Annotated in this window: 77 protein-coding genes and 4 pseudogenes (1 of these 81 running past the window's edge); 34 read left to right on the top strand and 47 right to left on the bottom strand. The window is 71.5% G+C overall.

Features of this window, described 5'->3' with window-relative positions:
* Positions 1 to 849, bottom strand: the start of a protein-coding gene (locus tag AB0I18_RS09245; protein WP_363104768.1) for a glycoside hydrolase family 15 protein. 1101 nt of this gene lie to the left of the window's left edge; 849 of the gene's 1950 nt are visible here — the first part of the coding sequence; the start codon lies at positions 847 to 849; its stop codon lies off the left edge, out of view.
* A 95-nt stretch (positions 850 to 944) separates the two neighbouring features.
* On the opposite strand from AB0I18_RS09245, the gene rfbC reads away from it, so the two are divergent.
* Positions 945 to 1565: a dTDP-4-dehydrorhamnose 3,5-epimerase gene (gene rfbC / locus AB0I18_RS09250; protein WP_363104769.1), complete on the top strand. Its 621-nt coding sequence runs from the start codon at positions 945 to 947 to the stop codon at positions 1563 to 1565.
* Here the strand turns inward: rfbC and rfbD are convergent.
* From rfbD to AB0I18_RS09280, 6 genes are read right to left on the bottom strand one after another with little or no spacing between them, the layout of a single operon-like run.
* Positions 1493 to 2398, bottom strand: coding sequence for a dTDP-4-dehydrorhamnose reductase (gene rfbD / locus AB0I18_RS09255; RefSeq protein ID WP_363104770.1), 906 nt, complete (start codon positions 2396 to 2398; stop codon positions 1493 to 1495). The genes rfbC and rfbD overlap by 73 nt on opposite strands.
* Entirely contained in the window at positions 2395 to 3390 is a 996-nt protein-coding gene (gene rfbB / locus AB0I18_RS09260) for a dTDP-glucose 4,6-dehydratase (RefSeq protein ID WP_363104771.1), read from the bottom strand. The genes rfbD and rfbB overlap by 4 nt, the downstream gene beginning before the upstream one ends.
* Entirely contained in the window at positions 3387 to 4454 is a 1068-nt protein-coding gene (locus tag AB0I18_RS09265; RefSeq protein WP_363104772.1) for a glucose-1-phosphate thymidylyltransferase, read from the bottom strand. The genes rfbB and AB0I18_RS09265 overlap by 4 nt, the downstream gene beginning before the upstream one ends.
* Positions 4451 to 5428 (bottom strand): UDP-glucuronic acid decarboxylase family protein, encoded by a 978-nt coding sequence (locus AB0I18_RS09270; RefSeq protein WP_363104773.1) that lies wholly within the window; start codon positions 5426 to 5428, stop codon positions 4451 to 4453. The genes AB0I18_RS09265 and AB0I18_RS09270 overlap by 4 nt, the downstream gene beginning before the upstream one ends.
* Before the next feature lie 16 nt (positions 5429 to 5444).
* Positions 5445 to 6770 carry a UDP-glucose/GDP-mannose dehydrogenase family protein gene (locus AB0I18_RS09275; RefSeq protein ID WP_363104774.1) on the bottom strand — a complete coding sequence of 442 codons (1326 nt, stop codon included), beginning with the start codon at positions 6768 to 6770 and terminating at the stop codon, positions 5445 to 5447.
* Entirely contained in the window at positions 6761 to 8092 is a 1332-nt protein-coding gene (locus AB0I18_RS09280) for a glycosyltransferase (protein ID WP_363104775.1), read from the bottom strand. The genes AB0I18_RS09275 and AB0I18_RS09280 overlap by 10 nt, the downstream gene beginning before the upstream one ends.
* A gap of 111 nt (positions 8093 to 8203) precedes the next feature.
* Here AB0I18_RS09280 and AB0I18_RS09285 point away from each other — a divergent pair, with 111 nt between their 5' ends.
* A complete protein-coding gene (locus AB0I18_RS09285) occupies positions 8204 to 9175 on the top strand; it encodes a class I SAM-dependent methyltransferase (RefSeq protein WP_363104776.1) in 972 nt (323 codons plus the stop codon).
* Positions 9176 to 9251: 76 nt separating this feature from the next.
* Here AB0I18_RS09285 and AB0I18_RS09290 read toward each other — a convergent pair whose 3' ends face one another.
* Both AB0I18_RS09290 and AB0I18_RS09295 read right to left on the bottom strand, forming a co-directional pair.
* A complete protein-coding gene (locus AB0I18_RS09290) occupies positions 9252 to 10235 on the bottom strand; it encodes an NAD-dependent epimerase/dehydratase family protein (protein ID WP_363104846.1) in 984 nt (327 codons plus the stop codon).
* A complete protein-coding gene (locus AB0I18_RS09295) occupies positions 10235 to 10945 on the bottom strand; it encodes a sugar transferase (protein WP_363104777.1) in 711 nt (236 codons plus the stop codon). Before AB0I18_RS09295 ends, AB0I18_RS09290 begins: the two co-directional genes overlap by 1 nt.
* Positions 10946 to 11160: 215 nt before the next feature.
* Between AB0I18_RS09295 and AB0I18_RS09300 the strand changes: the two genes are divergently transcribed.
* Positions 11161 to 11301, top strand: coding sequence for a hypothetical protein (locus AB0I18_RS09300; protein ID WP_363104852.1), 141 nt, complete (start codon positions 11161 to 11163; stop codon positions 11299 to 11301).
* A gap of 35 nt (positions 11302 to 11336) precedes the next feature.
* Here the strand turns inward: AB0I18_RS09300 and AB0I18_RS09305 are convergent.
* Positions 11337 to 12026: pseudogene (locus tag AB0I18_RS09305) on the bottom strand (glycosyltransferase family 2 protein); the annotation flags it as partial.
* The gene (locus tag AB0I18_RS09310) at positions 12023 to 13087 is read right to left on the bottom strand and encodes a glycosyltransferase (RefSeq protein WP_363104778.1); all 1065 of its coding nucleotides are present in this window, start codon (positions 13085 to 13087) and stop codon (positions 12023 to 12025) included. The gene AB0I18_RS09310 and the pseudogene AB0I18_RS09305, both read right to left, overlap by 4 nt.
* A 125-nt stretch (positions 13088 to 13212) precedes the next feature.
* On the opposite strand from AB0I18_RS09310, the gene AB0I18_RS09315 reads away from it, so the two are divergent.
* Entirely contained in the window at positions 13213 to 14676 is a 1464-nt protein-coding gene (locus tag AB0I18_RS09315; RefSeq protein WP_363104779.1) for a polysaccharide biosynthesis tyrosine autokinase, read from the top strand.
* A 17-nt stretch (positions 14677 to 14693) separates the two neighbouring features.
* Positions 14694 to 16070 carry an O-antigen ligase family protein gene (locus tag AB0I18_RS09320; RefSeq protein WP_363104780.1) on the top strand — a complete coding sequence of 459 codons (1377 nt, stop codon included), beginning with the start codon at positions 14694 to 14696 and terminating at the stop codon, positions 16068 to 16070.
* On the opposite strand, the gene AB0I18_RS09325 is transcribed toward AB0I18_RS09320, so the two are convergent.
* The 4 genes from AB0I18_RS09325 to AB0I18_RS09340 form a co-directional block, all read right to left on the bottom strand.
* Positions 15958 to 17133 carry a hypothetical protein gene (locus tag AB0I18_RS09325; RefSeq protein WP_363104781.1) on the bottom strand — a complete coding sequence of 392 codons (1176 nt, stop codon included), beginning with the start codon at positions 17131 to 17133 and terminating at the stop codon, positions 15958 to 15960. The genes AB0I18_RS09320 and AB0I18_RS09325 overlap by 113 nt on opposite strands.
* Complete coding sequence (locus AB0I18_RS09330) at positions 17130 to 18626, bottom strand: oligosaccharide flippase family protein (protein WP_363104782.1); 1497 nt, start codon at positions 18624 to 18626, stop codon at positions 17130 to 17132. The genes AB0I18_RS09325 and AB0I18_RS09330 overlap by 4 nt, the downstream gene beginning before the upstream one ends.
* A gap of 47 nt (positions 18627 to 18673) precedes the next feature.
* Positions 18674 to 19624: an LCP family protein gene (locus AB0I18_RS09335; protein WP_363104783.1), complete on the bottom strand. Its 951-nt coding sequence runs from the start codon at positions 19622 to 19624 to the stop codon at positions 18674 to 18676.
* Positions 19625 to 19710: 86 nt separating this feature from the next.
* Positions 19711 to 22488, bottom strand: coding sequence for a DegT/DnrJ/EryC1/StrS family aminotransferase (locus AB0I18_RS09340; RefSeq protein WP_363104784.1), 2778 nt, complete (start codon positions 22486 to 22488; stop codon positions 19711 to 19713).
* Between the two features lie 174 nt (positions 22489 to 22662).
* Here AB0I18_RS09340 and AB0I18_RS09345 point away from each other — a divergent pair, with 174 nt between their 5' ends.
* From AB0I18_RS09345 to AB0I18_RS09360, 4 genes and pseudogenes are all read left to right on the top strand, one after another.
* A complete protein-coding gene (locus tag AB0I18_RS09345; protein WP_363104785.1) occupies positions 22663 to 23463 on the top strand; it encodes a TetR/AcrR family transcriptional regulator C-terminal domain-containing protein in 801 nt (266 codons plus the stop codon).
* 39 nt (positions 23464 to 23502) lie between these two features.
* Positions 23503 to 23601, top strand: a pseudogene (locus AB0I18_RS09350) (BlaI/MecI/CopY family transcriptional regulator); the annotation flags it as partial.
* A 138-nt stretch (positions 23602 to 23739) separates the two neighbouring features.
* Positions 23740 to 24867: a HoxN/HupN/NixA family nickel/cobalt transporter gene (locus tag AB0I18_RS09355; protein ID WP_363104786.1), complete on the top strand. Its 1128-nt coding sequence runs from the start codon at positions 23740 to 23742 to the stop codon at positions 24865 to 24867.
* Positions 24868 to 25020: 153 nt separating this feature from the next.
* Positions 25021 to 25569, top strand: a complete 549-nt coding sequence (locus AB0I18_RS09360; protein WP_363104787.1) for a YciI family protein — start codon at positions 25021 to 25023, stop codon at positions 25567 to 25569.
* Positions 25570 to 25644: 75 nt separating this feature from the next.
* Here the strand turns inward: AB0I18_RS09360 and AB0I18_RS09365 are convergent, their stop codons facing one another.
* Together AB0I18_RS09365 and AB0I18_RS09370 are read right to left on the bottom strand one after the other, a co-directional pair.
* Positions 25645 to 26565: a hypothetical protein gene (locus tag AB0I18_RS09365; RefSeq protein WP_363104789.1), complete on the bottom strand. Its 921-nt coding sequence runs from the start codon at positions 26563 to 26565 to the stop codon at positions 25645 to 25647.
* 10 nt (positions 26566 to 26575) lie between these two features.
* Positions 26576 to 27295 (bottom strand): AraC family transcriptional regulator, encoded by a 720-nt coding sequence (locus AB0I18_RS09370; RefSeq protein WP_363104790.1) that lies wholly within the window; start codon positions 27293 to 27295, stop codon positions 26576 to 26578.
* A gap of 279 nt (positions 27296 to 27574) precedes the next feature.
* Here AB0I18_RS09370 and AB0I18_RS09375 point away from each other — a divergent pair, with 279 nt between their 5' ends.
* Complete coding sequence (locus AB0I18_RS09375) at positions 27575 to 28804, top strand: Ig-like domain-containing protein (RefSeq protein WP_363104791.1); 1230 nt, start codon at positions 27575 to 27577, stop codon at positions 28802 to 28804.
* Positions 28805 to 28891: 87 nt separating this feature from the next.
* Here the strand turns inward: AB0I18_RS09375 and AB0I18_RS09380 are convergent, their stop codons facing one another.
* From AB0I18_RS09380 to AB0I18_RS09410, 7 genes are all read right to left on the bottom strand, one after another.
* Positions 28892 to 29836 carry a DUF5134 domain-containing protein gene (locus tag AB0I18_RS09380; RefSeq protein WP_363104792.1) on the bottom strand — a complete coding sequence of 315 codons (945 nt, stop codon included), beginning with the start codon at positions 29834 to 29836 and terminating at the stop codon, positions 28892 to 28894.
* Positions 29837 to 30044: 208 nt separating this feature from the next.
* On the bottom strand, positions 30045 to 31274 hold the full coding sequence (locus tag AB0I18_RS09385; protein WP_363104793.1) for a cytochrome P450: 1230 nt from the start codon (positions 31272 to 31274) through the stop codon (positions 30045 to 30047).
* A gap of 61 nt (positions 31275 to 31335) precedes the next feature.
* Entirely contained in the window at positions 31336 to 31548 is a 213-nt protein-coding gene (locus tag AB0I18_RS09390) for an MbtH family protein (protein WP_363104794.1), read from the bottom strand.
* Positions 31545 to 35666, bottom strand: a complete 4122-nt coding sequence (locus AB0I18_RS09395; protein WP_363104795.1) for an amino acid adenylation domain-containing protein — start codon at positions 35664 to 35666, stop codon at positions 31545 to 31547. Before AB0I18_RS09395 ends, AB0I18_RS09390 begins: the two co-directional genes overlap by 4 nt.
* A 39-nt stretch (positions 35667 to 35705) precedes the next feature.
* Complete coding sequence (locus AB0I18_RS09400; protein WP_363104797.1) at positions 35706 to 43661, bottom strand: amino acid adenylation domain-containing protein; 7956 nt, start codon at positions 43659 to 43661, stop codon at positions 35706 to 35708.
* A complete protein-coding gene (locus AB0I18_RS09405) occupies positions 43658 to 51664 on the bottom strand; it encodes an amino acid adenylation domain-containing protein (protein ID WP_363104798.1) in 8007 nt (2668 codons plus the stop codon). The genes AB0I18_RS09400 and AB0I18_RS09405 overlap by 4 nt, the downstream gene beginning before the upstream one ends.
* Positions 51661 to 53004 carry a cysteate synthase gene (locus AB0I18_RS09410; RefSeq protein WP_363104799.1) on the bottom strand — a complete coding sequence of 448 codons (1344 nt, stop codon included), beginning with the start codon at positions 53002 to 53004 and terminating at the stop codon, positions 51661 to 51663. Before AB0I18_RS09410 ends, AB0I18_RS09405 begins: the two co-directional genes overlap by 4 nt.
* Positions 53005 to 53267: 263 nt before the next feature.
* On the opposite strand from AB0I18_RS09410, the gene pdhA reads away from it, so the two are divergent.
* Together pdhA and AB0I18_RS09420 are read left to right on the top strand one after the other, a co-directional pair.
* A complete protein-coding gene (pdhA, locus tag AB0I18_RS09415; RefSeq protein WP_363104800.1) occupies positions 53268 to 54386 on the top strand; it encodes a pyruvate dehydrogenase (acetyl-transferring) E1 component subunit alpha in 1119 nt (372 codons plus the stop codon).
* 1 nt (position 54387) lies between these two features.
* Positions 54388 to 56655 (top strand): 2-oxo acid dehydrogenase subunit E2, encoded by a 2268-nt coding sequence (locus AB0I18_RS09420; RefSeq protein WP_363104801.1) that lies wholly within the window; start codon positions 54388 to 54390, stop codon positions 56653 to 56655.
* Positions 56656 to 56768: 113 nt separating this feature from the next.
* On the opposite strand, the gene AB0I18_RS09425 is transcribed toward AB0I18_RS09420, so the two are convergent.
* Positions 56769 to 57188, bottom strand: a complete 420-nt coding sequence (locus AB0I18_RS09425; RefSeq protein ID WP_363104802.1) for a CBS domain-containing protein — start codon at positions 57186 to 57188, stop codon at positions 56769 to 56771.
* 206 nt (positions 57189 to 57394) lie between these two features.
* Here AB0I18_RS09425 and AB0I18_RS09430 point away from each other — a divergent pair, with 206 nt between their 5' ends.
* The 3 genes from AB0I18_RS09430 to AB0I18_RS09440 are packed head-to-tail and all read left to right on the top strand — an operon-like array spanning position 57395 to position 58920.
* Positions 57395 to 57805, top strand: coding sequence for a VOC family protein (locus tag AB0I18_RS09430; protein ID WP_363104803.1), 411 nt, complete (start codon positions 57395 to 57397; stop codon positions 57803 to 57805).
* Positions 57806 to 57847: 42 nt separating this feature from the next.
* Positions 57848 to 58264: an AraC family transcriptional regulator gene (locus AB0I18_RS09435; protein ID WP_363104804.1), complete on the top strand. Its 417-nt coding sequence runs from the start codon at positions 57848 to 57850 to the stop codon at positions 58262 to 58264.
* Between the two features lie 5 nt (positions 58265 to 58269).
* Positions 58270 to 58920 (top strand): glyoxalase, encoded by a 651-nt coding sequence (locus AB0I18_RS09440; RefSeq protein ID WP_363104805.1) that lies wholly within the window; start codon positions 58270 to 58272, stop codon positions 58918 to 58920.
* A 14-nt stretch (positions 58921 to 58934) separates the two neighbouring features.
* Here the strand turns inward: AB0I18_RS09440 and AB0I18_RS09445 are convergent, their stop codons facing one another.
* Positions 58935 to 59873 (bottom strand): helix-turn-helix domain-containing protein, encoded by a 939-nt coding sequence (locus AB0I18_RS09445; protein WP_363104847.1) that lies wholly within the window; start codon positions 59871 to 59873, stop codon positions 58935 to 58937.
* A 127-nt stretch (positions 59874 to 60000) separates the two neighbouring features.
* On the opposite strand from AB0I18_RS09445, the gene AB0I18_RS09450 reads away from it, so the two are divergent.
* The 12 genes from AB0I18_RS09450 to AB0I18_RS09505 all read left to right on the top strand — a co-directional run bounded on the left by AB0I18_RS09450 (position 60001) and on the right by AB0I18_RS09505 (position 71359).
* A complete protein-coding gene (locus AB0I18_RS09450; protein ID WP_363104806.1) occupies positions 60001 to 61032 on the top strand; it encodes a saccharopine dehydrogenase NADP-binding domain-containing protein in 1032 nt (343 codons plus the stop codon).
* A gap of 52 nt (positions 61033 to 61084) precedes the next feature.
* The gene (locus AB0I18_RS09455; protein ID WP_363104848.1) at positions 61085 to 62086 is read left to right on the top strand and encodes a glycoside hydrolase family 43 protein; all 1002 of its coding nucleotides are present in this window, start codon (positions 61085 to 61087) and stop codon (positions 62084 to 62086) included.
* A 125-nt stretch (positions 62087 to 62211) separates the two neighbouring features.
* Complete coding sequence (locus tag AB0I18_RS09460; RefSeq protein WP_363104807.1) at positions 62212 to 62637, top strand: hypothetical protein; 426 nt, start codon at positions 62212 to 62214, stop codon at positions 62635 to 62637.
* A gap of 161 nt (positions 62638 to 62798) precedes the next feature.
* Positions 62799 to 63629, top strand: a complete 831-nt coding sequence (locus AB0I18_RS09465; protein WP_363104808.1) for an ABC transporter ATP-binding protein — start codon at positions 62799 to 62801, stop codon at positions 63627 to 63629.
* A gap of 16 nt (positions 63630 to 63645) precedes the next feature.
* On the top strand, positions 63646 to 64503 hold the full coding sequence (locus AB0I18_RS09470) for an ABC transporter permease (protein WP_363104809.1): 858 nt from the start codon (positions 63646 to 63648) through the stop codon (positions 64501 to 64503).
* A gap of 127 nt (positions 64504 to 64630) precedes the next feature.
* Positions 64631 to 65773 carry an ABC transporter substrate-binding protein gene (locus AB0I18_RS09475; protein WP_363104810.1) on the top strand — a complete coding sequence of 381 codons (1143 nt, stop codon included), beginning with the start codon at positions 64631 to 64633 and terminating at the stop codon, positions 65771 to 65773.
* An 87-nt stretch (positions 65774 to 65860) separates the two neighbouring features.
* Positions 65861 to 66922: an LLM class flavin-dependent oxidoreductase gene (locus tag AB0I18_RS09480; protein ID WP_363104811.1), complete on the top strand. Its 1062-nt coding sequence runs from the start codon at positions 65861 to 65863 to the stop codon at positions 66920 to 66922.
* On the top strand, positions 66922 to 67581 hold the full coding sequence (locus AB0I18_RS09485) for an isochorismatase family cysteine hydrolase (protein ID WP_363104812.1): 660 nt from the start codon (positions 66922 to 66924) through the stop codon (positions 67579 to 67581). The genes AB0I18_RS09480 and AB0I18_RS09485 overlap by 1 nt, the downstream gene beginning before the upstream one ends.
* Before the next feature lie 5 nt (positions 67582 to 67586).
* Positions 67587 to 68912: an NtaA/DmoA family FMN-dependent monooxygenase gene (locus tag AB0I18_RS09490; protein WP_363104849.1), complete on the top strand. Its 1326-nt coding sequence runs from the start codon at positions 67587 to 67589 to the stop codon at positions 68910 to 68912.
* 1 nt (position 68913) lies between these two features.
* Positions 68914 to 70323, top strand: a complete 1410-nt coding sequence (locus AB0I18_RS09495) for an MFS transporter (protein ID WP_363104813.1) — start codon at positions 68914 to 68916, stop codon at positions 70321 to 70323.
* On the top strand, positions 70323 to 70823 hold the full coding sequence (locus AB0I18_RS09500; RefSeq protein WP_363104814.1) for an NAD(P)H-dependent oxidoreductase: 501 nt from the start codon (positions 70323 to 70325) through the stop codon (positions 70821 to 70823). Before AB0I18_RS09495 ends, AB0I18_RS09500 begins: the two co-directional genes overlap by 1 nt.
* Positions 70820 to 71359 carry a flavin reductase family protein gene (locus tag AB0I18_RS09505; protein ID WP_363104815.1) on the top strand — a complete coding sequence of 180 codons (540 nt, stop codon included), beginning with the start codon at positions 70820 to 70822 and terminating at the stop codon, positions 71357 to 71359. Before AB0I18_RS09500 ends, AB0I18_RS09505 begins: the two co-directional genes overlap by 4 nt.
* A 51-nt stretch (positions 71360 to 71410) precedes the next feature.
* Here AB0I18_RS09505 and AB0I18_RS09510 read toward each other — a convergent pair whose 3' ends face one another.
* The 3 genes from AB0I18_RS09510 to AB0I18_RS09520 form a co-directional block, all read right to left on the bottom strand.
* The gene (locus AB0I18_RS09510) at positions 71411 to 73150 is read right to left on the bottom strand and encodes a pyruvate dehydrogenase (RefSeq protein WP_363104817.1); all 1740 of its coding nucleotides are present in this window, start codon (positions 73148 to 73150) and stop codon (positions 71411 to 71413) included.
* A 478-nt stretch (positions 73151 to 73628) separates the two neighbouring features.
* Positions 73629 to 74579, bottom strand: a complete 951-nt coding sequence (locus AB0I18_RS09515) for an NmrA/HSCARG family protein (RefSeq protein WP_363104818.1) — start codon at positions 74577 to 74579, stop codon at positions 73629 to 73631.
* A gap of 294 nt (positions 74580 to 74873) precedes the next feature.
* Positions 74874 to 75245 carry a DoxX family protein gene (locus AB0I18_RS09520; RefSeq protein ID WP_363104819.1) on the bottom strand — a complete coding sequence of 124 codons (372 nt, stop codon included), beginning with the start codon at positions 75243 to 75245 and terminating at the stop codon, positions 74874 to 74876.
* Between the two features lie 203 nt (positions 75246 to 75448).
* Here AB0I18_RS09520 and AB0I18_RS09525 point away from each other — a divergent pair, with 203 nt between their 5' ends.
* The 3 genes from AB0I18_RS09525 to AB0I18_RS09535 all read left to right on the top strand — a co-directional run bounded on the left by AB0I18_RS09525 (position 75449) and on the right by AB0I18_RS09535 (position 78010).
* On the top strand, positions 75449 to 76561 hold the full coding sequence (locus tag AB0I18_RS09525; RefSeq protein WP_363104850.1) for an LLM class flavin-dependent oxidoreductase: 1113 nt from the start codon (positions 75449 to 75451) through the stop codon (positions 76559 to 76561).
* Between the two features lie 82 nt (positions 76562 to 76643).
* Positions 76644 to 76952, top strand: a complete 309-nt coding sequence (locus AB0I18_RS09530) for a GNAT family N-acetyltransferase (RefSeq protein ID WP_363104820.1) — start codon at positions 76644 to 76646, stop codon at positions 76950 to 76952.
* 140 nt (positions 76953 to 77092) lie between these two features.
* Positions 77093 to 78010: an NADP-dependent oxidoreductase gene (locus AB0I18_RS09535; RefSeq protein ID WP_363104821.1), complete on the top strand. Its 918-nt coding sequence runs from the start codon at positions 77093 to 77095 to the stop codon at positions 78008 to 78010.
* 389 nt (positions 78011 to 78399) lie between these two features.
* On the opposite strand, the gene AB0I18_RS09540 is transcribed toward AB0I18_RS09535, so the two are convergent.
* From AB0I18_RS09540 to AB0I18_RS09550, 3 genes are all read right to left on the bottom strand, one after another.
* Positions 78400 to 81654, bottom strand: coding sequence for a family 78 glycoside hydrolase catalytic domain (locus AB0I18_RS09540; protein ID WP_363104822.1), 3255 nt, complete (start codon positions 81652 to 81654; stop codon positions 78400 to 78402).
* A gap of 317 nt (positions 81655 to 81971) precedes the next feature.
* Complete coding sequence (locus AB0I18_RS09545; RefSeq protein WP_363104823.1) at positions 81972 to 83159, bottom strand: GTP-binding protein; 1188 nt, start codon at positions 83157 to 83159, stop codon at positions 81972 to 81974.
* 11 nt (positions 83160 to 83170) lie between these two features.
* Positions 83171 to 83548: a hypothetical protein gene (locus AB0I18_RS09550; protein WP_363104824.1), complete on the bottom strand. Its 378-nt coding sequence runs from the start codon at positions 83546 to 83548 to the stop codon at positions 83171 to 83173.
* Positions 83549 to 83707: 159 nt separating this feature from the next.
* On the opposite strand from AB0I18_RS09550, the pseudogene AB0I18_RS09555 reads away from it, so the two are divergent.
* Positions 83708 to 84113 (top strand): annotated as a pseudogene (locus AB0I18_RS09555) (ATP-binding cassette domain-containing protein); the annotation flags it as partial.
* A gap of 221 nt (positions 84114 to 84334) precedes the next feature.
* Here the strand turns inward: AB0I18_RS09555 and AB0I18_RS09560 are convergent.
* From AB0I18_RS09560 to AB0I18_RS09610, 11 genes and pseudogenes are all read right to left on the bottom strand, one after another.
* Positions 84335 to 86116: an ABC transporter ATP-binding protein gene (locus AB0I18_RS09560; RefSeq protein WP_363104825.1), complete on the bottom strand. Its 1782-nt coding sequence runs from the start codon at positions 86114 to 86116 to the stop codon at positions 84335 to 84337.
* Positions 86113 to 87852, bottom strand: coding sequence for an ABC transporter ATP-binding protein (locus tag AB0I18_RS09565; protein WP_363104826.1), 1740 nt, complete (start codon positions 87850 to 87852; stop codon positions 86113 to 86115). The genes AB0I18_RS09560 and AB0I18_RS09565 overlap by 4 nt, the downstream gene beginning before the upstream one ends.
* Positions 87849 to 88979: a SagB/ThcOx family dehydrogenase gene (locus tag AB0I18_RS09570; protein ID WP_363104827.1), complete on the bottom strand. Its 1131-nt coding sequence runs from the start codon at positions 88977 to 88979 to the stop codon at positions 87849 to 87851. Before AB0I18_RS09570 ends, AB0I18_RS09565 begins: the two co-directional genes overlap by 4 nt.
* An 8-nt stretch (positions 88980 to 88987) precedes the next feature.
* The gene (locus tag AB0I18_RS09575) at positions 88988 to 90367 is read right to left on the bottom strand and encodes a YcaO-like family protein (RefSeq protein WP_363104828.1); all 1380 of its coding nucleotides are present in this window, start codon (positions 90365 to 90367) and stop codon (positions 88988 to 88990) included.
* Positions 90364 to 91845 (bottom strand): CocE/NonD family hydrolase, encoded by a 1482-nt coding sequence (locus tag AB0I18_RS09580; RefSeq protein ID WP_363104829.1) that lies wholly within the window; start codon positions 91843 to 91845, stop codon positions 90364 to 90366. Before AB0I18_RS09580 ends, AB0I18_RS09575 begins: the two co-directional genes overlap by 4 nt.
* Positions 91842 to 92291, bottom strand: a pseudogene (locus AB0I18_RS09585) (hypothetical protein); the annotation flags it as partial. The gene AB0I18_RS09580 and the pseudogene AB0I18_RS09585, both read right to left, overlap by 4 nt.
* A 901-nt stretch (positions 92292 to 93192) precedes the next feature.
* Positions 93193 to 93309: a streptamidine family RiPP gene (gene amiA / locus AB0I18_RS09590; protein WP_363104830.1), complete on the bottom strand. Its 117-nt coding sequence runs from the start codon at positions 93307 to 93309 to the stop codon at positions 93193 to 93195.
* Positions 93310 to 93362: 53 nt separating this feature from the next.
* The gene (locus tag AB0I18_RS09595; RefSeq protein ID WP_363104831.1) at positions 93363 to 94184 is read right to left on the bottom strand and encodes an ABC transporter ATP-binding protein; all 822 of its coding nucleotides are present in this window, start codon (positions 94182 to 94184) and stop codon (positions 93363 to 93365) included.
* A gap of 19 nt (positions 94185 to 94203) precedes the next feature.
* Positions 94204 to 95211 carry an iron ABC transporter permease gene (locus tag AB0I18_RS09600; RefSeq protein ID WP_363104832.1) on the bottom strand — a complete coding sequence of 336 codons (1008 nt, stop codon included), beginning with the start codon at positions 95209 to 95211 and terminating at the stop codon, positions 94204 to 94206.
* Positions 95208 to 96356: an iron ABC transporter permease gene (locus tag AB0I18_RS09605; RefSeq protein ID WP_363104851.1), complete on the bottom strand. Its 1149-nt coding sequence runs from the start codon at positions 96354 to 96356 to the stop codon at positions 95208 to 95210. The genes AB0I18_RS09600 and AB0I18_RS09605 overlap by 4 nt, the downstream gene beginning before the upstream one ends.
* 113 nt (positions 96357 to 96469) lie before the next feature.
* Positions 96470 to 97450 carry an ABC transporter substrate-binding protein gene (locus AB0I18_RS09610; RefSeq protein WP_363104833.1) on the bottom strand — a complete coding sequence of 327 codons (981 nt, stop codon included), beginning with the start codon at positions 97448 to 97450 and terminating at the stop codon, positions 96470 to 96472.
* 90 nt (positions 97451 to 97540) lie between these two features.
* On the opposite strand from AB0I18_RS09610, the gene AB0I18_RS09615 reads away from it, so the two are divergent.
* Positions 97541 to 98737, top strand: coding sequence for a hypothetical protein (locus AB0I18_RS09615; protein WP_363104834.1), 1197 nt, complete (start codon positions 97541 to 97543; stop codon positions 98735 to 98737).
* Positions 98738 to 98942: 205 nt separating this feature from the next.
* Here the strand turns inward: AB0I18_RS09615 and AB0I18_RS09620 are convergent, their stop codons facing one another.
* Genes AB0I18_RS09620 through AB0I18_RS09630 form a run of 3 tightly spaced genes read right to left on the bottom strand, consistent with a single transcriptional unit; the run spans position 98943 to position 102277 of the window.
* On the bottom strand, positions 98943 to 99857 hold the full coding sequence (locus AB0I18_RS09620; RefSeq protein ID WP_363104835.1) for a hypothetical protein: 915 nt from the start codon (positions 99855 to 99857) through the stop codon (positions 98943 to 98945).
* Positions 99854 to 101983, bottom strand: a complete 2130-nt coding sequence (locus AB0I18_RS09625) for a PEP/pyruvate-binding domain-containing protein (RefSeq protein WP_363104836.1) — start codon at positions 101981 to 101983, stop codon at positions 99854 to 99856. The genes AB0I18_RS09620 and AB0I18_RS09625 overlap by 4 nt, the downstream gene beginning before the upstream one ends.
* A 3-nt stretch (positions 101984 to 101986) precedes the next feature.
* Positions 101987 to 102277 (bottom strand): hypothetical protein, encoded by a 291-nt coding sequence (locus tag AB0I18_RS09630; protein ID WP_363104837.1) that lies wholly within the window; start codon positions 102275 to 102277, stop codon positions 101987 to 101989.
* Positions 102278 to 102521: 244 nt separating this feature from the next.
* Between AB0I18_RS09630 and AB0I18_RS09635 the strand changes: the two genes are divergently transcribed.
* Entirely contained in the window at positions 102522 to 103064 is a 543-nt protein-coding gene (locus AB0I18_RS09635) for a hypothetical protein (protein ID WP_363104838.1), read from the top strand.
* Positions 103065 to 103169: 105 nt separating this feature from the next.
* On the opposite strand, the gene AB0I18_RS09640 is transcribed toward AB0I18_RS09635, so the two are convergent.
* A complete protein-coding gene (locus AB0I18_RS09640) occupies positions 103170 to 104201 on the bottom strand; it encodes a LacI family DNA-binding transcriptional regulator (RefSeq protein ID WP_363104839.1) in 1032 nt (343 codons plus the stop codon).
* Positions 104202 to 104904: 703 nt separating this feature from the next.
* Here AB0I18_RS09640 and AB0I18_RS09645 point away from each other — a divergent pair.
* The coding region (locus AB0I18_RS09645; RefSeq protein ID WP_363104840.1) for a substrate-binding domain-containing protein at positions 104905 to 105766 on the top strand (862 nt) is incomplete at its 3' end.

Genomic DNA, 105766 nt, shown 5'->3' on the forward strand with positions numbered 1-105766 from the left:
TTCGCCGCCGAGGACCCCGGGGAGCGAGGTGGTGGGCGCCGCGATGATGCCGCCCGTGGGCGCGTAGGTGAGCGCCTTGAGCGTGATCAGGGAGCGCACCACGGCCTCGCGCCACGGCCCCTGGTAGCGGCACCGGGCGGCCCAGTGCCGCCAGAAGTCGGTGGTCTCCTTGAGGACCGTCTCCGCCGGGACGCTCAACGGTGCGGGCAGTTCGGGCAGATGCGACGGCGACCACACCAGTGTCAGGGCCAGCCGTCGGCCGGCCTGGACGGTGAGGTCGAGGACGGTCGAGTCGCGGGCCGTCGAATCGCGGGCCGTCGAATCGCGGGCCGTCGAGTCACGGACGGTTGGATCACGCACCGCGGAGTCCGCGCCGTCGGGGGCCCGCACGGGACCGTCGGCGTTCAGCCAGACGGCATCGGGACCGGCGACGGCGACCGTGCAGCGGTCGGTGACCCGGATCCACGGCACCACGCGGCCCTGGTGGAAACGCAGCCGCAGTTCGCTGCGCATCGCCACGGAACCCGAGAGGCCCTCGACGACCCGGACGACGCACGGCAACCGGCCGCGGGGCGGCATGAAGTCCGTGACCCGCACCGACCCGCTTCCGGTCTCCCACTCCGATTCCAGGACCAGCGTGTCCGGCCGGTACGCCCGGCGCGTACAGGGGCCTCGGGCCACCGGAGAGACCCGCCAGAATCCGTTGTCCGCCGTGCCCAGCAGCGCGGCCAGGCAGGCCGGCGAGTCGAACCGGGGCAGGCACAGCCAGTCGATGGACCCGTTCCTGCCGACCATGGCGGCGGTTTCCAGGTCACTGATGAGGGCGTAGTCCTCGATGCGTGAGTTCATGATCGGAATTACGCCGTCGTACGCTTTGCCGCTCTTCCAGGATACGGCGATCCTTGGTGATATACGCCTTTAATCCCCTCGTGGAAGTGATCGGTATGAGGCCACTGAGGATCGAGGGAGCGTGGGTTCACGAGCCCCGGGTGTTCGCCGACGGCCGGGGCTCCTTCGTCGAGTGGTTCGGCGGCGATGCCTTCCGCGAGGCCGTGGGTGTGGACCTCCGGCTCGCCCAGGCCAACTGCTCGGTGTCCCGGCGCGGTGTCGTCCGCGGCGTCCACTTCGCCGATGTGCCCCCGGGCCAGGCCAAGTACGTGACGTGCGTCCGCGGTGCCGTGCTCGATGTGGTGGCCGACCTCCGCACCGGCTCGCCCACCTTCGGACGGTGGGACGCGGTACGGCTCGACGACAGCCGTCGTTGTGTCTTCCTCTCCGAGGGCCTGGGTCACGCCTTCATGGCCCTGACCGCCGAGAGCACCGTCGTCTACCTCTGCTCCGAGGGGTACGCGCCGCTGCGCGAGCACGGCATCCATCCGCTGGACGCGACGCTCGGCATCGACTGGCCCGTCGACCGGCCGCCCCTGCTGTCCGACAAGGACGCCGCCGCGCCCACGCTCGTCGAGGCCGGGCGCAGGGGGCTGCTGCCCTCCTACGCGGCGTGCCGTGCCCATCGGCTGCGTTCGGCGGCCCGTAGCCCGGGGAACGCCTCCACCAGGGCGTAGCACCAGTGGCGCGGCGCCGGCAGTCCGGCGTCCGGCCAGCGGCCGTGGCCGAGCACGCTGTAGGCGGGGCGTGCCGCGGGACGCGACAGGTCGGTGCTGGAGGCGGGGTGCACGCGTGCCGGGTCCGCGCCCAGCAGCCGGAACACCTCACGCGCCAGGCGGTGCCAGGTCGCCTCGCCGCTGTTGGTCGCGTGGTACACGCCGGGTGGCGCGATGCCCGCCCCGGCCGCGTCGCCCAACAGGATCAGCCCGTCGGCGACATCCCCGCTCCAGGTGGGCTGCCCGCGCTGGTCGTCGACGACGTGGAGGGTGTCCTGGACCGCCTCCCGTGCGATCACGGTCCGGACGAAGTTGCGGCCGCCGGCCCCGTACAGCCATGCGGTACGGACCACGTGGCCGGTGTCGGGAAGCGTCGCCAGGACGGCCCGCTCCCCGGCGAGCTTGGTCCGCCCATAGGCGGTGCGCGGGTCCGGGGTGGCCGTCTCCGCGTACGGCCTGTCGCTGTCACCGGCGAAGACGTAGTCGGTGGAGAGGTGGAGCAGGATCGTGCCGTGGGCCCGGCAGGCCTCGGCGAGCCGGGCGGGGCCGTGGCCGTTCACGGCGAGCGCCGCCGCCTCGTGGGACTCCGCCGCGTCCACGTCCGTCCAGGCGGCGCAGTTCGCCAGGACCGCGGGGCGGTATCGGTCCAGGGCCGCCCGCACCGCGTCCCCGTCGGTGATGTCCAGTCGGCGGTGGTCCGCGGCGACGGTGTCCACCTTGCGGGCCGTCAGCCGGGAGACGAGGTCCCGGCCCAGCATGCCGTCCGCCCCGGTGACGAGCCACGGGCGGGTCATGCCGCCCATCTCCCGGTCCGCCCGCGCAGCGGCTCCCACCAGGAGCGGTGCGTCCGGTACCAGTCGACGGTCTCCGCGAGCCCGGTGGCGAGGTCCTTGCGGGGTGCGTAGCCGAGTTCCGTACGGATCTTCGTGAAGTCGACCGAGTAGCGGCGGTCGTGACCCTTGCGGTCCTCGACGAACGTCACCGACTTCCAGTCGGCGCCGCACTCTCGCAGCAGCAGTCCGGTCAGCTCCCGGTTGGAGAGTTCGTTGCCGCCGCCGATGTTGTAGACCTCGCCGGGGCGGCCGCCGGTACGGACGAGCTCGATGCCCCGCACGTGATCATCGATGTGGATCCAGTCGCGGACGTTCAGACCGTCGCCGTAGAGCGGTACCGGCCGGCCGTCCAGCAGCCGGGTGACGAAGAGGGGGATGACCTTCTCGGGGAACTGGTGGTGTCCGTAGTTGTTGGAGCACCGAGTCACCCGTATGTCCAGGCCGTGGGTGCGGTGGTGGGCCAGCGCGAGCAGGTCGGACGAGGCCTTGGACGCGGCGTAGGGCGAGTTGGGCCGCAGTGGGTCGGTCTCCGGCCAGGAGCCCTCGGCTGTCGACCCGTAGACCTCGTCGGAGGAGATGTGCACGAAGGTGCCCAGGCCGTGGCGCAGGGCCGCGTCCAGCAGGATCTGGGTGCCCAGCACGTTCGTACGGATGAACGCGTCGGCGTCCAGGATGGACCGGTCGACATGGGACTCCGCGGCGAAGTGCACCACCTGGTCGTGCTCGGAGACCAGCTTGCCGACGAGCTCCGGATCGCAGGTGTCTCCCCGGACGAAGGCGAAGCCGGGCGCGTCGCGGACCTCGTCCAGGTTGGCGGGGTTGCCGGCGTAGGTGAGTTTGTCGAGCACGGTGACCGCCACGCCGGGCGGGCCGTCCGGGCCCAGCAGCGTACGGACGTAGTGCGAGCCGATGAACCCGGCTCCACCGGTGACAAGAACGCGGGTCGTGCTCATGACGGGATCTGCACCTTGCTGTGGTCGCCGAGCACCAGCCGGTGCACGGAGGGGGTACGGGGAGCGGGGCTCACCTCGACGTTGTGGCCGATCAGCGAGACCTCGATCCTTCGCATGCCGACGATGGACGCCTGCCGCAGCACGATCGAGTACTCGATCTCGCTCTCCTCGATACGGCAGTCCTCGCCGATCGAGGTGAACGGACCGACGTACGAGTCGGCGATCACGGTTCCGGCGCCGATGACGGCCGGGCCGACGACCCGGCTGGTGAACACCTTGGCGCCGTCCTCGATCCTGACCCGGCCGATGATCTCGCTCGCCCCGTCCACGCTGCCGTCGATCCGCGGTTCGAGCGTTTCCAGGACGGAACGGTTCACTTCCAGCATGTCGGTGACGTTCCCGGTGTCCTTCCAGTATCCGGAGATCGTCGTGGAGCGTACGTCCCGGCCGTGGCCGAGCAGCCACTGGAGTGCGTCCGTGATCTCCAGCTCGCCGCGCCGCGACGGCCCGATGGAACGTACGGCTTCGTGCACGGCGGGAGAGAAGAGGTAGACGCCGACCAGCGCCAGATCGCTCCTGGGCCGCTGCGGCTTCTCCTCCAGGCCCACCACCCGGCCCCGCGCGTCGAGTTCGGCGATGCCGAAGGCGGTGGGTTCGGGCACATGGGTCAGCAGGATCGCCGCGTCGGGCCGCTCGCGGCGGAAGTCGTCGACCACGCCGGAGATACCGCCGACGATGAAGTTGTCGCCGAGGTACATCACGAAGTCGTCGTCACCGAGGAAGTCCCGGGCGATCAGGACGGCGTGGGCGAGGCCGAGCGGGGCCTCCTGCGGAAGGTAGGTCACGTCCAGACCGAACCGCGACCCGTCGCCGACCGCCTCGCGGATCTCCGGCTCCGTGTCGCCGACGACGATGCCGGTCTCCGTGACACCGGCGGCGGCGATGGCCTCCAGGCCGTAGAACAGCACCGGTTTGTTGGCCACCGGCACCAGTTGCTTCGCCGAGGTGTGGGTGATCGGGCGGAGCCGGGTGCCCGCTCCGCCGCACAGCACGAGTGCTTTCATGAGGGCCGCCCCACTGCGGATTGCTCCTGCGGTCGTACGAGCGTGTCCGGCTGCGACAGGAACCAGTCGACGGTGTGCCTCAGCCCTTCTTCCAGGGGCACCCGCGGGTGCCAGCCGAGTCCTTCGCGGGCCCGGGTGATGACGGGGCGGCGGCGGACCGGGTCGTCGACGGGCAGCGGCAGGAAGCGCAGCCCGCTGTCCGACCCGGTGATCAGCAGCACCAGCTCGGCGAGCTCCCGCACCGTCCGCTCCCCCGGATTGCCGAGATTGAACGGGCCCGGCTCCCGCGCGTCGATCATCGCCACCAGACCGCGGACCATGTCGTCCACGTAGCAGAAACTCCGTGTCTGGCCGCCGTCTCCGAAGAGGGTCAGCGGTTCTCCCCCGAGGGCCTGCCGGATGAGGGTGGAGACCACCCGGCCGTCGTGCGCGCGCATCCGGGGGCCGTACGTGTTGAAGATCCGGACTATGCCGACATCGGCCCCCCGGCTGCGCCGGTACGCCATGGAGAGGGCCTCGGCGAAGCGCTTGGCCTCGTCGTAGACGCTGCGCGGCCCGATGGGATTGACGTTCCCCCAGTAGTCCTCGTCCTGCGGGTGCACCGCGGGGTCGCCGTAGACCTCGCTGGTGGACGCCAGGACGAAGCGCGCCCGGTGGCGCAGGGCCAGCCGCAGCAGGTTCTCGGTGCCGCGGCTGCCCGCGGCCAGCGTCTCCAGCGGGAGACGGGCGTAGTCGGACGGCGACGCGGGGCTCGCGAGATGGACGACGGCGTCGATGTCCCCGGAGGCTCTGAACGGGACCGTGACATCGCACGGGGTGCAGTCGAAGCCGGGCGCGCTCAGGAGGTGCGCGATGTTGGCCGACCGGCCCGAGGAGAAGTTGTCCAGGCAGCGGACGCTGTCGCCTCTGCGGACCAGCGCTTCGCACAGATGCGACCCCAGGAAGCCGCTTCCGCCGGACACCACGACACGCATGGACTCCTCCTGCCGGTCAGCCGAGCCGCGGACGGCCCGGCGCGCGCAGTGTCCAGCCCGCCGCGCGCCAGGCCGCCGGATCAAGGGTGTTGCGGGCGTCGACCAGGGCCGGGACGCGGACCACCGTGGCGAGGGCGGCCGGGTCGAGCTCCTGGTACTGGGGCCATTCGGTGAGATGCAGGACGACATCGGCCCGCTCGCACGCCTTGGTCACATCGAGTGCGAACTGAAGCGCGGGGTACGCGGCCCGGGCGTTGTCGACCGCCTCCGGGTCGTGGACGCGGACCTGAGCGCCTCGGCGCCGGACCGTGTCCGCGACCGCGAGCGCCGGCGAGTCCCGTATGTCGTCGCTGCGGGGCTTGAAGGCCGCCCCGAGCACCGCGACGTTCCGGTCCGCGAAGGACCCTCCGGCGAGCCGCTGCGCCAGGTCGACGGTGCGCAGCCGCTGCCGCGTGTTGATCTCGTCCATCTGCCGGAGGAAGGCCACCGACCGCCCGAGGCCCAGCTCCTCGGCCCGGACGGTGAAGGCCCGGATGTCCTTGGGCAGGCAGCTACCGCCGAACCCGAGGCCGGGGGCCAGGAAGCGGGAACCGATGCGGGAGTCCCGGCCCATCGCCTCGGCCAGGGTGAGCACGTCGGCGCCCGTGCCGTCGCAGATCTCGGCCATGGCGTTGATGAAGGAGATCTTGGTGGCGAGGAAGGCGTTCGACGCCAGCTTGACCAGTTCGGCGGTGGCCGGGTCGGTGCCGATGAACGGGGTGCCGGCGTCCAGCAGGGGCGCGTAGATCTCCCGCAGCCGCGCCTCGGCGTGCTCCGAGCGAGCACCCACCACGATACGTTCCGGCCGCAGGGTGTCCTGGACGGCGCAGCCCTCCCGCAGGAACTCCGGGTTCCAGGCGAGGTCGGCGTACGGAGCGGCCGCGTGCAGCCGCCCGGCCAGCCGGTCCGCCGTACCGACCGGCACGGTGGACTTGCCGGTCACCAGGACCCGCTCGTACCACCTGTCGCGCAGATACGGCGCCAGGCCGTCGACGGCGGCCTCGACGTGCCGCAGATCGGCGGCGCCCGAGTCGGGGTCCTGCGGGGTGCCGACACAGATGAAGTGCGTGTCGCCGAACCGGGCGGCCTCGGCCAGTGAGGTACTGAAGCGCAGCCTGCCCGTGTCCACCGCCCTCATGAGCATCTTGGACAGGCCGGGCTCGAAGAACGGGGGCCTGCCGCCGGTCAGCGCGGCGATCCGCTCCGGGTCGATGTCGACGCCGAGGACCTCGTGCCCGATGTCCGCCATGCAGGCGGCGTGGACCGCTCCCACGTATCCGGTGCCGATGACTGTCAGACGCATGTCGATCTCCGTGGTCGGCGCGTGGTCGACGCGGTGGGGTAGGCGGGCGGAGCGGGGTCGGGCCCGAGGTCGGGCAGGCCCAGCAGGCTGCGGTAACAGGCGTCGACGGCCGCGCACATGGTCTGCGGCGCGAAGGTGGTACGCACCCGCCGGCACCCCTGCCGTCCCATCGCGGCGGCCTCGATGGGGTGGTCGAGGAGCCAGCCGACCGCGCGCGCCGCGTCCTGCGGGTCGGCCGGGGCCACCAGCAGACCCGTGGCACCGTGCTCCACCAGATCGGGTACTCCGTTGACGGCCGTCGCGACGACCGGGCGGGCGGTGGCCAGCGCCTCGGTGAGCGCCCTGCCGAGACCTTCGTACAGCGAGGTGATCACGAAGACGTCCAGACCGGCCACCAGCCGGGCGGCGTCCCGGCGGTGACCGGTGAGCGTCACGTCGACGTCCAGTTCCGAGGCGAGCCGGCGGACGTCCGCCGCCAGTGGTCCGTCGCCGATCATCACGAACGCGGTGCCGGGGCGCTCGGCACGGATCGCGGCCGCCATCCGGACGAAGTCCAGGGGTGCCTTCTGGGTGTCGATCCGGCCGACGGTGCCGATGAGGGACGTCCGGCCCGGTACCGCGAACTCGCGGCGGACCGCTGGCGCGAAGCGCTCCGGGATGTGTCCCAGGTCCACCGCCGACGGCACCACATGGACGCGGCCAGGCGGCGCCAGGCGCTCTTCGACGGCCTGTTGTGCCACCCGTGGGGCGACGGCGAGGAATCCGTGGGTGAAGCGCCGCGTCGCCCGTTCCAGACCGCGGTACGCCAGGCGCCGGGGGCGGGACATGTACGGGTGGAAGCTGAGGCCGTGGAAGGTGTGCACCACCACCGGTGTGCGGCACAGCCGTGCCGCGAGCCGGCCCAGGAATCCGCCCTTGGCCGAGTGGGTGTGCACGACGGTGAACCGCTCCCGGCGGATGAGGCGCACCAGCCGCCACAGCACCAGCAGGTCCGCGGGCGTCAAGGTGTGCCGGAACCCCCGCACCTCGACCGTGTGCAACCCGGCGGCGCGCGCCCGTTCCCAGAGTTCGCCGCCCGGCACTCCGGCGATCCACACCTCGTACCGCCCGGGGTCCATGCCCTCGGCCGACAGCAGGGTGTTCGCGCCGGCTCCCGCCCGGAACCGGGTGATGACATGCAGGACCTTGATGCGGGGAAGCACCGGCGGCCGGGGCAGCTTCGCCGTCGGCGCCACCTGCGAGGGTGCGGCGGGCCAGCGGACGGCCGGGCCGGGCCGGCCGTCCGGTTGGCCGGAGTCGGGGACGAGGGTCCCGTTCCGCATCGCCGATCACCACCGATGGACAAAGGGGTATATTTACGTTGTATACGTACAGCATCACCCCGGATGTGACTCAGGTCAATCAGGTGGTTCAGGTCAAGTGGAGGAACGGCGATGGCCCTGGCCGATCCGGAGACGACCAGGCGGCTGCTGGTGTGCCCACGCTGCCGGTCCGGGCTGACGGACACCACGGGCGGGCTCAACTGCACCGTGTCCACCTGCGCTTACCGCTCTCCCGGAGCTTTCCCCATGGCCGGGCGGTGGCCGGTCCTCGTCGACTTCGAGCGCAGCGTCGTGGACTGCGGGGAGGCGGTGCGAACGGCCGACCGTACGGACACCGCGCGACCGGGACCCGCCGGAGGCGCCGATGCCCTGCCCGCCCTGCTGCGCCGCGTCTTCAAACCGCCCAACCGGATCGCGGCCCAGAACGTGGATCTGCTGCTGCGGAGTCTTCCCGGCCCCGCGCCGACACTGCTCGTCGTCGGTGGCGCCACGGTCGGCAACGGCGTGAACGCGGCCTATCACGATCCGCGGGTCCAGGTGATCGGCTTCGACATCGTCGGCAGCCCGGTGACCCAGTTCATCGCGGACGCCCATCAGATCCCGCTTCCCTCGGCGAGCGTCGACGCGGTGCTGGTGCAGGCCGTTCTGGAACACGTGCTCGATCCGCACCTGGTCGTCGCCGAGATCCACCGGGTACTGAAGGGCGGCGGACTCGTCTACGCGGAGACCCCGTTCCTGCAACAGGTGCACGCCGGCGCCCACGACTTCACGCGCTTCACCGCGAGCGGCCACCGCTACCTCTTCCGGCGGTTCGAGGAACTCGCCGCGGGTCCCGTCGCGGGCCCGGGCACCCAACTGCTGTGGAGCGTCGACCACTTGGTTCGTGGCCTGACCCGCTCCGCCCTCGCGGGCCGCGCGGTGCGGGGGCTGATGTTCTGGCTGCGCGCTCTGGACCGCCTGGTCCCGCCGGAGTACGCGACGGACGACGCTTCGGCCTTGTTCTTCCTGGGGCGCAGGAGCGACCGGGAGCTGACGGCTCAGGAGATTGTCGCGTACTACCGCGGGGCCCAGGTGTCCGCCTGACTCGCCTGACTCCGGATCTGCCCGACCGACGCCGGATCGGCGCGACGCCGGATCGGTGCGACGCCGGATCGGTGCGTCAAAGGCGTCCCGCCACTGGACGTTCCTCCGCGTGTTCCCCGGGGCGGGCCCGGCGGGATGCCTGCTCGGCCCGCACCATGGCGGCGAGTCCCGTACGGATGTCCGTGCCGGGCCGGTACCCGAAGGCGTTCCGCGCCACCGTGATGTCGGCCGCGGTACGTCTGGCGTCGCCGGGCCGCGCGGGCCCCGGCACCACGTTCACCGGTGCGGCCAACTGCCCGAGCAGCGCGATGACCTGATTCATCGTCACCTCGCATCCGCCGCCGAGATTGGCGACGCCGTTCCACGAGGAGAGCGCGGCCCCGCGCATGGCCGTCACCACGTCCCCGACGTAGGTGAAGTCACGGCTCTGGCAGCCGTCCCCGTACAGCGGGAAGGGCCGCCGCGCGCAGGCCGCCGCGACCAGCCGCGAGAAGGCCATGTCGGGCCGCTGCCGGGGGCCGTACACGCTGAACAGCCGCAGGGAGGCGGCCGGGACGCCGAAGACCGTGCGATAGGTCTCGCACAGCTGCTCGGCGGCCAGCTTGGTGACGCCGTACGGCGAGACGGGCCGGGGACACAGCGTCTCCGGCGTCGGATACGCCTCCGCGTCCCCGTAGACCGACGAGCTGGACGCGAAGACGAGCCGGCGCAGTCCGGTGTCCCGTGCCACCTCCAGCACGCGCTGGGTGACCAGGACGTTGCGTTCGAGGTACACAGCGAACTCCGCGCCCCAGGAACCGCGGACGCCTGGCTGGCCCGCGAGGTGGTAGACGGTGTCCGCGGCGGCGAACAGCGGCTCCAGGCGAAGGTCCAGCAGATCGCCCTGCCGGAAGGTGAACCGGTCCCGGTCCAGCAGTCGGGCGAGGTTCCGTCGCTTGCGTGAGGGCTCGTAGAAGTCCGTCATGGCGTCGATGCCGATGACCTCGTCCCCGCAGGACACCAGGTGTTCGCACAGGTGCGAGCCGATGAACCCGGCCGCGCCGGTCACCACGGCACGCATCACGACCCGCCCCCTCGGCTCCCGCGCGGCCCGTTCTCCCGTCGGCCGGGAGAGTCCCACGGCGAGGACAGCACGTACCAGAAGGTCCGGGCGATGAAGCGCACGACGTTCGGCACCGTCGCCCGGCGAAGGAACTCCGCATCCAACGCGGTGCGTTGGGGGACGAGCACCGCCAGGTAGTACTCCTCGGGATCGGGACGGCCTTCGAGCAGCGCCGCGTACACGCGCGAGCGGAGCTGGCACGGTCCGGTGAGCCCCGGGCGATGCCGGAACACCCAGCGGTGTTCGGGCGGGTAGCGGCGGGCGAGGTGCGGGACCTCGGGGCGGGGGCCGACCAGGGTCATGTCGCCGCGCAGTACGTTCCACAACTGCGGCAGCTCGTCCAGGCTGAGCCGGCGCAGCAGCTCCCCCGTGCCGGTCACCCTCGGGTCCGAGCCACCAGTGACCCCGGGACCGGTGCAGCCGTCCCTCATGCTGCGGAACTTGTAGAGGGTGAACTCACGCCCTCCCTCTCCGGTCCGCCGCTGCCGGAACAGCACCGGTCGGCCGCTCATGGTCCTGACCAGCAGCGCCAGCAGCATCAGCAGCGGCGCGAGAAGGAGAAGCAGGGTCAGGGCGAGGGCGATGTCCAGGGTCCGGCGGGGCGGCGTGAGGCGTGCGGTGGTCAGGGGAGGCAGGGGCTGTCGGGGGTTGCGGTCGATGGTGCGCATGGAGGGGGTCCTTGGTCGAGTCCGTCATCCGGGCGGATACGGCAGGTGCGGCGGGGCTGGGGGAAGTCTCGGTGCGAGGTACCGCGGCAGAGGATGCCGCCGTCACTTGGAGGAGCCGACGTTCGAGGACATGCGCAGCGGCCGCGCAGAGCCAGCGCACGTATCCCGCGTATCCGCTGAGAGTGTCCCGGCATTCGGAAAGGCTTCGCCGGAGCATGGCCCTGGCCAGCCTGGCGGCCGGCTCGATCGTCAGGGTCAGGGCCACCAACAGCGAGGCACGGGTACGGGACCAGTGCCGGAACGCGTACCGGGTGCGGCTGCACAGGGAGTGGCGCAGCCGCTCGCCGCCCAGCTGAGCGGAGCTCACCTGCCCGATGTGACGGACCGTTGCCTGATGGAGGTAGTACGAGCACCGGTTCCGCCGCCGGGCCCGCAGCGCGAGATCCGTTTCCTCGAAATAGAGGAAGTAGCGCTCGTCGAAGCCGTCCAGTTCCTCGAAGAGCGAGCGATGCATCAGGAAGAAGGCGCCGATGACCTGGTCAACGGGGCCCGACGTGGTGGTTTCCTCGGGCAGCAGGTGGTGCGGCGGGAAGAGCGCGGGTGCCAGTCGGTCGAGACCGGTCATCTTGCCGAGGAAGATCCGCAGGTTGGGGAACCGCGAACAGGAGATCGCAGGTCCTCCCCTCTCGTCGACCATGTGCGCGCCGCAGATGCCGACTCCTTCCGCGGTTCGGCTGCCGAGAAAGTCCCCGACGACGCGAAGGGTGTCGGGATACAGCTCCGTGTCCGGATTGAGGAAGAGCAGGAAGTCGCTGTGCCCCCGGGCTGCGCCCTGGTTGCAAGCGGCGCCGAAGCCGCGGTTACGGGAATTGCGCACCACGTCGAGCGGGATGTCGGACGTGGCCAGATCGTGCAGCGAGCCATCGGTGGAGGCATTGTCGACGACTACGATCCGCGCCGCCCGAAGCCGGGACCGGTCGGTGCGAACGATCGAGTTCAGGCACTCCCTCAAGTAGCGACCGGTGTTCCAGTTGACGATCACGATGTCGACGGCCGGGACGGTCCGCCCTCTCGGGGTCATGGCGGCACCGGTCCGAGCTCCAGGGCCGCAGCCCACCGGGGCAGCCACGCCTCGTACGAGTACCTCCGGCCGGTGATCTCCCGGGCGGCCCGTCCGAGCCGCTCGCGGGAGGCATCCGGAGCACCGATCAAGCCGAGGACCGCAGTGGTCCAGTCGTCCTCGGTGCGTGCTGCGGGCATACCGAACTGGGAGAGCAGGTCCATGTTGACGCCCGGCGGGCTGGCCACGGCGGGGAGGCCGGCGGCGGCGTACTGGAGCAGTTTGTAACCGCATTTGCCGCGACTGTACGAGGTCGTCGGCAGTGGCATCAGGCCGATGTCCATGGCTGCCAGTGCCGTCCGCTGGCTTTCCGGGCTCCATGCGACCCGGTCGACGAGGGACTCCAGACCGCCGAGAGACGGTGTGGTCGTACCGACGAGGATCAGCCGCGCGCCGGTCCGACGGTGTACCTCCGTGAGCGCTCCGGCGATCAAGGACAGGCATGCCTCGTTGTGAGGTGAGCCGATCCAGCCGAGCCGCGGCGGGTCGTGCAGGGCGTACGAGGTCTTGCGCATGTAGTCCTCCAGGGCCACGCAACTCGGGATCACCACGACGTCGCGGTGGTGCCGGGACGCCCAGTCCGCCAGGACGGCGTTGCCGGCGATGACCCGGTCCGCATGGCGAACGGCCACCCGTGTCTTCCCCGCTTTGGGGGCGACCCGACGGGCGAGACCGCCGCCACCTTGGTCCCATTGCAGAGCGTCGTCGAAGTCGTACACGGCGAATTCCGCGCTTGTCAGCAGCCGGCGCTCCCACCAGCCTCGGCTGAGCGGAGAGGCCTCCCGGTGCAGCAGCAGCCTCCGGGGGCGGGCGTTCGCGATGGCCCCCAGCCGCAGCTCCGCCCTGGCCAGGGACACCGGGCGGCGTACGAGGCGGGCAGGAGCGGCGTCGGGCAGCGACAGGTAACTGCCGACCGTGAAGTCCGTATCTATGCGGTCCAGCCACCCGAAGACACGGACTCGAGAACTCCCGGCCCCCCGGCCGTAGGGGGTGACCGCGCAGTGCTCCATTTGACGATCCATGATTCCGAGTTCCAGCCGTATGCTGATATCGTATGTTTACAGCGTAAATCCACGTTGATCCACATATTGCTCCCTCAGTACCACCACGTCAAGAGCGGCCGAAACGGTCGCACGGAGGAGCCTCCATGGATCTCCACGACTACATCGACGTACTGAGTCGGCGTTGGCGGTTCGTCACCGTCTGCGTCCTGCTCGGGCTGGCGGGGGCCCTCACCGTGACCGCCCTGACGCCACGCACCTACACGGCAACCGCTCAGCTCTTCGTTGCCACCAGCGACGCGGACAGTGACGGCGCGTACCAGGGCGGCCTGTTCACCCAGCAGCGGGTCAAGTCCTACACGCGCATCGTCAGCAGCCCCACGGTCCTCAACGGGGTCATCTCCGAGCTCGGCCTGCACACAACAGCCAGGCAGCTCGCTGAGAACATCAGTGCACAGGCCCCGCTCGACACAACCCTGGTCGACATCCGGGTGGAGGATCCGTCAGCCACCCGGGCGCAGGCCATCGCCGATGAGACCGCCGTCCAGTTCACGAAGTACATCGCCGCCGTCGAGGGGTCTTCGGCAGACGCCCCACCGCTGGTCAAAGCCAGTGTGGTCGGGGGATCCGAACCACCGTCCACGCCGACGAGCCCGCGTCCGGAACTGAACGTGGCCATCGGCCTGCTCACCGGGATCGTCGTGGGCTTCGGGGGCGCAGTGCTGCGCAATTCGTTCGACAGCGCCATCCGCTCGGCGGGCGACATCAGCGCCCACCTGCGCCTCACCACCCTGGGCGCCGTCCCCCCACCCGACCGACGCCGCCCGGCCCCGGGTCACCGCGTCGGCACGACCCGGCGGACGGAGGCGTTGAACCAACTGCGCATCCGTCTTCGCTTCAGGACCGGGAGCAGCGTCCCGAACTCGGTTCTCGTCACCAGCGCGTTGCCCGAAGAAGGGCGTACCCGGACCGCGATCGACCTGGCGACGAGCGTCGCCCGCACCGGGCAGCGCGTCGTCCTCCTTGAGGCGGATCTGCGTCGGCCACACTTCGCCGGGGAACTGGGCCTGCGTGACACCGCCGGTCTGACCGGTGTCCTCACCGGTCAGACCCCGCTGTACGACGCCCTTGAGAACTGGGGGGCCGAGCGGATACGGGTGCTGCCGAGCGGCCCCGCCGCGGCGGATCCGAGCACGCTCCTCTCCTCCCCGGGCATGGCGCAGTTGCTGCGCGTCCTCGAGGCCGACGCGGACCTCGTAGTGGTGGACAGCCCTCCACTGCTGTCCTTCGCCGATGGCGCCGCACTGGCCGCCGTGACGGAGGGCGTGCTCTTCGTCGTCCGGGCCGGGAAGACCCGCCGCGAGGTCGCCCTGCGGGCCCTCGACGCCCTGGCGACGGTTCGCGCACAGGTGCTGGGGGCCGTCCTCACCGGGACGAACGCCGAGGGGTTCGCCGACTGGCAGCCGCCCCGGGGAGAGGAGACGCGCTCCAAGGGGTTTGCGAAGGGGCCGCGCCGGGAGCCGGAGCGGCCGGATCCCGTCCGGATACCTGACCACCGGCCTTCGGCGTCACGTGCCGTTGCCCCCGTCCCGGGCCGGCATCACGAATAGGCGGGACGAGGTATCGGATGACGCAGCATCAGGCGGATATGGCACTGATCATCGGGATCCTGGCCCTGGCATCGCTGATTCCGGTGACGGTGGCACTCCGGCGCGCCCACGCCTTCGGGGACTGGGACCTCACCGCGTCGATGGTCTTCCTGATCGGCGTACTGGCCAATGTGCCAACAGTCATGTACGTGATCCACACGGGCCGACCGGAGCGACTCGACCCGCTGGGTGAGGTGGTGATCGGGTTCCCGCAGTGGGTGAACCGGATCGGGACGGCGGCCAACGGCATCCTGCTCTCGGCGTGCGTCGCGTTCGTCCTCCACCGGCTCCTCTCCGCTCGCGCGCGGATCAATGTCGTGCCTCTCATCGCCTTCGGACTGGTCCTGCTGCTCGCCTTCTCCGACGGTCTCCACGGACAGCAACTCCTCGCGCCCAGACAGCTCACCTTGCTCGCGGCTCTCCTTGCGGCGGCCGTCGCTCGTCCTGGGCGCTCGGCGTTCCTGGGCGGAGCAGCCGTCGTCATGCTCTCCACCGTTCTCGGCGGCATCGAGGCGCTCATCGAGCCGTCCACCGTCATGCGGGAGTGCCGCGCCGACAATCCGTGCGGCCTTCTGGGAGTCCTCTACTCAGGCGTCTTCACCAACGAGAACATCTTCAGCCTGCTGTTGATCGTGGGCATTCCCTTCGTCTGGCTGGGGTTGCGCGGACGCGTCCGTGTCGTGCTGGCGTGCTACGTCGCTTTCGTGGCCGTCGCCACCGGCAGCAGGCTGGCCGGCGTCACCGCTGTCGCGGTCGTGGCCTTCCTGATGCTCCTGCGTCCGAGGCTCCCGGACGAAGTGGGCGAAGGTGATGCCATCACGTCGCCCGGACGAGTCATGCTCGCCGTGCCGATCCTGGGAGTGGTGACCGCCATCGCCATCGCCGCCCCGTTCCGGCAGCTGAAGGCCGACAGTCTTGGAGACCGCGCCGTCATCTGGGAGATAGCCAGGGACGAACTGCGGGAGTCGGCTCTCTTCGGGTTCGGTGGCAAAGCGTGGTCCGGCAAATATCACGCCGGGGAGATTCCGGCCGCCGTCTCACCGTCCCTGCACAATCAATGGATAGACATCCTGTACGCGGGCGGGATCGTCGGCCTCGCCCTCTTCCTCCTGCTGCTGGCTCACCTCCTGGTCGGAGGCGGCGCCCGCGGTTTTCCCATCGCCGCGTGCGTGCTGCTGCCCGTCCTGCTCGCATCGGTCCTGGAACGGCCCTGGTCGTTCGGCTTCAGCAATGCGTTGACCTTCACCCTTGTCGCCGCACTCGTACCTGGGGCCGGCCGTCCAGCAGCCGCTCCAGCGGTTCCAGAGTCCGGTTCCAGTCGAGCCGCCGCGCCTGCTCGTACGCTTCATCGCTGACCTGCTGCCACCATGCCCGGTCGCTCAGCCCGTCGATGACGGACGCGAACGACTCCTCGGTGTAGGGCACGGATCCGCTCAGCAGATCCAGGTGGCGCCGCCAGCCGGGGACGAGGACGGGGAGGCCGTGCGCCAGGTAGTGCAGGTGCTTGGCCGAGAAGCCCTCCCGGCGCAGCAGGTCCCGGGTGCAGGTGATCAGCCCGACCTGGTACTGCCGCAGCACGTCGGGCGACGCGTAACCGCGGTAGTCGAGCCCGAGTCGGGGATCGGGCGGTGGTCCTCCGTAGACGTGGATGTGCGGATACCGTCGGCTCAGCCGTGCCAGCAGCGGAACGTCGATGAACCGCGAGCTGAGCGAACCGAGATAGGCCACCCGTGGTGGATCGGCGAATCGGGACCGCTCCGCCGCCGGGGTGCAACCCCAGTTGAGCTGGAGGAAGTTGCGTCCACTGATCCCGTAATACTCCTTGGCATAGCGGCCATAGGACTCCCAGGAGAAGGACAGATGCTCCATGTCCTCAAGGAAGCGCTTCTCCCGGCCGCGGAACCTCCTGTGCTGCCGACCGGTGAGCCGGCCTTCGTAAAACACCTCGTCCGCCCAGGGATTGGGGCAGTCGTACACCGTCTCGGCCGACGTACCCGTCGTCAGCACACCCGCGTCATAAGGGGTCTCGCAGATGACGAGGTCGTAGTCGTCGAGTTCCAGCTGGTCGGCGAGAATGCGGCGGCGCAGTCTGTGATCGGCCAGCAGCACGTAGTACGACAGATGGCGCCGTCCAAACGACCATCGGCGGGTGAGCAGCTTGGACGCCACGTCGTTGGCGTACAGCGTGAGCCTGGTCGGCCGCAGGGATCCGGGCAGCATTCGCCCGAGGGATCCAGGCGTGCTGGATGCCCTGGCCAGGCAGCCGGTGTCCACCACCCGCACGTCATGACCGCGCTCCCTAAGGAACCGCGCGATCGCCAGGGGTTTGACGCTGTTGGCGTACCCGTCCAACTGGGCGACGATGAGAACGCGCCTGGTCCTGGAGGTACCGGATCCTTGTGCGGTGACGGCGTTCATGGGCTTCCCTCTTCCAATGACACTTCGTCCTTCACTGACACCCCTCCTCCGGGACGCGCTGGTCCGGCGAGCTCCCGCAGGAGCAGGGCCGAGGCCCCGGCGAGGCCGGCGAGTACGGGCAGGCCGGCCAGCAGCAACGGCAGCACGCCGTGCCACTCCAGCCGCAGCACCAGCAGATTCCCCAGGCCTGCCGGAACGGCGGCCAGTACGGTCACGGACAGCCAGTGCCTCGGCAGCCGCCGCTCACCCGGCCCCGTCAGCCGACGGCACAGGACGACGAAGTACCAGGAGCCGGCCAACAGGCCGACCGTGGTCGCCAGGACGACGCCGACGACGCCGAACAGCAGCGTCAGCGGCACGGTGAGGGCCAGGTTCACCACCGTCGCGCACCAGGAGTAGCGCGTCTCGTATCCCGGTCGGCCGATCGCCCGCACGAAACAGGTCCGTACACCGGTGAACGCCACCTGCACCGAGTATCCAGCCAGCAGGACGGCGGCGACGGCACCACTGAGGGCAAGCCCGGGGCCCAGCCACACCTGAACCGCGAGGCCCACCGAGGCAGTCGTCACGACCCCGTAGGTGAGGACCGTCGGCAGCCAGCGGGACTGCAGGACGTGGAACTCCCGCACCGCACCCGCGAGTCCGTGTACGGCGTAGACGTGCGTCATACGGGTCAGCATCGGCGGGAAGGCGTACAACGGGAGGCTGCGCAGGGCCGCGGCCGCCTGGTAACCGGCGGCGTAGATACCGACGTAGCGCACCGGCAGCAGCGCGGCGATCACCAGAGCGTCGATCTCCCCGTTGAGGAAGACCGTGAAGCCGGACAGCTGCATGCGGGTGGCATACCGGACGAAGTCACGGCGTTCGACCCGGCCAGGCAGCAGCGGGCGCCGGAGGCGGATGTGCCGTGCCCCGACGCACAGGCCGCCGACCGTCACCAGCAGATACCTTCCGATGGCCAGCACAGCCAGCAGCGGCAGGTCCGATCCATGGCCGATCAGCGCGATCACGGCCACGCCGTAGGCCAGACACGACGCTCCGCTGACTCCCGCCAGAGCACGGAATCGCCCGTTCGCCTGCAACAGCGCGACGGCGGAGTTGGCGGCCAGGGCCACGGTGAGCAAGGGCCCGAGGGCCATGAGCAGTTGTTCAGCCTCCTGCCGCAGCCGGGGCGGCACACCTACCGCGGAAGTGAGGACCGGGGCGAGCAGCAGGCAAAGGCCGCTCACCAACGCACCCAGCGCGACGAACAGCCCGAGCGATCCGATCACGAGCCGTCCCGTGCCGTCCCGGTCGCCGTGAGCGCCGTGATAGGCGTGGAAGCGGGCCAGTGACGCGCCAACGCCGCCGTCCAGCACGGTGAGCGTGGCCAGGAAGACCAGGATCAGCGACCAGACGCCGAACCGGTCGAGGCCCAGGCGGCTGATGAGGTACGGCGTCAGCGCCAGGTTGGTGAGCAGGGGGGCCGCCTGAGCCAGCGCGCTGAAGCCCACGCCCGAGAACCGACCCTCCGTAGGGTGCCCAGGACTCATCGCGTGCCTCACGTCCCGGTGCCCGGCGGATGCCCCGTCTCGACCCCGTGCCACAGCACCCGCAGCTTCTCGCGGTCCAGGATCAGCGCGTACTGCCCCCGGATCATCTCCGACCGGACGATCGGCGCGGTGGTGAACGACATGTCCGAGGCGTCCAGATGCCGCAGGTCGAGCACCAGGTCGCGAAGATCGCCGTTGGACATCCGGTCGTCCACGCTCACCGTGCGGGTGATCGCGTCGAGCATTGTGTCGGTCGCGAACGGATCGGTGAGGCTGACCTCGTCGCGCACCTCGCCGACCAGGCCGCGCAGGAACTGCTGCTGGCGTTTGATCCGGTCCAGTTCGCCGCCGGGCAGGCCGTGCCGCTGTCGCACGTACGACAGGGCTTCCTCGCCGTTCATGGTGTGGGTGCCGGCCGTGAAGTGCCGCTGCTGCTCAGGGTCGTAGGAGTTCTCGTCGAGCGTGATCGGCACTCCGCCGACGGCGTCCGTGAGGCTGCGGAAGCCGTGCCAGTCGATGACGCCGAAGTGATCGATCCGGACGCCGGTGAGCTGCTCCACCGTTTTGATCAGGAGCGACGGACCGCCCCAGGCGAACGCGGCGTTGACCTTGGCTTCGCCGTGCCCGGGTATGGGCACCCAGCTGTCCCGGGGTATGGACACCGTGTCCGCCGTCTGTTCGTCGGCGCCGAGACGCACCAGCATCAGCGTGTCGCTGCGCTGTACGCCGGGCCTCCACAGATGCTCCGTGGCGTCGCTTCCGGTGGTCGGCTCGCGCGAACGGGTGTCGACCCCGGCCAGCAGAAAGGTGCTGTCCTTGTCTCCCTCGGGCCGCGGCCCCTCCGGAAAGGCGTCCGGGATGCGCGTCACCTGGTCGCCGTAGTGGTTCGTGCCCCACCACACGGCGACGGTGCCGAGGCCCAGCAGGCTGAGCGCGGCGACGAGCGTGAGTACCAGCACCCGGCGCAGGAGCCGGTGGCGCGGCCGGGTTTTCGACCCGGGGCGCTGTCTCGGGGTCCAGTGCGGCCACCTGCGGTGCGTGGACATCAGAAGTCGTCCGGGTAGGGGTCGGCCATGCCGGAGTGCAGGTGCTGTCGGGTCGTCGAGGCGGGGAAACCCGGGAGGAGTTCGGCGAGTACGCGGCGTACCTGGTCGGTGTCGTTGTGCTCTGCCGCGACGTACAGGGCGGGCAGGCGTTCGACGGGCGCGGCCGGGTCCTCCTGGCAGGCGGTGGAGGTCGCGGCGAGGATCCGTGGGTGGGCGGTGGGGGTGTGCCGTTCCTGCGCGGAGAAGAGCGTCTCGTTGAGCTTCTCGCCCGGTCGCAGACCGGTGAAGCGGATGTCCACGTCCGGCACGTTCACGGAGCGGGCGAACTTGCGGACGAGGTCCACGATCCGCACGGGGTCGTTCATGTCCAGCACGAACACCTCACCGCCCTCGGCCATCCGTGCCGCCTCCAGGACCAGCCCGACGGCCTCCTCGACGGTCATGAAGAACCGGGTCACATCAGGGTGGGTGACAGTCACCGGGCAGCCCGTGCCCAGTTGTTCCGCCACGACCGACAGCAGCGAACCCCGGCTGCCCAGCACGTTGCCGAAGCGGACGGCCGCGAAGACGGTGCCGGGCGGGGCGCTGCGCTGGCCGTCGCGCACGATGAGCTCGGCCAGCCGCTTCGTCGCGCCGAGCACCGAGACCGGATCGGCCGCCTTGTCCGTGGAGATCAGCACGAACCGTCTGGTTCCGGCCGCCGCCGCGGCGCGTACGAGGTTCTCGGTCCCCCGCACGTTCGACTTCACGCCCTCGCAGGGGTTCCGTTCGAGGAGGGGGAGGTGTTTGTGCGCGGCGGCGTGGAAGACCACTTCGGGGCGCAGTTCGCGGAATACCTGGTCGATACGGGGACGGTCCCGGATGTCCGAGATCACGATGTCGTCGCTGAGCAGGGCGTCGCCGTACAGCTCCAGTTGCAGCCGGTGCAGGTTCGACTCGTCGTGGTCGAGCAGGAAGAGCCGGCTCGGCCCGAAGGCGCGCACCTGGTGGCAGAGTTCGCTGCCGATCGACCCGCCTGCGCCGGTCACCAGGACCCGTCGCCCGGCGATCGTCGCGCGCGCCTCGGGGCTCACCACGTGCATCTCGGAGCGGCCGATCAGTTCCCGCACGTCCAGCGCGCGCATGTCGTTGCCCACCACGTCGCGGCGGAGCGCCGCGATGAACGACGGCAGATACCGCACGCTCGCTCCCGTGGCCTCGGCCGCCCGCGCCACTGTGCGGAAGCGGTCCGGGCTCAGACCGGGGATGGCCACGACCACCGCCTCGATGCGGTGGGCCAGAGCGACCGCCCGGGTGTCGTCCAGCTCCCCCAGGACGGGCAGGTTCCCGATGACGACGGCACGGTGTTTGGCCGGATCGTCGTCGAGGAAGCCGACCGGGTCGAGCCCGAACTGCGGTGTCCGCGCCAGGTCCCGGGCGAGAGCCTGTCCGGCCTCCCCCGCACCGATCACCAGGGTCCGCAGGGCGGCGGGCCGTTGCCGTACCGGTGTCACGGGACGTTCGGCGCGGGCCGACACGGGGTGGGGCGGGGCGGCGAGCCCGGCCAGCTCCCCGCAGACCCGGTCGACCATCCGCTCGGTGAGGCCCGGGTGCAGGGGCAGGGAGAGCAACTGGGGGAAGAGTGCGTCGGCGCCCGGCAGACCCTCGGGCGGAGTGACCGCGGCGAACTGGAAGTACGGCATGTGGTGCAGGGGGATGAAATGGACCGAGGTGCCGATGCCGTGCTCCGCGAGCCGGTCGATCAGTTCGTCGCGACCGGTCCCGTACGCCTGCGACACCCGCACCACGTAGAGGTGACGCGCGTGCCGCCCGTCGGTGGCGGCGTCGAGCGGTTCGAGGCCGGGAACGGCCTCCAGCGCCGTCGTGAACCGTTCGGCGAGGGCGCGCCGCCGCCGCTGCCAGTCGTCGAGGTGGTGGAGCTGGGCGCGCCCGACGGCGGCCTGGACATCCGTCATGTTGGCCTTCAGGCCCGCCTCCTCGACGGTGTACCGCCAGCCGCCGCCCGGCAGGTTCCGTTGCCACGCGTCGGCGGACATGCCGTGCAGCCTCGCGCGACGGATCCACTCGGCGACCCGCGGGTCGTTCGTGGTCACCATGCCGCCCTCGCCGATGGGCAGGTTCTTGGTGGCGTAGAAGCTGAAACAGGTCGCTCGCGACAGGCTTCCCACCGGCTGGTCCCCCACCGACGTGCCCAGGGCGTGGGCGGCGTCCTCGACCACGCGTGTCAGGGGCAGCCGGGCCGCTTCCGCCAGCTCGGCGACCGGAGCGGGGGCACCGGCGTAGTGCAGGACCATCAGCGCGTGCGGGCAGCCGCACGCCCTGGCCGCCCGGGCGACAGTGACCGGAGTCGGCATCGCGGTGCGCGGATCGACGTCGACCAGCACGGGACGCAGCCCGGCGTGCAGGACCGCCTGGGCCGCGCCGCAGAAGGTCACCGCCGGGACCAGCACCGTCCCGCCGGGCGGCAGCCGCAGGGCGCGCAGCGCGAGTTCGAGGGCCGCCGTGCACGAACTCACCGCGACCGCGTACTCGGCCCCGACGTACGCCGCGAACTCGCTCTCGAATCGCTCGGTCTCGTGGCCGGTGGTCACCCAGCCCGAGGCGAGCACCCGCTGCGCCGCCCGCCTGGCCTCCGGGCTGATCCTCGGCACGGCGAACGGCACGTCGGGTTCCACCGTGCGCCCCGCGGTGACGGCGTCCGTACGGGGGACGCCGTTGAGGGCGGGCCGGTGGTGATCGACCGGCTTCTGCCGGGGTCGCAGCCGGTGGACTGTCATCTCGTGCTCCCCGGTTCTGGTTCTCTCGGGCCGGGTCTCTGGGGGCAGGTGGAGCTCGGACACAGGTCCGAATGGCGTATATTTACGTCGTATACGTACACATTGCCCCCGTGGATGCATAGAGTCAACACGAGCGGGACGGCGTGCGGGCTGCCGATCACCTGGAGGCAAGGCATGGCCAAGGAGCAGGCGAGGGCACGGGGCAAGGACGAAGGAGCCGGAGCCGGTCCGGCGCGCCGCGCCAGCGACCGTGGCCGCTACGGCCGACTGAGCCGGGAACGCGTACTGGCCAGCGCCCTCGATCTGGTGGACCGGGAAGGCCTCTCCGCGCTGAGCATGCGCCGACTGGGCGCCGAGCTCGGTGTGGAGGCGATGGCGCTCTACCGGTACGCGGCGAGCAAGGACGCTCTCCTGGACGGCCTGGTCGAAGCCCTGCACCTCGAACTGGAGGAGGGGCTGGCCAGTCCCGGTCCCGGCCTCTCGACGAAGGCGGCGACGGCAGCGGCAGTCGAGGCCGAGATCGCGGCCGAGGCTCCGGAGTGGCGTGCCGAACTCCACCGGATCGCGCGGGCCACGTACGAGGTCTGCCTAACCCATCCCCAGGTGGTGCCGCTGCTCGCCACGCGCATGCTGGCGGTGCCGCTGGCCCAGCGGCCGCTCGCAGTCCTGCGGCACCACGAGCGGGTGCTCGCCCTGCTCCAGGGGGCGGCCGGACTCGGCGATGCCCGTTCCGCCGCCGTCTTCCGCGCCTTCACCGGCTGGGTCCTCGGCTATGTGTCGGTCGAACTGCAGGCCATGGTGGACAGCCCGGAGGAATCGGATCCCGCGTTCCGCCTGGGGCTGCACCGCATGCCGCCCCTGGAGCTGCCCAGGCTCCGGGAGGCCGCCGCCGGCCTCGCCGAGCGGGGCGGACCGGAGGGCCTGGCCGCCGGTCTCGACGCCTTGCTCGACCGTTTCACCCGCCCACAGGAGTAGGCCGCGCGCCACGGCTTCGACGCCGCAGGCGCCCGGCCCCTCATGACCGTGGCCGACATCCTCTACAACAAGGGCCGGCCGCTGCGCACCAAGCAGGGCCGCGCCTGGTTGTACGTACCGGCACGCAGTCGCGAGGCCCCTTGACTGAGTCCCGAGCACTGAGCCCGCCTCTTTCCGGGAGCCTGAACCAAGTTATTGCACGCCTTTTGCATCTACACAATGCACGCAAGGGAGGATGGATCACGACGTCAGGCACCACTTGACCAAGGATCCCCCGTGACCGTTGCGACCCAGTCCGAGCCAGGTCTTGTGCGGCGTATTCGCGGAGCGCTCACTCCGCGCGAATGGGCCCGGGCGGGCGGGCTGGTCTCGGCGATCCTGGCCCTGCACGTCATCGGCTGGGGCACACTGCTGCTCGTCGTCGTGCCCCGGCACTTCGAACTCGGCGGCGGGCAGGGAGCGTTCGGCATCGGGCTCGGCGTCACCGCGTACGTGCTCGGGATGCGGCACGCCTTCGACGCCGACCACATCGCCGCGATCGACAACACCACCCGCAAGCTCATCTCCGACGGTCAACGCCCGCTCTCCGTCGGCTTCTTCTTCTCCCTCGGGCACTCCACGGTCGTCTTCCTGCTCGCCCTGCTCTTCGCCCTGGGCGTGCGTTCGCTGGCCGGCCCGGTGCGGGACGACGGCTCGGGGCTGCACGACACGCTCGGCCTCGTCGGCACGTCGGTCTCCGGCGTCTTCCTCTACCTCATCGCGGCCTTCAACCTCGTGGCTCTGGTGGGCATCCTCCGAGTCTTCGGCCGGATGCGCTCGGGCCGGCACAGCGAGGCGGAGCTGGAGGCCCGACTCGCCTCCGGTGGCGGGGTGATGACACGCATCCTCGGCCGCGCCACCCGTGCCGTCGGCAAGCCCTGGCACATGTACCCGCTCGGCTTCCTCTTCGGTCTCGGCTTCGACACCGCCACCGAGGTCTCCCTGCTCTTCCTCGCGGCGGGCGCGGCAGGCGCGGGCATCCCCTGGTACGCCATCCTGTGCCTGCCGGTGCTGTTCGCGGCCGGGATGAGCCTGCTCGACACCATCGACGGCTCGTTCATGAACTTCGCGTACTCCTGGGCCTTCTCCAACCCGGTCCGCAAGGTCTTCTACAACATCACCATCACGGGTCTGTCGGTCGCCGCCGCGCTCATCATCGGCACCGTGGAACTACTGTCGATCGCCGCGGAGAAACTCGCCCTGCACGGCGCCTTCTGGAACTGGATCAGCGGCATCGACCTCAACACCGTCGGCTACGCCGTCGTCGCCCTGTTCGTGGTGACCTGGGTCGCCGCGCTGCTCGTCTGGCGCTACGGCCGCATCGAGGAGAAGTGGACCCCTGTCGCACGGCCGGCGGAGGACTGACCGGCCCGGCAGGGTGGTGACTTCGGCTCCCTTCGGACCGTCCCAGTCCAGAAGACCGCCCCGATGCCCTGGTCGAGCCGGCCGACGAGTTGGGTGGCCGGCGTCGCCAAACCCCGTTGAGACGCTGCCGCTGGTCGGGGAGAGTCTGTGGTCATGGAGTTCTTCTGTTACCACCGCGATCGGCCCGGCTCCGTCAAAATGCGCGATGAGCTGCTGGAGGACCACTGGTCCTACATGGACCGGTACGCGACGGAGATGATCGCTCGCGGCCCGACGTTCGCCGCTGACGGCGATACGCCCACCGGCAGCGTGCACATCGTCGACCTGCCGGATCCTGCCGCCGCCCGCGCGTTCGCCTTCGACGAGCCCAACTACCAGGCGGGCGTGTACCGGGACGTACTGCTGCGCCGGTGGCGCAACCTGCTGGGGCGCACCATGTGGGATTTCCCCGGCGGCGGGACCGCCGGCAACCGATACCTGGTGCTCGGCCTCGGTTCGGGACCGGCCGCCGACCTCACCGTGCCTTCCGACCTGGATGAACTGATCGCGTACGGACCCCTGTTGTCCGACGACGGCGCCACCTGGCTGGGTACGGCGGTGCTGCTCCGGGCCCCTGACCCGGACACGGCACGCGCCGTTCTGACACCGGACGGGTACGCCGACATCGAGGTGCACGACTGGCAGTTCGGCGGGCGGTCGTAACACTCCTCGGTCAGGTTGCGGGCCCACACCACCAGCACCTGCGCGAGGTCGCCGGGGAGGCGCGGCCGGAGCCGCTCAGAGTCGGCCGTGCTCCCGGAGGATGTGCAGGGCGCCGAGGGTGACGATGCCACGCCACGCGGCGCTCTGCGCCGGCATCCAGTGGAGGAAGTCGAAGTCCCAGCCGCCGTCGTCCAGTTGCTCGCTCTCGAGCCGGTCGAGATCGGCATCGATCTGGGCGGGCGTGAAGAGTGCCCGGCTCGGGGTGTCCGGCCGCGGCGAGAGCGCGAGCGGCTTGACGTGCTCGCCCTCGATGCCGCCCGGGATCGGAACCGTGCCGTCGGGGCGGATCAACGGACGGAGCCGGTCGACGGCCGCGGCGGCACGGTCCGGGTCGGGTACCGCGTCGAGGAACTGCAGGCCGAACACCACGGAGTAGCCGCCGGCCCCCTTCTGGGACTCGAGCTCCTGCCAGCTCCAGGCCGTCGCGACGTCGAGCCACGGGTGCTCGACACCCAGCTGGTGCAGCCGGCCGGCGAGGGCGAAGGTCAGGAAGCCGGACTCGTCGCGCGGCTCCATCCAGGGGGTATGCGGGTGGCCGAGCGCCGAAGGCAGCACCTGTGGGACACCGCCGTCGGGGCGGGCGATCGCGGCGACCCAGTCGGCAGTCGCAGTGACCATCGGGTCATCGGTGGCGCCGCTCTCGGCCAGGACGTCGAGTGCGCTGAGGGCCGCCGAGGGCTGACTGCCCGGGCAGCACACATCGGGCTCAAGGGCGTGGCCGAAGCCGCCGTCGGGATTCCGATAGGCCCGCAGCGCGGTGAGCACCGGCTCGACCGGTGCGCCGTCCAGGAACACCTCAAGGCGGCGTCGCTCCAGCAGACGGGCCGTACCTTCCATGAACTGCCGCGCCGAGTCGATGCGGGACTCGGCAGTCGTTCCAGCTGCGGCTTCGGTGGTGGATTCGGTGGTGGTTTGGATGGTCGTTCGCCTAGTCATGCCATCGACACTAGGCAGCGGTCAGCCGGACGTCTTCCAGGAATCGGACAGGCGTGACCCCCGTCAGACGATGAACCTCGTCCGTCATGTGGGCCTGGCCCGCATAGCCCGCCGCGAGCGCCCGGTCGGCCAGCGACATCGTGGGGGACTCGCCGGCCCGGACGAGTCGGCGGAGCCGGGCGACGCGGGCGAGCGTCTTCGGGGCGTACCCGACCGCGGCGGTCACCCGCCGGTGGAGCTGCCGCTCGCTCACTCCGAGCTCGGCGGCGAGAGCGGCCACCCGGATCTCGTGGGCCGCCAGCCGGCGGGCCGCCGCGGCGGCCAGTGGATCGGGGGCGGCCCGGCGGTGGAGTACGGCCCCGGCCAGCAGGCGCAGACGTTCGGCGGTGTCGCCGGCCATGGCCACCTGCTCGCTCAGTGCCCCGGCTGCCGGCCACACCTCGGTGAGCGGGACCCGGAGGTCACGGACGGCTGAGGCCGGCAGCCCCAGTACGTTGCCCGCGGCGCCCTGCCGCAGGCGTACGCCGCAGGTCGACGCGCCGGTCGGCTCCCACAGCACCGGGCCGGTGTCGGCGCCGACGACGAGCGGCGGGCCCGCGCCCAGCCAGACCAGGTCCACGCAGCCGTCCGGGATCACCCGTTCCGTCCCGTCCACGAGCGTGTCGTTACGCCAAAGACAGGCGACCACGGGAAGCAGGCCGGTCGGCGTGCGGAACTCGCGGTAGGTCACGTCAACAACGATAGAACTCCAACGCCCGCGACGGGGGCGGGGACGGGGACGAAAGCACCTCTCCCCCGAGCGGTGTGCGGCCGATGGCTACGGTCCGCAGAACGGGGTACGCGGACCGTCGGCCGTCCACGTACCCGGGAGCGGACGCGCCCGGCCGGAGGGCCACCTGAACCCGCGGGCACCCCCGGCCGCGGGAACCGGCGACACTCTACGGTCGTCTACTAATTTACTTAGCTACATCTCGCTCAGCTACATCTCGGATCGGAATGGAGGATGACTGTGCTGGACAGCCGACGGGGGCACCTGGACGATGCCCGGCAAAGGCCTCGGCGCAGGCGGCTCGGATTCGCCGCGCTCGCCCTGGCCGGAGTCGTGACGCTGGCCGCCTGCAGTCAGGACGGCGGTGACGCCTCGAAGGAGTCGCCGGGAGCCGACTCGGGCAAGAACCGGCCGGCCACCGTCACGGTTTCTCCCGCCACGGACGGCAAGGACGTCATACCCGGTGAGCCGCTCACGGTGAAGCCGGACGACGGAAAGCTGACGTCGGTCACGGTCACCACCCGCAACGGCGAGGCACTCGACGGCTCACTGTCCTCCGACGGCACCTCTTGGACCTCGTCCGACTCCACCGGATACGGCACCACCTACACGCTCAAGGCCCAACTCGCCGACTCCGACGGCAAGAAGAAGGCGAGCACCAGCACCTTCACGACGCTGAGCAAGGACAAGATCTTCGTCGGCACCTACAACGTCGACAAGGGTGACACCGTCGGCGTCGCCCTCCCGGTGTCGATCGTCTTCAACAAGCCGATCCGCGACAAGGCGGCGGTGGAGCGCAAGCTCGGCGTCACCTCTTCGCCGGCCGTGGAGGGCGCGTGGCACTGGATGAAGGACCGGGACGGCAAGGACCGGGTCGACTACCGGCCCAAGGAGTACTGGAAGCCCGGTACCGAGGTGAAGCTGCGGATGGACCTGGTCGGACTGAAGAACGGCGACCTGGTCGGCACGCAGAAGCGCGAGATCGACTTCACCGTCGGCAAGTCGGTCGTCAGCACGGTGGACGTGACCAAGAAGACGATGACCGTGGCCGAGAACGGCAAGGTCCTCAGGACCCTCCCGGTCTCCACGGGCAAGAAGGGGTTCGAGACGTGGAACGGCACCATGGTGGTGCTCAGCAAGGTCCCGACGATCCGGATGAACTCGGACACGGTCGGCATCTTCGGTGAGGAGGCGTATGACCTGGGGTCCGTCAAGTGGGACGTCCAGCTCACCCCTTCGGGCACCTTCGCCCACGCCGCCCCGTGGAACGAGGGCAACTTCGGCAGGGTCAACTCCAGCCACGGCTGCATCGGTCTGAGTACCGCCGACGCCAAGTGGTTCTACGACCGCGTCGACTACGGGGACCCTGTGACGGTCGTCAAGTCCACGGACACCGTGCAGGTGAACAACGGCTACGGCGCCTGGAACGTCGGCTGGGAGGAATGGGAGAAGGGCAGCGCGCTCTCCTGACGTCCTTACGTTGACGGCTGAACTGCCGGGCCCCGCTGGGCGAGTGCCGGCCCGAAGGCCGGCGGGATGCGTCGGCCGCGCGGCCGGTCAGGCCACCATCATCAGCAGCATCGCGGACATGGCCCCGCCCATGCCGATGTGCGCCGCCAGGGCCGCGTCCGGCGCGGCACCGGGCCGGCGACGCCGGCCGTGGCCACCGGCGCCCGCGGCGGCGCCGCGACCGCGGACCGTCCGGGCCCTGTCCCACACGGAGATGGTCAGCGAAGCCAGGAAGACGACCACGGTGTCAGGCATGGCGAGCAGCCAACGGGCCCACGACCTGCGCCGACCGCCCTCACGGCGTGCCACGAAGGCGGCCCGGTGGGTACCGCGGACCCGGGCCCACACGGATGCACCGATCGACAGCAGGAAGTAGACGGCGAGCGCCCCACCGACGAAGCGCCACACGGAGGTGGAGTCAGAGGCGGCCGACGTGGCACCGCCGGCAGTGGTCGTACCGGGCATGGCCATCCCTTCCCTCCCTCCCATGCCCTCCATGCCGTGCGTGTTCTCCATCCCCGGCATGCTCTCCATTCCGGGCATCGCGCCCGTCTCCGTACCTGCCGCCGCGTTCTCCATGCCGGCCATGTGCTCCATTCCCGGCATGTCCGCCATGGAGGTTCCCAGGGCGAGGACCGGTCCGGACGACGTGCTCGTCATGGCCAGCGTCATGATCACCATTCCGAAGCTGCCGATGATGAGGTGCGTCCAGCGGCGGCCATGGCCCCACCCCGAGCCCTTTGTGTGACGTACCGCCATCACCACGCCCCCCAGGCCGAGAAGGGCGAACGCCACTGCCCACCACATGCCGTGACCGGCGTACCAGGCCGCGGTCGCGGGCAGCGCCATGGCCGCCATGCACACGCCCATCAGGAGATCGCCGCCCGCGGCGAACCTCGCCCCGCCTCTGGTGGTCACCACCCGAACCATGCTGACGGCGGCCACCAGGGCCGCGATCAGTGCCACGGACCAGCTCAGAGACAGGCTTCCCATCGTCACCCTCCGCATCGGCCGACCGGCGAGCGGGGGTCGGCCGAACGCCGGCTCGCGGTACGGCAGTCGCCGACCCTTCCGACGATCAACTACTGATGCCCTTAGTACGAAGCGGAGTTGGTGACCGTTCACGGGACAGGTGGGATTTCAGCGGCGGTAGCGGTTTCATCGTGGAGCCGCAGAACCGCAGAACCGCGGCCGGTGCCGGTCACTCGCCTTTCAACGCGAGTGGCAGGGAGCTGATCCCGCTGAGGAAGTTGGAGTAGACCGGCCGCGCCGGGCCCGTCTGCTCCATCTCCGCCACCAGGTCGCGCAGTCCGGTCAGTACGGCCCCGATCTCCGCCCGGGCCAGGTAGGCGCCGAGGCAGAAGTGCGGGCCGTAGGCGAAGGTGATGTGCTTGTTGGGGGTCCGGTCCAGGCGCAGCCGGTCAGGGGCGTCGAACACCCGCTCGTCGCGGTTGGCGGAGGCGTTCCACACCGTGACGATGTCCCCGGCCTTGACCGGCCGGTCGCCGACCTCGGTGTCGGTGGTCGCGGTGCGTCCCGAGTGCAGGGCGGGGGTCGTCCAGCGCAGCATCTCCTCGACGGCGGTGTCGATTCCGGCCTCGCCCCCTTTGAGCGCCCGCCACTGATCGGGATGGTCCAGGAGGGCGAGGGCGGCGCCGATCATGGAGAGCCGGGCCGTCTCGTCCCCGCCGAGGATGAGGCTGTAGCAGTTGAGCATGATCTCGTCGTCGTCCAGCGGCAGTCCGTCCACCCGGCTGCCCGCCAGCAGTGCGATGACGTCCGCGTGGCCGCTGTCGCGCCGGTCGCGGGCGAGGTTGGCGAAGTAGAGCAGGATCTCGCTCTTGGCGATCCACGTGTCGGCCGCCGTACTGTCCGCGTCGTGCGAGCCCAGCGCCGAGGAGGTCAGGCCGAGGACGTACGCCCGGTCCCGCTCGGGCACGCCGAGCAGGTCGCAGATGGCGCCGAGCGGGATGCCCGCCGCCACGTCCGCGGCGAAGTCGCAGGAGCCCTTCTCGATCGCGTCCCCCAGCAGCCGCCGGACCGTGCGCCCCACACTGGCGACGATCGGCTCCAGGGCGCGCGGCGAGAACGCGGACAGCAGCACGCGGCGCACCCCGGCGTGCCGCGCCCCGTCGGTGATCGCGAGCATGCGGCCGGCCGCGGAGTCACCCCCCGCGAGCAGGGTCTCCAGTACGTTGCCGCCTTCGGAGGTGAAGCGGGTGCTGTCGCGGTACACGGAGGTGACGTCGGCATGCCGGGTCACCACCCAGAAGCCCGGGGCGGAGCCGCTCGGCGGGTTCCAGTGGACCGGCTCGTACTCCCTCAAGCGGCGCCACACGGCGGACAGGTCGCTTTCGGCGTGCAGCCGTGGATCGGCCAGGTTCAACGTGTCGAGCTCTTCCGGAGCGATCGTCCGCCGTGTGGTGGTCATTCCGTTTCCTCTCATCACTCCTGTTCCCTCTCGTTCCCTCTCGTCGCTCCTGACGGCTCCGCTACTCGCCCATGGCCCGGATCAGACTCTTGGGACGCATGTCGGTCCAGTGCGCGTCCACGTAGTCCACGCAGGCCTGGCGGCTCGCGCGGCCGTGCACGACGGTCCAACCGGCCGGCACCTCGGCGAAGGCGGGCCACAGCGAGTGCTGGCCCTCCTCGTTCACCAGGACCAGGTGCTCAAGGGTGTCGTCGTCGAACGGGTTGGTCGTCATGCGGGGTTCCTCCTGGGGAGTGGGGAGTTGGTTGAGCTAAGGCGTTGGTTGAGCAGGGGGCCGATCCGGTCCAGTGGTCCGGGGCGGGTCAACTCGCCGTGGGTGCAGGGGATGTCGTGGTTGTCGACGCGGCCCTCGACGTACGGCCGCCAGGAGCGGTACCGGTCGGGGCGCGCGTCCGGATCCTGTGCGGCGGTGAAGAACAGCAGGTCGCCCCGGTACGAGGTGGGGGCGAACTCCTCCAGCAGGCGCCGGTTGTTCGCCGTCACCTCGACCAGGGCAGCGAGTTCGGCGTCGTCGAGGCTGCCCGGCAGGTCGGGCACGCGGCGGACCAGTTCCGCGAACCGGGCGTCGGTCAGCTCGTCCGGCTCCTCCGTCCCGTCCTCCGGTGGCATCTGGCGCCCCAGGATGGTGAGGAGGCCGCGCAGCACCGCCGAGCGGTCGGAGGGACGGGGGCCCTGGCTCGTCCACGCCCCAGGGAACGAGTCGAGCATGGCGAGCAGCGCGACCTGCTCCCCCGCCGCCTGAAGTGTCACGGCGACACCGTGGGCGACGATGCCGCCCATGGAGTAGCCCAGCAGGTGGTACGGGCCCTCGGGTTGGACCTCGCGGATCCGGGCCGTGTGCTCGGCGACCGCCTCTGTGAGGCTGCCCGCCCGCCGCTGTCCCGGGACCAGACCGCGGGACTGCAGTCCGTACAGCGGGCGGTCGGCGTCGAGGTGACGGGTCAGTCCGGCGAAGCCCCAGGCCAGCCCGGAGGCAGGCGGGAGGCAGAACAGCGGCTCGCGGTCGCCGCGGGTGCGCAGCGGGAGCAGGGCGTCCAGGGCGGTCGTGCCGGAGCCCGCGGCCGCCCCGGAACCCGCCACACCCGCACCCGCACCCGCACCCGTCATTCCGGCATCCGCCGCACCGGCACTCGTCACTCCGACGTCGGTCAGCCGCCGCGCCAACCCCGCCACCGTCGGCGTCTCGAAGACCGCCCGCACGGGCAGTCCGGCGCCGAGTTCCGTGCGGATCCGGGCGGTCAGCCGAGGGACCAGCAGGGAGTGCCCGCCGAGGTCGAAGAAGCTGTCGTGGACGCCGACCCGGAGCGGGTCGAGACCGAGGAGGTCGGCGACGACCGCCCGCAGCTTCTCCTCCCGCTCCGTGCGCGGGGCGCTCCGCGTCGGAGCCGGTGAACCGGGTGCGGGCAGGGCTTTGCGGTCCAGTTTGCCGCTGGCGGTGAGCGGAAGGCCATCGAGGACGACGACCGCCGAGGGGACCATGTGGGCGGGCAGCGCGCGGGCCAGGTGTTCGCGCAGTACAGAAGCCTCTATTGGAGCCTCTGTCGGAGCCCCGCTCGGCTCCGAGGCCTCTGCTGTCGTCCAAGCCTCTGCTGTTGCCAAAGCCTCTGTTGTCGCCGCGGCCGTGGGTACGGCATAGGCGACCAGCTGCTTGTCGCCGCGCCGGTCCTCGCGTACGGCGGCCGCCGCCTTGGACACGGCCGGGTGTGCCGCCAACACGGCCTCGATCTCGCCGAGTTCGACGCGGAAACCGCGGATCTTCACCTGGTGGTCGGCCCGGCCGAGGAAGCGCGGCTGTCCGTCGGGGCCGCGTACCGCCAGGTCGCCCGTCCGGTACATCCGCTCCCCGGGCCCGCCGAACGGGTCGGCGACGAACCGCTGCCCGGTCGGGCCGGGGCGGCCCAGATAGCCGCGGGCCGGTCCGCCGCCCGCCAGGTACACCTCCCCGGCCACACCGTCGGGCACGGGTCGCAGTGCCTGGTCGAGGAGGCGGAGCCGGTTGCGGGCCAGCGGCCGGCCGAGGGGCGGCGGGCCGTCCTTGCGATACGAGTCGACGTCGGACTGCCAGGCGGTCGCGTAGATGGTCGCCTCGGTGGGCCCGTAGAAGTTGATGATCCGCGCTCCGGGGAAGGCGGCTTCGATGTCGGCGAGGAGCGTTTCGGGAATGGGTTCGCCGCCCAGCGCGACGACGCCGGGAGAGATGTCCGGGTGGTCGGCGACGACCGTGGCCATGACCGAGGGCACGCCGCTGATCAGGCTCGCGTCCCAGTCGTCGCGGTCCTCCGCGGTGAGTGCCAGCAGGTTCTCGACGATCTCGACGCGGCCGCCGCACAGCAGCGGCGCGAAGAGCTCGAACACGGACACGTCGAAGTTGAGCGAGGTGGAGAACAGCACCTTGGCCAGCCGCTCGGGGCCGAGCGCGTGGTGCGTCCACGCCACGAACTCGACGGCGCCCCGGTGGGTGGTCAGCACGCCCTTGGGCAGCCCGGTCGAGCCGGAGGTGTAGGTGATGTATGCGAGATTGGCCGGTGCAAAGAGGCGGGCAGGCACCGTTTCTTGATTGTCCGTCAGGTCGGTGTCGTCGAGAGCGAGCACCGGCGTTCCCTCGGGCAGCACCCCGGCCGTGTCGGCGGTGGCCAGGACGGCGACCGGACGGGCGTCGTCGACGATGTACGCGAGGCGGTCCGGCGGATAGGCGGGGTCCAGCGGAAGGTAGGCGGCGCCGGACTTCAGGACGCCCAGGACGGCGGTGACCAGTTCCGCCGTGCGCGGCAGTGCGATGCCCACGACACGCTCGGGTCCGGCTCCGAATGCGCGAAGCCGCCTCGCCAACTGCTCGGCCCTGGCGTCCAGTTCGCGGTAGGTCAGCGTGACGCCGTGGTCCAGTACGGCCTCGGCGTCCGGGGTGGCTTCGACCTGGGCCGTCCACAGGTCGGTGAGCGTACGGGTCGCCTGGGCGGGTTCGACGGCCGGGTCGTGGCGGAGATGCTCGTCGCGGGGCGCGAGTCCGACGCGGCCGAGCGGGAGTTCCGGATCGGCGGCCATGGTCTCCAGGACTCGTACGAGACGGTCGAGCGTGGCGTGCGCCCAGTCGGCGTCGAAGAGGTCGGGCCGGTAGGCCAGCCGGAAGCGCGGCCGGGGGCCGGGGAGTGCCACCAGGGTCACGGGGTAGTGGGTCGCGTCGCGCCCGCCCGTACCGACGACCCGCAGACCGGCACGGGACTCCGGGTCCCCTTGGTCCGTCGGGTAGTTCTCGAAGACGACGAGCGTGTCGAAGAGTTCGGGGACGCCGGCCGCCCGCTGGATGTCGGCGAGGCCGAGGTGGTGGTGGTCGAGCAGGCGGACGTACCCCTCCTGGACCCGGCGGAGCAGGCCGCTCAGAGGTTCATCGGGGCGCAGTTGGACGCGGGTGGGGATGGTGTTGATGAACAGGCCGACCATCGACTCGACGCCGGGCAGTTCGGCCGGGCGGCCGGAGACGGTGGCGCCGAAGACCACGTCGTCGTGCCCTGTCATGCGGCTGAGCAGGATCGCCCAGGCGCTCTGGACGAGGGTGTTCACGGTGACGCCGAGATCCCGGGCGAGTCCGGTGAGGGCCGTGCCGGTTTCCGTCGGCAGTTCGGTGCGGGCCTGCGCGAGGTCGCCCGAACTCCGGCCGCCGTCCGGGGCGTTCGGGGCCAGCCGGGTCGGTTCCGCGGCTCCGTCCAGCGCGTCCCGCCAGGCTGCCCGGGCGGCGGTGCGGTCCCGGCGGCCCAGCCACTCCAGGAAGTCCCGGTAGGGCGGGGCGGGCGGCAGCTCGGCCGATTCGCCGCCAGGCCCACCAGTTCCACCGGTCCCGTACAGGGCGAGGAGTTCGCGCAGGAGGACGGAGACCGACCAGCCGTCGAGCAGGATGTGGTGGTGGGTGACGAGCAGCCGGTGCCGCCGCTCGCCCGTGCGGGCCAGTGTGCACCGGATCAGCGGCGGGGTGGCCGGGTCGAACCCGCGGCCCAGGTCCTCGTCCAGCAGGCGGGCCCACTCCAGCTCGGTGCCGGTGCCCGCGCCGGTCAGGTCGGTCTCGGTCCACGGCAGCGTGGCCCGGCGCGGGACGACCTGCACCGGCCGGCCGCCGCGGCTGCGCCGGAAGGCCGCGCGGAGGCTGGGGTGGCGGTCCAGCAGGGTCTGGACGGCGGCACGCAGCCGGGCGGCGTCCAGGGGTCCTTCGAGTTCGAAGACCAGTTGGACGAGATAGATGTCCTGGGCGTCCTGCTCGTGCTCGTACAGGGCGTGGAAGAGCAGGCCCTCCTGGAGCGGGGTCAGGGGCAGTACGTCGACCGGCGCGGGCTGGGTCGTCATGGGATTCTCACCGTCTCTTTCAGCGTGTGCCGGGCCGTGCTAGCCATCGAGGCCCGCGGTGAGTTCGTCGAGTTCGTCCTGGGAGAGTGCGAGGGGCTCCGCCTCGCCTGCTGAAGAGCGGCCGGCCCGGGAGGTGAGGGCGGCCAGCGCGGCGAACCACGCGTCCGCCAGAGCGCGTACCTCCGTCTCGGTCAGTACGCCGTCGGGCCACGACCAGTCGGCCACCAGCCGGGGTCCGGTGTCGGAGTCGTGGACGACCGCGTTGAGGTCGAGCACGTGGGCGGCGGCGAGACCGGGGTCGGACCCGCTGCCGAGGGCCGACGACTCGGGGGCGAAGGTCCAGGGCGAGGTGTCGGTGGCGGCCGGGGCGGCGAACCGGCCCAGGTAGTTGAAGCCGAGTTCGGGGGCGGGCGGCTCGGCCAGGCCGGGTGCCGTGTCGGGGTTGAGGTGGCGCAGCAGGCCGTGGCCGATGCCGTGGTCCGGCAGTGCGCGCAGCCGTTCGTCGACGCGCCGGGCCGCGGTCTCGGCGGCGGGTCCGGCGGCCAGCGCGTCGGGCAGGTCGAGGCCTGCCAGGTCGAGGTGGACCGGGTAGAGCGAGGTGAACCAGCCGACCGTGCGGGACAGGTCGAGCCCGGTCGTCAGTTCCTCGCGGCCGTGCCCCTCGACGTCGACGAGGACGTGCGGTGAGCCCTGCCGGTCGGCGACGGCCAGGGCGAGGCCGGCGAGCAGGACGCCCTGTGTGCCGGTGCCGAAGGCGGACGGGACGGTGGTGAGCAGCGGGCCGGTCGCCTCGGGCGGCAGCGTGCGGCGGAGCGAGCGGGTGGTGGCGGCGGTGTCCCGGTCGGGGTCGAGCGGGCGGGCGCCCAGTGGTGTGCGCGGGGCGGCGAGCATACGGCGCCACAGTTCGGCCTCGCCGACGCGTGCGGGCCTGCGGGCCTCCTCGCCGAGCAGCCCGGACCAGCGGCGGAACGACGTGCCGACCGGCGGGAATTTCGGCGTACGGCCCTGTGCGACCGCCGCCCACGCCGTCGCCAGGTCGGGCACGAGGATTCGCCAGGACACGCCGTCCACGGACAGGTGGTGGACGACGAGCAGCAGGCGCCCGGTGCGGTCAGGACCGGCGTCGAACCACACGGCGCGCACCATCGCTCCGGTGGCCGGGTCGAGCAGCCCCAGCACTCGGTCGAACTCCTCGGCCACGGCTCGGTGTTGGTCGTGCGTCCCGGCGATGTCCCGGCGGTCGAGCAGGTCGGCGGCGCGCACTCGGCCCACCGGGGCGACGTCGAGTTCCAGGGAGGGGGTGAGCCGGGCGCGGAGCATGTCGTGGTGGTCGACGAGGGCTTGCAGGGCCTTGGTCAGGTGCGGCAGTCCGGCACCCGCCGGGACCGTCAGAAGGACGGACTGGCTGAGCCGGTCGACCGGTCCGCCGCGTTCCAGCAGCCATCGCATCACGGGGGTGAGGGGCAGCGGGCCGACTCCGTCGTCCGTGGTGCCTGCCGCTCCCACCGTGCCTCGGGCCACCGCTGCCAGGCCGGCCACCGTCTGGTGCTCGAACACGTCCCGGGGGCTGATCACCACTCCGGCCTCCGCCGCGCGGCTCACCAGCCGGATCGACGAGATGCTGTCCCCGCCGAGTGCGAAGAAGCCCTGGTCGAGGGGGACTTCGGGGAGCTTCAGGAGGTCACGGAAGAGGTCGGCGAGGACCTGTTCGGCTGGAGTGGCAGGGGTGGCGGGGCTCGCGGGTGTCTGTCCGGCGGGCATCTCGGCGGCTGCGGCTGCGTCTGCGGGGGCGGGCAGGGACTTGCGGTCGAGCTTGCCGTGCGGGGTCAGCGGCAGGGCGTCGAGGACGACGACGGCCGAGGGGACCATGTAGTCGGGCAGCGTCCGTTCCGCGTGCCGCCGTACCGACGACGGGTCGAGGGGCGAGTCGCCGGGGGTGCCGGGAACGACGTATCCCACCAGGCGTCCGTCCCGTACGAGAACGGCCGCCTGCGCCACCTCGGGGTGACCGGCGAGCACCGCCTCGACCTCGCCGGGCTCGATGCGGAAGCCCCGGATCTTGACCTGATCGTCCGCACGGCCCGCGTACTCCAGCTCACCACCTTCGGCCGACCAGCGCGCCAAGTCACCCGTCCGGTACATCCGTTCACCCGGAGCACCGAACGGGTCCGCCACGAACCGACCCGCCGTCAGTCCCGGCCGGCCCAGATAGCAGCGGGCGACGCCGTCACCGGCGAGGTACAACTCGCCCACCACACCGGGCGGGACCGGTCGCAGCCAGGCGTCCAGGACATGCGCCCGCGTACCGGCGACCGGGCGGCCGATGGGCGGGGCCTGATCGCCGGCGAGCGGGACGCTGATCGTCGCGCACACCGTCGACTCGGTCGGCCCGTAGGCGTTGGCCATGCGCCGGCCGGGCGCCCAGCGGGCCACCAGCTCACCCGGACACGCCTCCGCACCCACCACCAGGGTCCGCAGTCCGGGCAGTTCGCAGGTGTCGGGGAGCGTCGCGAGAGCGGCGGGCGGGATCAGGGCGTGGGTGATCCCGCCTTCCGTCAACGCCCGTTCCAGGGCCTCGCCGACCAGCGGACCGGTCTCCGTCGGCACCACCAGCGTCCCGCCGGAGGCGAACGCCATCAGCAGTTCCATCACCGAGGCGTCGAACCCGGGCGCGGAGAACTGCAGCACCCTGGAGTCCGGGCCAAGGCCGAAGCGCTCGTTCTGGGTCCGCGCGAGGGCGGCCAGCCCGCGGTTCTCGACGACCACGCCCTTCGGCACGCCCGTGGAACCTGAGGTGTAGATGACGTACGCGGCCTGAGCGGGGTCGTACACCGTCGGCAGTTCACCCAGCTCACCCGGTTCACCCAACTCACCCGGTTCAGCCGGTTCACTCAGGTCATCCGACGCACCGCCTTTCGCGGCGTACATCGTGACGTCGTCCAGCACGTACGACGGCCGGGCATCGCTCAGCATGAAGTCGACGCGCTCCCGGGGCAGCCCCGGGTCCACCGGCAGGAACGCCGCGCCGGTCAGCGCCACCGCCAGGATGGCGACGATCCGGTCCGCGCAGCGCGGCAGCACCACGGCCGCCACGTCGCCCGGTCCGAGGCCGCGCCCCGCGAGCTCGCGCGCCAACCGGCCTGCCCGGGCGTCGAGTTCGGCGTACGACAGCTCGTTCAGGGCCGGGGCGTCGGGGGTCCGCAGCGCCTGCTCGCGGAACAGTTCGGCCAAAGACGCCGGATGCACCTCGTACGGCGTGCTGTTCCATTCGGCGAGCCGCCGTCGTTCCGCCTCGTCGAGGAGGTCGACGTCGCCGATGCGCCGGTCGGGGTCGGCGGCGACAGCGGCCAGGAGGCGTACGAGCTGTCGCGAGAGCCGCTGCGCGGTGGCGGGGTCGAACAGGTCGGTGCTGTACTCGGCGACGCCGTCGATGCCCGCCGGGGAACCGTCGTCATGGCGGTGCTCGGTGAGGTACAGGGAGAGGTCGAAGCGGGCGGCTCCGGTCTCGACGGGTTCGCGGGACACACCCAGGCCGGGCAGGGACGGTTCGGGGACGGCGGCGTGGCCGGTGAAGGCCAGCATGACCTGGAAGAGGGGGTGGCGGGCGAGGGTGCGTTCGGGACTGATCGCGTCCACGAGGAGGTCGAACGGCACGTCCTGGTGGGCGTAGGCGGCCAGGTCGATGTCCCGTACCCGGTGCAGGAGTTGGCGGAAGGTGGGGTTGCCGGAGGTGTCGGTGCGCAGGGTGAGGCTGTTGACGAAGAAGCCCACGAGGTCGTCGAGCCTGCCGTCGGCCCGTCCGGCGACCGGCGTGCCGACCGGGACGTCCGTGCCGGATCCGAGCCGGGTCAGCAGCGCGGCGAGTCCCGCCTGGAGCACCATGAAGAGCGTGACACGCGAGGACGCGGCGAGATCGGCGAGCCCGGCGTGCAGTTCCGTGTCGAGGGCGACGGCGGCACGGTCTCCTCGGCCGCTGGGTTCCGCGGGCCTCGGGCGGTCCGCCGGGAGGGGCAGTTCCTCGGGTGCGCCGTCCAACGCCTCGCTCCAGAAGGCTGCCTGACGGGCCATCATCTCACTCGGCGCGTCCTCGGGGCCGAGCAGAGCACGCTGCCAGTGTGCGAAGTCGCCGTACTCGATCGGCAAGGGCTGCCACTCCGGTGCGCGGCCCGCCGACCGGGCCGCGTACGCCGTCTCCAGGTCGCGCGTCAGCGGTGCCATCGACCAGCCGTCCACGGCGATGTGGTGGGCGAGCAGCAGCAGGACGTGTGTGCCGGGGCCGAGTTCGTACAGGGTGACGCGCAGCGGAAGGTCGGTGGCGAGGTCGAACCGCTGTCCCGCGGCGGCGGCGAGCAGCGCGGGAAGCGTCCCCTCGGTGACCGGGGCGACCGACAGGTGGGGCCGGGCCTCCGCCGGGTCCAGGATCCGCTGGTACGGGGTGCCCTGGACGTCCGGGCAGAGGGTGCGCAGCGGTTCGTGGCGGGCCACGACGTCGGCGAGTGCCGCCTCCAGCGCCTGCCGGTCGAGTGCTCCGGTGAGGCGCAGGGCCCAGGGGACGGTGTAGGTGGTGTGGCCGCCGTCGAGGCGGTTCATGAACCACAGACGCTGCTGGGCGTACGACAGCGGAAGCGGGTCCGTCCCCCGGTCCCGGCGCGTGAGCTCGGGGCGCCGTTCGTCGTCCGCCTCGCTCGCCCGGGCCGCGAGTCCGGCGGGCGTCGGTGTCTCGAAGACCGCCCGTACCGGCAGCGTGGTGCCGAGCGCGGCCCGTACGCGGTCGGCGAGTCGCATGGCGAGCAGGGAGTCGCCGCCGAGGTCGAAGAAGCCGTCGTCCGCGCCCACTTGATGCGTGCCGAGGCCGAGGACGTCGGCGAACAGGCCGCACAGGATCTCCTCCTGCGGGGTACGCGGGGCCCGTCCCGCCACGCCGGCCGCACTCGTCCCGGTGGCGGCGGGGGCGGGCAGGGCGGCGCGGTCCAGCTTGCCGTTGGCGGTCAGTGGCAACCGGTCCAGGACGACGACGGCCGACGGGACCATGTGGTCAGGCAGCGTGCGGGCCGCGTGCCGGCGCACTGCCGCCGGGTCCGGGTCCGGGCCGGCAGCCGAGCCAGGAGTGCCGAGAGCACCGAGGGTGCCAGGAACGACGTATCCGACCAGGCGTCCGTCCCGTACGAGAACGGCCGCCTGCGCCACCTCGAGGTGACCGGCGAGCGCCGCCTCGACCTCGCCCAGTTCGATACGGAAGCCCCGGATCTTGACCTGATCGTCCGACCGGCCCGCATACTCCAGCTCACCACCTTCGGCCGACCAGCGCGCCAAGTCACCCGTCCGGTACATCCGTTCACCCGGAGCACCGAACGGGTCCGCCACGAACCGACCCGCCGTCAGGGCCGGCCGGCCCAAGTAGCAGCGGGCCAGGCCCTCGCCGGCCACGTAGAGTTCGCCGGTCCTTCCCGGGGGTACGAGCCGCAGGCCGGCGTCCAGGACGTAGGCGCGCAGGTCGGGGATGGGTTGCCCGATCGCGCCTGCCCGACTCCCCGTCACCCTGCCTGCGGTCAGCGGCAGTCCGGTGACGTGGACGGTCGTCTCGGTGATCCCGTACATGTTCACCAGGACGGGGGCGTCCTGCGGATGGCGCGTGTACCACTCGGTGACCTGGGCGAAGTCGAGCGGCTCGCCGCCGAAGACGACGTATCGGAGTGTCAGGTCTCGTGAGACGTCCGGCAGTTCGGCCTCGGCGCGCAGCAGTTCCCCGAATGCCGACGGTGTCTGGTTCAGTACCGTGACCCGTTCGCGGGCGAGCAGCCGCAGGAACTCCGCCGGTTCGCGGCTCACCGCGAACGGCACGATCACGAGTGTGCCGCCGTGCAGCAGCGCTCCCCACAGTTCCCAGACGGAGAAGTCGAAGGCGTAGGAGTGGAACAGCGTCCACACGTCGTCCGGGCCGAAGTCGAACCAGTGGCGGGTGGACTCCAGCAGCCGGACCACGTTCCGGTGCGGCACCGCGACGCCCTTCGGCCGTCCCGTGGAGCCGGAGGTGTAGATGACGTACGCGAGGTGATCGCCCGTCAGGGACAGCGGCGGGACAGGGCCCAGGTCTTCGGGCAGCCGCTCGTCCAGCATGATCACGGGGACCTCGGAGGCGGGCAGGTCCGGTGCGACGTCCGTCGTCGTGACCAGGAGCACCGGCGCGGCGTCGGCCAGCATGAAGGCCAGCCGGTCCGCCGGGTAGTCGGGGTCCATGGGTACGTACGCCGCGCCGGTCCTGAGCACCGCAAGGACGGCCACCACCAGCTCCGGCGAGCGGGGCAGCGCGAGCGCCACCAGCCGCTCCGGGCCGGCGCCGCGTGCCGCCAGCAGCCGTGCCAACCGGTCCGCCCGCGCGTCGAGTTCGGCGTAGGTGAGCCGGGTGCCGTCGTGCACCAGGGCCGTCGCGTCGGGGGTGCGGGCCGCCTGGCGGGCGAAGAGTTCGGGGAGGGGCGGGGACAGCGGCCGGGGTGCGGTGGCCGTCGACGCGTCGGCGGGGGCCACGCCGTTGCCCTTGTTGAGCAGGCGTTCCCGCTCCCCCGGCAGCAGCACTTCCACCTCGCCGACGCGGCGCGACGGGTCCGTGGCCAGCGCCTCAAGGGTGACGGCGAAGCGGTCCAGGAGGGCGCGGGCGCCGGTCTCGTCGTACAGGTCGGGCCGGTAGCAGAGGCGGAGCGCCAGGCGGCGGGCGGGCAGGACGGAGAGAGTCAGGGGGTAGTGGGTGGCGTCGCTGCCGGTGAGCTGGGTGACCCGGGGCGGTCCGGTGCCGGGGCCGACCGAGACCGGGTAGCTCTCGAAGGCGAGCAGGGTGTCGAAGAGTTCGCCCGAGCCCGAGCCCGAGCTGGAGCCGGAGCCGGTTGCGGTGGCAGCGCCCGTGTCCGTGGCGGTGGCGGTGGCGGTGGCGCGCCGGATGGCGGCGAGGCCGAGGTGCTGGTGCGGGAGCAGGTTCGTCTGCCGGTTCTGAAGGCCGGTGAGCAGGTCGGCGACCGTGCCGCTGTCGTCCCAACGAACGCGGGTGGGAACGGTGTTGATGCAGAAACCCACCAGGGAGGCGACGTTCGGCAGCTCGGGCGGGCGGACGGTGACGGTCTGCCCGAAGACGACGTCGGTGCGACCGGTCAGACGGCCGAGGAGCACGCCCCAGGCGCCCTGGACGAGGGTGTTGAGGGTGATCCCGAGGGAGCGGGCGGCCGTGTCGGCTGCCCGGCTCAGCGCTTCGGGCAGTTCGACGACGAGTTCCTCAGGCAGGACGGCCGTAGCGGCGGTACCGGCGATGCCGGTCTTGGGGGCCGTACGAGTTGTATGGCTCGCGCCGGTCGTCCCGCCGGTCCCGGCAGGGGTGAGCGGGACGGATTCGCCCACCCCGGACAGGGCCTGGCGCCAGGCCGTCTCGGCGGCGGTTCGGTCCTGGCGTGCCAGCCAGCCGAGGTAGTCGCGATAGGCCGGTGCGTGGGGCAGCGCGGTCGGGTGCTCACCCGCGTACAGCGCACTGAACTCACGTACGAGCAGCTGCTTCGACCAGCCGTCGAGCAGGATGTGGTGATTGGTGACGACCAACCGGTACGAGTCCGCGGACCAGCGGACCAGCAGGTACCGCAGGAGCGGCGGCTTCGTGAGATCGAAGCGGCGGGTGCGCTCCTCGTCCAGCAGGCGCTCCCACTCCTTGCCCCGCTCGGCCTCGCCCAACGGGTACAACTCCGCCTCGGCCCAGGGCAGTTCGACGTCCGTGGGCACGATCTGCAGGGGCGGTCCGGCGTCCCGGCGGCGGAAGCAGGCACGCAGGTTCGGATGCCTGTCGAGCAGGGCCTGGCCGGCGGCGCGTACGGCGGCGGGGTCGACCGGGGCCGGCAGCTCCAGGATCTGCTGGGCGGCGTAGACGTCGGGCAACTCCTCGCCGTCGTACAGGGCGTGGAAGAGCAGGCCTTCCTGCAACGGCGACAGGGGCAGGATGTCGGCGATACCGGACCGAGTCACCGTGAGTTACCTCCAACGTTTCCGAACTCGGCTTCGAGTTCGTCGATCTCTGCTTGGGACAGCGACACCAGGGGCAGGTCGGACGGGGTGTGCCCGCCCGCCCGGGTGCCGTCGGCCTGGGTGGCCTGGGCTGCCTGCGAGGCCAGTGCCTCGAACCACAGGTCGGCGAGGGTGCGTACGTCATCCTCGGACCAGATGCCCGGGGCCCAGGACCAGGTGGCTGTGAGCCGGCCGTCGCCGGTGGTCGCGGCGGTGATCTCCAGGCCGTGCGCGACGGGCATGGCGGGGTCGTGCGCCGCGCCCAGGTGGGACGGGCCGGGGCCGGGGAGTACTTCCGGGGCCGCCGACCAGTCGGCCACCGGCTCCCCGGGGGTGCGGCTCGGAGTGCTGCCCGGAGTACTGCCCGGCGTACGGCCCAGGTAGTTGAAGCCGATCTGCGGGACCGGGAGCGCGGCGAGGGCCGGACCGGTCTCGGGATTCAGGTGGCGGAGCAGACCGTGGCCGATGCCGTGGTCGGGTACGGCCCGCAGCTGCTCCTTGACACTCTTGAGGACGTGGGCCGGGTCTTCGAGGTCGACTCCCGCGAGGTCGAGCCGGGCCGGAACGACGCTGGTGAACCAGCCCACCGTGCGCGACAGGTCGATGCCGTCGGCGATCTCCGCACGGCCGTGCCGCTCGATGTCGACGAGCAGGGCCGGGTGAGCGTCCCCGTGCCGCCGCCACCGGACGAACGCGGCCGCCAGCGCGGCGAGCAGCACGTCGTCGGGGCCGGCGTGGAAGACGGCGGGAACGGTGGTGAGCAGGTCGGTGGTGACCTCGGCCGGGAGTTCCCGGGCGAGATGGCGCATCGTGCCGGCCACGTCCTGTCCGGGGTCGGGTCGCCGGGCGCCGAGCAGCGGGTCCAGGGCCTCCGACATCCCCTGCCACAGCGGCAGTTCGGCCGTCCTCGCCGGGGTGCGGGCCTCCCGTTCCAGGAGCCGGGCCCAGTGCCGGAAAGAGGTGCCCGGCGCGGGCAGTTCCTCCTCGCGCCAGGCGGCGACCAGATCGGAACGGAGGATGCCCCAGGACACGCCGTCCACGGCCAAGTGATGCACCGTCAGCAGCAGCCGCCCCATGCGGTCTTGTCCGGCGTCGAACCAGACCGCGTGCAGCAACCGTCCTGTATCCGGGTCCAGTTGAAGCTCAGGCCTGTGCAATGACTTGTGCAGTGCGGACGCGAAGTCACCGTCCTGCACGGCGACCCGGTCGAGCAGCGCGCTCGCGTCGAGGCATCCGGGCGGCGGGACGGCCGCCGTCCGGTCACCGGCGCCCAGGCGCATCCGCAGGACGTCGTGGTGGTCCAACAGAGTTTGCAGCGCGGCCGTCAGCCGCTTCTCGTCGGCCCCGGCGGGGGCGACGAGCAGGACCGACTGGCTGAACGAGCCGACCGGGCCGCCCCGTTCACGCAGCCGGTGCATGGCCGGGGTGAGGGGCAGGGTACCGACGGCGGGTTCCTGCTCCCGGGCCGGATCAGCGGTCGGGCGGTCTGCCGCCAGGGCGGCGAGAGCGGCGATGGTCCGCTGCTCGAACACGTCGCGCGGGGTCAGCCGCAGGCCCGCGGCGAGCGCACGGCTCACGAGGTGAATGGAGACGATGCTGTCGCCGCCGAGGTCGAAGAAGCCGTCGTCGACGCCCACGTCGTCCGCGGGGACACCGAGGACGTCGGCGAACAGTTCCCGGAGAGTCTCCTCCTGCGGAGTGCCCGGTGCCCGGCGCTTCGCCTGCCGGACATCCGTCTCCCGGCCATCCCTCTCCCGATCGCCCGTCTCCCGGTCGCCCGTCTCCCCGGCGGCCCGCGCGTGGAGTGCCGGAAGTGCGGCGCGGTCCAGCTTGCCGTTGGGTGTCATCGGCAGGGCGTCAAGGACCACGAGCGTTTCCGGGACCATATGGACGGGCAGGCGCCGGGCGGCGTGCGCAAGGACGGCGGGGCGGTCGTCGTCGGCGGCCCCGACGACGTATCCGACGAGGCGCCGGACGCCGGTACCGTCCGCGCGCACCACCACCGCGGCCTGGGTGACGGCGGGATGGGCGGTCAGCACGCCCTCGATCTCGCCGGGCTCGATCCGCAGGCCGCGGATCTTGAGCTGGCCGTCGGCCCTCCCGCGCAGTTCCAGGGTGCCGTCCGCGCGGCGCACGGCCAGGTCGCCGGTGCGGTACACGCGCTCGCCGGGCGGCCCGAAGGGATCGGCGACGAACCGCTCGGCGGTCGGGCCCGGCCGGTTCCAGTAGCCGCGGGTCACGTGATCGCCGGCGATGTACAACTCGCCCTCCACACCGGCCGGTACGGGATTCAGCCGCGCGTCCAGGACGTAGGCCCGGGTGTTCCACATGGGGCGGCCGATCGGCACGGGTCCGGTCGGGAGGTCGTCGCCGGGTTCGATGCGGTGATCGGTGCAGCCGACGGTGAGTTCGGTCGGACCGTAGTGGTTGATGAGGCGTACCCGCGGGTGGTCGCGGCGCCAGGCCCGCAGGGCCTCGCCGACCAGCGCTTCACCGCCCAGCATGAACTCCTGGGTGGGCGACAGGTCGTGCGGCAGGGCGGGCAGCAGCGGGAGGTGGCTGGGAGTGGCCTTGAGAAAGGTGTAGCCATCGGGCAGCGGCGCGGCGCCCGCCTCGTGGAAGGCGGCGATGTGCACCCGGCCGCCCGCGGCGAGGGCTCCGTGGAGGGTGGTCACGGTGGCGTCGAAGGACATGGTGGCGTGCAGCAGTGAGGTGCCGCGCAGGCTCGGGTACGCCTCGACGCATCGGGCCACGTAGGTGGTGAGGTTGTGGTGTTCGACGACGACGCCCTTGGGGCGGCCGGTGGTGCCGGAGGTGTAGATCAGATAGGCGGGGTCGGCGGGGCGTGCCTCGGCGAGGGGTGTGCCGGGGTCGTCGGAGGCTGTGTCGGGGGCCGAGTCGGGGGTTACGACGACGCAGTCGACGGGGAACGGGAGCCGGTCCCGGGTGATCAGGCATACGGGGGCCGCGTCGGCGAGCAGGTAGGCGGTGCGCTCGGCCGGGTGCTCCGGGTCGAGCGGCAGGTAGGCCGCGCCCGCTTTGAGAACCGCCAGCACGGCGACCGCGAGGTCCACCGACCGGGGCAGCGCGAAGGCCACGATCCGGCCCGGTCCCGCGCCGTACGACGTCAAAGTGCGCGCCAACAGATCGGCGCGGACGTCGAGTTGACGGTACGTCAGTCGCACCTCGGCGTCCTCGACCGCTACCGCGTCCGGGGTCGCGGCGGCACGCGCCTCGAACAGCCGCGGGAAGGTGGTGTCCGGAACGTCCCGCCCTGTGTCGTTGAACTCGACGAGCAGACGCCGGCGTTCGTCCTCCGCGAGGATGTCGAGGTCACCGATCACCCGGTCGGGAGCGTCGACGGCGGCCCGCAGCAGCCGTTCCAGCCGCGCGGCCAGCTCCTCGGCCGTACGGCGGTCGAAGAGGTCGGCGCTGTATTGGAGGATGCCTTCGATGCCGTCCGGCGACCCGTCGGGGGCTCGGTGTTCGCCCAGGTTGAACGTCAGGTCGATCTTGGTGGCTCCGGTCTCCACGGGCAGCGTCTGAGGGTGCAGCCCGTGGAGGTCGAGGTGGGGTCCGGCGGTGGGACGGAAGGCCAGCATCACCTGGAAGAGCGGGTGCCGGGCGAGCGAGCGGGGCGGGTTCAGGGCCTCGACCACCTGCTCGAAGGGCAGGTCCTGGTGCGCGTAGGCCGCCAGGTCCGTCTCCCGGACCCGGGTCAGCAGTTCCCGGAACGTCGGGTCGCCGGAGGTGTCGGTGCGCAGGACGAGGGTGTTGAGGAAACAGCCGACCATGTCGTCGAGCACCTCGTCGGCGCGGCCCGCGACCGGCGTGCCGAGCGGGATGTCGGTGCCCGCGCCCAGCCGGGTGAGCAGCGTGGCCAGTCCCGCCTGCACGGCCATGAACACCGTCGTTCCGCTCTCGGTGGCCAGTTCGCGCAGGTGCCGGTGGAGAACCGCGTCCCACCGGACGGGAATGTCGCCGCCGCGGTGGGTGGCGCGGGCCGGGCGCGGCCGGTCTGTGGGCAGCGGGAGTTCGTCGGGGAGACCGGCCAAAGCCTCCTGCCAGTACACCAGTTGACGGTCTGCCAGGTCGGTGTTGCCGGTCACGTCGTTCTGCCAGGAGCAGTAGTCGGCGTACTGAAGGGGCAGTGGCGCCCACCCCGGTTCCCGTCCTGCGAGCCGTGCCCGGTAGGCGGTCGCGAGGTCGCGGGCGAGGGGGTCCAGGGACCAGCCGTCCGCCGCGATGTGGTGCAGGACGAGCAGGAGTACGTGGTCCTCGGGGCCGAGGACGAGGAGGTGGGCGCGGAACGGTATGTCGTCGGCGAGGTGGAAGCCGTCTCCCGCCAACTCCGCGAGCTGCTCGGGGAGTTCGGTCTCGGTGGCGTGCGTGACGCGCAGCTCGGGACGGGAGAGGTCCAGCGTCCGACGGCGCGGGATGCCGTCGGTGTCCGGGTAGACGGTGCGCAGGATCTCGTGCCGGGCGACGAGGTCGGTGAGGGCGGCACGCAGGGCGTCCGCGTCGAGCGGGCCGCCGGTCAGCCGTACGGCGAGGGGGATGTTGTACGCGGCACCGGGCCCCTCCACCCGGTGCAGGAACCACAGCCGCCGCTGGGCGGACGACAGCGGGGCCTCGCCCGGAACGGTTCGCGCGGTCGGCCGGGAGGGAGCGGGTCGTACGGCTGCCGTCCCGGTGCCGACCAGCCGGGCGAGCCCGGACGGGGTGGGCGCCTGGAATACGTCACGCAGGGTCAGTTCGACACCGAACGCGACGCGGATGCGGCCGAGGAGCCGCAGGGCGAGCAGCGAGTGGCCGCCGAGGGCGAAGAAGCCGTCGCGGGGACCGATGTCCGGCAGGCCCAGGATGTCCGCGAACAGGGCGCACAACACCTCCTCCTGCGGGGTGCGAGCGGATTCGTACGAGGTGCGTGCGGACCGGGCGCGAACGGCGGCGGTCGGCGGGGCCGGCAGCGCGGCCCGGTCGAGTTTGCCGTTCGCGGTCAGCGGCAGCCGGTCCAGGAGGACGACGGCGGAGGGCACCATGAAGTCGGGCAGATGCTCGGCTAGTTGGCCGCGCAGGGCCTCCGTATCCGGTGATGTGTGCCCGGCGGGGACCACGTAGGCGATCAGGCGCCGGTCGCCGGGGCGGTCCTCGCGGACGACGGCGACCGCCTGGGCGACCTCGGGCCGGGCGGTGAGGGCCGTCTCGATCTCGCCGGGTTCGATGCGGAACCCGCGCAGCTTGACCTGGCCGTCGGCGCGGCCGTGGAACTCCAACTCGCCGCCGCCCGTTGCCAGTCGGACCCGGTCGCCGGTGCGGTACATCCGGGTGCCGGGCGGGCCGTACGGGTCGGCGGTGAACCGCTCGGCGGTGGCGCCCGGGCGGCCCAGGTAGCCGCGGGCCACACCGGGGCCCGCGACGTACAACTCCCCCACCGTGCCCGGTGGAACCGGCTGCAGGGCGCCGTCGAGCACGTACGCCCGCATGCCGTCCAGGGGTCGGCCGATGGGCAGCGGGTCCGGCACGGGCGCGCCCGCCGGGCAGGGGCGGCTGGTGGCGAAGGTGGTGGTCTCGGTCGGCCCGTAGCCGTTGGTGACGGTCAGCGCCGGGCAGGCCGCCAGGACCCGGCGCACGGCGGAGGCGGGTACTGCCTCGCCACCGGTCCACACCTGGCGCAGCCCGGCGAAGCAGCCCGCGTCCTCCTCGGCGGCGAGCCGGAACAGCCCGGCGGTGAGCCACAGTGCCGTCAGTCCGTGACGTGCCGTCAGCCGCGCGACGGCGGCGGCGTCCACCGTCTCCTCCGGCCGGGCGATCACGGCCGTGCCGCCGTTCAGCAACGGCACCCACATCTCGTACGTGGAGGCGTCGAACGCGGTCGGCGAGTGGACCAGCACACGCGTGTGCGCGCCGTCACCGAAGGCCGGGTCGGTGGCGAGGGCGGTGACGTCGTGATGGGTGACGGCGACTCCCTTCGGAGTGCCGGTGGAGCCGGAGGTGTAGCTGACGTACGCGAGTTGGGCCGGGTGCAGGGGCACGGCGGGGTCGGTGTCCGGCTCCGCCGCAAGGATCGGATCGGCGTCGGTGACGAGGACAGGACGGTCGCCCGCCGCCCCGGCCTCCCTCGTGTTCTCTGCCTCCGTCCCCTCCCTCTCCCTCATCTCCCCCGCCGTCTCGGCGAGCGCGGTGTCGGTCAACAGCACCATCGCGCCGGTTTCGGTGAGGATCCGGCGGGTGCGGCCGGCCGGGGCGCCCGGATCGAGGCCGACGTACGCGGCGCCTGCCTTGAGGACGGCCAGCAGCGCGGTGAGGAGTCCGTCGGAGCGGGACATCAGGACAGCGACGCGGTCCTCGGGCCGGACTCCGAGGCCGATCAGGCGATGGGCGAGCCGGTTGGCTCGGGCGTTCAACTGCCGGTAGCTGACAGGGTGTTCCCCCTGCTGCCCGTTCTTCCCGTGCTTCCCGTTGTTCCCATGGGCGACGACGGCCGTGCCGTCCGGGTCGGCCGCGACCCGGGCCGCGAAGAGTCCGGGCACGGTCGCCCCGCCCTCGCCTCCGCCCCCGCGCACGGCGACGCCGACGAGCCGGGCATCCGCGCGCTCCTCGGGCAGCGTCAGGTCAACCCGGCCGACCGGGGTGCCGGGGCCGACCACGGCGGCGGCGAAGTGTTCCAGGAAGCGCACGAAACGCCGGTGATGGGCGGTGAGTTCCGTGTCCGAGTACGAGGCCGGGCCGGCGTCGAAGTCGACGCGGATGCCGTCGCCGTCCGCGCGGTCGTACACGTTGACGGCGAGATCCTCGACAGGCCCCGTGGACAGGTTGTGCCGGGTGGTCGGGTGACCGGCGAACCTCAACTCCGGTCCGAACGCCATGATGTTGACGACGGGACCGAAGAAGCGGCGCCCGCCCTGCGGCCAGTCCAGCTCCCGGCGCAGGTCCTCGCCGCGGTGACGTTGGTGTGCCAGCAGGTCGCGGGTGGCGGCCGCCGCCTGGCGTACGAGGTGGAAGGCGGCGGTGTCGGGCCGTACGGACAGCCTCAGCGGCAGCACGTTCGACGCCATGCCCGGGGTGCCCAGTTCCGCCGCGCTCTCACGGGCGGTGACCGCGAGGCCCAGGACGACGTCCCGGGCTCCGGTGAGCCGGTGCAGATAGGCGGCGGTCGCCGCGAGGACCACCCGCGACCAGCGGGTCCCTGCGTGCTCGGCGGCCGCGTACACCAAGTCCGTTGCGGCCGGCGGGAGATGACCGGTGCGGCGGAGAAAGTGGTCGTCGATGCGCGGCGGGCGGGCGGACAGGCTCACCGGGTCGGGACGGTCGGCGAGGGTGCTCGTCCAGTACGCCCGGTCCGACTCGTGCCGTGCGCCGGCGCGATAGGCCTCGTCCTCGGCGACCAGCGGGGCGAGGGGCGCCGGCGGCGGGGTGTGCGGCGCGCCCGCGACGAGGGCCGTGTAGGCGTCGGCCACCCGCCGGGCGATGAGGGAACAGCTGTAACCGTCGACGGCGATGTGGTGATAGGCCTGGTACCAGATCCAGTGGGCGTCCGCGAGCTTCAGGAGCGCGTACCGGAAGAGCGGGCCCCGGTCGAGGTCGAACGGCGTGGCGAAGTCGGCGTCCATCCACGCGTCGCCCGCGGACCGGGCATCGGGCTCGCCGGTGAGGTCGACGACGGGCAGAGGCCCATCGGACCCATCGACTCCATCGGCCCCGGCGATGTCGACGAGGTCGGCCAGGTCGACGATCTGACGGACGGTGTCGTCCTCGGCCTCGAACCGGACCCGCAACGTCTCGGTGGCGTCCACCACCTGCCGTACCGCCGCCCGGAGTTGGACGGGATCGACGGGCCCGTGGATCTCGGTGTACTCGCCCACGTTGTAGGCGGGACCGGGGCTGTCGAGCCGCTGGCCGAACCACATCGAACGCTGGGCGGCGGACAGGGCCAGTACGCGGGGTGTGGAAGGGAGGGTCATCGGCCGGCCCTTTCGACGACAGGGGCGGCGCTCGTCAGCAGTCGTTCCACCTGCTCGGCGACGACCCGCGGGCCCTCGTCGCGACCGGGCCAGGGAACGCGGAGCCAGGGCTCGGCGGGCACGAGCGCGATGTCGTGGGCCTGACGGGCCCGGCCGCCGCCGGTGATGTTGAGGAGCACCAGTTCGTCGCGCCGGACCCGCCCGGTCCTGGCCGCTTCGGCCAAGGCGGCCAGGGCGACCCCGGCACCCGGCTCGATGTCGATGCCCTCGACCTCCTCGAAGAGGGCCATGGCGGCGAGTGCGGCCTCGTTGTCGGTGCACAGGACGTCGCCGCCGCTCTCGGTGAGCACGTCGCGGACTCCGCCGCGGACGGTGAACGGCGGTCGGCGGTTGGTCAGTTCGCGGGCGAGCGGCTCATGCTCACGGTCGGTCGGATCGCCTGCCGACAGCGTGTGTTCGCGGTGGCCCGAGGCCGGGTCCCGGCCGGCGGACCGCCAGGCGTCGTGCAGGGGCGCGAAGGGGGCGTTCTGACACATCAGCAGGCGTGGCAACGCCTCGCCGCCCGTGCGGATGCGGTGCGCCGCCTCATGCGCGCCGATGGCTCCCGTGCCGCTGCCGACGGCCTGCACATAGGTCTGAGGCAGGCACCCGAGGGCCTCGGCGGCGGCCAGCATCACGGTCCCCAGGCCGTCACGGCGGCCGACGTTGCGCGAGCCTCCCTCGGCATGGTGGCCGGGAAGCCGCGCGAGCAGGTCGGCGCAGGCGATGGCGTCGCTGTAGGTGGCGGTGCCGTCGAGGACGAGGAGTCGTACGCCGGGGTCGAGCGGCGCGGGGAAGCGCATGCGCTCCAGGGCCGGGGCGGGCACGACGAGCAGGCAGGGCACCCGGTGGCGGGTGGCGGCCCAGGCGAAGGCGGCGGCGGTGTTGCCCGCCGAGGGGATCACGAGGACGGGCGGCGCGGCAGGCAGGCGCCCGAGCACCGTGTACGCCTCCAGGTCCTTGAACGTGCAGGTGGGCAGCTGTGCCCCGCGTTCCGGCCAGTACCCGTTGAAGGCGACCCACAGCCGGTCGAGGCCGATCCGGCGACCGAGCCGCTCGGCGCGGTGGACGACCGGTCCGGGGATGTCCGGGAAGGTCCGCACCACCGGCAGCAGCGGGGCGTGCCGGAACAGCCCGGCACTTTCACGGGCGGGCGTTCCGCTTCCCTCGTACTCGGTGCGCAGAAATGCCGGTTCGTGGGAGTGGGAGCAGTCGAGGAGGAGGCCGTCGTCCTCGTAGCGGGTTCCGCATGAGGAACAGACAACCGTGTAGTGACGTGTTCCCGGACATACTCGGGACATTTCGCTTGCCTTCCGCAGTTCCGCGTTCGCTGATCAATTGGAACCGGGCTTCGGGAAATGGCGAGCGACTCGGGAATTACCGTTTGCCGACGCTCAGTTGACACGCGCGCATCATGCACACAGGCAGCACACAACCCACGGACTGTTCGGTTCCGCTTCACCTGCGCGTATCCACGGGGCGGTTGAGAAAGCACCGGTTGCGTAGATCATCCGAGATGCATATGCCGTGACGAAAGGGTGCCGGAAGAATGGGCGATACGTCGATGCATACCGAAGCCGAGAAATGGGCAGACCCTTCACCCTGGCTACCGTCCCATGTTCCGGTTTCCTTTCTGTCAACGAATGGCAAAACAAGGGAATTCGACACGAACGCGGAGCACCGCGGGTACGCCGAGCCGCCGCCCGAGTCGCTGCTGACGGCGTACCGGAGGATGGTCGTCGGGCGCCGCTTCGACGAGCAGGCGACGGCGCTCGCCCGGCAGGGCCGGCTCGCGGTCCACCCCTCCAGCCTCGGCCAGGAGGCCTGCCAGGTCGGCGCCGCGCTCGCGCTGCGCGACACCGACTGGCTGTTCCCCACCTACCGCGACTGCGTGGCGCTGGTGAGCCGCGGGATCGACCCCGTCGAGGCGTTGACGCTGCTGCGCGGCGACGCGCACTGCGGTTACGACCCGGTGCGCCACCGCACCGCCCCGCAGTGCACCCCGCTGGCCACCCACGCCGCGCACGCCACCGGGCTGGCCCACGGCGAGCGGCTCAAGGGCGCGGACACGGTGGCCCTCGCGCTCGTCGGCGACGGCGCCACCAGCGAGGGCGACTTCCACGAGGCCCTCAACCTGGCGGGCGTACTGAGGGCACCGGTGGTCTTCCTGGTGCAGAACAACGGGTACGCCATCTCCGTCCCGTTGTCCGCCCAGTGCGCGGCACCGAGCCTCGCGTACAAGGGAGTCGGCTACGGCATCCGCTCGGAGCAGGTGGACGGCAACGACGCCGCGGCCGTACTCGCCGTCCTGACAACGGCCGTCGAGGACGCGCGGGCGGGCGGCGGACCGTGGCTGGTGGAAGCACACACCTACCGCATGGCCCCCCACACCAGCGCCGACGATCCGTCCCGCTACCGCCCGGCCGCCGAGGCCGAACACTGGCGTGACCGCGACCCGATCACCCGGCTGGAGGCCGAGTTGCTGGACCGCGGCCTGCTGACCGACGACGAGGTCAAGACCACGGCCGCCGAGGCGGAGGCGTACGCCACCGACGTCCGCGAGCGCTTCTCCGTGGACCCCGCCCTCGACCCGCTGGCCCTGTTCGACCACGTGTTCAGTTCACCGACCCCACAGCTGGCCGAGCAACGGGCGTCGCTGCGGGCCGAGTTGGAGGGGTGCTGACATGGCGGCCGCCGGCCTGGCGATGGGACAGGCACTCAACTCCGCCCTGCGGGACGCGCTCGGCGCCGACGAACGCGTCGTCGTCTTCGGAGAGGACGTCGGACGCCTCGGTGGCGTCTTCCGGGTCACCGACGGGCTGACCGACACGTTCGGCGACCGGCGCTGCTTCGACACGCCGGTCTCCGAGGCCGGCATCGCCGGACTGGCGGTCGGGATGGCGATGGCCGGGTGGCGGCCGGTGGTGGAGATGCAGTTCGACGCGTTCGCCTACCCGGCGTTCGAGCAGATCACCTCCCACGTGGCCAAGACGCGCAACCGCACCCGGGGCGCCCTCACGCTGCCGCTGGTCATCCGTGTCCCGTACGGCGGCGGCATCGGCGGAGTCGAGCACCACAGCGACTCCAGCGAGGCGTACTACGCGCACACCGCGGGCCTGAAGGTGGTGACCCCGGCGACGGCGGCGGACGCGTACTCGCTGCTGCGCGAGGCGATCGACGACCCGGACCCGGTGATCTTCCTGGAGCCCAAACGCCACTACTGGACGAAGGAGGAGCTCGAACTCCCGGCCCGCACCGAGCCGTTCGGCACCGCCGCGATACGCCGCGCCGGCCGTGACGTCACGCTGGTGGCGTACGGCCCGTCGGTCGCGGTGGCCCTGGAGGCGGCCCGCCGGGCCGCGGCCGAGGGCCTGGACGTGGAGGTACTGGACCTGCGCACCCTCGTCCCGCTGGACGACCGCGCGCTCACCGCGTCGGTACGGCGGACCGGGCGGTGCCTGGTGGTGCACGAGGCCCAGGGCTTCGCCGGGGTCGGCGCCGAGATCGCCGCACGGGTGCAGGAGCGGTGCTTCGACGCGCTGCGTGCGCCGGTGCTGCGCGTCACTGGGTTCGACATCCCGTATCCGCCGCCGTTGCTGGAGGGCGCCCATCTGCCGGGCGCCGACCGGGTGTTGGACGGTCTGCGCCGCCTGTTGCCCGCCGATGCCCGCGCCGACGCCGGACGGCGGGTCCGAGAAGCCGCCCCCTCCCGTACCGGGTCGCTCTCCGCTGGCCGGATCTTCCATCTGCCGGATCTGGGTGAGGGGTTGGCGGACGCGGAGGTGCTGGAGTGGCAGGTCGCCGTCGGCGACGCCGTCGAGTACGACCAGGTCGTCGTCGAGGTCGAGACGGCCAAGTCAGTGGTGACGCTGCCCAGTCCGTTCGCCGGGACGGTGACAGCCCTGCACTGCCGGGCCGGCCAGGTCGTCCGGGTGGGAGCACCGCTCCTCACAGTGACGGAGGCTGTGCCGGAGCCGGAGCCGGAGCCGGAGCCGGAGCCGGAGCCAGAGCCAGAGCCGGAGCCAGAGGCTGAGGCTGAGGCTGAGCGCGGCTCGGGCGCCGTGCTCACCGGTTACGGGACGAGCGCGTCACGGCGGTTCTCCCCGGCGCCGGCCGGCACGAGGCGCACCTGGGAGATCGACGGGACCGGGACGGGCGTAGAGGCCGGTGGAAGCCACCGGACCGACGCGCCACACCCCGCGCCCGCGCACGCACCGCATCCCGCCGGCACGCCGGAGAGCCCGCAGTCCGGCACACGCCTCCTGACCGACACACGGCTACCGGCCGATACACACCTACCCACCGGCACACGCATACCGATGGACGCCGCCGCCGAGAAGTTCCTCCGCGGTCATCGCGACACACCCGCCGTGACCATCTGGGCGGACACCGACGCCACCGGTCTGTTCGCCGCTCGCGCCACCCGCGGGACAGGGCTCCTGGCGCTGCTCGCCCAAGCGTGTCTCGCCGGGCTCGCGGCCTTCCCCGAGTTCAACGCCCGCGTCGACGCCGACCGCGCGGAGATCGTCCGGCTGCCCCGGGTGCACCTGGGCTTCGCCGCGCAGACCGACGCCGGTCTGGTCGTGCCCGTCGTACGGGACGCCGACCGGCTGTCGCCCGACGACCTCTCGGCCGAACTACGGCGGTTGACCGCCCTCGCCCGCCGGGGCCCGCTCACGGCGGAGCACCGCACCGGCGGCACGTTCACCCTGAACAACTACGGCGTCTTCGACGTCGACGGCGCCACACCGATCCTCAACCATCCCCAGGCCGCGATGCTCGGCGTCGGCCGCATCACCGATCGCCCCTGGGCGGTGGACGGCCGCCTGGAGGTACGCAAGGTCGTCCACCTGTCGCTCACCTTCGACCACCGGGTCTGCGACGGCGCCGCCGCGGCCGGATTCCTCCGCCATGTCATCGACGGCATCGCCGCTCCCGGCGGCGTCATGTGAGCCCCGGGTGGCCGAAGAATGCGGCGTCCGACGGCATGGACCTCACTCTCTCGTCGGGCGCCTTCTGGTCGGGACTCTCTCGTCGGGCGTCTTCCGGTCGGGCGTCCGCGCGGTCACCTGTTGGGGGCGGCCGCGCTGATGTCGCCCAGGGCGGACGAGGGATCGCGTTCCATCGCCAGGTCGGCGAGGGCGACCATGCCCACGGCCCGGTCTCCCTCGACCACGGGCAGCCTGCGGAGCGCGTGCTCACGCATCAGCTGTACGGCGCGGCCGACCTCGTCGCCGGGCCCGACAGTGACGATTTCAGGGCTGCACGCCTCCTGAACGGTGGTGTCGCCGGGGTCCTTCTCCTCAGCGAGCACGCGTATCACCAGGTCGCGATCGGTCACCAACCCGCGCAACCGGTCGCCCTCGGTGACGAGCACGGCGCCGATGTCCTCGTCGCGCATGCGATGCGCCACCTCGCTCACTGCGGTGAGCGCGCCCACCGAGACGGGGGCGCTCGTCATGATCTCGCGGACTTGCTGGGCCATCGCGGTCCTCCCCATTCGGTCGTGCGCAGTGGTTCGTGCGCAGTAGGTCGTGCGGCGTCCGAGGTGGTCGCCGCCGGACCGACCGGGTACCCCTGAGGAGGGCGTCCACTCGACACCGGTCCCCAGCGAGCTCGCCGCCCCACCCATCGGGAGATCGAGCAGGAATCGAGAAGCGCGGGTCACGGAGCCGCTCTAGCCTGACCGTCATGGACATCACCATTCACACAAGCGTGCTCCCTCATGAGGACCCGGACGCGTCCCTGGCCTTCTACCGCGACGCCCTCGGCTTCGAGGTCCGCGGCGACGTCGGACAGGGCAGGATGCGCTGGATCACGGTCGGCCCCGCAGGCCAGCCCGGCACGTCCATCCTCCTGGCACCGCCTGCCGCCGACCCCGGGATCACCGAGGAAGAGCGCCGCACCATCACCGAGATGATGGCCAAGGGGACCTACGGCTGGATCCTGCTGGCCACCCGGGACCTCAATGACACGTTCGAGAAGGTGCAGGCGACCGACGCCGAGGTCGTCCAGGAGCCGACCGAGCAGCCGTACGGAGTCCGCGACTGCGCCTTCCGCGACCCCGCGGGCAACATGGTCCGCATCCAGGAGCTTCGCTGACCCGTCCGGTCATCCATCCGTTCATCGATAAGGAGTTCCCTTATGTGTCACCCCTCGTGGGGGCGCGCACGCACCGCGGCGCAGCGGCTGAGCGACCTCGCGCGACTGCGCCGCGTCCGCGACCGGATCGACCGGGAGTACGCGCGTCCGCTGAACGTCGAGGCGCTCGCCCGCGGCGTGGACATGGCCGCCGGGCAGCTCGGCCGCCAGTTCCGGCTGGCCTACGGAGAGTCTCCGTACAGCTACCTGATGAGGCGGCGCATCGAGCGCGCCGCGGCGCTGCTGCGGCGCGGCGACCTCGATGTCACCGAGGTCTGCTTCGCGGTCGGCTGCTCGTCGCCGGGCATCTTCAGCACCCGCTTCACCGAGCTGGTCGGCAGGCCGCCGTGCGTGGCACGACACGTGCCGGAACCGGTCAGGATTCGAGAAGCGCCGGTCACCGAGCCGCAACTAGCGTGATGGCCATGGCATCCATCGAATTCATCACCCTCGACGTGGCCGACCCCACGGCCGCCAACCGCTTCTACACAGCCGCCTTCGGCCTGGGCGATCAGGTCCGCCTGCGGGCCTCGGAGGCACCGACAACAGGCTTCCGCGGGTTCACGCTGTCGCTCGTGGTGTCCCAGCCGGCCGACGTCAACGCTCTCATCGACGCCGCCGTGGACGCCGGCGCCGCGACGCTGAAGCCCGCCGCCAAGTCACTCTGGGGCTACGGGGGCGTCGTACAGGCCCCGGACGGGACGATCTGGCAGGTCGTGTCGTCGTCGAAGAAGGACACCGGCCCGGCCACCCGGCAGATCGACGAGATCGTGCTCCTGCTCGGCGTCGAGGACGTGAAGGTCACCAAGCAGTTCTACGTCGAACACGGCCTCGCCGTGGCGAAGAACTTCGGCGGCAAGTACGTCGAGTTCGCCACCGGGACCGGTCCCGTCAAGCTTGCCCTGTACAAGCGGCGTGGCCTGGCCAAGCTCGTCGGCGTCTCTCCCGACGGCACCGGATCGCACCGGCTCACGATCGGCGGCGACGCCGGGCCTTTCACCGACCCGGACGGGTTCGCATGGGAAGCCGCGTCGCTGACGCCCACGCCCTCGCCCTCGTCCTCCTCCTCGTCCTGATGGGCCAGGTGCCACTACCGTGAGTGGAAAGTGCGGCGATACGTGTCCGGCGGCACGCCGACCGTGCGGTTGAAGTGCCGGCGCAGGGTCGTGGCGGTGCCCATACCGGTGGCCGTCGCGATGGCGTCGACGCTGTCGTCGGTCGTCTCCAGCAACTCCTGGGCGCGGCGGATCCGTTGGGTCAGCAGCCATTGCAGCGGGGTGGTGCCGGTCGCCACCCGGAAGTGGCGGCCCAGGTTGCGCGAGCTCATCCGTGCACGGCGCGCCAGGTCCTCCACGGTCAGCGGATGGTCAAGGCGTTCGATCGCCCAGGGGAACAGTGCGGCGAGCGGGTGGTCGTCCCGGGCGGGCACCGGGGCGGCGACGAACTGGGCCTGTCCACCGGCCCGGTGCGGCGGTACGACCAGGCGGCGGGCGACGGCGTTGGCGACCGACGAGCCGTGGTCGAGGCGGACGAGGTGCAGGCACAGGTCCATCGCGGCGGCTTTGCCCGCGGAGGTGAGGACGCTGCCGTTGTCCACGTAGAGCACGTCCGGGTCGACCTCCACCCGGGGGTAGCGGGCGGCCAGGGCCTCGGTGTGCGCCCAGTGCGTGGTCGCGCCCTTCCCGTCCAGCAGGCCGGCGGCGGCCAGCACGAACGCGCCCGTGCAGAGGGAGGCCACGCGCGCGCCCGCCTCGTGGGCCGCGCATACCGCGTCGACCAAGTCGGCGGGCGGGTCCTCGTCGACGTCCGCCAGGGCGGGGACGATCACGGTGTCGGCATGACCGAGCCGGTCGAGCCCGTGGTCGGGCTCCAGCCTGAACCGGCCGACCCGCGCGGTGCCCGGCCCACAGACCTCGACGTCGTACCAGGGGCCGGTCACGCCTGCCGGGGCGGCACCGAACACCTCGTAGGCCAGGGAGAGTTCGAAGTGCAGCATCCCGTCGGTGACGGCCAGCGCGACAGTGCCCACACTCATACCCATGTCCGGAATTGTACGCGTGATGGCGTTCCGGACACTCGCGCTGGTCAAACGGCACTGACAGGATGCACATAGTTGATCATTCGAGGTTGGTCATTCGAGCACAGCGGGGGAACTGATGAGATCGGCTCAGACGGTAGTGGTGTTCGGCGCGTACGGGCACACCGGACGCTTTGTGGTGGCGGAGCTGCTGGATCGCGGGTTCGTCCCGGTTCTCTCCGGCCGCGACGCCGACAAGCTGCGGGCGCTGGCGGCGTCCCGTCCGGGGCTCGACATCCGGCCGGCGTCGGTCGACGACCCGGGCTCCCTCGACCGCGCGCTGGCCGGCACGGCAGCCGTGATCAACTGCGCCGGGCCCTTCGCCACGACGGCCGGCCCCGTGATCGAGGCGGCGCTGCGCGCCGGGATCCCGTACCTGGATGTGGCGGCCGAGATCGAGGCCAACGTCGACACGTTCGCGCACTTCGCGGACCGTGCGCGCGCCGCGGGTGCGGTGATCGTCCCCGCGATGGCCTTCTACGGCGGCTTGGGCGACCTGTTGGCCACCGCGGCGATGGGCGACTGGACGGCGGCCGACGAGGCGCACATCGCGTACGGGCTGAACAACTGGTACCCCACCGCCGGAACGCGCACCGCGGGCGCGGTCTCCAAAGAGCGCCGGAACGGCCAGCGCGTCCGCTACACGAACGGGCAGCTGGAGTACCGCAGTGACGAGCCGCCCGTCCTGAAGTGGTCCTTTCCCGAGCCGATGGGCATCCGGTCCGTCATCGGGGAGTTCACGATGGCCGACGTCGTCACCATCCCCAGCCACCTGTCCATCCCCGAGGTGCGCACCTACATGACGACCGAGGCGGCCAGGGACCTGTCGGCCCCGGACACGCCGACGCCGGCCGCGGTCGACGGACGTGGGCGGTCCGACCAGACCTTCCTCGTCGACGTCGTCGTACGCTCCGGCGGCACGGAACGGCGCGCGGTGGCAAGGGGCCAGGACATCTACGCCGTCACCGCGCCGCTCGTGGTGGAAGCGGTCCACCGTGTCCTCACGGGCCGGACCAGGACAGTCGGGGTGGCCTCGGCGGGTGAGATGTTCGACGCGCCCGACCTCCTGCGTGCCCTGTCCGCGCACATCTCCCTCGAACTGCCCCGGTAGCGGGCGGCCGAACCGCGCCGACGTAGGCTCGACCGTGACTGGGACCGAACCGATGCGGCTGCCCGACATGCCGCTGCACGATCCGTTCATCGTCGCCGACGAGAAGACCCGCACCTATTACCTCTACACGTCCAACGACCCGTCCGTATCGGGCGTGGACGGCACCGGCACGATGGTCTACCGCAGCCACGACCTGCGCGACTGGACGCGTCCCGTCGTGGTCTTCCTGACCGCCGGGCAGAACGGACTCTGGGCGACCGACGGCGGGTGGGCGCCGGAAGTGCACGAACGGGGCGGCAGGTACTACCTGTTCACCACACTGCACAACCAGGACAGGCCGCTTCCGGTGCCGCCGCCCAACCAGTGGGGCTCCCCGTTCCAGATCCCGAACTACATGCGCGGCACGATCACGGCCGTGTCCGACTCACTACTGGGTCCCTTCACCGCCGTCGACCCCTCACGCCCCACCCCGCCCGGGAACCTCATGACCCTCGACGGCACGCTCCACGTGGACCCGTCCGGGCAGCCCTGGATGGTGTACGCGCACGAGTGGCTGCAGACCATCGACGGAACCATGGAGGCGATCCGGCTGGCTCCCGACCTGTCGGAGACCGTCGGAGACCCGGTCTTCCTGTTCAAGGCCTCGGACGCGTCCTGGGTCGGCGAACAGATTCCGGGCGGCGTCCCCTACCAGCTCCCGCCCTACATCACCGACGGCCCCCAGTTGTACCCCACTCCTGACGGGTCCCTGCTCATGCTCTGGTCGACGTACGAGAAGAACGTGGTCGGCCGGGACGGCACCATCAGCGGCGGCTATGTGCAGACCTGTGCCGTCTCCAGGTCCGGGTCCGTCACGGGGCCGTGGCAGCAGCACCGGCCGCTGGTCCGCGACGACAGCGGCCACGGCATGCTGTTCCACACCTTCGACGGCCGGCTGATGATGGTCCTCCACCGCCCCTTCGACAACGCGCGGGGCAAGCTGTACGAGATGCGGCTCCGTGGTCACGAGCTACGGGTGCTCCGCCAGTGCACCGAACTCGACGGTGGCGGATGACGGAACGCGCGGTGCCGGAAGCCCCGGGAGCTCCAGAAGCCCACGGGACGATCCGGCTGTCCGGCCGGAGCCGGCGCCAACCACGCGAAACACGTGTGAAACCGGCGTTTCCTAGACTCCGCCGGGTGCACCTGACAGTCCTTGACGCCGCCACCGAGTGGAGCCGGTTCAACGAGGCTTCCGTTGAACGCCGCATGCTGCTCGCCCTCGGCGACCGGCTCGGCACCAGGCTGCGTCCGAAGCCGCTCATGCTGCCCGACGGCAGCCGTGTCGAGGTCGAGGGGATCGACGACGCGGGCCGCGTGCTCGTCCAACTCGTCAGCAACCAGGGCGCCTACAAGCCCGCCTACCGCAACAAGGTCATGGCGGACATGTTCAAGCTGCTCTGGCTGCGGGACTCCGTACCGACAGCCGAACGCGCGGTGCTCCTGGTCACCGGGGTCGTCGTGCAGGCGCTCGGCGGCTGGGTGGCCCGCGCGGCGGCGGACCTCGGCATCGAGATCTACGTCTTCGACGGCGACACGGCCGTAACACTGCGGGACCGAACGTAAAGTCCGCGAAACAAACGGCGGTTGCGGACCGAAACACAAGGCTCCTACCGTCGGAGACACCTAAGCGGATTTCCGCGTGGCAGTCACCCGCACTCGCTACGCACGCTCTCCGACTTCCAGGACCGGGCCTTCGTGCTCGCTACATGGATGGGAGCGTGCAGGTGACTGGTACGCCAGCACTTCAACTGCGGTCGGTGCACCGGGTCTACGGATTCGGGCCGGCCGCGACCAATGCCCTCGACGATGTCCACCTGACGGTGCCGCCCGGCCGCTTCGTCAGCCTCATCGGACCCAGCGGCTGCGGCAAGTCGACCCTGCTGCGCCTCGTCGCCGGCCTTGAAGAGCCCGACCACGGCGAGGTGCGGGTGCACGGCGTTCCGCCGGCGAAGGCGTGCGCCGCCAAGATGATCGGCCTTGTGCCGCAGAGCCCGGCGTTGCTGCCCTGGCTGTCCGTGCTGCGGAACGTCACACTGCCGCAGAAGATCAACAAGGGTGCCGCCAGGCGTCGCGAGCGCATCGCCGGCTTCGCCGGGCGGGAAGTCGCGCCCACCGCCCCCGACATGCGCGAACTCCTCGCCAAGGCGGGTCTCGGCGAGGCCATGCACAAGCTCCCGGCGGAGCTGTCCGGCGGTATGCGGCAGCGCGCCGCGATCGTGCGCGCCTTCGGCCTGCGGCCCGACGTGCTCGTCATGGACGAGCCCTTCTCGGCGCTCGACGAGTTCACTCGCGAGAGCCTCCAGGACCAACTACTGGACCTCTGGGACGAGTTGAAGACGACGGTCCTGTTCGTCACCCACTCCGTCCCCGAGGCCGTCCGGCTCTCCGACACCGTGGTCGTGATGGCGCCGCGCCCCGGCCGCATCGTGGACATCATCGACGTCGACCTGCCACGGCCGCGCGGTGACCGCCTCTTCGGGGAGCGCCGCTTCCACGAGTACGAGGACCTGATCCGAGACCGCCTTCGCCGTGCCTGGCACGGCGAAGCCGCGTGAGTGGGGGCGCGAGGACATGACCGTAGCCGACGAACGCACCACCGCTCCGGCGACCGAGATCGAACCGCCCGTCGGGCCGTCACGCTTCAGCCTCAGCCACCCGCGGTCCCGGATCACGTGGATCCGCCCGTCCGTCTGGTCGCCCCTCCTGGTGACACTGGCCGTCCTCGCCGCCCTCTGGCAGTGGGGAGCCGAGGAACTGCCGTATCTGCTGCCGCCGTTGCCGGACATCGGCAGCTCGCTCACCACCCAGTTCGGCTACTACGTCGACAACGCCCTGGTCACCCTGGGCGAGGCGGTGGCCGGCCTCGCGATGGGGTTCACCGCGGCGTTCGTCCTCGCGGTGCTGACCAGTGAACTCCCCCTGGTACGCCGGGCGGTCATGCCGATCGCGGTAGTCCTCAACGTCACCCCGCTCGTGGCGATCGCACCGGCACTGGTCGTGGCCTTCGGTTTCGGCCCGCTGCCCAAGCTCGTCATCGCCGGCCTGATCTGCTTCTTCCCGATCCTCATCAACACCGCGACCGGCCTGCGGTCCGTGCCGCAGCAGGTGCTGCAGGTGTACCGGACGATGGACGCCAGTCGCTTCGAGCTGCTGCGGCACGTGCGCATCCCCAACGCGCTGCCGTACGTGTTCGCGGCGCTGCGCATCGTCTTCCCGCTGTCGATCGTGGGCGCCGTGGTGGCCGAGATGTCGGCGTCGGGATCGACCGACGGCCTCGGCACCGCGATCAGTGTGGCCTCGTCGATGAATCAGCTGCCGGTCGTATACGCCTCGATCCTCGTCCTCGCGGTCATGGGCGTACTGCTGCTGCTCGTCGTGACGCTGGTCGAGCGCCGCGTCCTCCGTTGGCACGACAGCGCGCACAACTGACGCGCTCTCATACCGACTTACCCACACCCGCCTCGCTCCTCCCGTGACCCGCGATAGCGGAGCGCTTGACGGCCCACGCCCTCATCCACACCACTCCCCGGCGCCCGGCGCCAGTTTGGAGTCACGCATGTCACCGACGTCAGCCATGTCACCCCTGCGGAACCGCCTCACCAGATCCGGCCTCGCCTCCCTCGCCGCCGTCGCACTGACGGTCGGCGTCGCGGGATGCGGCTCGGACTCCGGCGACAGCACCTCGACGGGATCGGAAGGTTCCGCGATCTCCGCCGAGCGCTGCGCCGAGAACAAGGCCGCCGGCAAGATCACGTACCTGTCGGGCTACCAGTACCAGTCGTCCGTGTCGATCCTGGAGTACATCGCCGCCGACAAGCTCGGCTACTTCAAGGACCTCTGCCTCGACGTCGGCCTCAAGCCCGGCACCGGCGACACGGCACAGAACACCAAACTGCTCGCCAGCGGACAGGCGACCGTGAGTCCCGTCTCCCAGCAGGACGTCATCCAGGCACGGGCCAACGGGATCGACATCACGGGTATCTCCTCGTACTCGGACGCCGGGCTCGAAATCCTGATGACGAACAAGGACATCACCGACCTGACCCAGCTCGACGGCAAGGTCGTCGGCCACAAGGGCTTCGTACCCGCCGGCGTCAGGGCGATGCTGGTCAAGGCCGGGGTCAAGTGGGACTCGCTCAAGCTGGTCAAGCAGGGGTACGACCCCTCCGTACTGCCGCGCAGGCAGGGCGGCCTCGAAGCGCTCACCGGATTCGTCTCGAACGAGCCCAACCAGCTCAGGGCGGCCGGCAAGGACGTCACCGTGTGGAAGCCGGTCGACTACGGCGTCCCGGGCTCACTCGGCGCGATGGCCGTCAACCCCGCGTTCGCCAAGAAGCACCCGCACGCCGTCGAGGACATCCTGCGCGCCGCGCTGCACGCCTACGACTACTGCTCGGCCGGCGACAAGCACATCACCGAGTGCGTCGGGTACGCGGCGCGGTTGTCCGGACCGACGTACGACAAGAAACTGAACGCGACCATCTGGAAGACCGAGACACAGGTCGCCAAGGACAACCCGACGCCCGGACAGCCGTTCGGCGCCATCGACCCCAAGAACGTCGGGGGGCTCGTCGACATGCTGCACCAGTTCAAGATCGTGCCCGACAGCGTGACCGCCGCCCGGGCCGAGGGGTGGTTCGACGCCTCCCCCGTGAAGAACATCCACACCGCCGACAAGCTTGTCTGGCCCGCCCCGTAGCCGCATCGCGCCGGGACTGAAGCCCGCACGGCTCCCGGCCCCCTACACACACATGGCAGCGGAAATCTCCTGGAAAGGCCCACCAACGTGCCAGCGAAAGAGTACGGAATCTTCCTCCCCATCGGGAACGGCGGATGGATGCTGTCCACGACCGCGCCCCATCCCGAGGCGACCTACGCGTGGAACAGGCGCGCGGCCGTGCACGCGGAGACCATCGGCCTCGACTTCGTCATGTCGATGGCGAAGTGGCGCGGCTTCGGCGGCAGCACCGACCACTGGGGCCGCTCGCTCGAATCGATGACGATGATGGCGGCGCTCGCCGAGGCGACCAGCCGCGTCAAGATCTGGGCGACCCTGCACGCCAACGTCCACAACCCCGCCCTCGCGGCGAAGATGCTCACCACCCTCCAGGACATCTCCGGCGGCCGCGCCGGCATGAACATCGTCAACGGCTCGTACGCGGGCGAGTTCGAGCAGTTCGGCGAGTGGGACCCCGAGCTCAGCCACGCGGACCGCTACGAGATGACGGAGTTGTGGACGGAGGCGGTCACCCGGCTGTGGACCGAGGACTCCGTCACCATGCGGACGCCGTACTTCGACCTCGTCGACTGCGAGTCCCGCCCGCATCCGGCCACCCGGCCGACCCTCATCAACGCGGGCCGGTCACAGGAGGCGCGCCGTTTCCAGGCCGCGTACGCCGACGGGGCCTTCCTCGCCGCCGAAAGCCTCGACGAGATGCGGCAGCTCTCGGCGGACGTCCACCGGCGGGCGAAGGCCGGCGGCCGGGTCTGCAAGACCTACTCGATGCTCACCGTCGTCCAGGACGAGACCGACGAGCTGGCCGCCAAGAAGGTGAAGGAGTGGGGCGCGGGCCTCGACCGCGAGGCGCTCACCCATATGCGCCGCACCTGGGGCGTGCCCGAGGACCAGGCTCGCGCGTGGGCCGAGGGCGCGGGCGGTGAGGCCGCGTTCCAGACCCCGTACGTCGCGGGATCGGCGCGGACGGTCACCGATCACATCGAGTTCATCGTGCGCGAGGCCGACCTCGACGGGCTCATGCTGATCTTCCCGGAGTACGACGAGGACATGCTGCTGTTCGGCGAGACCGTGCTGCCCGCCCTGCGCGAGCGTGACGAGGTGGCGGCCTGATGTCCGATCTGCGGGACAGGCAACTCGCCCACCTCACCCGGCCCGGCAGCAGGCCCGCGCTCGTCGTGGTCGACGTACAGCGGGACTTCGCCGATCCGGACCGCCTCGCCGAATACGGCCTGACGGATGCCGCCCTCTCGGCACTCGACCAGGCGGTCAGCCGCATCGGCGACCTCGTAGATGCCGCGCGTGCGGCCGAAGTGCCCGTCGTCTGGGTCGAGTTGGGCAGTGATCCGGCACGTCCGTGGCGGTCCAGCAACTGGCTGCGCGGTGGCGACTACGACGCGCCCATGGGCCCGGACGAGCCGTGTGTCCTCGGTACGCCCGGGGCGGAGTGGTACCGCATGCGGCCTGCCGAAGACGAACCGCGCGTGGTCAAGCGCGGGTACAGCGGCTTCCTCGGCACCGATCTCGACGCGCGGCTGCACGCGGCCGGCTGCGACTGGCTCACCGTCGTGGGCCTGACGAGCGAGTGCTGCGTCGACGCGACCGCCCAGGACGCCGTGCAGCTGGACTGGCCCGTCGTCGTTCCCCGGGACGCGACGGCCGCCTACGACCTCGACGTCAACGCCGCGGCCCTGGTCCAGCTGGGACTCAACGTGGCCGTGCTCAGCGACACCGACGAGGTCGTCGAACTGTGGAAGAAGGGCGTGCGGTGAACGGCATGCACATCGGCTTCGACCTCTCCTTCACGCACACCGAGGGTGCGTGGGCCCGGCAGGGCTCGTGGGTCGGGCAGGACTTCCCGGACGTACGCATGTACATGGAACTCGCGCGGACGGCCGAGCGGGCCGGCGTCGGCATGCTGTTCTTCGGCGACGGCAGCGGCATCCCCAGCACTTGGCGCGGGAGCATCGAACCGGCCGTGGAATGGGGCATCCAATGGCCGCGCCACGACATGTCGCCGGTCATCGCGGCCATGTCCACCGTGACCGAGCGGATCGGCTTCGGTCTCACGTATTCGTCGACGTTCATGCATCCGTTCTACGTGGCCCGGCTGCTCAACTCGCTCGACCATGTGACGGGCGGGCGCATCGCGTTCAACGTGGTCGCCTCGACGCGCGGCGCGGACGCGGCGAACTACGGGTTCGCGGAGCTGATGGACCACGACCTGCGGTACGAGCGGATGGAGGAGTTCGTCGCGGTCTGCCGCGCGCTGTGGGACTCGGTGGCACCCGACGCCATCGTGCGCGACCGGGACACGGGCCGGTTCGCCGACCCCTCGAAGGTGCACCCGATCGATCACAAAGGGCGCTTCTTCACCGTCAAGGGCCCGCTCGCCTCGGTACCCAGTCCGCAACACCACCCGCTCATCGTCCAGGCGGGCAACTCGCCCCGGGGCATCGCCGCTTCGGCCCGGCTCGCCGATCTCGTCTTCGGTTTCGGCGGCAACCTCATGGCCCAGCACCGCCACCGCAAACTGCTCGACGAGGCACTCCTCGCCGAGGGACGCGACCCGGCCGAGGTGGGCATCCTCTGGGCCACGCAGGTCATCGTCGGCCGTACGACGGCCGAAGCGGAGGCACGCCGCGACGCGGTGCACGAGTTCTGGAACGAGGAGGCCGTCGCCACCTACCTGTCGCACAACGCCGGATACGACCTCTCGACGCTGCCGGAGTCGTTCCGGCTGGCCGAGCTGCGCGACGAGATCGTGGCGGCCAACGCGAGCCCCGCGGGTCTTGTCGGCTCGCTCATCGCCGAGTTCGGCGAGCACCACACGATGAGCCGGAGCGAGTTCTTCGCGCACGGCCGCGGCAGGGCGACGGGGCTCGACCACAGCATCGTCGGCGACTTCGCCACCGTCGCCGACGCGCTGGAGGAGAACTTCGCCGCGACCGGATCGCGCGGCGGCTACATGTTCTCCAGCCCGCTGGCCATGCCCTCGGGCTTCGCCGAGATCAGCGAGCTGCTGCTGCCGGAGCTGCGCCGCCGCGGCGCGCTCGCGCCTGTCTACCCCGGCGCCACACTGCGCGAGAACCTGGCGGTGTGAGATGACCGCAGGGACGAGCGAGCGAGGCCACTGGCTCGCCCTCGGCAGTCTGTGCGCGGGGTTCTTCATGCTGCTGCTCGACAGCACGATCACCTCGGTCGCACTGCCCGCGCTGATCAGCGGCCTGCACACCACCGAGACCCTGGCGATGTGGGTCAACAGCGGTTACCTCATCGCCTACGCGGTGCCGCTGATCATCGCGGGACGGCTGGGCGACCGCTACGGACACCGGCGGGTCCACCTGGTCGGGCTCGCGGCCTTCACCCTCGGGTCGCTGCTGTGCGCGCTGGCCCCCACCATCACGGCACTCGTCGTCTGGCGGGTGGTCCAGGGCGTCGGTGCCGCGCTGATGACGCCGCAGTGCCTAACCATCATCAAGGCGCTGTTCCAGCCGCCGCATCTCGCCGTGGCACTCGGCACCTGGGGTGCCGTCGGCGGAGCCGCGGTGGCCGTCGGGCCGCTGGCCGGCGGCCTGCTCGTCGACGCCGGCGGCTGGCCCGCGGTGTTCTGGGTCAATGTCCCGGTGGGCATCGCCGCGATGGTCGCCGTGGCCGCGTTCGTACCGGTCCTCCCCCGCCAGAAGGCGGGCATCCCGGTGTGGGCGATCTGCGCGAACGCGACCGGCGTCGGTGCCCTCGTCCTCGGTATCCAGGGCACGGACGCCGCGAGCGCCGACGTGCTGGACATACCCCGGTGGCTGCTCGCAGCCACCGGCACCCTGGTTGTCGTGGGCGTCATATGGCTGCAACGCCGGGACGGACAGCGGGCGTTGGTGCCGGTCGCGCTGCTGCACAGCCGCGGGTTCGTCACCGCGTCCTGGGCCGGCGCCGCCGCGGCGTTCAGCGCCGGCTCGGCCATGATCCCCCTCATGCTCTACCTCCAGCAGGAGCGCGGGCTCGATGCCGGAGCGGCGGCCCTCACCCTCGTGCCGATGGGCGTGCTGTGCCTGCTCGGCGCACCCGTCTCGGCACGGCTCAACAACGGCATCGGGCCCCGCGCGGTCGCCGTCATCGGCTCTCTCGCCCTCGTCCTGTCCATCGGAGCCTCGGCCGTGCTCGTCGCAACGGACGCACCGGTCTCCGCCCTGACCGCCGCCTTCGCGGTGTACGGCGTGGCCAACTCGTTCGTCTGGTCGCCCCTCTCGATCGCGGCGGTGACCGCGGTCGCTCCGGACCAGGTCGGGGCGGCGTCCGGAGCCTTCAACGCCATGAAGCAACTCGGCGCGGTGCTCGGCAGCGCGGTCTGTGCCGTTCTGCTGGCCGCATCCGACTACGCGACCACCCTCGGCGGCCTCGCCGCCGTCGGACTGCTCTGCCTCCTCGCGTCCGTGTTCCTCCGAGTCGGCCGGCCCGGAGCCGAAGCTCCCGCGGCGTCCGCCGCCGCGCCCCCGCTACCCACAGGAGTCGCCTGATGAAAACCGTCGCAGTCGTCGGAAACCCCAAGGCCGGCTCACGCACCCGCGATGCCGCCGAACGCCTGGCCGCGGCCCTGGAACTGGATTACGAGGTCCTCGAAGTCACCGCGCTCGGGGCCGGTCTGCTCGGCTGGGGCGACCCGGACGTCACCGCGGCCGTCGAGCGGGTGCGGTCCGCCGACGTGGTGATCGCGGCATCACCCACCTACAAGGGCACCTACACCGGCCTGCTCAAGGTCTTCCTCGACCAGTTCCCCACGGATACCGGCCTCGCGGGCCAGGTGGCGCTGCCCCTCATGCTCGGCGCGGGCCCCGCACACGCGCTCGCCCCCGAACTCACCCTCAAACCAGTGCTAGTCGAACTCGGTGCGACCTGTCCCGCGCAGGGCCTCTACCAGCTCGACTCCACCTACACGACGGATGACTCACTCGCCCGCTGGATCGGACGGTGGGGCCGGATCGTGCTCGACGCCGCGAAGACGAGGGCCGCTCGATGACGACGACAGAAGAGACGGCAGAGGAGACGGCAGAAGGGACGACGATGGAAGGCTTCACCTCGGATCCGGACGAGATGAAGACGGCGTTCTCCGGATTCCCGTCGGGAGTCGCGGCCCTCTCGGCGCGTGTCCTCGGCGAGCCGACGGTCATGATCGTCTCGTCGTTCGCCGTCGGGGTGTCCTACAACCCGCCCATGGTCTCCTTCGCCGCCCAGCACACCTCGACGACCTGGCCGGTACTGTCCCGCGCCCAGACGATCGGCATCTCCGTCCTGGGCGAGGGGCACAGCGACAAGACCCGGCAGCTCGCCTCCCGCAGCAAGGCCGGCAGGTTCACCGACCTCGGTACGGTGGAAGCGGCATCCGGCGCGATCTTCCTCGAAGGCGCGCCGGTCTGGCTGGAGTGCACCGTCGAGCACAGCTATCCGGCGGGCGATCACGACATCATCGTGCTGCGTGTGCTCGCCATGCTGACCGACGACGACCGCAATCCGCTCGTCTGGCACCGTCAGACACTCAAGATGCTGGGCAGCTGAGGCTGTAGCCAGTACCGGCGCCCGGCCCACGTCTCCACGCGGCGGCCGGGTTCAGGGCCGCGGAACGTTGCGCAGGTTGGCCCTGGCCAGGTCGAGCATCTTGCCCACGCCCCCGTTGAGCACCGTCCGCCCTGCCGAGAAGGCGAAGCCCTTCACCTGTTCGCCGGAGATGTGCGGCGGGATCGACAGGGCGTTGGGGTCGGTGACCAGATCCACCAGGCAGGGCCCGTCGTGGGCCAGCGCCTCGCGCAGGCCTTCGCGGATCTGCCCGGGCTTCTCGATGCGGACGGAGTGGATTCCGACGCCCTTGGCGATGGCGGCGTAGTCCACCGGCTCGTGGTCGGTCTGGTAGTCAGGCAGGCCGTCGACCATCATCTCCAGCTTGACCATGCCGAGCGAGGAGTTGTTGAAGACGATCGTCTTCACCGGCAGGTTGTGCAGCTTGACGGTGAGCAACTCGCCCATGAGCATGCCGAGTCCGCCGTCGCCCGACATCGAGATCACCTGACGGCCGGGGTAGGCGAACTGGGCGCCGATGGCGTGCGGGAGGGCGTTGGCCATGGTCCCGTGCAGGAACGAACCGATGACACGGCGGCGGCCGTTGGGCGTGAGGTAACGGGCCGCCCACACGTTGCACATTCCGGTGTCGACGGTGAACACCGCGTCGTCGTCGGCGAGTTCGTCGAGGATCGCGGCCGGGTACTCGGGGTGGATCGGCACGTGGTGCTCGACGTTGCGGGTGTAGGCGGAGACCACGTTCTCCAGGGACTTGGCGTGGTGGCGCAGCGTCCGGTCCAGATACGAGCGGTCGCGCTTGGCCTCGACCAGCGGCAGCACCGCGCGCAGCGTCTCGCCCACGTCGCCGTGCACGCCCAGTTCCAGCGCGGTCCGCCGCCCGATCCGCCCCGCGTCATGGTCGATCTGCACGGTGTTGGCCTGCGGCAGGAAGTCGTCGTACGGGAAGTCGGTGCCGAGCAGCACCACCAGGTCGGCCTCGTGCATCGCGTCGTAGCAGGCGCCGTAGCCGAGCAGTCCGCTCATGCCGACGTCGTACGGGTTGTCGTGCTGGATCCACTCCTTGCCGCGCAGTGTGTGCCCGATGGGTGAGTGCACCCGGCCCGCGAGCTCCATCACCTCGGCGTGCGCGTCCCGGACGCCCGCTCCGCAGAAGACCATCACCTTCTCGGCCGCGTTGAGCTGCACCGCGAGGTCCCGCACCTGCTCGGCCGGCGGTACGACCCGGCCGCGGGCGGTGACGAAACTGCTCGACCCGGTGGGGTTGGTGGCGGGTGCGTGGGACAGGTCGCCGGGCATGACGAGCACCGACACCCCGTTGTCGGACAGTGCGCGTTGGACGGCGATCCGCACCATGCGGGGCATCTGCGACGGCTGGCTGACCATCTCGCAGTACTGGCTGCACTCGGTGAACAGCCGCTCCGGGTGCGTCTCCTGGAAGAACCCGGTGCCGATCTGCTTCGAGGGGATGTGGGAGGCGATCGCGAGCACCGGGGCGCCGGAGCGGTTCGCGTCGTACAGGCCCTGGATCAGGTGGGTGTTGCCGGGTCCGCAACTGCCCGCGCACACCGCGAGCCGCCCGGTCAGCTGCGCCTCGGCCGCGGCGGCCAGCGCCGCCGCCTCCTCGTTGCGCACATGGACCCACTCGATGCCCTCGGTACGCCTGATCGCGTCCACGACGGGATTGAGGCTGTCGCCGACGACGCCGTAGATCCGTTCCACCCCTGCCTGTCGCAGGACATCGATCAACTGCTGTGCCACGGTCGGATGACGCACCGGGATCCTCCTTGAACGGGGTTGTCGGCAGTTCGGGTTCCATCGGATCACAGAGGCGGTGCGGGGCACCGAGCCCACCCGACGGGTGAACGTCACACGGCCCGCGTGCCAGTACAGCGGACGCCGCCCGCGCCCCGGCGAGTCAGGGCCGCCACGATGCTCCGCCCCGGCGCGGACCGCTGCCCGCCGGTACGACCCGAGCGTGTTGCCGCCGGATCACCACGAGGTCATGCCAACGCCGGGCGGGCGACGGTGGAGCTCATCGCGGCCGGCACGCTCGCCGCCTCAATGTCCACGCCGCCGAAGACGGCGCCGTGGGCAGCTGATCGCGACGGCCCTGACTCGCCGGGGCGCGGGCGGCGTCCGCACCGGTGCCGCGGCTCGCGCCGGGCACCAGGGCGGCCTCGACGCCGGGCGGTCCGCCCGCCGTCCTCGTCAACTCCCCGACGCCCGCGGCGCCTGCGTGAGTGGGACTCGCTCAGCTCGCCTTGATCGCCGAGGCGTTGGCGGCCAGCCAGGCGTCGAAGCTCTTGAGCTCCGGGTGAAGTGCGCGCACCTTGTCCAGATCACGGGCGCCGGTGAACTCCTGATCGAAGTCGCCGTAGTACTGGAACATGTTGCCGAGCTCCTCGGCGGCCGGCATGTCCAGGGTGCGGAAGACGTCGTAGGGCACCGCCTGGAAGCGCACCGGCTCGCCGAGGACCGCTTCGAACTTCGCCGCGTACTGCGCGCCGGTCAGATGCTCCCCGGCCAGGCCGACGGTCTCACCGACAAGCCCCTCGCCGCCCTTGAAGATGCCCAGGGCTGTCCGGCCGATGTCCTCGACGTCCACTCCGGAGAGGTACTTGCCGTCCTCGATCGGCAGGGACAGCGTCAGCACGCCGTCCTCTCCGCGCTGGGGGCCCAAGCCCTGCAGGAAGCCCTGGAAGAAGAAGGTGGTGTTGAGGAAGGTGGTCGGTACTCCGGCCTGCCGGAACAGGTCGTTGGCCTCACCCTTGGCGTCGAAGTGCGGCACGTTGTATTTGTCCTGCAGGACCGGCATCCGGCTGTCGTCCAGTGGCAGCAGCTCGCGGGTGTCCTCCAGCGTCGACCACACCACGTGCTTGAGGCCTGCCGCCTTGGCCGCCCGCACCAGGACGTTGACCTCCTCGGTCTCCTTGGCCGCCGAGCCGTGCGCCCAGAAGTTGGTGACCAGGAAGGCGCCGTAGGCACCCTCGAACGCCTTGTGCACGCTGGGCTCGTCGTAGAAGTCCGCCTGGACGACCTCGGCCCCGAGCGCGGCGAGCTCCCGGGCGGCGGGCGAGTCCGGGTTCCTGGTGAGCGCGCGAACCGTGAAACCCGACTCCGGGTCGGCGAGGATCGCCCGCGCGGCACCGCCGCCCTGGGCACCCGTCGCTCCGGTGACCGCGATGACCTTCTGCTCACTCATAGCTACTGCTCCTGTCCGAAGACTCGGGGGTGATGCGTCAACAAGAACGTAACGTCGAATACGGTGACGCGTCAACTTCTTCGGTCAGGCTGCGCGACGCCAAGCAATGACCACGACCACTAGCGCCGACGATGCCGTCCAGCACGCCGATTCCGGAGCGTCGTGACCGTCAGGCGCAAGATCCTTGGCGCCTGACGGTCACGGCCGAGGTACCCCTGAACAAGGGGGTGCGGGACTCGACGGGCCAGGCCCGACCGGGGCGTTTCCCACGCCCCGCCGCCCGGGCCGGTGATTTCACATCGCCAGAGTGAGGGTGACAGCGGTGGCGACCGCGACCAGGGCGAGGATGCCGGGAGCCATCGCGTTACCGCGGGTCTCAGGGTTGGCGTAGTCGCCCACCTTGGCGTGGAAGCCGATCGCCCCGACCATCGTGACGGCGAAGCCGACAGCGGCGGCGATACCCAGAGGCTGCCAGAAGAGCCCCACGACCAGACCGACGGCGGCGGCGGCCTCGGCGAGCCCGATGAAGCGGACGAACCCGGCACTCAGCCCCATGTGCGACTGCAGCCCGGCGGAGACGTCCCCCTTGAGCAGAACCTTGGGCGCACCGGCAGCGAGCGACACCAGAGCCAGGAGCACACTGAGGACTGCGGCGGCGATGTACATGGGGACGGGTTTCCTTCCAGCTGGACACCTGCCCCGAGCAGGACACATGTCATTGGTTGACTGATCAACCGGGAGCATAGGACGCTAAGGTTGATGCGTCAATAATGTCACCGAGGGGCACGCCCCACCCCTCGGAATAGCGACACCTGGCCACACGTTCCCCGAATGTTGACTCGTCAACCAAATGAAAGAGGATGAGCGCGATGCAGTTCGGGATCTTCACCGTCGGCGATGTCACCATCGACCCGACCACAGGCCGGAAGCCCACCGAGCACGAGCGGATCAAGGCCATGGTCACCATCGCGCAGAAGGCCGAGGAGGTCGGACTGGACGTCTTCGCCACCGGCGAGCACCACAACCCGCCCTTCGTCCCCTCCTCCCCCACCACCATGCTGGGCTGGATCGCCGCCCGCACCGACCGCATCATCCTCTCCACGGCCACCACCCTGATCACCACCAACGACCCGGTGAAGATCGCCGAGGACTACGCGATGCTCCAGCACCTGGCCGACGGCCGGGTGGACCTGATGATGGGCCGCGGCAACACCGGACCCGTCTACCCCTGGTTCGGCAAGGACATCCGCCAGGGCATCGAGCTGGCCGTCGAGAACTACGCCCTGCTGCACCAGCTGTGGCGCCAGGACGTCGTGGACTGGGAAGGCCGCTTCCGCACCCCACTGCAGGGCTTCACCTCCACACCGCGCCCGCTCGACGGCGTACCCCCCTTCGTCTGGCACGGCTCCATCCGCTCCCCCGAGATCGCCGAACAGGCCGCCTACTACGGCGACGGGTTCTTCGCCAACAACATCTTCTGGCCCAAGGAGCACTTCCAGAAGCTGATCGACCTCTACCGCCGGCGCTACGCGCACTACGGACACGGCACCGCGGAGCAGGCCGTCGTCGGCGTCGGCGGCCACGTCTTCATGCGCCGCAACTCCCAGGACGCGGTACGGGAGTTCAGGCCGTTCTTCGACCACTCGCCACAGATGGGCGGCGGGCCGTCGCTGGAGCAGTACATGGAGCAGACCCCGCTGACCGTCGGCAGCCCGCAGGAGGTCATCGACAAGACGCTCACCTTCCGCGAGCACTTCGGCGACTACCAGCGTCAGCTGTTCAACCTGGACGGCGCGGGCGTGCCGCTGAAGACCGTACTGGAACAGCTCGACCTGCTCGGCGAAGAGGTGATCCCCGTCCTGCGCGAGGAGTTCGCCAGGAATCGGCCCGCGAACGTGCCCGCCGGCCCCACCCATGCCGCACTGCTCACCGCACGCGACACCCGGACCGAATCCGCGGACTCGGCTATCCGAGGCGGGTAGTAGTTGACGCATCAACATAGGCTTGGGTATCTTGTGGATACATCAACAAGAACACCGGTTGCCGGGCGCCCAAGGAGGACAAGTGACGGTCAAGGTGATCGACGTACCCGAAGCACGCCGATACGAGGCCACGGTGGACGGTTGGACCGAGGTGGCGGGCTTCTCGCAGTACATCCGCACATCGGAACTGATCGCCTTCCTGCACACGGAGGTGGATCCGGGCTTCGAGGGCAGAGGGGTCGGTTCCGCGCTCGCCCGGACCTCCCTCGACGAGGCACGCGCCGCCGGGCTGAGGGTGCTGGCCACCTGCCCCTTCTACGCGGGCTGGATCGGCCGTCACCCCGAGTACGCCGACCTGCTGTACCAGTCCCGGAGCAAGGTCAGCGACTGACCCGGCCGACCGGCCGGCCGAAGTGGTGCACCGCTGCCCCTCGGGTGCGCTGCGGTACGACGGTGATGCCGACGGAGGCGACGCCACCACCCGGTTCCCCCTGAACCCTTTACCCAGGCAAGAGTACGGAGTTGAGCGAGATGTCCCTTGCTGTGCAGTTCTCCGAGTACGGCACCAGTGAAGTGCTGCGCGTCGTGGACGTTCCGGCGCCCGCCCCCGGCCCCGGGCAGGTGCGGCTCGCGGTACGGGCGGCCGGCGTCAATCCGTTCGACTGGAAGGTCATGCAGGGGTTCATGAGCGAGATGATGCCCCTCGATCTCCCGGCGGGCCTCGGGTCCGACGTGGCAGGTGTGGTGGACCAGGTCGGGGAGGGAGTGACCGCCTTCGCCGTCGGCGACGAGGTCCTCGGGATCTCAAGCACCCCGGCCTACGCCCGGACGGCGGTCGCCGACGCCGCCGCGCTGGTCGCCAAGCCGGCCACCGTCCCCTGGGAGGTCGCCGGAGCTCTGGCGACTTCGGGCGGAACCGCGTGGACGGTCCTCGAACGTCTCAAGGTCGCCCAGGACGAGACCCTGCTGATCCATGCCGCCTCCGGTGGCGTGGGCGCGTTCGCCGCCCAGCTCGCGGTGGCCCGTGGCGCGCGAGTGATCGGCACCGCGAGCCAGGGCAACCACGAACGGCTGCGCTCGCTCGGCGTGCTCCCCGTCGCCTACGGCGACGGGCTCGCCGACCGGGTACGGGCGATCGCCCCCGAGGGGGTCGACGCCGTACTCGACGTCTCCGGCCGCGGCGAGATCCCGCTGTCCATCGAACTCGCGGGAGGCCCCGAGCGCGTCCTCACCCTGGTGGCCTTCGACGCCGGACACCTGGGCATCCAGGTCCACACGGACGGCCCGAGCGGGAACGGCAGCAAGGCCCTGCGCGACATCCTCGCCCTCATCGGGGAAGGACGACTGCACGTCCCGGTCTGGCACACCTACCCCCTCACAGAAGCAGCCACCGCACTCGACCTGAGCCGTACGGGACACGTCGGCGGCAAGCTCGTACTGCTCCCGTAGACAACCACGGAGCCGCGGCGACCGCGACGGTACACCGGCCGACGGTGACCGGCGGTTGCCGCGGTGGCCGGTTCCGGTTCCGGCAGCCCGGCGAAGGCGACCGGCGGCTCGCCGGGACGTCCCGCGCCGGAGCGACCTGTCCCATCGCCCCTCTATACGGCCGGCAGGGTGCGGGCGCCGAGCCGCGACGCGCCGCCACCCCAGCCGCATTCGTGGACGAACCACGCCGTCGGTCACAGGCTCTTTTCGACGCGGCCGACGAGCGCTTGCACCTCCGCTCCCTGGGAGGCTGTCAGTGTTCCCTTGTCAACCTGCCGGGCCCGCTCGTGTGCTGCCGGCGCGCCCGGAGCGTCCAGGTTCGCCGACAGGTCACGCAGTTCTCCGGCCGCCTACTTGGCCTCGCCGAGGCCACCGAGGTCGGTGTCGACGCCGAAGCGGTAGGACCCCGAACCGACCTCGAACACGGCGGCCCCGTCCTCCATCCGGAGGAATCGGACACCCTTGGCCCCGTCAGCCGGTCGGCCGCCCTCGGTGACCGCCCGACGCGTCGTCGCCGGGACGTGCACCTCGGCGACGGTGTTGACCGGGACCTTCACCTTCAGGTCGAGAGCGCCGTTGTCCGTACTCCACCGCGACGACAGAAGCCCGTACACGGTCTTGAGGCTGCCCGAGCCTTCCGTCAGGTTTCCGCCGGGCGCCGGCGCGATCCGGGAGCGCCGGTAGCCGGGGTCGATCGCGGAGAGACCGCCGATGTTCTGGAACATCCAGTCACCCACGGCACCGTAGGCGTAGTGGTTGAAGGAGTTCATGTCGACCGGGCCGAAGTCGCCGTTGGGCATGATCGAGTTCCAGCGCTCCCACACGGTGGTGGCACCGGTCACGACCTCGTAGCCCCAGGACGGGTAGTCCTTGTGCAGCAGCATCTTGTACGCCAGATCGTCCCGGCCGATCCTGCTCAGGGCGGGCAGCAGCAACGGCGTACCGATGAAGCCGGTCCGCAAGTGGTGGTCGGTGAGCGCCAGTTTGGCCACGAACTTCTCGCCGACCTTCTCGACCAGTGCCGGATCCGAGATCAGATCCATGCCGAGGGCCATCGCGTACCCGGTCTGCGAGTTGCGCTTCACGGTGCCGTCAGCCGCGACGTAGGCCTTGGTGAACGCGGCGCGGATGTCGGCGGAGAGCTTGCTGTACTCGGCGGCCGCCGAGTCGTCGCCGAGGGCCTTGGCCGTCTCCGCCATCATGCGGGCGTTCTCGGCGTAGTAGGCCGTGCCCAGGATGCCCTGCTCGGTCGGGTCGTCCAGATGCAGCCAGTCGTCGGTGAAGAAGGTGGTGCGGCCGGGTTCGAGCAGGTCCGGTCCGGCGCTGTCGCGCACGAACTGGAAGAACTTCCGCATGGCCGGGTAGTTCTCCCGCAGGATGCGGGTGTCGTCGTAGGAGCGCCACACGGAGTACGGCACGGTGATCATCACGTCCGACCAGCCGACACCGCTGTCGCCGAACTGCCCCTGCGGGGTCGGTACGACCGCCGGCAGATCACCGTTGGCGTACTGGGAGTTGCGTACGTCCGCCATCCAGTGCGACAGGAACGCGCGGGTGTCGACGAGGTAGTTGGCCGTCGGTGCGAACAGGCTGATGTCACCCGTCCACCCCAGGCGCTCGTCGCGGGCCGGGGTATCGGTGGGAATGGAGAGGAAGTTGCCCCGCTGGCTCCACGAGATGTTGCTCACCAGTTGGTTGAGCATGCCGTCCGAGGTCTTCAGCGTGCCGGTGGCCGGGAGGTCGGATCCCCACACCACTCCCTTGATGCCGGAGAGCGCGGGAGGCGCACTCACCCCGGTGATCTCGATGTAGCGGAACCCGTGCTGGGTGAAGGTGGGCTCGTACGTCACCGATCCGGTCTCGGCGAAGACATAGCGGTCGGTGACCTTGGCCGTGCGGAAGTTGTCGGTGTAGAGGGTGCCGTTCTTGTTGAGCACCTCCGCGTAACGGATCTTGACCGTCTGGCCGGCGGAACCGGTCAGCGTCAGCCGCGGCACGCCGACCATGTTCTGACCGAGGTCGTAGACGTAGGTCCCGGCGGTGGGCTCGGTCATCTTCTTTGCGTCGAGCACCTGGGTCCGGCGCACGGGCTCGTCGCTCTGCGGGACCAGGAGCGCGGTCCGGGATTCCAGGCTCGCGGCGGGTGCCCACTTCGCGTCGTCGAATCCCGGCCGGCTCCAGCCCGACGGCTTCAGACGGGCGTCGTAGGTCTCGCCGTCCTGCAGGTCGGCCTTTACGTAGGGTCCGTCCGCCGCTTTCCATGAACCGTCCGTGGCGACCCAGTCGACCGACCCGTCGGTGTAGGTGATGCGCATCCTGGCCACAAGGGCCGGGGCGTCCCCGTACTGACGGGTCCAGCCGATCCCGACCTTGCCTGCCCACCAGCCGTCCGCCAGGGAGGCGCCGATCGCGTTGTCGCCGCGGGCGAGCAGCTTCGTCACGTCGTAGGTCTGGGACTGGATGCGCTTGTGGTAGTTCGTCCAGCCCGGGGCAAGTACCTGGTCGCCGACCGGCTTTCCGTTGATCTCCAGCTGGTAGACGCCGAGTGCCGACGCGTAGACCCGCGCGGAGGCGACCTTCTTGCCGGGCTTGGTCGCGAAGTCCTTGCGCAGCAGCGGCATCGGCCGGGTCGCGGGTGCGTAGAGGGCGTCCGTGGTGCCGGACACCGCGAGGGCGGAGTCGACGATCTCACCGGCGGTGAACGGGTTCCGTCCGGACGCGAAGTCGGTGTCGAGCAGCGTGTCGCCATCGGTGTTCGTCACGACGGCGTCGTAGACCGTTCCGCGTTCGCCGCAACAATTGTGCGTGCGGAAACCGACGTAGCCCTTCGTGAACGTGGCGTCCGTGAAGGTGTTGACCAGTTTGCCGTCGAGGGTCGTCTTGATACTGGTGCCCGCCACGTCGTAGCGGACGGTGTGCCGGCCGGCGAGGAGATCTGCCTTGGTGAAGCCGTAGGGCGCGAGATCCACCCGCTCGACCACGGTGTAGTTGCCCTTGACCTGCTTGTGCAGGTTCAGCATCGGGGTCGAGTCAGTCACGCTGAACTGCCACATGTACCCGTTGCTCACATCGGAGGCACGCAGGAACATGCCGAAGGCGGCGCTGTCGAGCTTGAACTCGACCGTGGCGGTGTAGTCGGTCCACTTGTCCAGTTCACTCGCGGCCTCAGGGCGAGCGATCCACTCGGCACCGTCCCAGTCGCCGGCATCCAGCAGCCCGGTCTCGAAGTACGCGTCCGCGCTCCACGGACTCGCAACTCCCTTGTCGTCCCAGGCCCGGACACGCCAGGAGTAACGGGTGGCCGACTCCAGGTCAGGACCGCCGTACTCGACGTCGACCTGGCGGTCGGAGACCACCTTCCCCGACGACCACACGTCGGCGGACCCCGGCGTGCGTCCGACCCGGATCTCGTACGCCTTCTGCGAGGTCGCCCGGCGCTCCGACGCCAACTGCCAGCCGAAGACCGGGTCCTCACCATCGATGCCCAGCGGGTTCACCCGGCCGTTGGTGGTCAGAGCCCTCACGGCGAACGGCGCGTCCGACGCCGACGCCGCGCCGGACACAGGCGCCGGTAGGGCCGCCATGCTGCCGAATACGGCCAGCACTACGAAACCCCTCAGCAATATGAGCAGGACTGAGCGCTTTTCGCCCATGGCAACTCCGCGTTGAATCGTTTCAAACACTCAGGTTGCCCGGACGGTACTGATGTGACGTGAGCCACGTCAAGAGGCGGTAGGCAGGTAGATTTGCGATTCATGGGCAGTTCAGCTGTGACGCGGCGGCGCCGGCTCGTGGCGCCGCCGGGATGAGCAAGGCGCAAGCCGCACCCTGCGGCTTGCGCCTAGACGGTTCGGTCGAGTCGGGTTGCCGCCCGCGCCACTTCGACCGGCTCAGCCTGGTCCGCCTGCTCTGACGTGCGCGATCAGCGGGTGCCGGCACCGCCGAGGAGCGGGTCGGGGACCGTGGTCCAGCCCTCCTGGCCCAGGGACAGTTCGGCGTCGGTGAGCAGGGCCGTGTCCAGCACGGAGCGGATCTCCGGCTCGTCGAGGCTGATCCCGGTCAGGGTGATCTCGTTGCGGCGTTCACCGTAGTAGTCGTCCCAGAACCAGGAGGCGAGAGCGCGCCGCTGCGGGGAAGCGGCCTGCCAGGCGCGCGCGTCCGCCTGCCGCAGCCAGCGGTCCGCCTCCCTCAGCTCCAGGTAGGCCCCGGCCGAACGCCAGCTCACGACGGAGTCCGGGCGGCTGCACAGCCACAGGTGGCCCCGGCCGCGGACGACACCGCGCATCGCGGTGGGCAGCGCGGCTGCCAGCCTCCCGGGGTGCAGGGGGCGGCGGGCCCGCCAGAGCACCGTCTCCACACCTGGGCCGGCGCCGTATCGCACAGCCGGTACCGTGACCGGCTCCAGGCGGGCCCGCCACTCACCCTCGGCACCACCAGGCGCGGCCCGCACGAGCGAGGCCGGCAGTTCGGGCCAGGCTCCGTCCATGTCCGGAGGTGTTACGAGGCGGGCACGCGGGTTGAGCTGGGAGGCCAACGCGGCCGCGACAGACGCCTGTTCGCCGTTGCCGCCCGCGGGATCCGGCACGAGCAGTACGTCCGCCGCCTCCACCTGCCGAACGGCGGCCTCGGCCGGGCTCAGGGCCTCACCGCGCTCGCCCCCGCTCCACAGCCGTACCGCCTGATGAACACAACCGACGTCCACCATGAACGACGACGGTTCGACTCCGACCACCACGAGCGCCGGCTCGTAGTAGTCCCCCAGCGAGCCGCTCGCCACGCGAGCACGCCACAACTCCACCAGGAACGGCAGGACATCGATGTCCCCGGGCAGGGCGAGAACCACGTGCACCGGACCCGCACTGCGCCGTAGAGACATCAGGTCCTGGCGGAGAATCACCACGGGATCGCCCTTCGCACTCCAGGCTGCCTCCCGCACGGACGCGTCGGCGCCCGACAGGAACCGCTGGACGACCGGGTACCCCGTCTCCTGACCCTGGATCGACACGGCCAGCGGCACAGCGCGCGGAGACAGCCGCAGCAACTGCTCGACGCCAACGCCCCGCATCTCGGGGGTGTTGCCGCAGACCACACTCAACAGGCCCTTCCGCACGCCGCCGCCCCTCAGTTGAGGCGGGCGACGTGCTGCGGGGCGGGCGCCGCGCGGAGCCGGTCGGGCAGCGTACCGTCGTCGGGCATCCCGGCCCGCAGCCAGGCACCGACCGCTTCGGCGTCGGCCGCGGTGACGAGCGGGCCGAGCCGTACGACGGCTCCGGCCGGCCTGCGATCCGCCGTACAGGGCTGCGCGGCGGCGTGCAGCCCGCGGTCCGACCGGCAGTGCAGAACCTTTTCCAGGCAACCGGTGGAGACCATGACCCCGTGGGGGCAGCCCCGGACGGCCCGGCGCAGCCCGTCCATCAGCCCGTTGGCCTCGGCGTGACATGACGCGCAGACGACGAGGGTGAACGGACGGCTCCTACGGCCGCGTGCCGCGTCATTCATCTCCGCACCCTTCCGAGCTATTGAAAATGGTTTCCATTTTTATAGCACAGTCGGGCATCCGCATCGAGACCGGCAACGACCTGCGCCGTATCGCCGAGATCCTCGCCGAGCGTCCGTTGGAGGAACCGGAGAGCTCCCGGCAGGGGCCCGGCGCGCACCATGACGGCCGTCGTCGGCCCTTCGGGCGCCGGAAAGACCACACTCACCCGCTCGATCGCCCGCTTCTTCGACACCGGCACCGGCACCGGCACGGTGCGCGTCGGCGGCGCGGATGTACGGGAGCTGACGAGCGAGGACCTGATGGCTCAGCCGGCGCTGGTGTTCCAGGACGTCTTCCTCTTCAACGACACGCTGAAAGCCAGCATCCGCGTCGGCCGCCCGGACGCGGCCGAGGAGGAGGTACGCGAGGCCGCCCGGCTCGCCGGAGTCGACGAGCTCGTGGCCCGGCTCCCGCAAGGCTGGGCGACCCGTGTCGGCGAGGGCGGCCTGTCGCTGTCCGGCGGCGGGCCGGCGCGCCTCCGTGGCCCGCGCCGTCCTCAAACGGGCCCCGATCGTGCTGTTGGACCACCGACCGGCTCAGCGCGCCCCGCCGCTTGCGACGGTACGGAACCCTGCCCCCCGGCCTCCGCTGCCCTCGACATGGCGAACCCCTGAACGACCCGCCGATCGCCCTGGATCAGGCCAATCCGGCGCGGCCCCGACTGGACCATCGCCCATGCAGCAGACACTTGCAGAGCGCCCCCTGCCGGAGAGTGACCGGCACGGTCACGGCGGCGGCGCGTGAATTCAGGACGGCGTGACAGCCAGCACTCGGCTGAGCGCGCCATCAGGGCGGGCGGTGAGGTCGCCCCAGGTGCCCTCCTCCACGACTCGGCCGGATTCGAGGACGGCGATGCGGTCGGCGCGGCGGATGGTGGCCGGGCGGTGGGCGATGACGATGGTGGTGCGGTCGCCCTGGGCGAGCGCGGTGGCGAGTTGGGCGTCACCGGCGTTGTCCAGGTGGGCGGTGGTCTCGTCCAGCACGAGGACCCTCGGCTCGGACAGCAGGGCGCGGGCGAGCGCGATCCGCGCGCGCTGGCCGCCGGAGAGGGTCGAGCCGCGCTCCCCGACGAGGGAGTCCATGGGGGCGATCCGGTCGACGCCGCACAACCGGGCTGTTTCGGCGAGGAGTTGGTCGTCCGCGTCCGGTGCGGCGAGGCGCAGGTTCTCGGCGAGGGTGCCGTGGAAGAGGGGGGTGTCCTGGCCGACGACGGCGACGGTACGGCGCAGTTCGGCGTCGGTCAGGTCGCGGAGGTCGACAGGGTCACCGTCTCGGGGCACCAGGCGGACGGCTCCCTCGGACGGATCCCAGAAACGGGCCAGCAGGTGGGCGCAGGTCGATTTGCCGGCTCCCGAGGTGCCGACCAGGGCGAGGGTCTGCCCCGCGGGAACCGTCAGCTCGACCCCGTCCAGCACCGGCAGGCCCCCGTAGTCGAAGCTCACCCGGTGCAGCCGGACGCCCAGGGGACCCGGTGGCAGCGGGCGGGACGAGGCGGGCGGCGGGGCGAGGGCGGGGGCCTTCACCGCCGCGTCTACGCGTGCGGCCGCGGCGCGCAGTCCCACGGCCTGGCTCAGCGCCCTGGCGGACTCGGCGACCGGGCCCAGTACCGACAGCGCGAGCGCCATCGCCGCCGGGGCCCACGCGCCGTGCAGCCGCCCGGAGGTCACGGACTGCGCGGCGGCGGTCACCACGCCGAGGACCGCGAGCACGATGAGGGCGTCGCGGACGGCTGCGGCCATGGCCTCCCAGGTGGCTTCGGCCCGCTGCGCCTCGCCCACCGTGCGGCCCTGTTCGGCGAGCCGGTCGCGCCGCTCGGTCAGCGCGCCGAAGGCGAGCAGTTCGCGCAGCCCGTCGACGGTCTCCACGGTGTCTGCCGAGAGCTTGGCGGTGGCCGCCCGGGTGCGGGCCCCGCGTGCGGCGCGTCCGCGCGCGTCCGCGAAGGGCGCGGCGGCGAGCAGCGCGGCGACCGGCAGCACCGCCGTCAGCAGCCACGGCTCCACCGTGGCCAGTGCCGCGGCTCCGCCGGTGAACACCACGCCGGATGCCAGGAGTTGGGCCGTGGTGTGGGCGTAGAAGAACTCCAGCGCCTCCACGTCGGCCATCGCGGTGGCCGCCAGGTCCCCGCTGCGTTTTCCCGCCACGCGGGCCGGTGCGCTGCGGGCGAGCCCGTCGAAGACCCGCACGCGCAGCTCGGCCAGCACCCGGTAGGCCAGGTCGTGCGAGAGGTCCATCTCCCGCCAGGTCATCAGGGCGCGTACGAGCACGAGGGCGACCAGTGCGGTGATCGTGCCGGTCGAGGGGGCGCGGTCGTCGATGACGGCGGTTCCGACGGTGTGCGCGGCGAGCGTCAACAGCGCGACCAGCGAGCCCTGTTCGAGGAGTGCGGCGGCGCAGGTACGGGCCATCATGACCCGGTGCCCGCCGAGGGCCGGCAGCAGGGCGCGCAGTGAACCCCGCGCGGGCACGGCCGCGTCGTCGGCGGTGCCGCTGAGGGTGGTACCGGCGTCGGCGTCGATGGTGCTGCTCATGCGGCGAGCCCTCCTTCATAGGTGTGGCCCGCCTTGACGAGCTCGGCGTAGACGCCCCCGGCCTCGATGAGGTCGGCGTGTTCGCCGACGGCGTCCACGCGTCCGCCCGCCAGCACCACGATGCGATCGGCATGGCGGGCGGCGGCGAGCCGGTGGGCGACCACCAGGACGGTCCGGCCGCCGGCGGCGTCCAGCAGTTCGCGGACGATGTCCGCCTCGCGGCGTTCGTCGACCGCGCTCGTGGCCTCGTCGAGGACGAGGACCGGGGCGTCGGCCAGCAGGGCGCGGGCCAGGGCGAGGCGCTGCCGCTGCCCGCCGGACAGGGTGGCGCCGCGTTCGCCGAGGACGGTGGCGTAGCCGTCGGGGAGGGTGGCGATCTCGTCGTGGATGCCGGCGGTCCGTGCCGCGCGTATCAGGTCGTCGTCCGTGGCGTCGGCCCGGGCGAGGCGCAGGTTGTCGGCGATGGTGGCGTGGAAGAGGTAGGTCTCCTGGGAGACCACGGCGATGCCGTGCCGGAGCGAGTCGAGTGCGTACTCGGCCACGTCGCGGCCGTCGAGGGTGATCCGGCCCTGCTGCGGGTCGCGGTGGCGCAGGAGCAGGGCGAGCAGGGTGGACTTGCCGGCGCCCGACGGGCCGACGATCGCGGTGGTGCGCCCTGCCTCGGCGGTGAAGGTGATGCCGCGGAGCGCGGGTGTTTCGGCGCCGTCGTAGCTGAACTCCACTTCCTCGAACCTCACTTGGGGCGGGCCCGGCCAGTGCGCCGGTGCCGTTCCCGTGTCGGGGACCGAGGGTTCGGCGGTGCGCAGCGCCCGCAGCCCGTCCGCGGCCGACACGCCCAGGTACCCGGCGTGCCACTCGCGGGACAGGTCGCGCACGGGCCGGAAGCACTCGGAGGCCAGGAGCAGCACCAGATAGGTGCCCGTCGCCGTGGTGGATCCGGTGACGGCCGACCAGCAGGCGAGCAGTGCGGCCGCCACGGTGCCGCCCTGGATGGCCAGGTCGGTGAGCCCGGTGTCGACGAGTGACACCCGGAGCTTGGCGACCGTGGCCCGGTGCAGCGCCGCCGACCGTTCCTCCAGCCGCTCCCTGGTGCGACCGACGGCGCCGGCGGCCCGCAGCGCGGGCATGCCCTGCAGTGCTTCGAGGTAGTCGGCGCCCAGTCCCTCGTAGGTGTCCCAGTGTTCCTTGCCGCGTTTGGCGAGGAGCCGGTCCCAGGCGCGCGGCCCGAACAGGGCGAGCAGCAGGGCGGGTACGAGGCCGAGGAGGGCGGCCGGTTCGACGGCGGCCAGGGCGGCGAGCAGCAGGGGAGGCACGGTGAGGGTGATGAGGAGCTGGGGGAGGTAGCGGGAGACGTAGGCGTCGACGCCCTCGACCCCGTCGACGAGGGTGGTGCGGACGGCCCCGGCGCGGGCGGTGGTGAGGTGCGCGGGTCCGAGCCGGCCGAGGTGGGCGACGAGTTCGTCCCGCAGGTGCACCCTGACCCGTGCTCCGGCGAGGCTGGCGGTGCGCCGCTGCCGGTGGCCGAGCCCGGCGCGGGCGACGACTACACCGAGCACGGCCCCGAGGAGCAGGGGGAGCCGGTCCGTGTCGCCCCGGGCCACGTCGGCGAGGGCGACGGCCAGCAGGACGGCCTGTGCGAGGTGGGTGAGGGCGACGGCCGCCTGCAGGAGAGTGGCCGCGAGCAGGGTGTGCCGTGCGTGCCGTGCGGCGCGGCGCAGCTCGGGGTGGACGATCACGAGGTCCCCTCTTCGGAGTGGGTGGTGCCGAGGGCCAGGCCGTGGACGATCCAGTCCCTGCCCGGCGGGGCGCCGAGCGCGGCTCCCAGGTCTGCCTGCTGCCAGGAGCCGACGGGCCGGCCGGCCAGGCCCTGCCGTCCGGCGGCCACGTGCGCCAGCCCCACGGCGAAGCCGGCCCGCAGGTGGGCCCGCCGGATCCGCGGGGCTTCGGCGTCCGTCGGGCAGCCGTATCCGAGCAGGACGGCGCCCGCGTCCGCGATCCAGGCCTGGCCCGCGGCCCAGGCGGCGAGCGTGGGCCTGGCGTCTCCCGCGGCGAGACGCCGCAGAGTGCCGTCGGGCGCCGACTCGACGAGTTCGGGCTGGGGTTCGCCGACGGCCGCGCACCAGGCGAGCTCACCGGCGCTCGCCTCCACGGCGGCGGCGAGCACCGCCCGCAGGCTCTCCCGGGGTGGTGTGCCCCGCAGCGGCGGCCCGGCGCTTCGGCGGGCCAGCAGTTCGCGGGGCGTGGGGGCGTCCGCAGCGGCTCGGTGCGCCGCCTCGGCCGGGGCAACCCGGCGTGCCCCCTCGGGCGGGGCGAAGTGCAGGGCGGCGAGCGGTTCTTCGGCGAGACCGTCGCGGCGAAGCCCGCCTGTACCTGCGCCCGACGTGACCGTCGTGCCGATCGCGCGCGCCGCGAGCCACAGCGCCGCCGCGGCGTGCCCGGTGTCCAGCAGGATCAACGGCCAGGCACGGTGACCGTAGTGCGAGACCGTGCGCCGCGCGGTGACGGAGAGCTCGACGGTCGCCCCGGGCGGTGTGCCGTCGGGTTCGGGGCCGAGGCGGTGCACGTGGTGGCGCAGCGGGTCGTAGCCGTAGCGGCCGGGCGGCAGCGGGCAGCGGGCGCCCACGACGAGTTGGGCGTCCACCGGGTGCAGCGCGCCCGCCGACGGGGTGGGCCGCAGCCGTCCCGCATCGTCCGAGGCAGCCAGGGACAGGTGGAGCAGCCCGCGCAGGTCCAGCTCCCCGGGGCCCGCCTCCGGCAGGGAGCGCGGCGATCCGGGCCACCGGCGGACGGCGGACCCGGCAGGCGCCTCCGGCCCGGGTTTCTCCGGGGAACGGGCGCGGGCGAGAGCGGTGACGAGATCCACGAGGGTCCTCACATGTGGGGCGGCGGAGCCAGCGTGAAGTCCTCCGGTGCGCGCGGCGCGGTCGTGCGCCAGCCGCGGCCGGTGGCGGCGTCGGCGAGGCGCGGTGAGCCGAAGTACCCGAAAGCAGCGGGGGCGTTGGGGATGAGCCCGGAGACGAGCACCCGGGCGACACGCAGCGGCGTTTCGGCCACGTCCTCGGTGGTGAGGTCGAACGTCATGACGCGGTGGCCGCCGTCGTGGAGGGCGCGCTCCAGCCGGTCCCGGCTGCCGGGCTCGACCTCCCCGATGGACACGGTCCCGTGCGCGGGCTCGGTGAACCGCCGGGCCTCGGACGCCATCCGCTCGTCGAGCCACACCTGGACGTGCGCGCCCAGGTCCCTGACGTGGGCGAAGTGTTCGCCGCATGCGTCGAGATAGCGGCCGTCGTCGCGGTGGCCCAGGTAGAGGCCGCGGGCGAGCAGCCCGGCCTCGACGGCCTGGAACACCCAGCCGTCGGGGTCGGTGAGGCCCTGGGTGAAGACCCAGGTGTGGACGGCTTCGAGCACGGCCTTGCGGGCGGCCTCGGCCGGGTCGTACTTGCAGGCGAACCCGGCCGCGTAGAGGCCGAGCCGGGGGTCGTGGACGAGCGCGGCCATGCAGGGGGCGAACTCCGAGGGCATCTCGACGAGATGGACGTCGAGCGCGGCTCCGGCGAGGTCGTCGGTGAGGCCGGGAACGCTGGCGGGGTCGATCCCGCGCGTCGGGCCGTCCAGGTGCCACCACAGTTCCAGCGCGTCGCGTTCGACGATTTCCAGCAGGCCGCGCGAGACCGCGTCGTCGAAGCCCTGCCCGGTGGCGATCCCCGCGTAGTTGAGGTGGTGGGTGCGGGGCAGCGAACGCAGGTCGCCCTGGCGCCAGTTGAGGTGGGTGAGCGCGACGGGTGCCCAGACCTCGGCCCGCTCCCCGTCGGGCAGCCGTTCCTCGCCGCGCGTCCACAGGGAGGGTGTGTCGGGGGTGAGGGGGCGGTAGGGGAACTTCTCGCGGGCGTACTGCCAGTCGGCGTAGGCGGGCAGTTCGTCCGGCCCGTACAGCCGAAGGCCCTTGCGGGTCAGCTCGGCGGCCGTGGCGCGCAGGGGTGCGGCGGGGTGGCCGGGGGGCGGTACGCGGTTGCCGCAGTACCGCTCGATCCCCTCCGCTATCGCGGCGATCCGGGCGCCCTCGGGGTCGCCGAAGGTGGTGCCGAGCGACACCCGGTCGGCGGGCCACAGACCGAGCCTGCGGGCGTCGGCTATCTCGGCGGTCAGCGCGGTGTAGCGGGGCGGCGCGCCCGCGGGGTGCTCGACGGGCTTGACCTTGCGGACGATGCCGCACACGGGGTCGACCAGGGCTTCCAGCGGCAGCGCCGTCATCGCAGGATCTCCTGTACGGGATCGGTGGGGGCGGGGCGGGAACGGAGCACGGGCAGCCGGAGTGCCACGTGCCGGGGGTCGACCTCGCGTCGGGAGGCGAGCAGTCGGGTGGCGGTGACCGGGTCGTCGCCGGTGTGCGGGTTCCGGGCGTGGGCCGGGAAGTGGTGCCCGGCGATCTCCAGGCGGAGCCGGGTGCCGGCGGGCAGGCGGCGTGCGAGCCGGCCGAGCCCGACGGTGAACTCGGCGGCCTGCCCCGGCTCGTCCCCACGTCGGACGATGCCGACGGCGAGCCGCTCGGCCGCTCCTTCGGGGGTGACCGCGACGAGCCGGGCGGCCCAGTCGGCGGACGGTGTGTCGGCGGTGGCACGCAGCCGCACCTCGGCGGGGCCGATGACGTCCAGCGGGCGGGGCAGCGGCGGAGTGACCAGCAGGCAGCGGTCGGGGGTGGCGTCCGTGGGAACGGTCAACTCACCGGATGACACGGGCAGTTCCGGATCGGCGGTGAAGGAGGCGCCGTGCAATAGCCGTACGGGCTCGGTGCGCGGTTCGCCCTCCAGGCCGGCGGGCACCCACAGGGGACTGTCGCCCAGCCCGACGGCACCGCGGTGCCCGGACGCGAGTTCCCCGGCGAGGGCGAGGCGGGCCCAGCGCGCGTAGAGCTCGCCGAGGCTCACCCGGTGCGCGGGCCGCGCGTCGGGCCCGGGTGCGGCGACGAGGCCGTGCCCCCAGGGGCCCATCAGCAGCCGTGCCGAGGGACCTCCCCAGCCGCGCCACAACTCGACGGTGTCCTCGGCGAAGTGGTCGTGGTGCCCGCCCACCGCGAGCAGGGGCATCCCGGCATGGCGCGCTCGCGAGCCGAACCGGCCGCGCTCTCTGTGCCGCCACAGCTCGGGCCAGGAGGGGAGGTTCCGGCCGAGCCGCCGGGGGAGGTCGCTCAGCGGCAGGTGGGAGAGCAGACCGGGGTCCGCGGCAAGGGTCTTCTCCAGGGCGTCCTCGTCGGAGTCGTGCCGGTCGCCGTGGGCGGCCCACCACCCGGCGCGGGCCGACAGCCGTTCCACGCCCGAGGGTTCGCGGGCCGTCTCGGCAGGGCCCAGCGCGGGCACCGCGACGATGACGGCGTCCGGGCGGGCGTCCTCGGGCGCGTCGAGCGCGAGGGCGAGCGCGCAGTGGCCGGCGTAGGAGGCGCCGGCCGCCACGAACCGCCCGTCGTTCCAGGGCTGTTGACGTATCCAGCGGGCGGTCGCCGCTCCGTCGGCCGCCTCGTTCTCGTACGGGCGCCACTCCCCCGGCGACGCGTGCCGGCCCCGCACGTCCTGGACCAGCGCGACGAAACCGCGCCGGGCCCACCCGCCCAGCTCGGCGCGGTGCCGGCGCCGGTCGTAGGGCGTGCGGACGAGGACGGCCGGGAAAGGCCCGTCGCCGTCCGGCAGTTGAACGTCGGTGGCGAGCCCCTCGACGGCCACGGTGAACGGCGTCATCCGGTCTTCCCCGGCATCGGGGCGACGTCGGGCACGGGCAGCACGGGGTGTTCGGTGACGGTCAGGGTGCGCAGGTCGACGCACCGGAGGCGACGCCGGGCGGGCAGCCCACCGGTGTGGGGCGCGTCGGTGGCCCACCGGGTGAGATCGTCGGCGAGCAGGGCGGCGAGCAACCCGGCCGCTGGCGCGGTGAGTTGAACAGGCTCACCGGACGCGCGAGGTCCGCTCCAGTAGGCGGCCAGCTCACGGTGCGCGGGCGTGGCGGCGAGCCTGCGGGCCCGCACGTGTGCCGACGTGACATCGCCGGGAGCGGCCGCGAGGGGTTCGAGATAGACATGCCAGCCCTCGCGGTGACAGCGCAGCCAGGCGGTGCCACGCTCGGGCAGCAGATCGGCGGCATCCCACAGCCCTTCGGGAACGGGCCCGTCGAGACACCACACGACAGCGGCGGGCGCCCCGTCGGCCGGGTCGTCGACCGCCACCTCGTTCACACCGGCCAAGTCGTCGGCCACGGCAGGGCTTTCACCGGCCGAGGCACCGAGGGCCAGGTCTACATCGGCCCGACCGACGGACACTGCGGGGCTCGCGTCGGCCAAGTCGCCGACCGCCACATCGTTCACACCGGCCAAGTCGTCGAGCACAGCAGGGCTTTCACCAGCCGGGACGCCGAGCGCCAGGTCCGCATCGGCCCAACCGCCGGGCACTGCAGGGTTCGCGTCGGCCATGTCGCCGACCGCCACCTCGTTCACACCGGCCAAGTCGTCGAGCACAGCGGGACTTTCGCCGGCCGAGGCACCGAGCGCCGCGTCCACATCGGCCCGACCACCGGACACCGCAGGGCTCACGTCGGCCAAGTTGTCGGCCGACGCGGGGTGTGCGCGGGCGAGGTCACCTGGCGTCGCCGTCCGTGGCTCGGCGCCCGAGGCGCGCAGGAGGGCGGCCAGCGGTTCGGTCAGCAACGGGTCGCCCAGCAGCCGGATGTCCCGGCGCCCGGCGGGCCACTGCGCGCGCGGCGGCGCTTCCGCCAGGTATCCGGCACTGTCGAAGGCCCGTACGAGCCGGTCGAGTTCGGCGTCCGGCTCCGGCTCGCCGGGGGCCCGGCCGGAGAGCAGGGAGAGCAGCGCGCCGTCGTCCGTGTCGCCCGTCCGCACACTGAGGAACTCCCCGTCGGCCGTGCGGACGGCAAGCCCCCGCCCGGGCACGGCGACGACCTCTACACCGGATGCGAGCTGGCTGCGGGACACGTCGGTTCTCCTTGGAGGAAGGGGCCTTGGAGGGCGTGGGCCCGCCTGCGAGGCGGCGGGCGGGCCCACGGTCGAGGGCGACTGGCCCCCGCTTGCTCCTTGCTTACTCCTCGGTGTCGTCGTCGAAGGGGTTCTCGACGAGCGCGTTGGAGTGGGAGGCGGAGTCGTGGGCCAGCTGGCCCGGGTCAGCGATCGGCGCGAAGACCTGTTCGTTGTCCATGAACTCTCCTTCACAAGGGAGGTGCGGCGTTCTGTTGAGCGCCACTCAACAACCTAATGAATATGATTTTCATATTCTAGACCGGGGAGAGGGTGATCTGGGTAACACACCGGCCAGCCCCCCTCAGGGTCCTGGCCGACCCGGCCCGCCACCTTGAGGACGTCCGCGAGCAGGCCGGGAGTGACGACCTCCTTCGGGGTCCCGTCGGCCACCACCCGGCCGTCCCGCAGGGCGACGATCCGCTCGGCGAACCGGGCGGCGTGGGCCAGGTCGTGCAGCACCATCACGACGGTGAGCCCGCGCTCCTCGCGCAGCCGCACCACGGTCTGCAGCACGTCGAGTTGGTGGTGCAGGTCCAGATAGGTGGTCGGCTCGTCGAGCAGCAGGACCTGGGTGTCCTGGGCGAGCGCCATCGCGAGCCGGACCCGCTGCCGCTCGCCCCCGGACAGGGCGTCGACGGGACGCTCGGCCCACTGCTCCACGCCGACATCGCGCAGCGCCCTGCGTACGACGGGGTCGTCGCCCTCGCGCAGCATGCCGAGCGGGCCGCGCGCCGCGTACCGCCCCTGCCGCACGAGGTGGCTCACGGTCATGCCGGGTACGGCCGGGGCCGACTGGTGCAGCAGTGCCACCCGGCGGGCGGTGGCGCGCCGGGAGAGCCGGGCGACATCCTCGCCGCCGAGGAGTACGCGTCCCTCGTCCGGCCGCAGCAGCCCCGCGGCGAGCCGCAACAGGGTTGATTTGCCACAGCCGTTGAGGCCGATGAGGGCGGTCAGTTCGCCCGGTTCGACGCTCACGTCGACGCCGCGCAGCACGGGCCGGCCGGGGTAGCCGAAGCGGACTCCCTCGACGCGGATCCCCACGGGTTCGGTCATGTTCCGTCCTTCGTCGACATCAGAACGTTCGGCCCGGCGCACGGCGTACGACGATCAGCAGCAGCGCGGCCCCGAGGCAGGTGGTGAGCGCTCCGACCGGCAGAGTGAGCCGGTCGGTGTCCAGCCCGACCGCCAGCAGCCGCGACGCCAGTTGCGACGCCGCGTCCGCCCCGCACACCACGGCCGCACCCACCAGAGCGGCACCGGGCAGCGTCATCCGCAGGTCCGCACCGAACACGGCCACCGCGACGTGCGGCACGAGCAGCCCGACGAAACCCAGCGCTCCCACCGCGGCCACCGCACCCGCCGTCAGCGCCACCGCGCACAACAGCGCGAGGGTTCGGGCCCGTGAGGCGGACAGCCCGGCGGCACCGGCGATCTCGTCACCGCAGCGCAGCAGGGTCAGCGGCCCGGCCAGCAGCCACGCCGCGGCGCCCCAGACCAGCGCCCAGGGCCACAGCAGGTGCCAGTGCTGCCACACGCGGCCCTCTGTCGTGCCGAGGAGCCACTGGACGACGCTGCCGAGCTCGCCCGGCGCGACGAGCAGCACCATGGCGGTGACCCCGCCGAGCACCGCCGACACGAGCACGCCGTACACGGCGGTCTGCGCGGGGTCTCCCCCGCCACGTCCGGCGAGCAGCCACAGCAGGGTGGCTCCGGCGCACCCGCCCACGCACGCGGCGACGACGACCGCGAGAGGCGATTCCCACCCCGCGAGTCCGAGAGCGGTCGCGGTGACGGCTCCGAGTACCGCGCCCGGTGTCACACCGGTGACCTCGGGGCCGGCGAGGGGGTTCTGCAGGGCGGACTGCAGAATCAGGCCCGCCACGCCGAGGCAGGCCCCCGCGCCGAGGGCCACCAGCAGCCGGGGCAGGCGGAGTTGGAGCAGAATGTGCCGCTCCGTCGCGTCGCCGCCCCCACCGAGCACGTCCCAGACCACGGCCGGGGACATGCCCCGTCCGGCCAGCAGTTCCACGCAGGCGCACACCACCACGAGTGCGGAGAGCAACCCGAAACGCCGCCTCACCGAGCCTCCTCCGCCGCGGATGCCCCACTGGGTGGGAGAGGAGCACGGGAAGGACCACCGCCCCGGGGCTCTTCTCCAGGACCGCGTCCCCGGACCTCCGGGGAACGTTCCTCTCCCGGCGGCTCGGTGTCCCCGTCTCCGAGGCCGGTCCCCCGAGACCCCGTACGAGCGGAACCGGAACCCGCCGCTCGTCGCGGCGCCGCCGGCCTCCGCTTGCCCGACCGGAGCAGGGCTACGCCGAGGGGCACACCGAGGAGGGCCGTCCAGGCACCGGCCGGTGTCTCCACTGGCGCCAGCGCGAGCCGGGCCGGGATGTCCGCGACGGCCACCACGACGGCGCCCCACGCCGCCGACCAGGGCAGCCAACGCACCGCGCCGGCCGCCGGGTTGATCCGCCGGGCCAGGTGCGGGGCGAGGAACCCGACCCACGCCACCGGCCCGCACACCGCGGTCACGGGCGCGATCAGCACCACCGCGATGGCCAGCGCGGCGAACCGGGCCCGCTGCGCGCGGACGCCCAGCGCCTCGGCGTCCTCGTCGCCCAGCCGCAGCACCGAGAGCACCGGCGCGCACAGCACGAGCGCGGGCACCGCGACGAGCAGCCAGGGCCACAGCCCGGTGACGTCCTCCCAGGTACGGGCGGAGAGCGAGCCGAGCAGGTATCGGTAGATCAGCTGGAGGTCGAGCTGGTCGGCCATCACCATGAGCACGAGCAGCGCGGCCTGCAGGGCGGCGGCGACGGCGGCCCCGGTGAGCAGGACGGCGGACGGGCTGCGCCCGAGACCGGCGGCGACCAGCGTGAGCCCACCGCCGAGCGCGGCCCCGCCGATGGCCAGCAGGGGCTGGACGGCGGCGGGGATGGCCACGGACAGCACCAGTGGCGCGGCCACTCCCAGCGCGGCCCCGGACGACACGCCCAGCATCTCGGGGACGGCCAGAGGGTTGCGCAGTGCCTCCTGCAGTACGAGTCCCGCCGCGCCCAGGCAGGCTCCGGCGATCAGCGCCAACAGTAGCCGGGGCACCCGGAGTTCGGTGACGACGATCCCGGCGAGCGTGCTGTCCGCGTCCCGCAGGGCAGCGGGCAGCTGGTGCAACGGGACGTACGGTGTGCCCAGACTCAGCGCGCAGCAGGATGCCGCGGCCAACAGCGCGATCACTACGGGGAGTTGCCAGCGCCCGCCGGACCGCGGGGATCGTACGGACCGCCGCCTGTCCGAAGTCGCGCCGCCCGCCGCGGTTTCCGTCGCGGTGGGCGCGCTCACCGCAGTGCGGCCGTGGCCTCGTCGAGGACGATGCCCAGCGAGCGGGTGCCGCGCCCCTTGGCCCATACTTCGGAGTCGACCTCGTGGACGTCGCCGTTCCGCACCGCCGGGATCTTCCCCCACAGCGGGTTCTTCGCCAGCTTCTCCGAGAGCTTGCCGTCCGCCTCGCCGAAGCTGATCGTCTCGACGAACAGCACGTCCACGTCACGCGCGAGGATCTCTTCGAGGCTGTAACTGCCTTCCACTCCACGGGACTTCCAGGGATAGTCCGCGAGCTTCGGGAACAGCCCGGCGGTCACGTCCGTCCCCGGGGTCGCGACGCCGAAGTTCTCGTCGCTGCCGTAGATGACGAGTGCGGTCTTGTCGCTCTTGGCCCGCTCGGCCTCGGCGAGCTTGTTCCGGAAGGTCTTCTCGGCCTTCTCGCCTTCGGCGGTACGGCCGGTGAGCGCCGCGACATCGCGCAGGTAACCCACGCTGTTCTGCCACGTTTCGGGCTGCATGGGCCAGAACGTGGTGGCGCCCTTCAGGGCCGGGGCCAGCTTGCCGTGGGTGTCCTCAAGGCCGATCACGAGATCGGGCTTGTGGGAGAGGATCGCCTCCACCTCGGGAGCGATGAACCCGCCGGGAATGACGTCGACCTGCTTCGCCTTCTCCTTCCCCAGGAAGTCGGGGTGGGCGAGGAGCGCGCTGTTCGTGGCCGTGGGGACGATACCCAGCTCGGTCAGGATGTCGTCGCAGAGCGCGAACAGGCAGACGATGCGCTCGGGTTCCTTCTTCAGGGAGATCTTGACCCCGTTGGCGTCGGTCAACTGCCGTGTCGCCTTGATGGTTTCCACGGTGACGTCGGTCTTCGCACCGGCCGCGGCCTCTTCGCCCGCGGGTTCGCCTTCGGTGGACGAACCGCATCCGACCAGAACGGAACCCACTATCGCCGCGGTGATCCAGCTTCGAACGAATCTCGACGGTGAGCGCAGCATCGATGCCCTCGCTTCTTCTCATGGGACCCGGAACGCATCGAAGATACATGATAATCGTTTTCATCAGACCCCCTTTTCGTGGAGGCCCCGATGAACGCCGACCCGCTGCTGCTCGTCTCCGACCATGTCGGAGGATCCGTACACGTGCTGACCGTGCCGGACGGCATCGAGGCACACCGCCTCACCGGCCGTCACCTCTCCGAGCACGCCGGATTCCTGGCGCTGCCGGGCGGGCGGACGGCCTGCGTCGACGACCGCAGGGGCGAGCTGCTGGTGCTCGATCCGTTCGGCCACGAGCTGGTGGAGACCGCGATTCCGGTCGCCGTGCCGTCCGAGCACCTCGCCTGCGATCCGTCGGGCCGGTGGGTGGCCGTCACCACGGGACTGGGCAAGAACGGCAGTCCGTGGTCGGATCTGCTGACGGTCGTCGACCTCGTCACGGGAGATGCGGCCCGGGTCCGTACGCGCGTGGGCGAGCCGGGCGTGACGGTGGTGGGCAAGGGCGATCCCCTCGTCGTCCTGAGGCACCGGGAGCCCGGCGCACTGACCGTCCACCGGTTCGCCGACCTGCTCGACGCACCGCCCGGCTGCCCGCCGGTCACGCCGCACGCCTGCCTCGCCCTGCCGGACGACGGGCACGGCGACGCCCATGTCCCGTACGACGGGCAGGTGTTCGCGGCCACGGGCGAGGGGGTGCACCGAGCGCGCCGTGAGGGCGACGCACTCGTTCCGGAGCCGGCGATTCCATGGGGTTCGCCCGCCCGGGGTTGGTATCTGCGGTTCGACCCACGGCGCCGGGTGCTGTGGTCGACCCTGCGGGGCGGTCCCGCGGACCCGCTGCGATGGCCGGAGTGGACGAACCAGGCGTGGCGCCACGACCTGGAATCGGACCGGACGACCCGGCCGGAACTCGGCCGGGGACTGGTCTTCCGGCTGGCCCTCACCAAGGACCACACCGCGTTCACCCGCATCCACCCGGACGGCGACGAACTGGTCCTGCTGGACGCCGACGAGACCGTCCGTCGCGCCCCTCTCCCCGCGATGGACGGCGCTCCCCGCCGCGGGGGCACCCCCTGGGAAGGCGTCCAACGTCGTGCGGTGGCGGCCTCACCGGGTACGGACTGGGTCGCCGTCACCCGCGGCGGCCACGGCGAGGTCCACGTCTTCGACGCCGGAACGGCCTGCGAAGCAGCCCGCCTGAAGCTGGGCACACCCTTGCATCACGGCGGCCACGCGACGCTGCGCACGCGGGACGACGGCGCCGAAGGCGATCCCGTGGGCCGGTGACAGCACTGCCGGCGGCCCGGTCCCCACCGACCTGGGCTTGCGACTTGGGCCTGACGATCACCAGCTCGCTCTTCGCCATCGACCGAACCGCCGGCGAACCGTGCGGGGCGGCGCGCGGAGAGGCGTACAACCGGGCGAGAGTCCGGAGCTTGATCGTCCGCCGCCGCTGCGTCTCTGCTCCGGCTCTGCGTTCCCTGACGAACTTTCAGTCCCGGTGCTCCGCCTGTTCCTCCCCCAGGACGACGGCACTGGTGCGGTTGGTGTTGGCGTCCTGGAGGCAGCCGCGCAGCCGCATCACGTCGTGTGAGGGCAGGGCGGGGCGGATGACGCCGGTGTACACGCCGCCGTCCATCCGGTTCAGCGCGGTGTCGCCGTTCGCTGCCGCGGTGGAGCGGCGGCAGGTCTCCCACAGGTCCTGGGCGGCGAGCTGGACTGCCTGCGGGCTCCGGTCACCGCGGGTCTCGACGCGGAAGACCATGGTGGTGCTCGCGGCGTCCGGCGCCTTTTCGGCCCGGGTCTGCGTCGCGTCCGCCAGCGCGGACCACAACAGGGGCACCAGTACGAGGCCGGCCACGGCCACCGCGACGGCGAGCGCCTTGCGGCCGGTGCGGGCGGGCGGTACCGCCGGCTGGTCCTCCAGGGGAGCGGTCGCGGTGAGCGGCGGGGCGGTCAGGGCCGCCAGCCGTCCGGCCAGGCGGCGTTCGGCGCCCGGTCGCGCGGTGGCTCCGGCGACCTTCTGGAGGACCAGGGCGATCCCGGACAGGGCCGCGCCGGCCGCCATGAGGACGGGTACGAAGACGAAGGTGCGGCTTCCGTTCACATCCGTCAGGTCGTTGGAGCGCAGCCAGTTGAAGTGGTTCGGTACCGGATCGCGGGTCTGTTCGAGGCGCTTGCGGACCTCTTCGACGCGGGCGTCGGACTGCTCCAATCGTTCTTCGAGGCGGGTCAGGCGGGTGAGCAGCAGGACGGTGGCGAGGAAGATCTCGATGACGATGAGCAGGGCGGCGGAGATCAGGGCGCGCTGCCATTCCCAGCGGGTCAGGTAGAGCACGGTGTAGTAGCCGGCGTAGACGGCGGACAGTCCGCCGAAGGTGTAGCCGACCAGTCTGATGGCCTTCATGCCGCCGGCTCCTCACGCGTCGTGTCTCGCGTCGTGTCTCGTGTCATGGCGGCTTCGGTTGCCGCATCGGTGCTGTCGTCCGCGGTGACCGCGCCGGTCCCGCCGTCGACGGTGAGTGCCGTGCCGGCCGGGAAGCGGTCCACCGCTCCGGGTACGCCGACCGCCGTGGGGACGCGGTACTCGCGGGCGAGTACGGCGAGATGGGACAGGGCGCTGCCGGTCTCCGCGACGAGTCCGGCCAGGCCGGGCAGCAGCGGCGCCAGGGCCGGGTCGAGCGAGCGGACGACGAGGACGGCATGGTCGGGGCGTTGGCCGTGGCCGTCCCAGGCCGTGCCGGTGCCGAAGCCGCCGCCGGCGCCCTGCCCCTCACCGGACGTACGGTGTCCGGGCGGGAGTTGAGCCACCGGACGCCCGTCGGCCAGACGGAACGCGGCGGGCAGCGGTCCCGTGTCCTGCCGCGGCTGTCGTCCGGCGAGGTCGGCCGGCAGCCCGCCGCCGTCCGCCGCCTTGACCAGTTCCTCCCAACGCAGCAACGACAGGCGGGACAGTCCGAGGTGGCATTCACCAGGGCCCAGCCGACGCGTCATCTCCCGCACCATCTGCGCCTGCATCTCCTGCACCCAGCGAATACGCAGCCGCAGCCCTTCCCGCACCGGCAGTGCGCCGACACCGCGCGGCACCGTGGTCCAGCCGGTCTGTTGCGGCAGCGGCGCCCGGTCGCCGAGCGTGGGCGGCAGCAGGGCCAGCAGCACGGGATGGCGTTCGACGAGCTGTTCGTCGGTCAGATCACGGGAGCGGCCCTCGGCCAGCTCCGCCAGCGCCTCCCCCGCGGAGGTGGCCCCGGTCCCGGCGCCGAGCAGGGCGCCCGCGAGGGATTCCTGGGCGTGCAGGGAGGACAGCGATTGCCGGCCCCAGGCGACGGCGTCGAGGAGTTGGCCGCTGAGCATCTCGCCGGGTGGCGGGAAGTCGGCCAGCGCACGGTCCGTGTCGGCCATCAGGTCGACCGCCAGCATCGGCAGCGCCGAACGCAGCCGGCCCACGCGCCAGGCCGCTCCCGCTTTGCGGGCACCCGGGCCGGGGTTGATGAAGTCCAGGACGGGATGGGCGGACGGTACGGCGCCCAGCAGTTGCAGATCGGCGGCGGCCCGTCCCTCGACGGTGGTCACCAGGGGGAGTCTGCGCAGTCGGCGCCGCGGGGCCGCCCCGGCGATGTCGAGGGCCAGGGTGAGGCCGCGGGACATCGGAGTCACCCACAGGTCCTCCTCCAGCGGCTGGAGCACCCCGGGCAGGGTCTCGGCGACCGGACCGGGCCCCAGCAGGCGGGCGCCCCGCGGCGGCCGCGCGGCCATCGCCGTGATGGGACGCGCCTGGAACAGCCACAGGCGGTCTTCGGCGTCGAAGCCGAACTCCATGTCCTGCGGCCCGCCGAACACCCGCTCGGTCTGCTTGGCCAACTGCACCAGCCGGACCCGCTGCCGGTGCGACAGCAACCGCTCCCCGCGGGGCTCGGCCGGCTCCGTGCGCACCAGCCGGGTCATCCGCGTCAGCTGGTAACGCACGCCCTGTGTGCTGCCGTCGACCAGCTGGTCCGGTCCGCCGCGTACCGCGCTGACCAGGATCCGGTCGGTGCGCCCGGCCACCGGGTCGGCGCCGAACATCACGCCGCCGACGGCCGACGTGAGCATCGGCTGCACCAGTACCGCCATCCCGTCGTCCTCCGGGGTGTCCTGCGGTGGCCGTAGGGGCCGTACCCGCCGCGCGGAGTCGAGCACGGTCTGCACCGCGGTGGTGAAGTCCTCCCACCCCCGCACGTCCAGCACCGACTCGAAACGTCCCGCCATGGAGGATTCCTCGGTGTCCTCGTGGGCGGAGGAGGAACGCACGACCAGCGGTCTCTCCTGACCCTCCGGCCCGGCCAGGGAACGCCACGCGGAACGCACCGCGTCCGCTCCGGACCGCGCCCCGGGCCCCCGCCTCACGGGCACCAGCACGAAGCCCGGCAGCGCGGGCAGTCCCGCCACGGCCGCGCGAGCGAGATTGGCGGCCTTCGCGCCGGCGACGGTCGCGTCCTCGGCCTGTTCCGAGTCCAGCGGCACCACCGCCAGTTCGGCACCCTCGAATCCCATGGGTCATCCTTCCTGTGAATACGTGAACCTGTGCATCTGGTCCCGCGCGGACCTCCGCGCCGCGCCGCCCGAGGCCACGACCGTCGTCCTGGCCCGAATGCCGCGGCGACGGCGCCCGCGCAGCCGTACGACGACGAGATCCACGCCACGTCCACCTGGCTCACCGAGGGTCGGGGCGCGGCCCAGGCCGAATATCCCGACCGGCCGCCACAGGGGTATGACGACGTTGACCTGCTGGTTCACCACAGACGGCATCGGGGTCCCGCCGTCGTGCACGGGGCCGATCGGGTTCACCGCCACCTCCGGTTGATTGATGCATCAACAGTCATTTTTCGCCAAGCATCGTTGATATGTCAACAGGAGTCCCGCCCACTTACCCAAAGCACCGCACCCTCGGCCACGCAGCAGCTCCGGCACCAGAGCCGTTCGATCAACCCGGCCGAGCCGACTTGGATCTACACATAGAGCCTGAGCTCCATTGACATCTAGTTGATGCCTCACATATAAAGATGATGCATCAACCAAAGGACTGCGGATCATGGAAACAGTGCAGAGCCGGCAACAGGCGGCACCCGGTGCCTTCACCGCCTTCGCCCGCTTCGTGCTCAGCGGCGGCGGGGTGGGGATCGCCGCCAGCTTCGCCGTGGCGGCCTTCGCCTCCTGGATTCCCTGGGTCCTGGCCAACGCGCTGATCACCGTGGTCTCCACGCTCCTCGCCACCGAGCTGCACGCCCGCTTCACCTTCGGCGCGGGCGGACGCGCGACCCGGCGCCAGCATGTGCAGTCGGCCGGGTCCGCGGCGGCCGCGTACGCGGTGACCTCCGCGGCGATGCTTGTCCTGCACCTGCTGGCGGCCGCGCCCGGTGCGGTACTGGAGCAGGCCGTCTATCTGTCCGCCTCCGCACTCGCCGGTGTCGCGCGGTTCGCGGTGCTGCGCCTCGTCGTCTTCGCGCGGACCCGCTCGCAGGTCGCGGCCCCCGTCCACACCGTCCGTCCCATCCACACAGTCCGTCCCGTGCGCACGACCATGGCCCGCACCTCGGCCCCGGCCGCCCTCGCGATGCTCCTCCGCGCCGCCTGACCGTCGTACCGGGCGGCCAAGCCACGCAGCTCTACCGGAATCGGCTCCGGGTCCGGGTGCGGTGGAGACTCAGGCCTGCCCCGAGTCGGGCGGAGTCGGAGCGTGTCAGGCGGTCTCGGCTGTGGTGCCGCGTACGACAAGGTGCGGGGTGAGCACGACCTCGCGGGGTTCGGTACGGCCCTGGTCGAGGCGCTCGACGGCGGCGGTCACCGCGTGGCGAGCCTGTTCCTCGGCGCCCTGACTGACGGTGGTCAGGTCGAAGCAGCTCAGCCGGGAGAGCGTGTCGTCGTCGTAGCCGACCACGGAGACCTGCCCCGGGACGGCGACGCCGGCACGGCCGAGGCCGGCCAGGACGCCGATGGCGCACTGGTCATTGAAGGCGACGACGGCCGTGGGCAGTTCGGTGCCGTCGAGGAGCTGGCGGGCGGCCCGCTCGCCGGCCGCTTCGGTGTGGTCGCCGCGCAGCACCCGGATGTGGTCGTCGAGGCCGTGCCGGCGCATGGCGGTGCGGTAGCCGCGGCGCCGGTCGGTGGCGATGACGCCCTTGCCGCCGTCGACGTACGTGATCGCGTGGTGGCCGAGGCCCTCCAGGTGGTCCACGACCTGCCCTACTCCGTCGTCGTCCGCAGTGCGTACGACATCGAGGTCGGCGTCGGCGATCCGACGGCCGACGGCGATGACGGGTGACTTGCGGTCGAGAGCCGCGAGCGTGTCGGCGGGGGCGGTCGGGCCCAGCAGGATCAGCGCCTCGCTGCGGAAGGCCAGCAGCGTCTCGACGGCGGTGTGCTCGTCGCGGGTGCGGGTCTGGGTGCTGAGGACGAGGTCGTAGCCGACTTCCTCGGCGGCCGTGTGGAGGTGCTCGACGAGTTCGGCGTGGAATGGGCTGTGGATGTCGACCATGACACCGAGCAGCCGGGTGCGTCTGCTGGCCAGCAGGCTGGCGGTGCGGTCGGCCTGGTAGCCGAGGTCGGCGGCGGCTTTGAGGACGCGCTGCCGGGTGCGTTCGCTGGGACCGGGCACACCACGCAGGACCAGGGAGACCGATGCCGTGGACAGCCCCACCCGTGCGGCCACGTCCTCGAGCCGGGGGCGCTTGTTCGTGCCGCTCCAGTGACGCGCGGAACCGACATCAGCCACTCGTACCTCCCCTTGGCCATCTCCTTGAGCAACACCCTTGACACGCTCGCGAAACAAGCCGATAGTACCAGGACTTAAAGCGCTTTAAAACGTCCTGTTGTTCCGACGAAGTCAGCTCGGAAGGTGCACCTCACGGCTCGCACCTTCCGACTCCCCTGCCACCACGCCCTGCGCGCCGGAGAGGAGCCCCAGTGAGGACGCGGCCGACCGGGATCGACGTCATCGGCGGCGTCGACATGACCCGGCCGCGCCCGTCTGGGCGGCTGCCGAGCGGCCCCGGCTGTGCATGACGCCGGGCTGCCTGAGATGTGCCTGGTAGACGTCGGCGACGCCCAAAAGGCGCGCGCCCACGACACGACCAGTCGCTACGGCTCACCGCATACCGAGAGCGTCTGCGGCACAGGCTTATGGAACATGTTCCGGAGGCCGCCGCACGATCTCGGCCCGACACCGTCGTGAAGCTTGAGCACGAGGGCCACGAACTCGACCAGATCGAGGTCCCGCTTCCCTAACGCCGTCGGTCTCCAGGCACCACCACCCTCTTCTGAGACCGGCCGAACGGGATCAGCCTGTCCCCTTTCCCTACCCGTCCCCTCTCCTTTCCCTACCGCGCCCCTGATCGAGGCCGTCGCGACCGCCCCGGCCCCCAACCAGCGGCCGCGCATCGACTCCCCTCCCAGATGCACAGTGAGGTGCACCAACCATGAACCGCACATCCCTTCCCCGTTCCCGCAGAATCGTCCCCGTCGTGGCCGTGGCCGCCGCGGCAGCCCTGGTGCTCGCCGGATGTTCCAGCGACTCCGGCGGCAAGAAGGCCGAGGAGGACACGGGCAACACGTCGGCGGGCAAAGCCGACACCCCCCGGATGACCGTCGCGATGGTCACCCACGCGCCTCCCGGCGACACCTTCTGGGACATCATCCGCAAGGGCGCCCAGGCGGCAGCGGCCAAGGACAACGTCAAGCTCATCTACTCCAACAACGAGAACGCCTCCACCCAGGCCAGCCTGGTCCAGAACGCGATCGACCAGAAGGTCGACGGCATCGCGGTCACGCTGGCCAAGCCGGACGCCATGAAGGACGTCATCGCCAAGGCCCAGAAGGCCGGCATCCCGGTCGTCGGCCTCAACTCCGGCATGGACCAGTGGAAGGCCCAGGATCTGCTCCAGTTCTTCGGCCAGGACGAGTCGGTGGCCGGTGAGGCCTTCGGCGAGAAGCTCAACGAGACCGGCGCCAAGAACGCCATCTGCGTCGTCCAAGTGCAGGGCCACGTCGGCCTGGAGGCGCGCTGTGCCGGTGTGAAGAAGACGTTCAAGGGCAAGACCACGAACCTCTACGTGAACGGCACCAACATGCCGGCTGTGAAGTCGACGATCACCGCCAAGCTCAAGCAGGACTCCTCGATTGACTCTGTGGTCACGCTGGGTGCGCCCTTCGCGCTCACTGCCGTGCAGTCGGTTTCCGAGGCCGACAGCAAGGCGAAGGTGGCGACGTTCGACCTGAACAAGGAGATGGTCAAGGCCATCGAGGACGGCGACGTCGAGTTCGCCGTCGACCAGCAGCCCT

The sequence above is a fragment of the Streptomyces sp. NPDC050704 genome (genome assembly GCF_040654355.1).
GTDB lineage: Bacteria > Actinomycetota > Actinomycetes > Streptomycetales > Streptomycetaceae > Streptomyces.

Excerpts from the sequence above, each read along its gene's own strand:
- rfbC (WP_363104769.1), top strand. The coding sequence starts at position 945 with ATGAGGCCACTGAGGATCGAGGGAGCGTGGGTTCACGAGCCCCGGGTG.
- rfbD (WP_363104770.1), bottom strand. The coding sequence starts at position 2,398 with ATGACCCGCCCGTGGCTCGTCACCGGGGCGGACGGCATGCTGGGCCGG.
- rfbB (WP_363104771.1), bottom strand. The coding sequence starts at position 3,390 with ATGAGCACGACCCGCGTTCTTGTCACCGGTGGAGCCGGGTTCATCGGC.
- AB0I18_RS09265 (WP_363104772.1), bottom strand. The coding sequence starts at position 4,454 with ATGAAAGCACTCGTGCTGTGCGGCGGAGCGGGCACCCGGCTCCGCCCG.
- AB0I18_RS09270 (WP_363104773.1), bottom strand. The coding sequence starts at position 5,428 with ATGCGTGTCGTGGTGTCCGGCGGAAGCGGCTTCCTGGGGTCGCATCTG.
- AB0I18_RS09275 (WP_363104774.1), bottom strand. The coding sequence starts at position 6,770 with ATGCGTCTGACAGTCATCGGCACCGGATACGTGGGAGCGGTCCACGCC.
- AB0I18_RS09280 (WP_363104775.1), bottom strand. The coding sequence starts at position 8,092 with ATGCGGAACGGGACCCTCGTCCCCGACTCCGGCCAACCGGACGGCCGG.
- AB0I18_RS09285 (WP_363104776.1), top strand. The coding sequence starts at position 8,204 with ATGGCCCTGGCCGATCCGGAGACGACCAGGCGGCTGCTGGTGTGCCCA.
- AB0I18_RS09290 (WP_363104846.1), bottom strand. The coding sequence starts at position 10,235 with ATGCGTGCCGTGGTGACCGGCGCGGCCGGGTTCATCGGCTCGCACCTG.
- AB0I18_RS09295 (WP_363104777.1), bottom strand. The coding sequence starts at position 10,945 with ATGCGCACCATCGACCGCAACCCCCGACAGCCCCTGCCTCCCCTGACC.
- AB0I18_RS09300 (WP_363104852.1), top strand. The coding sequence starts at position 11,161 with ATGGCCCTGGCCAGCCTGGCGGCCGGCTCGATCGTCAGGGTCAGGGCC.
- AB0I18_RS09310 (WP_363104778.1), bottom strand. The coding sequence starts at position 13,087 with ATGGATCGTCAAATGGAGCACTGCGCGGTCACCCCCTACGGCCGGGGG.
- AB0I18_RS09315 (WP_363104779.1), top strand. The coding sequence starts at position 13,213 with ATGGATCTCCACGACTACATCGACGTACTGAGTCGGCGTTGGCGGTTC.
- AB0I18_RS09320 (WP_363104780.1), top strand. The coding sequence starts at position 14,694 with ATGACGCAGCATCAGGCGGATATGGCACTGATCATCGGGATCCTGGCC.
- AB0I18_RS09325 (WP_363104781.1), bottom strand. The coding sequence starts at position 17,133 with ATGAACGCCGTCACCGCACAAGGATCCGGTACCTCCAGGACCAGGCGC.
- AB0I18_RS09340 (WP_363104784.1), bottom strand. The coding sequence starts at position 22,488 with ATGACAGTCCACCGGCTGCGACCCCGGCAGAAGCCGGTCGATCACCAC.
- AB0I18_RS09345 (WP_363104785.1), top strand. The coding sequence starts at position 22,663 with ATGGCCAAGGAGCAGGCGAGGGCACGGGGCAAGGACGAAGGAGCCGGA.
- AB0I18_RS09360 (WP_363104787.1), top strand. The coding sequence starts at position 25,021 with ATGGAGTTCTTCTGTTACCACCGCGATCGGCCCGGCTCCGTCAAAATG.
- AB0I18_RS09365 (WP_363104789.1), bottom strand. The coding sequence starts at position 26,565 with ATGACTAGGCGAACGACCATCCAAACCACCACCGAATCCACCACCGAA.
- AB0I18_RS09380 (WP_363104792.1), bottom strand. The coding sequence starts at position 29,836 with ATGGGAAGCCTGTCTCTGAGCTGGTCCGTGGCACTGATCGCGGCCCTG.
- AB0I18_RS09385 (WP_363104793.1), bottom strand. The coding sequence starts at position 31,274 with ATGACCACCACACGGCGGACGATCGCTCCGGAAGAGCTCGACACGTTG.
- AB0I18_RS09390 (WP_363104794.1), bottom strand. The coding sequence starts at position 31,548 with ATGACGACCAACCCGTTCGACGACGACACCCTTGAGCACCTGGTCCTG.
- AB0I18_RS09395 (WP_363104795.1), bottom strand. The coding sequence starts at position 35,666 with ATGACGACCCAGCCCGCGCCGGTCGACGTACTGCCCCTGACCCCGCTC.
- AB0I18_RS09405 (WP_363104798.1), bottom strand. The coding sequence starts at position 51,664 with ATGACCCTCCCTTCCACACCCCGCGTACTGGCCCTGTCCGCCGCCCAG.
- AB0I18_RS09410 (WP_363104799.1), bottom strand. The coding sequence starts at position 53,004 with ATGTCCCGAGTATGTCCGGGAACACGTCACTACACGGTTGTCTGTTCC.
- pdhA (WP_363104800.1), top strand. The coding sequence starts at position 53,268 with ATGCATACCGAAGCCGAGAAATGGGCAGACCCTTCACCCTGGCTACCG.
- AB0I18_RS09420 (WP_363104801.1), top strand. The coding sequence starts at position 54,388 with ATGGCGGCCGCCGGCCTGGCGATGGGACAGGCACTCAACTCCGCCCTG.
- AB0I18_RS09425 (WP_363104802.1), bottom strand. The coding sequence starts at position 57,188 with ATGGCCCAGCAAGTCCGCGAGATCATGACGAGCGCCCCCGTCTCGGTG.
- AB0I18_RS09430 (WP_363104803.1), top strand. The coding sequence starts at position 57,395 with ATGGACATCACCATTCACACAAGCGTGCTCCCTCATGAGGACCCGGAC.
- AB0I18_RS09435 (WP_363104804.1), top strand. The coding sequence starts at position 57,848 with ATGTGTCACCCCTCGTGGGGGCGCGCACGCACCGCGGCGCAGCGGCTG.
- AB0I18_RS09440 (WP_363104805.1), top strand. The coding sequence starts at position 58,270 with ATGGCATCCATCGAATTCATCACCCTCGACGTGGCCGACCCCACGGCC.
- AB0I18_RS09450 (WP_363104806.1), top strand. The coding sequence starts at position 60,001 with ATGAGATCGGCTCAGACGGTAGTGGTGTTCGGCGCGTACGGGCACACC.
- AB0I18_RS09455 (WP_363104848.1), top strand. The coding sequence starts at position 61,085 with ATGCGGCTGCCCGACATGCCGCTGCACGATCCGTTCATCGTCGCCGAC.
- AB0I18_RS09470 (WP_363104809.1), top strand. The coding sequence starts at position 63,646 with ATGACCGTAGCCGACGAACGCACCACCGCTCCGGCGACCGAGATCGAA.
- AB0I18_RS09475 (WP_363104810.1), top strand. The coding sequence starts at position 64,631 with ATGTCACCGACGTCAGCCATGTCACCCCTGCGGAACCGCCTCACCAGA.
- AB0I18_RS09485 (WP_363104812.1), top strand. The coding sequence starts at position 66,922 with ATGTCCGATCTGCGGGACAGGCAACTCGCCCACCTCACCCGGCCCGGC.
- AB0I18_RS09490 (WP_363104849.1), top strand. The coding sequence starts at position 67,587 with ATGCACATCGGCTTCGACCTCTCCTTCACGCACACCGAGGGTGCGTGG.
- AB0I18_RS09495 (WP_363104813.1), top strand. The coding sequence starts at position 68,914 with ATGACCGCAGGGACGAGCGAGCGAGGCCACTGGCTCGCCCTCGGCAGT.
- AB0I18_RS09500 (WP_363104814.1), top strand. The coding sequence starts at position 70,323 with ATGAAAACCGTCGCAGTCGTCGGAAACCCCAAGGCCGGCTCACGCACC.
- AB0I18_RS09505 (WP_363104815.1), top strand. The coding sequence starts at position 70,820 with ATGACGACGACAGAAGAGACGGCAGAGGAGACGGCAGAAGGGACGACG.
- AB0I18_RS09515 (WP_363104818.1), bottom strand. The coding sequence starts at position 74,579 with ATGAGTGAGCAGAAGGTCATCGCGGTCACCGGAGCGACGGGTGCCCAG.
- AB0I18_RS09520 (WP_363104819.1), bottom strand. The coding sequence starts at position 75,245 with ATGTACATCGCCGCCGCAGTCCTCAGTGTGCTCCTGGCTCTGGTGTCG.
- AB0I18_RS09525 (WP_363104850.1), top strand. The coding sequence starts at position 75,449 with ATGCAGTTCGGGATCTTCACCGTCGGCGATGTCACCATCGACCCGACC.
- AB0I18_RS09535 (WP_363104821.1), top strand. The coding sequence starts at position 77,093 with ATGTCCCTTGCTGTGCAGTTCTCCGAGTACGGCACCAGTGAAGTGCTG.
- AB0I18_RS09550 (WP_363104824.1), bottom strand. The coding sequence starts at position 83,548 with ATGAATGACGCGGCACGCGGCCGTAGGAGCCGTCCGTTCACCCTCGTC.
- AB0I18_RS09560 (WP_363104825.1), bottom strand. The coding sequence starts at position 86,116 with ATGAGCAGCACCATCGACGCCGACGCCGGTACCACCCTCAGCGGCACC.
- AB0I18_RS09575 (WP_363104828.1), bottom strand. The coding sequence starts at position 90,367 with ATGACGGCGCTGCCGCTGGAAGCCCTGGTCGACCCCGTGTGCGGCATC.
- AB0I18_RS09580 (WP_363104829.1), bottom strand. The coding sequence starts at position 91,845 with ATGACGCCGTTCACCGTGGCCGTCGAGGGGCTCGCCACCGACGTTCAA.
- amiA (WP_363104830.1), bottom strand. The coding sequence starts at position 93,309 with ATGGACAACGAACAGGTCTTCGCGCCGATCGCTGACCCGGGCCAGCTG.
- AB0I18_RS09595 (WP_363104831.1), bottom strand. The coding sequence starts at position 94,184 with ATGACCGAACCCGTGGGGATCCGCGTCGAGGGAGTCCGCTTCGGCTAC.
- AB0I18_RS09610 (WP_363104833.1), bottom strand. The coding sequence starts at position 97,450 with ATGCTGCGCTCACCGTCGAGATTCGTTCGAAGCTGGATCACCGCGGCG.
- AB0I18_RS09615 (WP_363104834.1), top strand. The coding sequence starts at position 97,541 with ATGAACGCCGACCCGCTGCTGCTCGTCTCCGACCATGTCGGAGGATCC.
- AB0I18_RS09620 (WP_363104835.1), bottom strand. The coding sequence starts at position 99,857 with ATGAAGGCCATCAGACTGGTCGGCTACACCTTCGGCGGACTGTCCGCC.
- AB0I18_RS09625 (WP_363104836.1), bottom strand. The coding sequence starts at position 101,983 with ATGGGATTCGAGGGTGCCGAACTGGCGGTGGTGCCGCTGGACTCGGAA.
- AB0I18_RS09635 (WP_363104838.1), top strand. The coding sequence starts at position 102,522 with ATGGAAACAGTGCAGAGCCGGCAACAGGCGGCACCCGGTGCCTTCACC.